This window comes from Aeribacillus sp. FSL M8-0254 (assembly GCF_038008845.1).
Lineage (GTDB): Bacteria > Bacillota > Bacilli > Bacillales > Aeribacillaceae > Aeribacillus > Aeribacillus composti.
The window spans coordinates 97501-180000 of record NZ_JBBOZY010000001.1 but is presented as its reverse complement, the minus strand read 5'-3'; the positions used below and the strand labels follow the sequence as shown (position 1 = coordinate 180000).

Here is an 82500-nt window from a genome sequence, read left to right as displayed (position 1 = left end):
GCGCCTCAGCGTCAGTTACAGGCCAGAGAGCCGCCTTCGCCACTGGTGTTCCTCCACATCTCTACGCATTTCACCGCTACACGTGGAATTCCGCTCCCCTCTCCTGCACTCAAGTTCCCCAGTTTCCAATGGCCGCTCGCGGTTGAGCCGCGAGATTTCACATCAGACTTAAGGAACCGCCTGCGCGCGCTTTACGCCCAATAATTCCGGACAACGCTTGCCACCTACGTATTACCGCGGCTGCTGGCACGTAGTTAGCCGTGGCTTCCTCGTCAGGTACCGTCAAGGTACCGCCCTGTTCGAACGGCACTTGTTCTTCCCTGACAACAGAGCTTTACGATCCGAAGACCTTCTTCGCTCACGCGGCGTTGCTCCGTCAGACTTTCGTCCATTGCGGAAGATTCCCTACTGCTGCCTCCCGTAGGAGTCTGGGCCGTGTCTCAGTCCCAGTGTGGCCGGTCACCCTCTCAGGTCGGCTACGCATCGTCGCCTTGGTGAGCCGTTACCTCACCAACTAGCTAATGCGCCGCGGGCCCATCCTGCAGTGACAGCTAAAAGCCGCCTTTCAACCGAAAACCATGCGGTTTTCGGTGTTATCCGGTATTAGCTCCGGTTTCCCGAAGTTATCCCAGTCTGCAGGGCAGGTTGCCCACGTGTTACTCACCCGTCCGCCGCTAACCTAAAGGAGCAAGCTCCCTTCGGTCCGCTCGACTTGCATGTATTAGGCACGCCGCCAGCGTTCGTCCTGAGCCAGGATCAAACTCTCCAAAAAAAAGTTTGTTACCAAATGCTCTTGTCAGAATCAACAGGCACGCTTTTCGTTTTGTTCAGTTTTCAAGGATCATATAACTACTTCGACGAAATAACATTATAACAAAACAATTGTGTCCAGTCAATGCTTTTTATTTTTTCACAATGACTTTCATAATATATCATGGCGTCAAAATGTTTGTCAATACATTTTTTAAAACACTTAACAAACAGCGACGATTAATAATATATCAACTTTAAACTATTTCGTCAACACCTTTTTAAAATTATTTTTAATTCTCCATCCTTATTCATAATTAAAAGTTCAATTCATACAATTTTACAAGATAAGGACAAGGAGGAGCATCAATGAACCGTTTTTACATCATCCATATTAAAAAAATCAAACAATTACTTTTTTTAATCATAATCGCTTTTTTTACTGCTGTCTTTATGTACTTTCAAACAATACCAAATATCCCGGTTTTCACTACAAAGAACGGGCCGAAAGCTATTTATAAAGGAGACGGAAGCGGTAAGAAAGTTGCCTTGACATTTGATATTAGCTGGGGAGATGAAAAAGCAATTCCAATTTTAAATACTTTGAAAAAATATGGACTAACCAATGCAACATTTTTTGTATCCGCCTCATGGGCCGAACGCCATCCTGAAGTAGTCAAAAGAATTATCGATGACGGTCATCAGCTCGGCAGCAAAGGATATGCTTATAAAAACTATACTGAGTTGGACACTAACGAAATTAAGCATGATTTATCTTTAGCCCAGCATACATTTCAAAAGCTTGGTATCAAGGATATAAAATTGCTGCGGCCCCCAACCTGCCAATTCGATCAAAACGTTTTAAATATTGCTGAACAATATGGATTAACTGTCGTCCATTACAGCGTAAATTCAAATGACTGGAAAAACCCGGGAGTCAACAAGATTATCCAAAATGTTACGAAACACTTAAAACCAGGTGATATTATCCTGCTTCACGCATCAGATTCAGTTAAACAAACTAACCAAGCGTTGCCGGCGATTATTCAACATTTGAAACAAAACGGCCTTAAAAATGTAACCGTACAAGAATTAATTGAAAACAGCAATGCAAGAACGAAAGAACTATCATTCAAATGAAAAGAACTTTGGAAGTAAAATTCAAACTAATCGTTTCAATATTTTGGAAATCAATAAGCATTTTAAAGAGCTATAAGGAAAATTCCTTCAGCTCTTTTTTGCTTTTGGCGAGTCATTTGTCATTTTCGGCAAAATCAACAATTGGTAAGCATTGCAAATTAAAATTGGAAACAGCATTAAATACAGCCAATCTCTATCATTGACACGAAGGGCCGGCATCCACTCAATCACTGAAACAACAACCATAAAAAACAATGCAGGGACAAACGCATCTTTATTCGTCTGTTTTTGCTTAAAATAAGCAATTACAGCAGAAAACAACAAAATGACAACAGCTACTAAAATATACGGGACAATGGAATCTCCAGTTTGCGCAAAAAATTGATATCGAAAATAAACTAAATCAAACAACACAAAAATGATTAACAAGATTTGAACAGAGTTCCATAACGAAACTGAGCGAAAAATGCCTAGGCCAAACCTGTGCACAGTCAAATAAGCGAAAAAGCCCATTTGGCTGATGATGCTGAAAATAAAACCTACTCCGATCAGCCAAAACAATACTGCAATAATTTCAACAATATTAAAAGACAAAAACAATTTTTCATACTCGCTCCATCTTAAGATAAAACCAACAATACTTGTCGCAACTCCACCTACAATGAGAGTAGAAAGGAAAAATCGTACCCAATTTCGGCTTTTCACTGCCAACCCCTCCATATTTCGTAAAATATCATATGATTTTATCAATCCAACTTGTATATTACCATATGGCAAAACTTTTTTCGCATAAAAAACAGTTGGTTTCTCAACATAATGGTAGAAGTTATTATTGAAAGGAGCTAAATGAAATATGAGAGGTAGAAATTGTTCGCTCCTCATCATGATGCTTATATGGATGATCGTTGCAGGATGTGCGGATCGGCAGCAAAGTGAACCAATGAATTATGATGAAACAAAAAAAATGGTTGTAGACATATTAAAATCTGACGAAGGAAAAAAAGCCGTTCAAGAAATTATGAAAGATGAAGAAGTTCAACGAAACTTCATTTTAGATCAAAAAAACGTCAATAATACGATTGAAAAAACGTTAACATCAGAAAAAGGGAAGGAATTTTGGAAAAATACATTTGAAGATACAAAATTTGCGGAAGGATTTGCGAAAACATTGCAAACAGAACATGAAAAAGTGATCAAACGTTTAATGAAAGATCCGGAATATCAAGGAATGCTTATGGATGTGCTGAAAAATCCTCAAATGGAAGAAGAACTATTGAAGGTTTTAAAAAGCAAAGAATACCGCCAATATTTACAGCAGCAAATTACAGATGTTCTATCAAGTCCGCTCTTTCAACCGAAAATTGAGGAGGCGCTATTGAAGGCTGCTCAGCAAGCTCAAAGTAAACAACAAGGCGGGGGCAGCTCCGGAAACGAAGGCGGGGGCGGAGGCCAATAGACCTCCTCTCCCTTCCTTTACTTTTCTGTTATCTCAATCACTTTTCTTGCTATATCTAAATAAATTTTCCCTATTGGATGGTTTTCATTATAAACAGACGGAGCAAAGTCCTCTTCATCCCAGTCCGGCTGCTCAAGCGGAATTTGCCCTAATAGAGGGACCTGCAAATCCTCTGCAAGCTTCTGACCTCCGCCTTTCCCAAATACATACTCTTTTTGGCCTGTTAATTTACTTTCAAAATAGGACATATTTTCAATAACTCCTAAAATTTCGTGCTCCGTTTTAATGGCCATTGCACCAGCCCTTGCAGCAACAAATGCAGCTGTTGGATGAGGCGTAGTTACAATGATTTCTTTACTAGTTGGAAGCAATGTATGCACATCTAATGCAACATCACCTGTACCAGGAGGCAAATCAAGGAGTAAGTAGTCCAACGATCCCCATTCAACTTCTTGGAAAAAGTTATTCAGCATTTTTCCGAGCATCGGACCTCTCCAAACAACAGGCGCATTATCTTCAACAAAAAAAGCCATTGATATGACTTGCACACCAAACCGCTCAACTGGAATAATTTTATCCCCGCGAACGATCGGCCGGTTCATGATCCCCATCATATCAGGAACGCTAAAGCCGTAAATATCTGCATCAATAAGACCAACTTTTTTTCCTAGACGAGCAAGGGACACAGCCAAGTTGACAGATACGGTTGATTTGCCGACTCCGCCTTTTCCGCTTGCTATTGCAATAAAGGTTGTTTTTTCATTCGATAAAATGGAAGGGCTTGTACTATCAGAATAATACTTTTGGACAATTTCCTTTGGAAGCTCCGAAAAACGCAGCCCAACAGTCTCGGCACCCGCTTGTTTAAGCTTTGCAACAATTTGCTGCTGGAGTGTTAACTGCTCGCTTGTTCCCGTTTTGGCAATTGCTATTTTTAAACTAATATGTTTTTTTTCGGGCTTGATTTTTATTTCTTCAATCGCATTCAATTCTTTTAAAGATTTATGTAAAAATGGATCTTCCAACTGTTCGACAATGGACCTTACATCTTCTTCCCGCATCGTATCCACAACCACCTTTTTTCCATAAGACTTTTAATACTATATATTATAACACATTTCCAACAGTCCATTGAAAATAGATGCCTGAGAAGAATCCATTTATTCCGGTATTTGCTGTTCATTGGAAAAATAACGCAAAACCCCGTTGTAAATGGCGGCTGCCACTTTTTTCTGATATTCTTCAGAAGCAAGAAGCTCTTCCTCAGAAGGATTGGATAAAAATCCTACCTCCACAAGCGCACCCGGTTTTTTTGCATGCTTTAGTAAATAGACACCGCTTATTGGCTTTGCTTTTCGATCTGTATTTCTTAAATTTTTCCTTAATTCATCTTGGATAAATTTCGCAATAGCTTCATTCTCCTGATATTTTCCGTCATAAAATGTTTGCGCTCCCCTCCATTTTGGAGATGGAATAGCATTTAAATGGATGCTTAAAAACAAATCGGCGTCTGATTCATCAATTAGGCGAACGCGCTTTCGAATATCTTCTGATTTTCTCCGGCTATATCCGTGTGTATCGTCCGAAGCCAAATCTTCATCTTTTTCTCTAGTCAATAACACTAGCGCTCCCTGCTCTTGTAAATAATCTCGAGCAATATTGGCAATTTTTAAAGTTATATCTTTTTCCAGCAGTTTTTTTCCTACTGCTCCTCCATCGGTACCGCCATGACCGGGGTCTAAGTAAATGATTTTTCCTGATAACGGAAGATTCCATGATTTCCATGAATTGAAAAGGGAGAATTGATATTGAATGATAAATACGAGAATTAGAAACCCAGCAATAAACAGTGCCCATTTCAGCTTTTTTTTCACTCCGCATCCCTCCTGCTCGTCCCTTCAATTCAATATATGGAAAAGCATGAGGATTTATGATTACTGCAATTTTAATTTATATCTCTTTTTTCCAGCCAATTCCCACCAGAAAATTGGCGCATTCAAAATTTAACTAATCTGCTCAAACTCGTCATTCTCCCCAACAGATAATATAGCTGTAGAAGCTGTCAACTTTCTGCCATACAGCTGTTTGTGCTTTAATGATAAATCGCCTTATCACTTTTCGGTCCTAGATATGAAGTTTAAATTAGGGGCAATTGGGGATAATGGAATGCTTCACTTGAAAATAAAATTGTATTTCTGATTCAGTTTTTATACAGCGCTTTTTTCAAAGAGTCATAAAAAAAGCTCCCGCAAATATGGGAGCTAAGATGAATGTTGCGTTTCAGTTATAACGAGACCGATCAGGCTGGCACGGTCAATTTTATTATTTATATTTGACGGTAACTTTCGTGCTTTTTCCTACATTTCCAGCCTTATCTTTTGCATACACTAGGAGAACTGTTCCGGCTTTTTGTTTTTTGATTGAAACGGAGAAATTTCCGTTTTTATTCGCTTTGCCCGAACCGATTACTTTCTTTCCTGCTTTGACATACACCGTTGAATACGCCTCTGCTTTTCCTGTCACCGAGGAAGATTTTCTTGTTACTTTGTTCACTTTAGGAGCACCCGGCGGTATTTTATCAATTACCGTCACTTTTCGCGCCGGACTCACATTCCCCGCTTTATCCGTCGCTGTTACGTAAAGAATTGTTCCGGCTTTTTGAGCCGTTTTTAACGAAATTGCGAATTTCCCATTTTTATCTGTCGTGCCGGTGCTCAATACTTTGCTGCCGGCCTTTATTGTTATTTTTGACCCTGCCTCTGATGTCCCCCTGACCGTTTTATCTTTATTGCTGACCGAATTTACGCTTGGGGTACGCGGCGGTGTTTTATCAATTACCGTCACTTTTCGCGCCGGACTCACATTCCCCGCTTTATCCGTCGCTGTTACGTAAAGAACTGTCCCGGCTTTTTGAGCCGTTTTTAACGAAATTGCGAATTTCCCATTTTTATCTGTCGTGCCGGTGCTCAATACTTTGCTGCCGGCCTTTATTGTTATTTTTGATCCTGCCTCCGCTGTCCCTCTGACCGTTTTATCTTTATCGCTGACCAGGTTTACGCTTGGAATGCTAGGAGGCGTTTTATCCAATACCGTCACTTTTCGCGCCGGACTCACATTCCCCGCTTTATCCGTCGCTGTTACAGACAAAATCGTACCAGCTTTTTGCGGTGCCCGTAATGGGACAGAAAACTTGCCGTCTGATCTAGACGTTCCTTTTCCTAATTCAATTGTTCCTGATTTTACCGTTATCGTTGCACCCGCCTCCGACGTTCCTGTCACTGCTTTATCTGAATCTTTCACTTCATTGACAGCAGGTGCTGTCGGCGGCGTTTTATCAACCACCGTTATTTGAACCGACTCGCTTTTATTTCCCGCCTGATCCCTGGCATATACGCTTAATACAGTCCCAGCTTTTTGTTTACTGATGGAAATGCGAAAAGATCCATTATTGTCAGCTGCTGCAGAGTTCAATATCTTTGAACCAAGCTGGACATAAACAGTAGTTCCTGGATCAGACAGCCCATTTATAAATGTATCCCGATCACTTACCGGGTTTACTATCGGTTTGCTTGGAGGAGTGGAAGGCTTATTTTCCTCTACATCAAAAAAAGTATAAGTGATGTCATCTCCTTTAGATGCAGGAACAGTTTCATTACCAACAGCCCGTTTTACTATGGCTCCGCCGCCCCGCAAGCTGGCGGATTCTCCCGAAAATATTTTTGGAATTAATGAATCAAAGCCCTCTTCACCATTAAAACCATATATTCCCGTATTTTTCTTCAGTAAAAGGGCGGCGCGGAAGTTCGTCATCAATTTTCCAAATGTAAGGGAAGAGTTGATATATTTTTTCGCTACATTCTCTACTGCTTTATAATCATTATGAGTATCTGTTAAAATCTCTTTGAAAATCTTGTTTCCTTGATTCGCTTGAATTCTGACATATTGTCCAAAAAGATAGGACAAGGAATAGTTAGACAAAGTGTCGCCATTATCACCCCAATACAATAATGAATGACCATTTGTAATAGAGGTAGAAATATTGTAGTAATTAATGGTATTCGTTAAAGGTTTTCCCGTATATATGTGTTCAGCTGCCATAGACAATGCTTCATCTAGCCATGTATCCATTTGGGAGCCATTTTCTATAAATACATTTTGGTTAAAATTCACCATATGTTGAAATTCATGTGCCAATGTTTCGTATGCAGCACTTACATCCTTTTCCGTCCCTGTTCCCATTAAAGGATACGTATCAATATAAAAAATCTCTGATTTGTTGGAGTATGGAATATCATGCAAATCTCCTCCATAAAAGTAACCAGCAATATACCCCCCGAATCCTGCAAAACCATCTTGTATATCATAACAAAGAATGTGAATTTTCCCGTTTTCGTCCACATCGGATTCGCTGGCAAAATTTTGTGTGATGAGCGGATAAATTTTTTGATCAAATTCTTGCCCTAATTTTTGCGCATCAGCTTCTGTAATTTGATTATCATGAACCCATACGTTCGTTTTTGTACCTGAATACAGCAGCTTGGCGCTAATTTGTTTATCTTCATTGGTCGTAAAATCATGCACCCAAAATGTCTTAGTATCGCCAACTTTATTGAGAAACTTTTTGGAGAGAGATTTTTGTTGAAGTTTCTTGTCTTCATGTTTCTCCGTATCAAACGGTCTAATTACATCCAGTTTATAAGCATTCAATCCTATTTTTTTGTTTATCGTATATTGATCATTATTAATCTTGAACGCTCCAGTGTCTTGAGTATTATTCACGTCTACGGACTCGTTGCTGATTAATACGTATTTATTTCCCTCGGGTGCTGTTTCTGAATAAAAAGGATTCCGCACCTTAAATGTTGTTACATCGGAATAATATTCACTTTCTTTGTCAGGAAAAACACCTATTCTTAAATAAATAAAAGGTTGATCGCTATAAATGGACTTTAAAAGCTGTGCAATGAGGTAGGCCTCATATACTCCATATGTATCGTACTCGACATACCCAAGGAATTTCAATGTTCCTCCAATATCTTTATAAAATTCTATTCCAATATAACTGTCTTTTTCTATATTTTTATCTGAATTATACAGAATTTCAATGTCCATCGAGTCGTTCATATCGTAAATACGTTCAAATGTAATTTCATGATAGACATTTTTCGAGTCCAACAGCCAGCCAACAATTTCTCCCTCCTGAATTAATGGATAATCCGCCGGATTTGTAGATTGTGTTTTTTCCTCTTTGTGTTGTTTCTTTGGTCCTGAACTTTGCTGGAATGTCGAAATTATTTCCTTTCTGCTATCACTTCTTTCCTGTGCAAAACCGCTAGCTGGCACCAATAATAAAAAAATAAGAACAAGGCATAACGACTTTTTCAACCAACCCATTTCTCCACCTCTTTATTTATAAAAAATTGATAGAAATATTATAATGGATGATTTTGTATAAGGCACTAAAATTTTTTGAACAGTCACAAAAGTTTTAAGCCTATTCGCCTAAATGAAAAGTGCTAATAAAATCTTTGTGGTAAAGAGAAAAGAAACGTGTCAAAGCTCAGCAAAAAAAAGACAAATAAAAAATAAAAGCTGATTTCCTCACCTGCGCTACACAATAGGGGGGTTGCTCGGCAAATGATAAAAGCTTTTTCTCTCTCTGAAAATCTGGAATCGTTGAAAAGACGTTCATATCGAGATGAACATTTTGAAAACCGCAATTTTTTGTTTTTTAAAAGTTTTCATAACATAGCCACAGTGCATGGATGTCGCCCAAATTGTCCTTACGAGTAATATTTCACATAGGAAATAAAAACCATTTGCTTCATTCTTCCTTGCAAAAAATAAGCAGCACTGCCAATAAATCCTGAACTTTTCCTTTTTGAAATAAAAAAGCCAATCAAAAGGCGAATTCAGCAATGGCCCCCGTCAAATCATTTTTTCACAAGCCGTTTTTAGGCATAAAAAAAGCCCGTTCCAACGAAGTTGAAATGAGCCATGCATGAACTGCTTTTAAAGCTTTAGTTTGTATCTCTTTTTTCCAGCTAAAAACCCTTCTTCCCACCAATAATGAATAAAGTGCTGGCATGTCAAATAGATGGATTCCATAACAAAATCATCATTTGATTCCCTTGCCAAATAAAGAATATTGTCAAATAAATTATTAATAAGCTCTTGTTCTTCCTGTATACAACGTGTATTGGCCTGCTCCATCGATTCCCCGTAATATCCGAACCGACTGTAGGCCGCTCCCAGCAAAAAAGATTCAATGGCCGAGTGGACACACTCTTCTTCCATTGCAGTTTTATGGAAGCGTTTTTGAAAAAAAGGATTAAACCATTCATCAATCATATTTTTCAATTTGCGAATTGGGAGATCTTTTAACATTTTTCGCTCAGTGAGAAGCTTTTTTTCCTGCCGTCTTTCATTAAAGTCTGTAATTACATTCATCAAAATCTCCTCCTTGTTTTTATTTTTTTCAGTTCACGCTGTTCCATTCAACCACTCCTTTCCAATTGCAATCGAGTAGGAGGGAGCGATTAACTCCCGTCCTCTCACACCACCGTACGTACGGTTCCGTATACGGCGGTTCAATTAAGATAATTGACGCAAGTCTTTATAACTTCCGTGAATAGCTGTTCTCTTTATGCCAGTGGTCACTCCACCCTCCAAGAGATCTCCCACGGGATTCACCGCTTCCTCCCTCAAGTGAGGTACTACGTTTTCTGTGTTCATCATGACTCACTGAATGCCAAGGGCTATTCTCTCTTAATTGTTCGGTCCTTCTTAGTTGTTCTAGACCAACTAATACTATGACCTCTGCTGACTTCTGACTGTTCAGCTATCTATCACTAGATAGGTTACCAAGGTTACTTGGCGTGCCAGCCAGACCTCCCCGGGTAAGAGTGTAATCTTTCCTTCCATCCATCTGCTTCATTTACTCTGTATCACCTTCGGCAGAAAGGGCTTTGTTTTGTCTTGCAAACTCACCCAGTGATACCTAGCCTCATATGAAGTTCGTGTTCCGAGAGACCTTAAAGTTTGCCGCTCGCTTCCTTCAGATTCCGCGTCACCACGGACACCCTTGCGTTAAGCTAACTGCTACTTCTGCCTTCGCAGCTCGGGACTTTCACCCTATAGATTACACCCATGCCGGGCGCACAATAAAAAAACCACAACGATTTGTTGTGGTTTAAGGTTCGAATCATTAACGTTTTGAAAATTGCGGTGCACGGCGTGCTCCTTTAAGACCGTATTTCTTACGCTCTTTTACGCGAGCATCTCGAGTTAATAAGCCTGCACGCTTTAACGTTCCGCGATATTCTGGATCAGCTTGTAAAAGTGCACGAGCAATTCCGTGGCGAATAGCGCCTGCTTGACCAGTGAAACCGCCGCCTCTAACATTTACTAGTACATCATAATTGCCAACTGTCTCTGTTAAAACAAGCGGTTGTTTAATATCTTCAATCAAAGCTTTTGTTGGAATGTAATCTTCAATGTTCCGTTTATTAATTACGATACGGCCTTCACCAGGAACTAACCGAACACGGGCAACAGAGCTTTTGCGACGACCGGTACCGTAGTATTGAACCTGTGCCAAAATGATAACCTCCTTATTAAATTATCCGCGAAGTTCATAAACTTCTGGTTTCTGTGCTTGATGAGGATGTTCGCTTCCTCTGTAAACATGCAATTTTTTAAACATTTGGCGTCCAAGGGAACCTTTTGGAAGCATTCCGCGAATAGCAAGTTCCAGCATTTTTTCAGGATAGTTGTTTCGCATTTCTAATGCAGTTCTTGATTTTAAACCACCAGGATGCTGGCTGTGGCGATAATAAATTTTGTCTGTTAATTTTTTTCCAGTTAATTCGATTTTTTCAGCATTAATAATAATTACGTGGTCACCTGTATCTACATGCGGTGTAAACGTTGGTTTGTGTTTTCCGCGTAAGATAGATGCAACTTCGCTTGCTAGACGTCCTAAAGTTTTGCCAGCTGCATCAACAACATACCATTTGCGCTCAACTTCATGCGGCTTTGCCATAAACGTTGTACGCATTGTTTTCCCTCCTTAATCGTTCATGTCGAAAAGTCTATTTCAAAAACACGATTATTTTCCGGGGCTAATCGTGGGGCTTGAAATACATACCATATGTTATCTTATCTTTTTAAGATATGAATGTCAAGAAAATGTTACACCTGGATTAGTTGTCATAATAAACTTTCCAAAGATATAGACCGCATCCAGAAACTGTTTTCCCGGCTCTTGATCTATCTTTGGCTGCGATAATTTGTTTTATTTCTTCCGGCTTGCGCTTCCCTTCTCCTACTTCAATCAATGTTCCGACTAAAATGCGAACCATATTGTAAAGGAAGCCGCTTCCGACAAAACGGAACGTAATTTCATCTCCTTCTTCCCATATATCCGCTTCATAAATAGTTCTCACTTTATTTTCCGTTTCTGTTTTAGAAGAGCAAAAGCTTGTAAAATCATGTGTTCCAATAATGAAACGGGAGGCAGCTCGAATCGTTCCAATATTTAACGGATTTGGAAAATGGTATGCATAATGACGCCGGAACACATCTCGTTGAAAACTGCGATACAAACGGTAGCGGTATTCTTTCTTCTTTGCAGAAAATCTAGCATGAAAATCTTGATCGGCAAGCTCTGCATTTTGAATGGAAATATCTTGAGGAAGCAGCGTATTCAAAGCAATCGGCCATTTTTCCATCGGAATTTTGAGGCTTGTATCAAAATGAAATACTTGGCCAACAGCATGCACGCCGACGTCTGTTCTGCCGGAAGCAGTAATTTTTATCCGCTCCCCTTTGTGGATTTTCATTAATGCTTCCTCAATTTCTCCTTGTACTGTCCGGAGGCCGGGCTGGCGCTGATAACCGCTAAATCCTGATCCATCATACGAAACTGTACATTTAATCCTCATTTTTAAAACTCCTAGGCACGCAATAGTAATAAAATAATTGATAACAGCAGGATAGAGGCCATCATAATGGAATCAATCGCTCCCCATTTCAGCTGCCTGATTTTCGTACGTCCTTCACTTCCGCGATACCCCCTGGCTTCCATAGCGGTAGCAAGCTCTTCGGCCCGCTTAAAAGCGCTGATGAAAAGTGGTACAAGCAAAGGAACGATTGCTTTTATTCGCTCTTTTACAGGCCCTGATGTAAAATCTACCCCTCTTGCCATTTGCGCCTTTAAAATTTTTTCTGTTTCCTCCAGCAGAGTCGGTATAAAGCGAAGAGAAATAGACATCATTAATGCTAGTTCATGGACAGGAAGTTTAAATTTTTTAAAAGGCTTTAACAGACTTTCCATTCCATCCGTTATTTCGATAGGCGTTGTTGTTAAGGTCAATGTCGTTGTCATAAAAATTAAGAAAATGAACCGAAGAGAGATAAAAAACCCTTGCCGCAAGCCTTCTTCATAAATGGAAAAAAAGCCGAAGCGGAACAGCATGTCCCCTTCTTTTGTTACTAAAATGTGCAGCAAAAATGTAAACCCAACGATCCATATAACAGGTTTTAAACCGTTCCATAAGAAAGAGAACGGAAGCTTCGTCAGCAAAATAATGATGAACGTAAATAATCCTAATAAAAAGTAAGTGATTCCGTTATTGGCAAAAAAGACGATAAAAACATATAAAAAAATCGTTAGCAGTTTTGCACGGGGATCCATTCGATGAATGACTGTGCTGCCAGGAACATATTTTCCGATGATGATATTATCGATCATATACGACACCTTCTTTTAAAAGGGCTTCAATGAAATCGGCCGTTTCCTCTAAAGTCAATGGCTTGTCTTCAACCGTTAAAGAAAATTTTTCTTCAAGCTTCATGACAAATTTAATTGATTCCGGCAAATCGAGCCCAAGCTGCTCCAGTTCCCCAGTCAACCGGAATATTTCCTTTGGCGACCCTTTCATCTTTAATTCCCCTTGGTGCAAAACGGCAATTTCATCAGCGTACTTTGCTGCGTCTTCCATGCTATGCGTTACTAATATTGTTGTTAATTTTTTTTCTTTATGGAGACGATAAAAAAGCTCCATGATCTCATTTCGGCCTTTTGGATCCAATCCTGCAGTCGGTTCATCTAAAACGAGCACCTCCGGCTCCATCGCTAAAACACCTGCAATCGCCACTCTTCGCATTTGCCCCCCGCTTAGCTCAAACGGGGATTGATGAAGGATTTCTTCTCCTAGACCGACAAGCGGCAGCACTTCTTTTACCTTTTTTTTCGCTTCTTCAAACGATGCGCCAAAATTCATTGGACCGAATGCTATATCTTTTTCGACGGTTTCTTCGAATAATTGATGCTCTGGGAATTGAAAGACAATTCCGACCTTTTTTCGGATAGATTTCAAGTTTTTCTGTTTTTCTCCTGCCTTAATCAGCCGGTCTCCAAGTTGAATAGAGCCTTTCGTTGGCAAAAGCAGGCCGTTTAAATGCTGCAAAATCGTTGATTTTCCCGACCCGGTATGCCCAATCACGGCCAAATATGTTCCTTCATGGATATCCATATTGATATCACACAAAGCGAGCCGTTCAAAAGGAGTGTTCATTTGGTAACGATGTTCTAATTGTCGGATTTTAATGTCCATAATTCGTCCACCAGGCTTTCTACATTAAGGTGTCGCGTCGCTAAAGGCACTCCTTTTTCAAGAAGCCGTTTGCTCAGCTTGTAAGAAAACGGAAGATCTAAACCGATGCTTACCAGCTCCTCTTCCAAGCGAAACACTTCTTTCGGAGTTCCCTCCACAAATTTTTTGCCTCCATTCATTACAATCATCCGATCTGCTTTGGCCGCCTCTTCCAAATCATGGGTGATGGAAATGACCGTCACAAGCCCTTTTTCTTTCAATGACCAAATGGTTTCAATTACTTCCCGGCGTCCAATTGGATCAAGCATTGAAGTCGCTTCATCTAAAACAATAATGCTTGGTTGAACAGCCAAAACGCCTGCAATCGCGACCCGCTGCTTTTGTCCGCCAGAAAGATGATGAGGTTCCCGTTCTAAAAATTCATTCATTTTTACAATTTTCGTCGCCCATTCGATTCGTTTTACCATCTCTTCTCTCGGTATACCTATGTTTTCCATACCAAAAGCGACATCGTCCCGTACAGTGGCGCCGACAAATTGATTATCTGGATTTTGAAACACCATTCCAATCCGTTTTCGAATATCCCAAATGGTTTTTTCTGATAATGTGATTCCTGATACAGTAACGGTTCCTTCGTCAGGCAGCAGCAGACCGTTTAGCATCCGGGCCAATGTTGATTTCCCTGATCCATTGTGTCCGACGATGGCCAGCCATTCCCCTTCATACACATCAAAGGAAACATCCGTTAGTGCAGGCTTTTCACTTTCTTTATTATAGCGGTATGTTACATGTTGAACTTGAATGATCGACCGTTCCACAGATGCCCTCCTCCCGCCTCAAGTACAGATGAAGTAAACGCGAATATCATGTCTATAAATATGAGATGCAGAGGCTGCCAAAAGAAAATCAATCCGCTTTGTAAAGTACTTGAAGATAAATAAAAAAGGGCATAGATGCAGTCATTACAACTGTCCCGCCCTTGAAGTTCATTTATATCTAAATTACACGAATTCAATGATAACCATTGGTGCTCCGTCACCACGGCGAGGACCCATTTTCAAAATTCGTGTGTAGCCGCCTTGACGATCTTGGTAACGTGGTGCCACTTCATCAAATAATTTTTGCAATGCATAGAAAGGTTTTTCTTTTTCCTTTCCGTCTTGGCCTGAAACTGTCACAGTTTTCGCAACCTCATTGCGAATAAACTGTGCTGCTTGGCGACGAGCATGCAAATCACCACGTTTACCTAAAGTAACCAGCTTCTCTACAACAGCACGAAGCTCCTTTGCACGGGCTTCAGTCGTTTCAATTCGTTCGTTAATAATTAAGTCCGTTGCTAAGTCACGGAGCATTGCTTTACGCTGCGCACTAGTACGTCCTAATTTTCTATAAGACATGTGATGTTCCCTCCTTTGTTGGAAGTTGATCTATATAGACTTTGAAAAATCAGTTAATCGTCTTTTCGTAAACTCAAACCAAGGTCTTCTAATTTTTGTTTTACTTCTTCTAGCGATTTGCGTCCTAAATTACGCACTTTCATCATGTCCTCTTCTGTTTTGTTCGCAAGTTCTTGAACTGTGTTAATACCTGCACGTTTCAAACAGTTATAAGAACGAACAGAGAGGTCAAGTTCCTCAATCGTCATTTCAAGCACTTTTTCTTTTTGGTCCTCTTCTTTTTCAACCATGATTTCAACATTTTGCGCTTCATCTGTTAAGCTAACGAAAATGTTTAAGTGCTCCATCAAAATTTTAGAGCCAAGTGCGATAGCTTCCTTTGGACCGATGCTTCCATCTGTCCAAACATCAATTGTCAGCTTATCATAATCTGTCACTTGACCAACCCGTGTATTTTCCACTTGATAAGAAACTCTAGAAACGGGTGTGTAAATCGAATCGATTGGGATGACACCTATTGGTTGATCTTCCCGTTTATTTTCCTCAGCCGGGCTGTATCCTCTCCCGCGCTTCGCCGTCATTCTCAGCCGCAAATGAGCATCTTTCGCAAGAGTTGCAATATGAAGATCAGGATTTAATATTTCAACATCGCTATCGTGAGTTATATCTGCTGCCGTAATGGGCCCTTCACCTTGTACGTCAATTTCTAGCGTCTTCTCTTCTTCTGAATAAATTTTCAGAGCAAGCTTTTTTAAATTTAAAATAATCGTTGTAACATCTTCGACGACACCATCAATTGTAGAAAATTCATGGAGGACGCCGTCAATTTGAACAGATGTTACAGCGGCACCAGGGAGTGAGGATAATAGGATACGACGTAAGGAGTTACCCAAAGTTGTACCATATCCACGCTCAAGTGGCTCGACAACGAATTTCCCATATTTCGCGTCATCACTGATTTCAACCGTTTCGATTTTTGGTTTTTCAATTTCAATCATTCTAAATAAAACCCTCCTTCAAAACGTCGAAACCCCGGCTAGACAAAGAAGAGAAAACGCGTCTAACCGAAATTCCCCAATCATAAAGTCCCGAATGTGCACAAACAACATCTTAATAAATGCTAGAATCTATAACTGTATCATAACCCATTATTGACAGGGTTACAAAATATATACAGATAAATTACACACGACGACGTTTTGGCGGACGGCATCCATTATGTGGAACAGGTGTGACGTCTTTAATAGATGTCACTTCAAGACCTGCTGCTTGAAGAGCACGAATCGCAGCTTCGCGGCCTGCGCCAGGTCCTTTTACAGAAACCTCTAATGATTTCATTCCGTGCTCCATAGAAGCTTTAGCAGCTGCTTCAGCTGCCATCTGTGCAGCAAACGGAGTTGACTTACGAGAACCTTTAAATCCTAATGCACCGGCACTTGACCAAGCAATTGCATTGCCGTGCACATCAGTAATAGTGACAATCGTGTTGTTAAAGGTTGATCGAATATGTGCGATGCCTGTCTCAATATTCTTTTTTACGCGGCGTTTGCGAGTATTTGTTTTACGAGCCATTTACAGTTAACCTCCTTTACTTATTTTTTCTTGTTAGCAACCGTACGGCGCGGTCCTTTACGAGTACGTGCGTTGTTTTTCGTATTTTGGCCTCGAACAGGCAAACCACGGCGATGGCGGATACCACGGTAGCAGCCAATTTCAATGAGACGCTTAATGTTTAGAGAAACTTCCCGTCGAAGATCTCCTTCCACTTTATAAGTGTCGACAATGTCACGGATTCTTCCTAATTCTTCTTCTGTTAAATCACGAACACGAGTATCTTCGGAAACTCCAGCTTCAGCTAAAATTTTTTGAGCTGTTGAACGCCCGATTCCGTAAATATAAGTTAAAGAAATGACAATGCGTTTATCGCGTGGAATATCTACACCAGCAATACGCGCCATAATATGAGCACCTCCTTCAAAAATTAACCTTGTTTTTGTTTATGTTTTGGATTTTCGCAAATAACCATAACTTTTCCTTTTCTGCGAATGACTTTACATTTTTCGCATATAGGTTTCACTGATGGTCTTACTTTCATGTTTACCCAACCTCCTTAATAATCCGGAGTGCAAATTATTTATATCGATACGTAATTCTTCCGCGGGTTAAATCATATGGTGATAATTCAACCGTTACTTTATCACCCGGCAAAATACGAATAAAATGCATTCTAATTTTTCCAGAAACATGAGCCAGCACGGTATGACCATTTTCCAACTCTACTTTAAACATCGCGTTAGGCAACGTCTCAACAACGGTACCCTCTACTTCAATGACATCGTCTTTCGCCATTCAATTGTCTCCCTTCCTCAAATCAGTAACTTGTTCATTGACAAATCGGCTTATTGCATATCGAAGTTTGCCATTTGTCACACGGCCAGTTTCCAATATACTGTTCTGAACTTCCGGAGATACGCAATCAAAAAATTCAAGATGATGGATGTTTTTTTTCTTTGGAGAATGAAACTTTCGCTTTTCTCCATCGGCAATCAATACGAATCGATCATCGAGAATTTTCACGACAATCGCATATTTGCCAGCTTCTCTCCCTTTCGTAATCAAGACAAACTGACCTATTTGCGGACTCGACTCAGGATCACTCACGCACATCACCTTCACTTAGGGTGTTGTTAAAATTTCATAACCTGTATCAGTAATGGCAATTGTATGTTCAAAATGAGCACACATTTTGCCATCTACAGTCACGACAGTCCAATTATCAGCTAACGTTCTGACATAACGGCTTCCCGCATTGACCATAGGCTCAATCGCTAAAACCATACCGGGCTTCAGCCTTGGCCCTTTGTTCGGTGGACCATAATGCGGAATTTGAGGATCCTCATGCAAGTCTTGCCCTACGCCATGACCTACGTATTCACGAACAATGGAAAAACCGTGAGATTCGACGTAAACTTGAATGGCATGAGAAATGTTCGAAAGTCTTCCTCCTGGTTTTGCTTCTTCTAATCCTTTATATAAAGATTCTTTTGTAACATCAAGCAGTTTCTGTGTTTCTTCGGAAATTGTACCGACAGGATAAGTCCATGCAGAGTCCCCGTGATAGCCGTTGTATTTCGCACCAATGTCAATACTAATAATATCTCCATCACGCAATACACGGTCTCCAGGTATTCCGTGAACAAGCTCTTCATTCACGGAAGTGCAAATACTGCCGCGAAAACCATTATACCCTTTAAATGAGGGGATTGCATCATGTTCACGTATAAACTTTTCAGCAATTCTGTCCAGTTCTTTTGTTGTAATACCAGGCTGAATATATTTCTGGAGTTCTTGGTGAGTTAAAGCAACAATCCGTCCAGCCTCGCGCATAATTTCAATTTCGCGCTTTGTTTTGCAAATAATCATTCACCCAAGCCTCCAAGCAAGTTGCAAATATCTTCAAATACTTTGTTAATCTCTTGCTGACCGTCAATATTTTTCAAATAGCCTTTAGATTTATAGAAATCAAGCAGCGGTTTCGACTGCTTCAAATTCACTTCCAAACGGTTTCCAACGGTTTCAGCGTTATCATCAGCTCGTTGATATAAATTTCCTCCGCACTTATCACAAATTCCTTCTTCTTTTGGCGGATTGAATACAAGATGGTACGTTGCACCGCAATTTTTGCAAATTCTTCGTCCTGTTAGCCGTTCCATTAAAATTTCTTGGTCAACATGAATGTTGATAACATAATCAATTTCTTTATTAAGCTCTTTTAAAATTTTCTCCAAAGCCTCCGCTTGAGCAACGGTGCGCGGAAAACCATCCAATAAAAAGCCTTTATCAGTATCATTCTTGCCTAATCTTTCCCGAACAATACCAATCGTAACTTCATCCGGCACTAATTCGCCTTTATCCATATAAGACTTCGCTTGTAACCCTAACTCGGTTCCATCTTTTATAGCTGCTCTGAACATATCTCCTGTTGAGATATGCGGGATGTTGTATTTTTCAACAATTTTTTCAGCCTGTGTTCCTTTTCCTGCCCCAGGCAGCCCCATTAATACTAAATTCATGGACTCTCCCCCTCAAACGCTTTTCGAGGGAATGGGACATTCATCGCCCCACAACCTCTTATTTCATAAAACCTTTGTAATGACGTTTGACAAGCTGGCTCTCAAGCTGCTTCATAGTTTCCAAAGCGACACCGACAACGATCAAGAGACTTGTTCCACCTATTTGTGCTGAAGAAGGCAAGTCAGCAAATTTTATAAAAAAGACAGGAAGTATTGAGACAACTGCTAGAAAAATAGAACCGACAAATGTTAAACGGTATAAAATTTTCGTTACGTACTCTTGTGTACTTTTTCCTGGTCTTATACCCGGTATATAGCCGCCTTGCTTCTGCAAATTTTCAGCCATTTGCTCCGGGTTCACTTGAACAAATGTATAGAAATAAGTGAAAGCGATAATTAATGCAACGTAGATGATCATCCCGATAGGTTGCGTGTAGTCAAATGTTTTTTGAATCCATCTTGTTACATCATTTGGTCCAAAGAACGATGCAATCGTTGTGGGGGTAACAATAAACGATACTGCAAAAATGACTGGAATGACTCCAGCAGAGTTAACCTTCAATGGGAGATGCGTTGAATGTCCCCCAACCGGACTTCTACCTGCAAGCCGCTTTGCATACTGAATCGGAATTTTTCGGAATGCTTGTTGAACGAAAATAACAGCTACAACAACTAATAAAACGGCAAGAACAAGCAAAACGACAGTTACAATTCTTAAAAATAGCTGATCGCCAACATCCGCAAATTGTTGAGCATAAATTTGGTTTACTGCCGTTGGAATGCCGGCAGCAATCCCAGCAAAGATAATAATAGAAATACCGTTCCCAACGCCTTTTGCGGTAATTTGCTCACCAAGCCACATTAAAAAGGCTGTTCCCGCAGTTAAAACAAGTGCGATCAACAAATAGTTTCCAATGCCAGGGTTTATGATTAACAGACCGCCGGCCATATTATTAAAGCCATATGACATTGCCAGCGCTTGAATAAATCCTAAAATAATTGTTAAATAACGCGTGAATTGGGCAAGCTTTCTGCGGCCTACTTCACCCTGCTTCGACCACTCTGTAAATTTCGGTACAACGTCCATTTGCAGAAGCTGAACAATGATTGAAGCAGTAATGTAAGGCATAATCCCCATTGCTAAAATGGAGAAGTTTTGCAATGCCCCGCCTCCAAAAATGTTCAAAACGCCAAATACGTTCAATTGGTCTTGTGCTTTTAGTACGTCTGCGTTCACACCCGGTACAGGGATAAAAGTGCCGATCCGGAAAATTACCAGCATAAGAAGGGTGAACAAGATTCGATTGCGAATGTCACCCACGCGCATAAAATTGGAGATTGCCTTGAACATTAAATCACCTCAGCAGAACCGCCGGCGGCTTCAATTGCCTCTTTTGCTGAAGCAGAAAATTTGTGTGCTTTAACCGTTAATTTTTTCTCTAATTTACCGTCTCCAAGCACTTTAATGCCTGCTTTCAGTTTGCTTACAACACCTGTTTCCAAAAGAAGCTCTGGAGTAATTTCCGTACCGTCTTCAAAACGATTCAATTTGTCCAAGTTCACAACTTGATATTCTTTGCGGTTAATGTTTGTAAACCCACGTTTTGGCAAACGACGGAATAGAGGAGTTTGACCGCCTTCAAATCCAGGCCGAACTCCACCGCCAGATCGGGCATTTTGTCCTTTTTGACCACGTCCAGCAGTTTTTCCATTACCTGAACCAATACCGCGACCAACACGATTCCGCTCTTTACGAGAACCTTCTGCCGGTTTTAATTCATGAAGCTTCATATCCTTGGCACCTCCTTATTTGATTATTGTTCTTCCACTTTCACGAGATGTGACACTTTATTGATCATTCCGCGAATTGCCGGATTGTCATTATGAACAACTGTTTGATGCAATTTCCGCAAGCCTAATGTTTTAACGGTTATTCTTTGGTCTTCAGGACGACCAATTACACTCTTTTTGAGGGTAATCGCCAATTTTTTTGCCATTGTCTTTCCCTCCTTATCCTAACAGTTCTTCAACCGTTTTTCCACGAAGTTTAGCAACATCTTCTACACGCTTCAGCTGCTTTAACCCGTCAACTGTTGCCCGAACCATATTAATCGGTGTATTGGAGCCTAAAGATTTAGATAAGATATCGTGAACACCTGCTAATTCAAGTACTGCACGGACAGGTCCTCCAGCGATAACCCCCGTACCTTCAACAGCAGGTTTCAAGAGAATCTTTCCTGCACCGAATTTACCGATTACTTCGTGTGGAATGGACGTACCTACAATTGGTACTTCAATTAAGTTTTTCTTTGCATCTTCAATTGCTTTGCGGATAGCATCAGGAACTTCTTGCGCTTTACCAGTTCCGAAACCTACATGACCGTTTTTGTCTCCGACAACAACAAGAGCAGCAAAACGGAAACGACGGCCACCTTTTACTACTTTTGCAACACGGTTTACGGTAACAACACGTTCTTCAAGTTCAAGTTTGCTTGGATCAATACGACGCATCACTTTTCCCTCCTTTGTCAATTAAAATTCAAGGCCAACTTCGCGAGCTGCATCAGCTAAAGCCTTCACACGTCCATGATATAAATATCCACCACGGTCAAACACAACAGATTTAATACCTTTTTCAAGCGCACGTTTTGCAACAAGTTCGCCGACCTTTTGAGCAGCTTCTACATTCCCAGTTGATTCCAAGTTAAGCTCTTTATCCAAAGTAGAAGCACTCACAAGCGTTTGGTGATTTGTATCATCAATCACTTGAGCATAAATGTGCTTGTTGGAGCGGTATACGTTTAAACGCGGGCGAGCGGCTGTACCGGAAACCTTTGAACGCACGCGTGCATGTCTAGTTTTGCGAACCGCATTTTTACTAGGTTTTGTAATCATCTACGTCACTCCTTTCTTTCTTTATGCAACATTACTTAGCAGTCTTACCTTCTTTGCGGCGCACATATTCTCCTTCATAGCGGATGCCTTTTCCTTTATATGGTTCAGGCGGACGAACCGCACGAATGTTTGCAGCGACTGCGCCAACACGCTCTTTATCTGTACCTTTAACGACGATTTTTGTTTGAGAAGGAACGTCGATTTCAATGCCTTGTTCAGGTTCATATTCGACTGGATGAGAGTATCCGACATTCAATACTAGTTTCTTTCCTGATTTTGATGCACGGTATCCGACCCCGATCAGTTCTAAACTTTTTTCAAAGCCTTTGGAAACACCTTCAACCATATTGGCAAGAAGGCTGCGAGTCGTCCCGTGAAGAGCACGGTGCTCTTTATTGTCAGATGGACGAGTAACAGTTAATACTTGATCTTCAACTTTTATATCCATATCTGGATGAAATGTACGGGTTAATTCTCCTTTTGGTCCTTTTACTGTTACTGTATTTCCATTAATCGTAACAGTGACACCTGAAGGAATTTCAAGCGGTTTTTTCCCTACACGTGACATGAATGACACCTCCATTTCGTGTTAAAAAATTACCAAACGTATGCGAGCACTTCTCCGCCTGTTTGCTTCGCGCGCGCTTCTTTATCAGTTAAAACGCCTTGAGAAGTCGAAACGATTGCTATTCCTAATCCATTCAACACACGTGGCACTTCATTAGCTTTTGCATAAACGCGCAAGCCTGGTTTGCTGATTCGTTTAAGGCCAGTTATAACACGTTCGTTGTTAGGCCCGTACTTTAAGAAAATGCGCAAAATACCTTGTTTATTATCTTCAATATATTCATAATCGCGAATAAACCCTTCACGCTTTAAAATTTCAGCAATTTCCCGTTTAATTTTGGAAGCAGGAACTTCCAGTTTTTCATGACGAACCATGTTCGCATTGCGAATGCGAGTAAGCATATCTGCAATAGGATCTGTCATCACCATTATAAATAACCTCCTTCCCATTTATCGATACTACCAACTAGCTTTTTTCACGCCAGGGATCTGACCTTTGTAAGCAAGTTCACGGAAACAAATACGGCAAAGCTTAAATTTGCGGATGACTGCATGCGGACGGCCGCAGCGTTCACAGCGTGTGTATTCACGCACTTTAAATTTTTGCTTGCGTTTTTGTTTCGCAATCATTGACTTTTTAGCCACATTTTCGCCTCCAATCTAAATTAGCGATTATTTTGGAACGGCATGCCGAACAGAGTTAATAGCTCGCGAGCCTCTTCATCGGTTTTTGCTGTTGTAACGATTACGATATCCATACCTCTTACTTTATTTACTTTATCGTAATCAATTTCTGGGAAAATAAGTTGTTCTCTAATACCAAGCGTATAATTGCCGCGGCCATCAAATGATTTTTTAGATACACCACGGAAGTCGCGCACACGTGGTAAAGAAACGGAAATCAATTTGTCAAAGAAATCGTACATACGCTCTCCACGAAGCGTAACTTTGCAGCCGATCGGCATTCCTTCACGAAGCCGGAAGCCGGCAATGGATTTTTTCGCACGAGTCACTACAGGTTTTTGACCAGAAATGAGAGTTAATTCTTCAACAGCACTGTCCAGCGCTTTCGCATTTTGGACTGCATCACCGACGCCCATATTGATGACAATTTTTTCGATTTTAGGAACTTGCATAACAGATTTATAGTTAAACTTGTTCATTAGTGCAGGTATGATTTCTTTTACGTATTTTTCTTTAAGGCGGTTCATAAATAGACCTCCCTTCCAAATTATTTATCTAAAATTTCACCTGATTTTTTTGCTACACGCACCTTTTTGCCGTCCACAATTTTATAACCGACACGAGTCGGTTCACCTGTTTTTGGATCTAATGGCATTACATTTGATACATGAATAGGCGCTTCTTTACTGATAATTCCGCCTTGTGGATTATCTTGAGAAGGCTTCGCATGTTTTTTCACGATGTTCACGCCTTCCACAAGCACGCGGTTCTTTTTCGGATATGCTGCAAGGATCACGCCTTGTTTTCCTTTATCTTTTCCGGCGATCACCATTACTTTGTCACCCTTCTTAACATGCATCGATTACACACCTCCTTGGTAAGCCAAACTCATAATTAAAGTACTTCTGGAGCAAGAGAAACGATTTTCATAAAGTTTTTATCGCGAAGTTCACGCGCAACCGGTCCAAAAATACGAGTACCTCTCGGGCTTTTGTCTTCGCGGATGATGACGCATGCGTTTTCGTCAAAACGAATGTACGAACCGTCAGGACGGCGCACACCACGTTTTGTACGCACAACAACAGCTTTTACTACATCACCTTTTTTAACAACGCCTCCTGGTGTTGCTTGTTTAACCGTACCGACAATAATATCACCGATATTTGCTGTTTTACGACCAGATCCGCCAAGAACTTTAATTGTTAACAATTCACGTGCACCAGAGTTATCAGCAACTTTTAAACGAGATTCTTGTTGAATCATGTTCGTGACCTCCCTTCGGAATTTTTTTCATCCGAACCAAATTAAATAATAACTGCTTCTTCTACAATTTCAACTAAACGGAAACGTTTTGTTGCAGATAGCGGGCGAGTTTCCATAATGCGAACGATATCGCCGACTTTCGCTTTGTTTTGCTCATCATGAGCTTTGAACTTTTTAGAATATTTCACGCGTTTTCCATAAAGCGGGTGTTTTTTATAAGTTTCAACAAGAACAGTGATGGTCTTATCCATTTTATCCGACACGACGCGTCCAGTATAAACTTTGCGCTTGTTGCGTTCACTCATTTGGCAAACCTCCTCTCACGATTATTTGTTTGCAGCAATTTCTCTTTCGCGAATAATAGTTTTCATTCTAGCAATCGTTTTGCGTACTTCACGGATGCGGGCAGTATTTTCAAGCTGACCAGTCGCAAGCTGGAAGCGCAAGTTAAACAATTCTTCTTTTAAAGATTTCACTTTTTGTTCAATTTCGGCAGTGGTTAGATCACGAATTTCTTTAGCTTTCATTTGATTCACCACCAATTTCTTCACGTTTTACAAATTTTGTTTTGATTGGTAATTTATGAGATGCAAGACGCAGTGCTTCACGTGCAACTTCTTCAGAAACACCCGCAACCTCGAACAATACTTTACCCGGCTTCACTACAGCAACCCAGCCTTCAGGTGCCCCTTTACCGGAACCCATCCGTACTTCTAAAGGTTTAGCCGTGTATGGTTTAGACGGGAAAATTTTAATCCAAACTTTTCCGCCACGTCTCATATAACGCGTCATCGCGATACGTGCTGCTTCAATTTGTCTGTTGGTGATCCAAGCAGGCTCAAGAGCTTGAATGCCATATTCACCGAAATGAACTTCAGTGCCGCCTTTTGCACGTCCGCGCATTTTCCCGCGATGTTCTCTACGATATTTTACGCGTTTAGGCATTAACATAATTATTTGCCTCCTTCCTCATTGTTCTTTTTAGCTGGAAGAACTTCTCCACGATAAATCCAAACTTTTACGCCCAATTTTCCGTACGTTGTATCCGCTTCTGCAGTTCCGTAATCGATGTCTGCGCGAAGAGTATGAAGCGGTACCGTTCCTTCACTGTAATGTTCAGAACGTGCGATATCTGCACCACCAAGACGGCCGGATACCATTGTTTTAATACCTAATGCACCTGCGCGCATTGCACGTTGGATCGCTTGTTTTTGAACACGACGGAACGAAGCGCGGTTTTCTAGCTGACGTGCAATATTTTCCGCAACAAGTTTTGCATCTAAATCAGCTTTTTTAATTTCTAAAATATTAATGTGCACACGTTTGCCAGTTAGTTGGTTCAAAGCCTTTCTTAAAGCTTCGACCTCTGTACCACCTTTACCGATAACCATTCCTGGCTTAGCTGTGTGGATAGTGATATTTAAACGGTTTGCCGCACGTTCAATTTCAATGCGGGAAACGGATGCATCGCTTAAACGTTTATTAATGTATTCACGAATTTTGAGGTCTTCATGTAACAGGTCTGCATAATCTTTTTCTGCATACCATTTCGATTCCCAATCACGAATGATGCCAATTCGAAGACCGACTGGATTTACCTTTTGACCCACTAATTATCCCTCCTTTTTTTCCGAAACAATGATCGTAATATGGCTTGTGCGTTTGTTGATTTGGCTCGCTCTACCTTGTGCACGTGGTCTAAAGCGTTTCAAAGTTGGTCCTTCATCAACATAAGCCTTTTCAATATATAAATTGTTTCCGTCCATGTCATAGTTATGCTCTGCATTTGCAACAGCCGATTTTAACACTTTTTCAATAATTGGTGAAGCAGCTTTAGGTGTATGGCGAAGAATGGCAATTGCCTCACCAACTTGCTTTCCTCGGATCAAGTCAATAACTAAACGAGCTTTACGAGGAGCAATTCGTACTGTTCTCGCAACAGCTTTAGCCTGCATCCTAAAATCCTCCTCTCATATTAGCGTTTTGTCTTCTTGTCATCTCCGGCATGGCCTCTGTAAGTACGAGTTGGAGCAAACTCTCCAAGCTTATGTCCTACCATGTCTTCAGTAATGTATACTGGAACATGTTTTCTTCCATCATAGACCGCAATGGTATGACCGATGAAAGATGGGAAAATAGTTGAACGGCGAGACCAAGTTTTGATGACTTGTTTGCTTCCAGTTTCATTTAATTTTTCGATTTTTTTCATTAAATGATCATCGCAGAATGGTCCTTTTTTTAAGCTACGACCCATAATGTTACCTCCCTTCGTGATTGCGCTACGGTTCTGATGAACCGTAGAACAACCCCGTTATTTTTTACGACGGCGAACGATAAATTTATCGGATTTGTTTTTCTTTTTGCGAGTTTTAAACCCAAGAGTCGGTTTACCCCAAGGCGTCATAGGAGATTTACGACCAATAGGTGCTTTTCCTTCTCCCCCACCGTGCGGGTGATCGCTAGGGTTCATAACAGATCCGCGAACTGTTGGACGTTTGCCTAACCAGCGGGAACGTCCTGCTTTACCAATATTAATTAATTCATGCTGCTCATTCCCTACTTGGCCGACAGTGGCACGGCAAGTTGCCAAAATCATGCGGACCTCACCAGAAGCTAAACGAACTAATACATATTTTCCTTCTTTACCAAGCACTTGAGCTGAAGTGCCTGCAGAACGAACCAATTGTCCGCCTTTTCCTGGTTTTAATTCGATGTTATGAATGACAGTACCTACTGGGATATTTTGAAGAGGAAGTGCGTTTCCAACTTTAATATCAGCTGTAGGTCCTGACATTACTTCCATTCCTACTTTTAAGTTTTTAGGAGCCAGAATATAGCGTTTTTCTCCGTCAACATAGTTAATTAATGCAATGTTTGCGGAGCGGTTTGGATCGTACTCAATAGTAGCAACGCGTCCTGGTATTCCATCTTTATCGCGCTTAAAATCAATAATACGATATTGACGTTTGTGGCCTCCGCCTTGATGACGAACAGTTAGCTTACCTTGGTTGTTGCGCCCTGCTTTTTTATGAAGCGGAGCAAGCAACGACTTTTCCGGCTTGTCAGTAGTGATTTCAGCAAAATCAGATACTGTCATGCCGCGGCGACCGTTAGAGGTTGGTTTATATTTTTTAATCGCCATCTCAGTTTCCCTCCTTCACTTTCAAAATTATGCTTCGAACAATTCGATTTCTTTGCTGTCTGCCGTTAATTTCACGATTGCTTTTTTACGGCGATTTGTCAAACCGCTGAACCGGCCAACACGTTTAAGTTTTCCTTTGTAATTCATAATGTTGACTTTTTCAACTTTGACATCGAAAATTTTTTCAATAGCGTCCTTCACTTCTGTTTTGTTTGCTTTCACATCTACTTCGAATGTATATTTTTTGTCAGCTACTAGATCCATTGAACGTTCAGTGATGATGGGGCGCTTAATAATATCTCGAGGATCCTTCATTATCCAAGCACCTCCTCTACTTTTTCCACCGCTGCTTTTGTAATAACAAGTTTATCATGGCTCAACACATCCAGCACGTTGATTCCATTAGCCGTAACAACTGTTACACCTGGAATATTGCGTGCAGACAGGATTACATTTTCGTTTTCGTCTCCTGTTACAATCAGCGCTTTTCTGTCAACGGAAAGCCCTTTGAGAATTCCAGCCATTTCTTTCGTTTTTGGAGCTTCCAACACTAAATCTTCTAATACAACAATATTGTTCTCTTGAACTTTAGAAGATAAAGCTGATTTAATTGCTAAGCGGCGGACTTTTTTCGGTAATTTGTATGCATATGTGCGAGGTGTTGGTCCAAATACTGTCCCACCTCCGCGCCATTGAGGTGAACGGATGGATCCCTGACGTGCGCGTCCTGTACCTTTTTGACGCCATGGCTTACGGCCACCGCCACTAACTTCAGAACGGTTTTTTACTTTATGAGTGCCTTGTCTTTGAGAAGCTCTTTGCATAATGACAGCTTCAAATAATACGTGTTTATTCGGCTCAATACCAAAAACAGAATCATTTAATTCGATTTCGCCAACTACTGATCCGTTTTGGTTATATAACGTAACTTTCGGCATTTTTCCGTTTCCTCCTTTCCTGTTGAAATTACTTCGCTTTTACTGCAGATTTAATAATAACTAATGATTTTCTCGGTCCCGGAACATTCCCTTTGATTAAAAGAAGATTGCGTTCAGCATCTACTTTTACAACTTCAAGATTTTGAACGGTTACGCGTTCACCGCCCATTCTTCCAGGAAGTTCTTTTGATTTAAAAACACGGTTTGGTGCAATGGCTCCCATTGAACCAGGACGACGGTGGTACCGTGAACCGTGAGACATTGGGCCACGTGATTGTCCGTGACGTTTAATCGCACCTTGAAATCCTTTCCCTTTAGAAATACCTGTCACATCAACAAGTTCCCCAGCAGAAAAAATGTCTACTTTAACCTCTTGACCAATTTCATACTCGTCTACATTAGCACCTCTAACTTCACGAATGAAGCGCTTAGGAGCAGTATTTGCTTTTGCAGCGTGACCTTTTTCCGGCTTGTTTGCAAGCTTTTCACGCTTGTCTTCAAAACCTAGTTGAATAGCATCGTAGCCGTCTGTTTCAACAGTCTTCTTTTGAAGAACGACGTTTGGGGATGCTTCAACTACAGTAACAGGAATTAATTCACCGTTTTCTGCAAATACTTGCGTCATTCCAATTTTTCTTCCTAAGATTCCTTTGGTCATGAGTCACACCTCCTAAATTTCAAATGTTTTAATCTATCGTTACAGTTTAATTTCAATGTCTACACCAGAAGGCAAATCTAAACGCATTAACGCATCAACCGTTTGCGGTGTAGGGTTGACAATATCGATTAAACGTTTATGTGTACGCATTTCAAATTGTTCACGAGAATCTTTATATTTGTGCACTGCTCGAAGAATTGTATAAACTGTTTTTTCAGTCGGTAGCGGAATTGGACCAGAAACATTTGCTCCCGAACGTTTTGCAGTTTCTACAATTTTTTCGGCAGATTGATCAAGGATTCTGTGATCATACGCTTTTAATCGAATTCGAATTTTTTGTTTTGCCATTATTTTCCCTCCTTTTCGCCTACTTTCCATAGACAATTCTCCACGAGAATTTCCTGTACGCCCGCCATGGCAAAGCGGCCGGGTGTATCAGCAACCTCCCGCTTCATCGCAGTCAAAGACCAACGTTATACATTATATAAAAAACAGGTGTCTAATGCAAGAAAAATTCAGGATTTCCTATAAAATTTAGTGTTGTTTCTTTAAAAGTTAATGCTTTGCAGACTTCATATTTATAATAAAAAAAGCGAGCCTATTCGACTCGCTTTTTTCAATTAGTCAAGGATAGCTGAAACAGATCCTGCACCTACAGTACGACCGCCTTCGCGGATAGAGAATTTCGTACCGTCTTCAATCGCAACTGGAGAAATGAGTTCAACAGTCATTTCAACGTTATCTCCAGGCATTACCATTTCTACACCTTCTGGAAGAGTGATAATTCCAGTTACGTCTGTAGTACGGAAATAGAATTGTGGACGGTAGTTAGAGAAGAATGGAGTATGACGTCCACCTTCTTCTTTAGAAAGAACGTAAACTTGTGCTTTGAATTTTTTGTGCGGTGTGATAGAACCAGGTTTTGCTAAAACTTGACCGCGTTCTACTTCGTCACGTGCGATACCGCGAAGTAAAGCACCGATGTTGTCTCCAGCTTCAGCTTGATCAAGAAGCTTACGGAACATTTCAACACCAGTAACAGTTGTTTTCTTAGATTCTTCAGCTAAACCAACGATTTCTACTTCGTCACCAACTTTTACAACGCCGCGTTCTACACGACCAGTTGCAACTGTACCGCGACCAGTGATAGAGAATACGTCTTCAACAGGCATCATGAAAGGTTTTTCTGTATCGCGTTCTGGAGTTGGGATGTATTCGTCAACTGCGTTCATTAATTCAATGATTTTTTCTTCCCATTCAGCATCTCCTTCAAGTGCTTTAAGCGCAGAACCTTTGATAACAGGTACATCGTCGCCAGGGAAGTCATATTCAGAAAGAAGGTCACGAACTTCCATTTCAACTAGTTCTAATAATTCTTCGTCGTCTACCATATCGCATTTGTTTAAGAATACAACGATGTAAGGCACACCTACTTGGCGAGATAAAAGAATGTGCTCACGAGTTTGCGGCATAGGACCGTCAGCAGCAGAAACAACTAGGATAGCGCCGTCCATTTGAGCAGCACCAGTGATCATGTTTTTAACATAGTCTGCGTGTCCAGGGCAGTCAACGTGTGCATAGTGGCGGTTGTCAGTTTCGTATTCTACGTGTGCAGTTGAAATCGTGATTCCGCGTTCACGTTCTTCTGGAGCACCGTCAATTTGATCATATGCACGAGCTTCAGCTTTACCTTGTTTTGCAAGAACAGTAGTAATAGCTGCAGTCAAAGTAGTTTTACCATGGTCAACGTGGCCGATTGTACCAATGTTAACATGTGGTTTAGAGCGTTCATATTTCGCTTTAGCCATAAGTAATTTTTCCTCCTTAAAAAAATATGTTTCATTTTAAATAAATATATAGAATACTTGGAGGCGGCGCAAGTGCATCCGCATCCAAGGGCTACATAAGTATTTATACTTGAACAATGGTTGAAAATCAATTATTCGCCTTTATTTTTTTTGATAATTTCTTCTGCAATGTTTTTAGGCACCTCTTCGTAATGATCGAAGTGCATCGTAAATGTACCGCGTCCTTGTGTATTGGAACGAAGTGCGGTTGCATAACCAAACATTTCAGCAAGTGGAACCATTGCTTTTACAACTTGTGCATTTCCACGTGCTTCCATTCCTTCCACACGTCCACGGCGTGAAGTGATATCACCCATGATGTCTCCCATGTACTCTTCAGGTACAATTACTTCAACTTTCATAATTGGCTCAAGGAGTACCGGGTTACATTTTTGAGCAGCATTTTTAAGGGCAAGTGAAGCGGCAATTTTAAACGCCATCTCACTTGAGTCAACATCGTGGTAAGACCCATCAAAAAGTTTAGCTTTAATGTCAATTAACGGATAGCCTGCAAGCACACCGTTTTGCATAGCATCTTCCAAACCAGCCTGAACCGCTGGGATGTACTCGCGTGGAACGACACCACCGACAATTGCGTTTTCGAATTCAAATCCTTTTCCTTCTTCATTTGGACTGAATTCGATCCAAACGTGGCCGTATTGTCCGCGTCCGCCTGATTGACGTACGAATTTACCTTCAACTTGTGCGGATGAGCGGAATGTTTCGCGATACGCAACTTGTGGCGCACCGACATTACACTCAACTTTAAATTCACGTTTCATACGGTCAACGATAATGTCAAGGTGAAGTTCGCCCATACCGGCAATAATTGTTTGGCCAGTTTCCGGATCCGTATGCGATTTGAATGTTGGGTCTTCTTCAGATAGTTTTTGCAATGCTGTTGACATTTTGTCTTGGTCTGCTTTTGATTTTGGTTCAATCGCAACTCTGATAACAGGCTCTGGAAACTCCATCGATTCTAAAATAACCGGATGGTTTTCATCACATAGAGTATCTCCAGTTGTTGTATCTTTTAAACCAACTGCAGCAGCAATATCACCTGCATATACCATTGGAATTTCTTCGCGGTGATTCGCGTGCATTTGTAGAATACGTCCAATCCGTTCACGTTTACCTTTTGTGGAATTGGATACGTATGAACCGGAACTTAATGTTCCTGAATATACGCGGAAGAAAGTTAATTTTCCTACATATGGGTCTGTCATTACTTTAAACGCCAATGCAGCAAATGGTTCATCGTCGCTTGATTTGCGAACTGTTTCTTCCTCTGTATCAGGGATGACGCCTTTTATCGGTGGCACATCGATTGGCGATGGCAAGTAATCAATTACCGCATCCAGCATTAGCTGCACGCCTTTGTTTTTAAAAGCTGAGCCGCATAAAACAGGATAAAACTCAACGTTACAAGTACCTTTACGGATAGCTGCTTTAAGCTCGTCAACGGAAATTTCCTCTCCTTCAAGGTACTTCATCATCAATTCTTCATCAAGCTCTGCAACTGCTTCAATCAATCGAGTGTGCAGCTCTTCTGCTTGTTCTTTATACTCGTCTGGAATTTCACGAGCTTCCGAACGCGTACCTAGATCATCCAGATAGTAATATGCTTTCATTTCCACAAGGTCAATGATACCTTCAAATTGATCTTCTGCTCCAATCGGCAGCTGAATAGGGTGTGCGTTAGCCTCTAAGCGATCGTGAAGTGTTTTGACAGAGTATAAAAAGTCTGCGCCGATTTTATCCATTTTGTTAACAAATACAATGCGCGGCACTCCGTATGTTGTTGCTTGGCGCCAAACTGTTTCCGTTTGCGGCTCAACACCAGACTGAGCATCAAGAACTGCAACTGCTCCGTCTAGGACTCTCAAAGAACGTTCAACTTCAACCGTGAAGTCTACGTGCCCTGGCGTATCAATAATATTGATCCGATGTCCCTTCCATTGAGCTGTTGTAGCGGCAGATGTAATGGTAATACCGCGTTCTTGTTCTTGCTCCATCCAGTCCATTTGGGAAGCTCCTTCGTGAGTCTCCCCGATTTTGTGAATGCGGCCTGTATAGAACAAAATTCTCTCAGTCGTTGTCGTCTTACCAGCATCAATGTGCGCCATAATACCGATATTGCGAGTTTTTTCTAAGGAGAACTCTCTTGGCATCGGGTAATTTCTCCTTCCTTCATGGGTATTGATAAATATTATGTTTATTACCAGCGGTAATGTGCAAATGCTCTATTCGCTTCAGCCATTTTATGTGTATCTTCACGCTTTTTCACTGCCGCACCTGTGTTGTTTGCTGCGTCAATGATTTCAGCCGCAAGACGTTCTTCCATCGTTCTTTCACCACGAAGGCGGGCATAGTTTACTAACCAGCGAAGACCCAAAGTTGTGCGGCGTTCAGGACGAACCTCTACAGGTACTTGGTAGTTTGCGCCCCCTACACGGCGTGCACGAACTTCTAATACTGGCATAATATTTTTTAACGCTTGTTCAAACACTTCCATTGGATCTTTGCCAGTTCGTTCTCTCACGATATCAAATGCATTGTAAAGAATTTTTTGCGCTTTGCTTTTTTTACCGTCAATCATGATTTTATTAATCAGACGAGTTACTAATTTTGAATTGTAAATTGGATCTGGTAGTACGTCACGTTTTGGTACAGGTCCTTTACGTGGCATCACTAAATTCCTCCCTTCATTCTGTATTTATTATATTATCTTTTAGTTTTTAGGACGTTTCGTTCCATATTTGGAACGGCCTTGCTTACGGTTTTCAACTCCAGCTGTGTCAAGAGCTCCGCGTACGATATGATAGCGGACACCAGGCAAGTCTTTTACACGTCCGCCGCGGATTAGCACAACGCTGTGCTCTTGCAGGTTATGTCCGATCCCCGGAATATAAGCTGTTACTTCAATTCCGTTTGACAAGCGGACACGTGCATATTTACGAAGAGCTGAGTTTGGTTTTTTAGGTGTCATTGTTCCAACACGTGTACATACTCCTCGTTTTTGCGGCGAAGATAAATTTGTCTGGTCTTTTTTGAAGCTGTTGTATCCTTTGTTTAACGCAGGAGATTTTGATTTTACTACTTTGCGCGTGCGGCCTTTTCGCACTAATTGGTTAATTGTAGGCATATACATTTCCTCCCTTCAAACGTTTTTTCAAACCCACACATCCAGGCGGTTCATAATTTGGTAAAAACAATTGTTTTTGCAGAAATCTACAAAAACAATGTTTATTTTATAATTGCAACAGCTGCCGCTCCAACTTCTATTCCGCAAGCTTTTCCGAGCTTCTTCATAGAATCGACCTTAATTAAAGGAACTTCTTTCTCTTCAGCCAGCTGAACCACTTTGTTTGTCACTTTCGGGTCAGCATCCACTGCAATGATAACTTCCTTTACAGTGTCATTTTTCAGAGCTTTCACTGTTTGCTTTGTACCAATAATAATCTTTTCAGCCTGTGCTACTTTTTCATAAGACATATTTCATATCCTCCAAAGTGACAGGTGATATTTACACACCTTGATAATATTAACATTGGAAAAGATGGATGTCAACTGTGCATTTTACGGCATCCATCTTTTCCCCGACAATTATTCAACCGAAATCGTTTCGTCAACGGATTTTTTATTCATGACCGGTTTTATTTTTCTATAGAGCTGCATTCCTGTTCCAGCCGGAACAAGCTTACCGATAATAACATTTTCCTTCAAGCCTAACAGTTCATCCCGTTTTCCTTTAATGGCCGCATCCGTTAATACGCGTGTTGTCTCTTGGAATGATGCGGCAGACAAGAAGGACTCCGTTTCAAGCGATGCCTTTGTAATACCGAGCAATACCGGACGTCCTGTTGCAGGGCGTTTTCCTTCCAAAAGCACCTTTTTATTTGCTTCTGTAAATTGATGAACGTCAAGGAGTGTTCCCGGCAGAACATCCGTATCGCCGGAATCGATGACACGGACTTTCCGCAGCATTTGCCGCACCATTACTTCAATATGTTTATCGCCGATTTCCACACCTTGCATTCTGTACACTTTTTGCACTTCACGAAGCAAATATTCTTGAACGGCTAAAATGTCTTTTACTTTCAACAATTCTTTTGGATCTATTGAACCTTCCGTAATTTCTTGGCCGCGTTCTACACGGTCCCCCACAGCTACTTTTAAGCGGGCGTTAAATGGCGCCGTGTATGTGCGTGTTTCCACTTCACCGCGGACGACAATTTCTTGCTGCTTATCTCTCACTTCATTAATTTCAGCAACTACCCCGTCAATTTCTGAAATAACCGCTTGCCCTTTTGGATTACGGGCTTCAAACAATTCTTGAACACGAGGCAAACCTTGGGTAATGTCGTCGCCGGCAACCCCACCGGTGTGGAAAGTACGCATCGTCAGCTGTGTACCCGGCTCTCCGATCGATTGAGCAGCGATAATTCCTACCGCTTCGCCTACTTCGACATCAATGCCGGTAGCCAAGTTCCGTCCATAACATTTTTTACATACACCATGTCTTGTATTACATGTGAATGCAGAGCGAATCCAAACTTCTTCTATCCCTGCATTGACAATTTGAGCTGCTATGTCTTCGGTAATCATTTCATTTTCCCTGACAAGCACTTCGCCCGTTTCAGGATGAACAACCGATCTTCTTGCATATCGTCCGATAATCCGTTCCTCAAGTTTTTCAATAACTTCTGAACCGTCTTTCAGCGCTCTCGCTAAAATTCCTCTGTCTGTTCCGCAGTCTTCCTCACGAATAATCACATCTTGCGCAACATCTACAAGGCGGCGTGTTAAATAACCGGAGTCAGCAGTTTTTAATGCTGTATCTGCCAGACCTTTTCTGGCACCATGGGTCGAGATGAAGTATTCTAACACTGTCAAACCTTCTCTAAAACTCGATTTAATCGGAAGCTCAATAATTCGTCCAGCAGGGTTAGCCATCAGTCCGCGCATTCCCGCAAGCTGCGTGAAGTTAGATGCATTTCCGCGAGCTCCTGAATCGCTCATCATGAAAATCGGATTCCGCTTATCTAATGAATTCATCAGCTTGCTTTGAATGGTGTCTTTAGCAGCACTCCAAATAGAGATAACACGATCGTACCGCTCATCTTCAGTGATTAATCCGCGTCTGAATTGCTTCAAGACATTGTCAACTTTAGCTTGCGCCTCTTTTAAAATTGCTTCTTTTTCCGCCAACACAACAATATCAGAAACACCGATTGTAATTCCGGCTTTAGTCGAATATTTAAAGCCTAAATCTTTTAAGCGGTCAAGCATCTTCGATGTTTCAGTAATATGGAATCTCTTAAAGACTTCGGCAATAATTTTTCCTAAAATTCCTTTTTTAAATGGAGGAATGATTTCTTGGTTTTTAATGTGCTCCCGCACATCTACCTGTGCCGGATCAACAAAATATTTATCAGGCGTGCATTCTTGAATGTTCTTAGTTGACGGCTCATTAATATACGGGAACGAATTCGGCAGTATTTCGTTGAATATTAATTTTCCTACCGTTGTAATCAGAAGCTTTTTATTTTGTTCTTCTGTAAATGTTTCGTTCTTTAAGGAACCTGCATGTACTGCAATTCGTGTATGCAAATGTACATGGCCGTTTTGATAGGCAATGAGCGCCTCATCAGGATCTTTGAAAATTTTCCCTTCTCCGATCGCTCCTTCACGTTCCATTGTTAAGTAATAGTTCCCCAACACCATATCTTGTGAAGGCGTAACAACAGGTTTTCCGTCTTTCGGATTTAAAATGTTTTGAGCCGCAAGCATTAACAGCCTTGCTTCTGCTTGTGCTTCTGCCGATAACGGAACGTGAACAGCCATTTGGTCACCGTCGAAGTCGGCATTATAGGCTGTACATACCAACGGATGTAGACGAATGGCGCGCCCTTCGACTAACGTCGGTTCGAACGCTTGGATTCCTAATCTGTGCAAAGTCGGTGCCCGGTTAAGCAGAACCGGATGTTCTTTAATGACTTCCTCCAACACATCCCAAACTTCAGGATGGACGCGTTCAATTTTCCGTTTGGCGCTTTTAATGTTATGTGCCAGCCCTTTTTCAACAAGCTCCTTCATGACAAAAGGCTTAAAGAGCTCAAGCGCCATTTCCTTTGGCAAACCGCATTGATACATTTTCAGATTTGGGCCGACAACGATAACGGAACGTCCAGAGTAGTCAACCCGTTTTCCTAACAGGTTTTGACGGAAGCGTCCTTGCTTTCCTTTCAGCATATGAGAGAGTGACTTCAGTGGACGATTTCCCGGTCCAGTAACTGGACGACCACGGCGTCCATTGTCAATAAGTGCGTCAACAGCCTCTTGAAGCATCCGTTTCTCATTTTGCACGATGATACTTGGCGCTCCAAGATCCAACAGTCTTTTTAAACGATTGTTTCGGTTAATAACACGGCGATACAAATCGTTCAAATCGGAAGTTGCAAAGCGTCCGCCATCCAATTGAACCATCGGCCGCAATTCAGGCGGAATGACAGGAAGTACATCCAACACCATCCATGAAGGGTCATTTCCGGAATTTCTGAATGCCTCCATCACTTCAAGGCGTTTAATCGCTCTTGTGCGCCGCTGGCCTTGAGAAGATTTAAGCTCTTCTTTTAACGCTTCTACTTCTTTATCAAGATTGATATCTTGCAATAATTTTTTAATTGCTTCCGCACCCATTGATGCTTGGAAGGCATTTCCGTATTTCTCGCGGTATGTGCGATACTCTTTTTCAGATAAAAGCTGTTTCTTTTCAAGTGGTGTGTCCCCAGGATCTGTCACGACGTAAGAGGCAAAATAAATAACTTCTTCCAATGCTCGAGGTGACATGTCAAGAACTAGTCCCATACGGCTTGGAATCCCTTTGAAATACCAAATATGAGAGACAGGGGCAGCAAGTTCGATATGCCCCATTCTCTCCCGACGCACTTTTGCTCGCGTAACCTCAACACCGCATCGATCGCATACTACGCCTTTATAGCGAACCCGTTTATATTTTCCGCAGTGGCATTCCCAATCTTTTGTCGGACCGAATATACGTTCACAAAACAAACCGTCTTTTTCAGGCTTTAAAGTACGATAGTTGATCGTTTCTGGTTTTTTCACTTCACCATATGACCATGAACGAATTTTATCAGGTGAAGCAAGACCGATGTGCATATACTCAAAATTATTTACATCCAGCAAGGGGCCTACCTCCCTTTTTATCTTCCGTAGCAAAAAATTCCTTTACTCTTTGGCAACTGCATCTTTTTCTTCTTTATCAACAATTTCCTCTTCGATTGTATCAGTCGTTAAAGAGAGGCTATCTGACTGGGTGGAATTTACCTCATCTTCCAATTCTCTCATTTCGATTTCTTGTTCATCGCTTGAGAGAATTTTAACATCCAGTCCTAAGCTTTGAAGCTCCTTAATTAATACTTTGAAAGATTCAGGAACTCCAGGTTCAGGCACATTTTCGCCTTTTACGATTGCCTCGTATGTTTTTACACGACCGACAACATCGTCTGATTTTACAGTAAGGATTTCTTGCAATGTATATGCTGCTCCATAGGCTTCTAAAGCCCAAACCTCCATTTCTCCGAACCGCTGTCCACCGAACTGTGCTTTACCGCCGAGCGGTTGCTGTGTAACAAGCGAGTATGGACCTGTGGAACGAGCATGCAGTTTATCGTCAACCATGTGCGCCAGTTTGATCATATACATGATTCCGACAGACACGCGATTATCGAAAGGTTCCCCAGTGCGGCCATCGTAAAGGACCGTTTTCGCATCACGGGCCATCCCAGCTTCTTCAATTGTTGACCATACATCTTCTTCTGTCGCACCATCGAATACCGGAGTTGCAACATGAATGCCCAGCTTCTTAGCCGCCATTCCTAGGTGCAATTCCAATACTTGCCCGATGTTCATCCGGGAAGGTACTCCTAATGGATTTAACATGATGTCAACTGGTGTTCCATCCGGCAAAAACGGCATGTCCTCCTCAGGGAGAATTCGGGAAATAACCCCTTTGTTTCCATGGCGGCCTGCCATTTTATCTCCTTCAGAGATTTTACGCTTCTGTACAATGTATACACGCACCAGCTGGTTGACACCTGGAGGCAGTTCATCTCCGTCTTCACGGTTAAACACTTTTACATCAAGAACAATACCTCCGCCCCCATGCGGAACACGAAGTGATGTATCACGAACCTCACGTGCTTTTTCTCCAAAAATAGCGTGCAATAATCGTTCTTCAGCAGTCAGTTCTGTAACTCCTTTTGGCGTTACTTTCCCAACAAGCAAGTCGCCGTCTTTAACTTCTGCTCCAATGCGGACAATGCCTCGTTCATCCAAGTTGCGAAGAGCGTCTTCACCGACATTTGGAATATCACGAGTGATTTCTTCCGGACCCAATTTTGTATCACGGGACTCAGACTCATATTCTTCAATATGGATGGAAGTATAGACGTCTTCTTTTACAAGACGCTCGCTCATGATGATGGCATCTTCATAGTTATATCCATCCCATGTCATAAAGGCGACAAGTACATTTCGGCCTAAAGCAAGCTCTCCCTTTTCCATGGAAGGACCGTCAGCTAAAATTTCGCCTTTCTCGACTTCGTCTCCAACAGATACAATTGGGCGCTGATTGTAGCACATTCCTTGGTTGGAACGGACGAATTTCAACAATTTGTACTCGTCGAGATCACCTTTAACCTTTTGGCCGTCCACTTCTTCATAACGGCGAACTAAAATTCTGTTGGCTTCAACTCGTTCGACAACGCCTGCGTGCTTGCAGATGACAGCTGCTCCAGAGTCTCTAGCCGATACATACTCCATTCCGGTACCAACAATAGGCGCTTCTGGTTGAAGCAAAGGAACAGCTTGGCGCTGCATGTTCGCACCCATTAATGCACGGTTGGAGTCATCGTTTTCCAAGAACGGGATACAAGCTGTTGCTGCTGATACAACTTGCTTAGGCGAAACGTCCATGTAGTCGACACGATCTTTTTTCACCACTATGTTTTCCCCGCGGAAACGGGCAACAATATTATCTTCTAAAAACGTTCCATCCTCTGCTACTGGCACGTTAGCCTGAGCAACAACATAGTTATCTTCTTCGTCAGCTGTCAAATAGTCAATTCGGTCTGTTACCTTCCCTGTTTCAGGGTCAACTCTTCTATACGGCGTTTCAATAAAACCGAAACGGTTTACTTTTGCATATGTTGATAATGAGTTAATCAATCCGATATTTGGACCTTCAGGCGTTTCAATTGGACACATGCGTCCATAATGGGAATAATGGACGTCGCGAACTTCAAAGCCTGCTCGTTCACGTGTGAGTCCGCCAGGTCCCAATGCAGATAAACGGCGCTTATGCGTCAGTTCTGCAAGAGGATTTGTTTGATCCATGAATTGGGACAATTGGGAGCTACCAAAAAATTCTTTAATGGCCGCAATTACTGGACGGATGTTGATTAATTGCTGCGGAGTAATCGTATTGGCATCCTGAATGGACATTCTTTCCCTCACAACACGCTCCATCCGTGAAAGTCCGATTCGGAACTGGTTTTGCAAAAGCTCCCCTACCGAACGAAGACGGCGGTTTCCTAGATGGTCAATATCATCTGTATTTCCTACTCCATATAGCAAATTAAAGAAGTAGCTGATGGACGCAATAATGTCTGCTGGCGTAATGTTTTTTACACTTTCATCAATGTTTGCGTTGCCAACAACGTTGAGAATTTTTTCTCCATCCGGATCGTTTGGAGCATAAATTTTAATAGATTGGTACGTGATGTCTTCATCAACTACTCCACCATCAGGAGTAAATTTTTTAAAACCTATTCCTTTTTCAAGGTAAGGCAAAATTTTATCCAGCGTTCTTCTATCAATAATAGTTCCTTTTTCAGCAATGATTTCTCCAGTTTCAGGGTCGACTAGAGTTTCTGCTAATCGTTGATTAAAGAGTCGGTTTTTGATATGAAGTTTCTTGTTAATTTTATATCTGCCGACACTTGCTAAATCATATCTTTTCGGATCAAAGAAACGGGAGATCAATAAGCTTTTTGCATTTTCAACTGTTGGCGGTTCACCAGGACGCAGGCGTTCGTAAATTTCAAGAAGCGCCTTTTCTGGGCTTTCGGTATTGTCTTTATCCAACGTATTTCTTAAATATTCATTTTCTCCGAACACATCGATGATTTCTTGATCAGAGCCAAACCCAAGGGCACGTAAAAGAACCGTAACTGGTAATTTGCGAGTGCGATCAATGCGGACATATATAACATCTTTTGCATCTGTTTCGTACTCTAACCAAGCGCCACGGTTTGGAATGACGGTAGCTGTAAGGCCCTTCTTACCGTTTTTATCAATTTTGTCGCTGTAGTAAACACTAGGTGAACGGACTAATTGGGAAACAATTACTCGTTCTGCGCCATTGATCACAAATGTGCCAGTTTCCGTCATAAGCGGAAAATCGCCCATAAATACATCTTGATCTTTCACTTCGCCTGTTTCTTTATTAATTAGGCGCACTTTTACCCGCAGCGGGGCAGAATAAGTAACATCGCGTTCTTTTGCTTCTTCAACGGAGTATTTCGGTTCACCTAAGCTGTAGTCAATAAACTCAAGCGAGAGGTTACCAGTGAAATCTTCGATAGGAGATATGTCTTGAAACATTTCACGAAGACCCTCATCAAGAAACCACTGATACGAAGAGGTTTGGATTTCAATAAGATTAGGTAATTCCAACACTTCTTTAATACGCGCATAACTTCTGCGTTGGCGGTGTCGTCCGTACTGAACTAGTTGACTTGTCAACTGAGTCACCCCTCAAATCAGCATAATAATATCTTGTAAATAGCATTCCATGTTTTATATAATAAAATAAATACTATTACAAGTAAAAAGAAAAAGGATTTTCTTTATGAAAAAAGAAAACCACTGCGCAGAAATAGTTGATTTTATTATTTTTTCCTTAATGGATTGGTTCTATACATCCAAGAAAAAATTTAGCTACAAATGGAAATTAATATATTGGCATTTTATAATGTTAACATATCCTGGATTGCAGGTCAATCTTTTTTTGCTTTAAAAATATAATAGCCTTTTTTTCTCTCTGCCACTTCTACCGAACGAAACAGAGTCTCCAGCTTTTGTTTAGCGGAAGGAGCCCCCTGCTTTTTTTGGATAACGATCCAAAGCTCTCCATGGTCTTTTAAATGATCAAAGCTTTTTTCAAATATATGATGGACGACTTGTTTTCCAGCTCGAATGGGAGGGTTTGCTAAAATAGCAGCATACCATTTCCCTTCCAGCTTTTCAAACAAATTGCTTTGAAACACACGGACATTTTGAATGTTGTTTATTCGAGCATTCAGTTCTGCAAGTTCGATTGCCCTTTCATTTATATCGATCATATCAATCATTCTATCAGGTTCCGATTTTGCAATTGACAATCCGATCGGTCCGTATCCGCAGCCTACATCCAAAATATCTCCTGGAATTTCGGGAGCAGCGAAAGTTTCAATTAATAGCTGCGTTCCAAAATCAACCTCCCGTTTTGAAAAAACTCCGCGGTCGGTCATGAACGCAAATGGATGATTTCTCAACGTGCACTCAATTTTTCTCCTATTGCTTTCCACTTCCGGTTTTTCCGAAAAATAATGTTCGCTCATTTTCTGCACCCCTTTTTTAGGAGTATTTTCTACGGGCAGAAATTCATACATAAAAGAAAAGCCCGCCAATGAATCAGCGAGCTTTTCTATTTATTTAACAGCTTTTACTTAACTTCAACTTCTGCTCCAACTTCTTCAAGTTTTGCTTTAAGTTCTTCAGCTTCTTCTTTAGATATGCCTTCTTTTAATGGTTTTGGAGTGTTGTCAACTAATTCTTTTGCTTCTTTTAAGCCAAGGCCAGTGATTTCACGAACAACTTTGATAACTTTAATTTTTTGTGCACCTGCATTAGCAAGAATAACATCGAATTCAGTTTTTTCTGCAGCAGCTTCACCGCCGCCAGCGCCACCAACCACAGCAACAGGAGCAGCAGCAGTTACGCCAAATTCTTCTTCGATTGCTTTTACTAAGTCGTTAAGTTCAAGAACAGTCATTTCTTTTATCGCTTCAATAATTTGTTCTTTTGTCATTTGTTTTTCCTCCTTATGTTTTAAATTGCTAATAGTTTAATACGAAAATTTGCTTTAAGCGCCTTGCTCTTCTTTTTGATCTGCAACTGCTTTTGTTGCAAGTGCAAAGTTGCGAATAGGAGCTTGCAGTACAGAAAGCAACATAGAAAGCAAGCCTTCGCGAGATGGAAGGTCAGCAATCGCTTTAATTTCATCAACTGTTGCAACATTGCCTTCGATGACGCCAGCTTTAATCTCAAGCGCTTCATGCTCTTTTGCAAAATCATTCAAAATTTTAGCAGGCGCCACGACATCTTCAGTGCTAAATGCGATAGCGTTTGGACCAGTCAGCACTTCTTCTAATCCAGAAATTTCTGCTTGTTCAACAGCACGGCGAGTTAACGTATTTTTGTAAACCTTGAACTCTATATTTGCTTCACGAAGTCTTTTGCGCAATTCCGTTACTTCCGCTACATTAAGACCGCGGTAATCTACGATAACAGTAGAGACGCTTTCACGGAATTTGGCTGCAATTTCTTCAACGATCTGTTTCTTCTTTTCAATTGCGCTGCTCATTTGTTTACACCTCCTGCAAATTGAAAATGAACACTTATACCGCCGGTGAAATGAAATACCTCCATGCCCGCAGACATGGAGGTATCGTACAAATAAGCAAACGTTCCGCTTAATCTATATCATACACCTCGGTAGGATATTAAGCCTTTCGGCACCTACTGTCTACGGTATAAATGAATTCTATTTAATTACACAACATTTTTATTTTACTAAAATACACCCTGCTTGTCAAACCGGTTTGATTATTTCACGACAAAGCTGGAAGGATCCACTTTAATTCCAGGTCCCATTGTAGACGTTACAGAAACGTTTTTCATGTAAGTGCCTTTTGCCGCTGCCGGTTTTGCTTTTAATAGCGCATCGTAGATTGTTGTAAAGTTTTCAACTAATTTTTCACTGTCAAAAGAAGTTTTTCCGATTGGAACATGAACGTTCCCAGCTTTATCTACACGGTATTCAACTTTACCAGCTTTAATTTCTTTGACAGCTTTTTCAACTTCAAATGTTACCGTTCCTGTTTTAGGGTTTGGCATTAAACCTTTAGGACCTAAAATACGTCCAAGTTTACCGACTTCACCCATCATATCAGGGGTAGCCACAACAACATCGAAGTCAAACCAGCCTTGTTGAATTTTATTGATGTAGTCGCTGTCGCCGACATAATCCGCACCAGCAGCTTCCGCTTCTTTTGCTTTTTCCCCTTTAGCGAACACTAATACACGTTGTGTTTTACCTGTACCGTTCGGCAGCACAACAGCCCCGCGGATTTGCTGATCGTTTTTACGAGGATCAACGCCAAGTCGGAATGCAACTTCAACTGTCGCATCAAAGTTTGCGATATTCGTTTTCTTTACTAATTCAATTGCTTCTTTTACGTCATAAGCTTTTGAACGATCAACAAGCTTTGCAGCTTCTAAATATTTTTTACCTCTTTTTGCCATATCATTTTCCTCCTTATGTGGTTTTAGCGGAATAACCTCCCACGAATAAAGGTTGCGAACTTGAATAAACAAACTCGCAACCTACTACACCAATGCATATTGATTAGTCTTCGATCACAATGCCCATGCTTCGGGCTGTGCCTTCAACCATACGCATTGCTGCTTCAACGCTAGCTGCATTTAAGTCAGGCATTTTCGTTTCGGCAATTTCGCGAACTTTATCGCGTTTAATTGTTGCCACTTTATTACGATTCGGTTCACCAGAACCCGATTCAATTCCAGCTGCTTTTTTCAAAAGAACGGCAGCAGGCGGAGTTTTCGTAATAAATGTAAATGAACGGTCTTCAAATACCGTAATTTCAACAGGAATAATTAAGCCAGCTTGATCAGCCGTGCGAGCGTTGAACTCTTTACAGAATCCCATGATATTAACCCCAGCTTGACCGAGAGCAGGCCCTACTGGCGGCGCAGGATTAGCTTTACCTGCAGGAATCTGCAATTTCACGATTTTAATCACTTTTTTAGCCACGAGACACACCTCCTTAAGTCCGTGATGTGGTAATAGGGTAAAACCCTCCCACTCATGCAACATCCTTCTTTATATGAATGAGAGAAAGATTAATGCATCATTCAGTCTCTTTCAGAGACATATCGACTTAAGAAATATTACCATTTTTAATTAATGATTTCAAGTTTGTTTTTCTACATTTTACAATTTGGAAACTTGGGAAAAATCTAGTTCAACTGGTGTTTCACGCCCAAACATATTGACGAGAACTTTGACTTTTTTTCTATCTGTATCGATTTCTTCGATAACGCCTGTGAAATTAGCAAACGGGCCGTCATTTACTTTTACCGTTTCTTTTAATTCAAAATCAACTTCCACACGAGTCTCTTCTATTCCCATGCGTTTGAAAATTGCCTGTACTTCTTCCGGCAAAAGTGGAGTTGGTTTAGATCCAGACCCTGCAGAGCCGACGAATCCGGTAACTCCGGGAGTGTTGCGAACCACATACCATGAATCATCCGTCATGATGAGCTCTACTAAAACATACCCAGGGAAAACCTTTTTTTTCGTCACTTTTTTCTTTCCGCTTTTCATATCCATTTCTTCTTCTTCAGGGACGATCACACGAAAAATTTTGTCCTGCATGCCCATTGACTCTACGCGTTTTTCTAAATTCGCTTTTACTTTATTTTCATAGCCGGAATATGTATGCACAACATACCAGTTCTTTTCCATATCAGAGGACCTTGTCCTTCCCTCCCCATTTCATTTTTAGGCAATGAAAAAACCCGTTTACCGGGTTTACTGACGGACTTATGAATAATATCTATTATATCATGGATAAAAGGCTTTTATTCAAGAATAAGCCTTAATAACTCAGAAATTCCTAAGTCGACAATAGCAAAAAATATAGCAAAAAAGGCTACCGTTGTAATGACCGTAATCGTATAGCGAACCAATTCCTTTCTTTTCGGCCAGCTGACCTTTTTCATTTCTTTTACGACATCTCGAAAAAATCCAGTCAAGCGCTGCATTTGTTTACCTCCAGAAATCCAAGAATCGTGCAATTTACTTTGTTTCCCGATGAGTGGTATGAGCTTGGCACGTTTTACAAAACTTTTTGATTTCCAACCGTTCTTCGGTCGCCTTTTTCATCGTTGAATAATTTCGGCTGCCGCATTGAGAACAAGCTAGAACTATTTTTTTCCTCATATTACACCTACCGATACTTACTCTATTAAACAGTAACATAATGGCAATTTTTATGTCAATGAGTTATGAAGTAAATTCCCTCAGCTCTAAGTATCTTTCTAGCTTTCTTTTCACCCGTTGCAAGGCATTGTCAATAGATTTTACATGCCTGTTTAATTTTTCTGAAATTTCTAAATAGGAACGACCTTCCAAATAAAGGGACAACACTTTCCGTTCAAGATCAGATAATATTTCCCCCATTTTCAATTCTATATCATCAAACTTTTCCTGGTTAATGATGAGTTCTTCTGGATCCATTACTTTTGCTCCAGATATTACATCCATCAGTGTGCGATCTGACTCTTCATCATAAATGGGTTTATCCAATGAAACATACGAGTTTAGAGGAATATGTTTTTGACGGGTAGCAGTTTTAATGGCAGTAATCATTTGGCGGGTAATGCACAACTCGGCAAATGCCTTAAAGGAGGTAAGCTTGTCCTCTTTAAAGTCACGAATCGCTTTATATAATCCAATCATCCCCTCTTGAATTATATCCTCACGATCCGCCCCGATGAGAAAGTAGGATCTTGCCTTGGCCCGCACAAAGTTCCGGTATTTTGTGATCAAGAAATCCAATGCAGCGCTGTCGCCTTTGTGGACGAGCTCTACAATTTGTTCATCTTCAAGCTTCTGCAATTTTTTTATTTTTTCCCCCTTGTTGTCTTGAACACTCATGCAAATCACCCCGACCGCGCATACAATTATTAGACATATTATACTGCAAGATTTCCATAAACGTCAACTTATGTCAAAATTACGATAAATCTCCTCTTCTCCATTTTTCGAACCTTTCGGCAACTTCATAAGAAAGGCGAATCTTCGAAGCGGGGCGCTCGCCCTGAATTTGCTGAATTTTTTTTCGAATGCTTTCTTCAATAGACACCACTTCGTTATATAGCTCGCGCGCCGATTTTCTCAAAGCTCCCTGGGAAAAAATCGTCCATTGTTCTATATAGTCGGATGTTGCTACATAAATTTTCGTCTTAATATTTTTTAATGTTTTGGCTAGCTTTTCAATCCGTTCATCAGCGGTTTCATTTTCTCTCGTGAAAATAATTTCCACGCGATTATCTAAATATTTTTTTTCAATTCCTTTCACTAAATGAGCATCAAAAACGACAATCACCTTCATCCCCGTGTATGCTTGATATTCGGCCATCTTGTTGATCAGGATCTTCCTTGCATCCTCCAAATTGTTTTCATCTTTTAATTTTTGCAGATCAGGCCAAGCACCAATAATGTTGTATCCATCGACTAATAAAATATCCATTGGCTACTCTCCTGATGGCCGCCGTTTACGAAAAACTTCATACATTAATAGACTGGCAGCAACGGAGGCGTTCAAAGAAGTAACATGACCAACCATCGGGATTTTCACAAGGAAGTCGCACTTTTCTTTTACTAAGCGGCTGATCCCTTTCCCTTCACTGCCGATTACTAATGCAACAGGCAGTTTTCCATCAATTGTCCGATAATCGTCTTCCCCTTTTGCATCAGTGCCGTAAATCCATATACCTCTGTTTTTCAGCTCGTCAATCGTGCGCGCCAAATTTGTCACGCGGACTACGGGAACATATTCAATTGCTCCCGTTGACGTTTTTGCCACTACATTGGTTAAACCGACCGCCCGGTTTTTTGGAATAATAATGCCGTGCACTCCAGCAGCATCAGCTGTTCTCATAATCGACCCGAGATTAGCTGGATTTTCAATTTCATCTAGAATCAGAAAAAAGGGCGCTTCCCCGCGTTCGTCAGACAATTTGAACAAATCTTCAAAATCCGTATACTTATACGCAGCAACTTGTGCAATGACTCCTTGGTGGCTGCCCGAAACGATCTGATCGAGCTTTTTCTTTGGAACGAATTGAACTGCTACCCCTTTATTTTTCGCCAGCATTATAATTTGCTGCGCTTGTTTAGTATATGAATTTTCCGCAATAAACACTTTGTTAATATCCCTGTTCGATTTCAATGCTTCGATAACCGAATTCTTCCCGTATATATATTCATCCGCCACGTTCAACTCCCCCTTTCTCGTATGTTGCAGCGATTGCAGCATCTATGACATCGTTTAGCCGATCTTGATCACCTGTTAAAAAAAGATAGCCGATTAAAGATTCGAAAGCCGTGCTGTATCGGTATGTTTGTACATCGGTATTTTTCGGCACCGTGTTTGACTTGGCATTTCGCCCTCTTTTCATTATTTCCAGCTCTTCTTCATTGAAAAAGCCGTTGTCAGTTAATGTTTTTAAAATCGCTGCCTGCGCTTTGGCCGAAACAAACGACTTCGCCAATTTATGAAGCTGGCCCGGTTTGACAGTTCCTTTTGATAACAGATGATGCCTGACAAATACTTCATATACAGCATCGCCCATATATGCTAAAACAAGACCGTTAAGCTGCCGTGCTTCTTTTATTTTTTCAAGCTCAATCATATTTATCCTCTTTTCCACCTTGTTCCTTGAGGCGTATCTTCCAATATAATGTTCATTTCCTTGAGCTGATCTCGAATTTTGTCGGCTAAAGCAAAATTTCTTTCTTTTCTAGCTTGATTTCGCTCGTTTATCAGCCTTTCAATGTCTTCGTCCAGCAGCTCTTGAACATCAAATGTCAAACCTAATACATCGCCAAATTCATTAAATAGCTGCAAAAATGCCTTAATTACTTTTTCGGAGGTGTTTTTTCTTTCCAAATAATAGTTTGCATGTTTCACTAAATCGAAAATGACAGATATAGCATTCGCCGTATTGAAATCGTCGTCCATTTCATGAATAAATTCCTTCTTTAGCCGGCTGATTTCTTCCAGCCATTTTTCATCATCATCAGTGAGATTCGCACTACTTTCCAGCCGATGCTTTAAATTGATATATGAGGTGCGGATTCTTTCCAATCCGTTTTTTGTACTATCCAAAAGTTCTTTCGAATAATTGATAGGATGTCGGTAGTGTACAGACAGCATAAAAAATCGAAATACTTGTGGGTCATACTGCTTTAAAACATCTTGAACAAGAATAAAATTTCCGAGTGATTTAGACATCTTCTCATTGTTGATATTAATATAACCGTTATGCATCCAATATTTCGCAAAAGGTTTGCCGGTAAGCGCTTCGGATTGTGCGATCTCATTTTCATGATGCGGAAAAGTTAAATCTTGGCCGCCTGCATGAATATCAATTGTATCCCCTAAATATTTTCTTGCCATTGCGGAGCATTCAATATGCCAGCCAGGACGTCCTTTTCCCCAAGGGCTATCCCATGAAATTTCCCCTTCTTTTGCTGCTTTCCAAAGTGCAAAATCAAGCGGATCTCTCTTTTTTTCGCCAATTTGTATTCTGGCACCGGCACGAAGCTCATCTATTGATTGATGCGAAAGCTTTCCGTATTCCTTAAAATACCGTGTTTTATAATACACATCTCCGTCGACTTCATAGGCATAATTTTTGTCAATGAGAGCTTGGATGAATTCAATGATTGTCTCCATATTTTCCGTCACACGAGGATGAACATCCGCTCTTTTGCATCCCAGTGCATCAATATCAGAAAAATAGGCCTTAATAAATCGTTCTGCAATCTCCGGAACCGTTTCGCCCAAATCATTTGCAGCTTTAATCAATTTATCATCCACATCGGTAAAATTCGACACATATTTCACATCGTACCCTCTGTACTCCAAATATCGACGAACTGTATCATATACAATGGCTGGTCTAGCATTTCCGATGTGAATATAGTTGTAAACGGTAGGACCGCAAACATACATCTTTACCTTGTTGTCCTCTAAAGGAATAAATTCTTCCTTTTTCCTGGATAATGTATTATAAATTTTGATACTCATTGAACGCCCTCCTTTTTTTTCAGATTATCTAATTCTGCCTTTAATTTTCCTATTTCTTTTTCAAGCTCTTTGAATTTATCTGAAATAGGATCCGGCAAATCTCTATGATTTAAATCTTTTCTCACCTTTTTCCCGTTTTGCACAACAACTCTCCCCGGAATGCCTACAACAGTCGAATTATCCGGAACATCGCGCAAAACGACAGAACCTGCGCCAATTTTCGAGTTTTCTCCAATCGTAATAGATCCTAATACCTTCGCGCCCGCTGCAATGAGAACATTATTTTTGATGGTAGGATGCCGTTTCCCCTTTTCTTTACCTGTTCCGCCTAATGTAACTCCTTGATATACAGTAACATTATCGCCAATTTCACAAGTCTCGCCAATAACGACACCCATGCCATGATCGATGAAAAAACGACGACCGATTTTGGCACCAGGGTGGATTTCAATTCCCGTGAAAAAGCGGCTTATTTGCGAAATGACCCTGGCGATAAAGTATAATTTCCGTTTGTAAAACGCATGCGCCAACCGATGAGCCCATATGGCGTGAAGGCCTGAATAAGTTAAGATTACTTCTAAATAAGATCTCGCAGCAGGGTCTTGGTCAAAAACGACTTCCACATCTTCTTTTAATATTTTCCACATATTTTTCTCCCTCCCATAAAAAGTAATCATAATACCCTACTGAAAAAGAAATGCGCCTCTGTAGATACAGAGACGCAAATAAGCGCGGTTCCACTCTGTTTAGGGAAAAGTATAGCTTTTCTTTTCCCTCAACTTTAACTCTTATAACGGTGAGTCTCCGCTTTTGTCTACTCCCGCTGGTTTCGACAAAAGACTCGAAGGGGCATTTCAGAAAGCGCGTGCTTAAACCTCTTTCAGCCAAAGGAGGTTCTCTCTGAAAAGCCGTTTGCTTTCTTACTTCTCCTTCTCAACGTTTTTCCGTCATCTGTTCATACATACTATATTACAATTTTTTTAAAAAGTTAATCTAGTGCTTTTTCCAGCCTTGTGATAATCTTTTCTTTTCCTAAGAGCTCAAGGGCAAGCGGCAGCTCAGGACCGTGTGTCTGTCCGGTCGTCGCAACGCGAATCGGCATGAACAATTTTTTCCCCTTTTGACCTGTCGCTTTTTGAACTGACTTAATCGCTTTTTTGATTTCATCTGCTTTGAAATCTTGAATTGCTTTCACTTCTTCCAAAAATGCGCTTAACACGGAAGGAACTTGTTCTTCTTGAAGCACAAGTTTTCCTTCTTCATCGATCTCTATCTCTTCCTTAAAAAACATTTCGCTTAATTCGACAATTTCTGCACCATAGCTCATTTGCTCTTGATACAGGGAAATGAGACGTTGCACCCAATCTCTTTCATCTTCTGACATATTTTCACTGATGCGCCCGGCTTTTACAAGGTGGGGCAGCGAAAGGTCGACTACTTTTTCGAGATCAAGCTTTTTCATGTACTGATTGTTCATCCATTTTAATTTCAGTGTATCGAAAACAGCAGGTGATTTTGATAATCGGTTTGGATCAAAAATTTTAATAAACTCTTCTTTGCTGAAAATCTCTTCTTCCCCAACAGGAGACCATCCTAACAAACCGATAAAATTAAAGAGCGCTTCAGGCAAATACCCTAATTCAGCATATTGTTCAATAAATTGAATGATGCTCTCATCACGCTTGCTTAATTTTTTTCTGTTTTCATTGACGATTAACGTCATATGACCAAAAACAGGCGGTTCCCATCCAAAAGCTTCATAAATCATCATTTGCTTCGGTGTATTGGAGATATGGTCTTCTCCGCGCAACACATGACTGATTTCCATTAAATGATCGTCGACGGCGACGGCAAAATTATAAGTCGGTGTTCCGTCTTTTTTCACGATGACAAAATCCCCAAAATCATCGGACTCAAAAGAAATATCTCCTTTTACGATATCGTTCCATTTATATATTTTTCCTTTTGGAACCCGGAAACGAATGCTTGGTTTCCGTCCTTCTTTTTCGAGTGCCTCTTGCTGTTCTTTAGAAAGGTGTGCGCATTTCCCTGAATATCTTGGCATTTCACCGCGATCGATTTGCGCTTGACGCTCGTTTTCAAGCTCCTCTTCCGTACAATAACATTTATACGCCAAGTCTCTTTCCAAGAGCTCTTCATAATATTTTTCATAAATGCTTGTCCGCTCCGATTGTCGATAAGGACCGTAATCTCCGCCCTTGTCTATGCTTTCGTCCCAATCAATTCCAAGCCATTTTAAATAAAAAAGCTGGCTTTGTTCTCCTCCTTCGATATTCCGCTTTTGATCGGTATCTTCAATTCGGATAATAAATTTCCCATTTTGGCTTCTAGCGAACAAATAATTAAATAATGCAGTGCGTGCGTTTCCAATATGTAAATGCCCCGTCGGACTCGGTGCATAGCGAACCCGTATTCCGTTGTCAGCCATATTTTGTCCCTCCAATAATCAAACCGTAATTCTTTAAAATATTGTACCACCAAACCATTGATGTTCAAAGATTACTTTTTCTTTTGCAATAAAACGATTGACTGTGCAGCGATTCCTTCCCCGCGTCCTGTAAACCCAAGCTCCTCCGTCGTCGTTGCTTTAACATTCACTTGGTCAAGTTCAGCCTCCAAGAGCTCCGCAATTCTAGTACGCATTTGTTGGATGTAAGGCGCCATTTTGGGTTTTTGAGCAATAATTGTACAATCCGCATTGCCTAATATATAGCCTTTCTCCTTTACCAAGTTCCATACCTCTTGAAGCAATTTCGCCGAGTCAATATCTTTATATGCAGGATCCGTATCAGGAAAATGCTTGCCGATATCTCCTTCTCCAATCGCTCCCAAGCAGGCATCTGTCAATGCATGAAGAAGAACATCAGCATCAGAATGTCCAAGCAATCCTTTTTCATAAGGAATGTTGACTCCACCGATCATAAGCGGTTTTCCTTCCACAAGCTGATGAACATCAAAACCTTGTCCAATCCGAATCATTCCCTTTCCCCTCTTTCACTCTCTAAAATCGCACGGGCAAAAATCAAATCTTCAGGGGTTGTAAGCTTTATATTTGAATAATCCCCATGTACAATACAAACTTTTTCGCCAATTCTTTCTACAAGACTTGCATCGTCTGTTCCTACAAATTGATCCCTATTGGCCGCTTCATGAGCTTTTAATACGATGGAAAGACGAAAAGCTTGTGGCGTTTGAACTGCCCACAAGCTAGAACGTTCAACAGTATCAATGACTTCCATATTACGAACCCTTTTCACAGTATCCTTTACAGGAACGGCTACGACCGCTGCGCCCTCTAAATGAGCCTTTTCAACAAGCTGATGTATGGTTTCCCTGCGAATGAAAGGTCTTGCTCCGTCGTGAATTAATATTATACCATCTTCTTCAACGGCTTTTAACCCGTTGTAAACACTATATTGGCGTTCCTGTCCTCCGGGAACTAGTTTTTGCACTTTTTTTATTTTATATTTTTTCAGTAAAGAAAGAAATTCTTCACGCTCTTTCTCGTTTATGACTAGAACAATTTCGGTGCATTGAGGATCTTTTTCAAACACCATTAAAGTATGAACAATCACAGGTAAAGAATTAAGTTTGATAAACTGTTTATTTTTTCCTGCCCTCATTCTTTTCCCTTGCCCTGCAGCTGGTATGACAACCCGATATTCCATCTTCTTTCTCCCTTATTACAATGCTTTTTCCAGCAGCTTTGGCTTTGCAAAAATCATTCGTCCGGCAGATGTTTGAAGAACGCTTGTAACGAGAATATCAATATTTTTCCCGATATAGTCCCTTCCGTCCTCGACAACAATCATCGTGCCATCATCAAGATAAGCAACACCTTGGTTATGCTCTTTTCCATCCTTAATTACTTGGACATTTAACTCTTCCCCTGGTAGTACAATCGGTTTTACCGCATTGGCTAAATCGTTGATGTTCAAAACAGAGACGTTTTGGAGCTCACATACTTTATTTAAATTGAAATCGTTTGTGACCACAACGCCTTGAATGATTTTTGCCAGTTTTACAAGCTTGCTGTCGACTTCTTGTATATCTTCGAAGTCGCCTTCCCATATTTCCACTTGAATGTTCAGCTCTTTTTGGATTTTATTTAAAATATCCAGACCTCTTCTTCCTCGATTTCTTTTTAGCACATCTGAAGAATCCGCTATATGCTGAAGTTCCTCCAACACAAATTGAGGAATAATAATGGTCCCTTCTAAAAAACCTGTTTGACAAATATCTGCAATCCTGCCATCTATAATAACACTTGTATCTAATATTTTTAAGCTTTTCTTTTCAACATTTTCCTCTTCTTCTTGAGAGGCTTTCTTCTTGCTGATTCTTGCTGTAATCGAAAACAAGTTCAACAGTTCGTCGCGCTTTTTATATCCGATTTGAAAACCTAAATATCCTAAAATTATGGTTAAAAAGATCGGAACAATGTTATTGATAATTGGGTATGGAAGTTCGGATAATGAAATTCCAATTAAATAAGCAATAATCAGACCAAAAATTAATCCTAAACTGCCAAATAATACATCCGTAACCGGAGCTTTCACTAATTTCTCTTCTATAAATTTTATCCAATTCACCACATAATCCACTAGCCAGAAGGAGGTTATATAAAATAAAATTGCACCTAATATCGCCAATATATATGGTGTCATCAGAAATGGAACATCATCAAGATTTAAGAGAAATAATAATTCCGGTATAAACAAAACACCTAACGTTCCGCCAACAAAAAAGAAAAATATTTGAACAATTCGTTTTAACATACCTCCACCTCCTTTATTTCATTATATACACTTTCAAACCTTTCAAACATCTAAAAACATGGATTGTAAAAATATTGATAAATTACTGTAAAGGATGTGTTAGAGCTCCCTTGCAATGTTATACTGATCTTGGAGGCGCCTTAATCCTTCCTTAATTTTCCTCGCCCTAACTTCACCTATTCCTTCCACTTCATCAAGCTTTTCTACGGTAGCATTTGCAATTTGTTTCAAATTTTCAAAGGTTGTCACTAAATTTTCAATAATAACGGAAGGAAGCTTTGGTATTTTATGCAAAAACCGGTATCCTCGAGGAACAACAGGTTCATTCATATTGGTAAAATGGGGATATCCGAGCAGCTTCAATAAAACCGCATCATCTAATAATGCAGAGCTGGACAATTCTTGCAGCTCCTTTAATATAGGAATCGGATCATTCAGCCGCTCCATGCTGTAATCTTTGATAAGCAGAGCCGCTTCTTTTTCAATATCTGCTAAAAGCTCGGTCATCTGAAGCTGAATCAGCTGCCCTTCTGTACCGAGTTCGTAAATATAATTAATAATTTCATTCTTAATTCGTAGCACCATTTCTATTCTATGTAAAACTAGGATCACTTCATCGATCGTGACTAAATCTTCAAACTCTAAAGATCCTAAATTATTAATGGATTGGTCAGTGGCAGATTTATACTTTTCCAACGTCCGCAAAGCTTGATTGGCCTTCGTCAAAATGACGCCGATATCCCTCAAAGCATAGCGGGAATTGCCAAAATATAATGTGACGACATTTCTTCTTTCAGAAATAGCAATTACGAGATTTCCTGTTTGCTTTGCTACTCGTTCAGCTGTTCTATGCCTCATGCCTGTTTCTCTTACCTCTATGCTCGTATCCGGAACGAGCTGTGCGTTTGCGTATAAAATTTTTTGCCCTGAGTCACTTAAAATAATGGCCCCATCCATTTTAGCAAGTTCATATAAATAGGCGGGGGAAAAAGGGCAATTGATATAAAATCCCCCGTCTACAATTTGTTTGATTTTTTCGTTAAATCCTACAACAATTAGCCCCCCGGTCTTTGCGCGCAGCACGTTTTCAATTCCTTCCCGGATTGGTGTGCCTGGGGCTACAAATTGCAAGATTTCCTTAAGCGATTTCTCTTGTTTCATAGCTATCCCCCTATTGCAAGTTCGAGCGCTTCTGAAATGTTTTGCACACCGATAATTTCTATATCTTCCGGACATTTCCAACCGCCCAGATTGGCTTTCGGTAAAAAGATCCGCTTAAATCCCAGCTTGGCAGCTTCTTGTACACGCTGTTCAATTCGTGAAACCCTTCTAATTTCTCCTGTTAAACCAACCTCACCGACAAAAACATCATAAATATTCGTCGGAACATCTTTAAAGCTTGAGGCTATACTGATGCAAATTGCCAAGTCAATTGAAGGCTCGTCTAATTTCACCCCGCCGGCAACTTTTAAGTAGGCATCTTGGTTTTGGAGCAATAAACCAACACGTTTTTCCAATACCGCCATCAACAAAGAAACACGATTATGATCAATCCCATTTGCCATCCTTCTGGGATTTCCAAAGCTTGTCGGGGTGATTAAAGCTTGTATTTCGACTAGAACAGGTCTAGTCCCTTCCATAGAGGCGACTACTGTTGAACCAGATGCCCCTTTTGCACGCTCTTCTAAAAACACTTCTGACGGGTTGAGCACTTCTTTCAGACCTGCTTCCTTCATTTCAAAAATTCCTATTTCGTTAGTGGATCCGAACCTGTTTTTAACTGCCCGTAAAATTCGGTACGTATGGTGTCGATCACCTTCAAAATACAATACAGTATCAACCATATGTTCTAAAATGCGCGGTCCTGCAATTGTGCCGTCTTTTGTTACATGGCCGACAATAAAAATTGGAATTCCCTTTGTTTTTGCCAATCTCATTAATTCAGCCGTACACTCTCGAACCTGAGATACGCTTCCAGGAGCAGAAGCAATTTCACTGTTATAAATCGTTTGAATGGAATCAATGATGACAAAAGCCGGTTCAGTTTCCAATATGGATTGAATAATGATTTCTAAGTCCGTTTCAGAAAGCACGAATAGTCTTTCGCCTTTTACCCCGAGTCGGTCGGAGCGAAGCTTTGTCTGTTTTAAAGATTCTTCTCCCGAAATGTATAAAACATCGTTCCCTCTCTCTGCCAGCTGCGAGGAGACTTGCAATAAGAGAGTGGATTTTCCAATTCCAGGATCCCCTCCAATTAAAACGAGAGACCCCTTTACAATTCCGCCTCCCAATACGCGGTTAAACTCATGAAGTCCTGTAAGCATTCTAGGTTCTTGCGCAGCTTGGATTTGATGAATTGGAGAAGGTTTGCTGACAGTGGATGATTCGGAATGACTAAAAACAATGCGGTGTTTTCCCTTTGGCTTGATAACTTCTTCAACCATTGAATTCCATGCGCCGCACCCTGGACATTTTCCCATCCATTTCGGCGATTCATATCCGCATGATTGACAAATATATTTCGATTTGATCTTTGACATTCGGTTATTCCCCACTTTGTTCAATCGATAAACGACAATAGAATGAAAGAGAGGGGCATACGGAAAGCTGTATGCCCATGGATTATTGAACCTTTTCTGCAGTTTTTACGACAAATTCATTATTTTGCACATCCAATACAACTTTTTGGCCTTGCGAGATCGTACCTTTCAATAATTCCTCTGATAAGCGATCTTCGACATATTTTTGAATCGCTCTCCGCAACGGACGCGCTCCATATTCTAAGTCAAAGCCCTCTTCAGCCAGCTTTTCTTTTGCACGATCCGTTAATTCGAGTTCTATATCCTGTTCTTTTAATCGTTTTGTCAGCTGATCCGCCATCAGCGAAACAATTTCTTTCAAATGTTTTTTCTCTAAAGAGTGGAACACAATAATTTCGTCAATCCGGTTCAAAAATTCAGGACGAAATGCTTTTTTCAGTTCATCCATCACTTTGTTTTTCATATCTTTATAATTTTCATTTTCGTCTTGAACATTAAAGCCGACATATTTATTCCGTTTTAATTCGCTTGCCCCTACATTTGAAGTCATAATTAAAATCGTATTTCGAAAATCAACGGTGCGCCCTTTTGAGTCTGTGAGTCTTCCGTCTTCAAGCACCTGCAGCAAAATGTTAAACACATCTGGATGAGCTTTTTCAATTTCATCCAATAATACGACTGAGTATGGCTTGCGGCGCACTTTTTCCGTCAATTGTCCTCCCTCTTCATAGCCTACATATCCAGGAGGCGAACCAACGAGCCTTGACGTAGAATGCTTCTCCATATATTCTGACATATCGATTCGAATCATAGCATCTTCGTCACCAAACATTGCTTCAGCTAATGCACGGGCTAATTCCGTTTTCCCTACACCTGTCGGTCCTAAGAAGATAAATGAACCGATCGGACGCTTCGGATCTTTTAAGCCTGCACGTGCCCGTCTGACAGCTTTTGCGACTGCAGTGACAGCTTCTTCTTGACCAATAACGCGCGAGTGTAAAATTTCTTCGAGATTCAAAAGCCGCTCTGATTCTGTTTGGGCAAGTTTAACAACCGGAATTCCCGTCCAGCTTGAAACAACCATTGCAATATCCTCTACGGTCACTTCAGAATTTTCTTGACCTTGTTTTTCCTTCCATGATTTTTTCGTTTCCTCTAATTCCTCTCTGAGCCGCTGCTCTGTATCTCTTAATGAAGCTGCTTTTTCAAATTCTTGGCTTTGGACTGCAGCTTCTTTTTCTTTTCGCACTTCTTCTAATTTTTGCTCCAATTCCTTTAAATTCGGAGGTGTTGCAAATGAACGAAGACGGACTTTGGAGCCTGCTTCATCAATCAAGTCAATTGCTTTATCAGGCAGGAACCGATCGGAAATATACCGATCTGAAAGTTTAACAGCAGCTTCAATCGCCTCATCGGAAATGGATACCCGGTGGTGTGCTTCATATCGGTCTCTTAATCCTCTTAAAATTTGAATGCTCTCTTCAATGGACGGTTCGTCGACTTGGATTGGCTGGAAGCGCCGTTCAAGTGCAGCATCCTTTTCAATATATTTACGGTATTCATCCAAAGTTGTTGCCCCAATACATTGCAATTCTCCCCGAGCCAAAGCAGGTTTTAAAATGTTGGAAGCATCAATTGCACCTTCCGCCCCGCCTGCGCCGATCAGTGTATGAAGCTCGTCAATAAATAAAATGATGTTTCCTGCTTGGCGAATTTCATCCATTACCTTTTTAAGGCGGTCCTCAAATTCCCCTCTATATTTTGTGCCAGCTACAACTGTTCCCATATCAAGGGTCATAACGCGCTTATCTCTCAAAATTTCAGGAACCTCATTATTCACAATTTGCTGAGCAAGTCCCTCTGCTATGGCAGTTTTCCCAACACCAGGTTCACCTATTAAAACAGGATTATTTTTTGTTCTTCGGCTCAAAACCTCGATGACACGCTGAATTTCTTTGCTTCGGCCGATGACTGGATCAAGTCCGCCCTCCCGTGCAACAGCCGTTAAGTCCCGCGCAAGACTATCAAGCGTCGGAGTATTTGCGTTTGTCATCGAACTTCCTTGGTGGCTTGAGGATACTTCATTGCTGCCTAACAACTGTAAAACTTGCTGACGCGCTTTGTTCAAGCTTACTCCGAGATTGTTTAAAACACGCGCAGCAACTCCCTCGCCTTCTCGAATTAATCCCAATAGGATATGTTCTGTTCCGACATAAGAATGTCCTAATTTTCTTGCTTCATCCATTGACAGTTCAATGACTTTCTTTGCTCTCGGTGTGTAATGGATCGTTTGCGAAATTTCTTGCCCCCGTCCTATCAGGCTTTCCACTTCATTTTGGATTTTTTCTGGACTTAATCCTAAAGCGTGAAGCGCTTTAGCGGCAATTCCTTCTCCTTCGCGCACGAGCCCAAGCAATATGTGCTCTGTGCCGATATTGTTATGTCCGAGTCGTACAGCTTCTTCCTGCGCTAAAGCAAGCACTTTTTGCGCCCGTTCCGTAAATCTCCCAAACATCATTGTTCATCATCCTCCCTTTGCTTCCTTTCTAATTGAAGCCTTTCACGAATTAATGTTGCCCTGCGAATATCCCGTTCATTCGGCCGTAGAACTCCTCCTGAATATTGTTGCAGAAATCCGGGCTGAATTAAAATCATAAGCTCATTTAAAACACTGCGTGGAACATTTTGAATAATTCCCAGGTCAATTCCTAAGCGCACATCTGATAAACATTGAATTGCTTCTTTCGATGGAATAATCCTGCTGTATTTGAGAGTGCCATAGGAACGATATACACGGTCTTCTAGATGATGCGGATTCGTTTTATATAAAGCATCTCTTGCAGCCCGTTCTTGAGCAATTAATTGCCCGACAACACCTATTAAATCATCGACAATATCATCTTCTGATTTGCCTAGCGTAATTTGGTTCGAAATTTGGAATATATTACCTATCGCTTCACTTCCTTCTCCATACCGACCTCTCACAACCAATCCTAATTGATTGATAGCAGGTATAATTTGGTTAATCTGCTGTGTTAAGACAAGTCCTGGAAGGTGCATCATCACGGAAGCCCGCAAGCCGGTACCGACATTTGTTGGACAGCTAGTTAAGTAGCCCCTATGTTCATCAAATGCATAATCAACTTTTTCCTCAATCCAATCGTCAAGATTCATTGCCATTTTCAACGCTTCTTTTAGCTGAAGGCCCGGGAACAAACATTGAATTCTAATATGATCCTCCTCGTTTATCATAATGCTCACTTCTTCGTTTTCAGATAAAAGGCACCCTCCAAGTGCTGATTCTTCCATTAAATAAGGACTAATCAAATGCTTCTCTACAAGTACGCGTTTTTGAATAGGCTGAAGTTCATTCATTTTCAGCAGCACGAATGTCCCTAAACCGTCAAACACTCTTTGTGAAAATGATTCTTCAAATGTATTTAAAACAGCCAAGGCTTCTTCATTCGACATAATGGTAGGGAAGCTGATATTTTCTATATTTCGCGCCAATCTGACTCGGCTGCTCAGCACAATATCGGAATCAGGTCCTTCTTGATTCATCCAAGGGCTCATGGCTGAACGAATAAATTTTTGAAAGGACATGTCATACTCCCCTTTCGTTCCGTCCATTTATCTTCGCTTCAATGGACCGAATTTCATCCCGAACTTGAGCTGCTCTTTCGAATTCCTCTTTCGCAATTAATTCTTGCAGTTCCTGTTTAAGCATTTTCAGGCGCTTTTTCAAATGAATACTTCCACCGGTCCGTTTCGGTACTTTACCGCCGTGAGTTGTATTCCCGCCATGAACACGTTTTAAAATCGGGGTAATTTGGTGATAAAACGTTTTGTAACAATGGGAGCACCCGAATTTACCAATTTTCGTAAATTGATCAAACGTCATATTACATTTCTCACATTGAATGACCTGATTTTTCTTGAAAACATTTTGCCCTTGGCTGCTAATGGCGCTGTCCATATTTAATAATCCGGACAATAAGTTGTTTATAGAAAAGCCTGGATTCATATTGAATATGAATACATCACTTTTTTCCTGTGCACATTTTTCACATATATGCACTTCAGTCTTTTCGCCGTTGATGATTTTTGTAAAGTGGAAAGTAGCGGGCCTTTCATGACATTCTTGACAAATCATCGTCCATCACATCCTCACTTGTATTTTAACGAGGTGAGCATCGCCTTCATCATCCTTGCCCTCAATTCGTCTCGATCAGGCAAATCAATATATAAAACAGACCGATCAATTACGCTCAACATAATTTTCGCTTCTCTTTCTGAAATAACCTCTTCATCAGCCAATCTCAAAATAATATCCTCCGCCGACGATTGTGACAGCCTTTTACCAATGGCATTTAAAATTTGATTGATCAGCTGGATACGGTCATTGATTCGAATTTTCATAATTCGGATATAACCGCCTCCACCCCTTTTGCTTTCGACAATGTAACCCCGTTCAATTGTAAAACGAGTGTTGATCACGTAATTGATTTGCGATGGAACACATTGAAATTTATCCGCAATTTCACTTCTTTTAATTTCAACAATTTCTTTTCCGCTTGAATCTAATACATGCTTTAAATATTGCTCGATAATATCAGATATATTCCGCACCTCGAAAAACACCTCCTTCAACTTTTTGATCGGAATTGCAAAACGCTCAAGAAATGTGCAATATCCTTGAGGGATAGGAGGCAAGATGTTTACGTAATGCTTATTTCCTAAACGATAACAACTAGTCACTTGACTTTGACTATATTTGACCTTAATTATAATATAAATTTTTTTTTGTGTCATTTCAACAAAAAAGCTCACTAATAATATTGCCATTTACAATATGGAAAAACCCGCTCTTTAAAAAACTTTTTTAACTTCTTGAAATTTCAATAATTCGTTTATGATTTCAGGCATTTCATCTTTTGGAAGGCCAATTTCAAGTAAATATGAACGCTTCGCATGTTTAGTTTCTTTTGGCTTTGACAATGTAAAATGAATTTTATAAACAGAAATATTTAATTGTTCAAGTTTCCGAGTAAATTCCACCAAATCATCTTCTGGAAGACTAACTTGTATCCATTTTTTGCTTGACTTCTCAGCAAAAAAAGCCTCCACCTTATTGAGAAAGATCAAACTCAACAATACAATCAAGGTAGAAAAAATCGCCAACGGATACATTCCTGCCCCAACGACAAGGCCAAGTCCTGCAACAACCCAAATCGAGGCTGCCGTCGTTAATCCTCTTACCGTAACCCCTCTCACTAATATCGTTCCAGCACCTAAAAAACCAATGCCGCTAATGACATAAGAAGGAATTCTTGCTGGGTCAAAACGAATATTTTCATAACGATCCATATATTCTTCAAAGCCATAAAGAGACAGAAGCATCATCATGCAGGAGCCGACACCAACTAACAAATGCGTGCGAAAGCCTGCTGGATGCCGTTTAAATTCTCGTTCAAGGCCAATAAATCCACTTAAAATGACTGCTAAAACAATGCGAATCAACATAATTTGCCATTCCTCAGGCATTATCATTCCTCCTTACCATCCAAATGACTTTTTCTGTTTTGGCCATATATGAATTTTGAAATGATACAGTATTATACTTTCCCATTATATGCGATGAACAGTGCTCAATATTCAATTGTTCTTGAGTATGAGACTAAGAATGATATGAAACAAAAAAGCACTTTTAGAGCTGGCTTTAAAATCAAACGAAGCTTTCACTGCTCATATGCTTCAAGAATGGAACAGTTTATGCTTCTGAAGTAGCGATCAATTAATTATACTCCGATTGAAGGTTTTAAAGAAAGCGAGCTTGATTGCAATAGATGCGGAGGATCTTCAGAAGAAGCGAGCTCTTAGTTGTTCGTAAATTTGTCGTTTTTGTTCGTTCTGTTTTAAGCTGTTTTGTCTGTTTGTTGTAAATTTCCATTTACAAGAGGATAAAAGAGGCTTGAGCTTCTCAAACCGCATTGCAGCGAATAATTGTTTCGTCCATACTTTTTTACAAGGATAAGCAAATCTCGCCTCCATCGCTTTTCTCAGATTAATTAAAACGGTTTGCATCATTCAAATCAATTAAAGATGTTTTTGTAACAGCAAAAATATCCATTTCGGCTTTCGACAATTTTCTCGAAAAATTGGCTTTTAGACTGTCATTTCTTAATTTTTCATTTTATGATCATAACGGAAAGTATTGCAACGGAAAAACATCACAAAAAACAAAAAAAGAAGCCGATTCCTCCACCGCCTTCGCTATACACGAGAGACGGCGGTCATATCGGCAAAAAAATAAGATGAAAGGTATTTATTCTATGTCACGATTAATAATTTTAGGCGGATCTAAGTTTTTAATAACGGGCTCTCTAGACTTTATATCTGCATACGTATTGATAATTTCCGGATCATAAATAATTTGCAGCCTAGAAAGCTTGCCTATTTGGTTTTGTGCACCTTCAAAATAATCGTTATTCGTAATCCTTTGTGCTCCCTCAAAATATCGATCACTAGCACGCCCTCTTATCGCATTTAAAACAATGCGCCTCGCTGATATTCCTCCTTCTATACGAATATTTGAACCAACTCCAAACATTTCTAATGCTTGTTCTGAATAGAAAAACCCTTTAATATTACTAGGTTCATCCTGGTTAACGCTATTATTTCTAATGTTTATATTTCCTTTTGCAAAAATAATTAACGAACCGTTTTGACCTAATCCATTGATGCGCGAATATTCAATCGTCACATTTCCCATTACATACATAATTGAATTAAATTCCGCATCAGCCCCTCTAATCGTCAGATCACCGTTCACAAATATGGGGCCGTCCACCCGAATTTTGTCATAATTATTTGGGTTGTACGAATCAGACCACTCGTTGCCAATTGTTAAATCTTTCTCTATATAGGCCCCCTCCTTAAAGGTGGTCTGTTTGAATTGATTATCTAAATTGCGAATTGTTAATGAACCTGCAGTGGCAAAGCTTTTAAAAAGATTATTCCCAGTAAATATGTATTCATTACACCATAAAAAACATTCATCATGACTCGCATAAACTTTGTCATTAGGCCGATTTTGGTTTGAGATTAGTCTATTATTAGCTTTTATGATCGTTACACCGGGAGAATTATGTTTATAATAAAAAATCGATTTTTGTGCAGGAATTTGAATGTCATCACGGATCGGCTGCCTTTTTACAATAACCGGGGCTTGCCGATTGTAAAAAGCATCATCAATACGATCTGTTAGCTTTGTATAAGAACTTCCAAAATTAGAAGTTGTGATATGTTGTCCATATGGAGGTGTATGATTAAAGGTAAAAATATTTCCGCCAAGCAGTAAGTTTGCGTTTGCTTTCCCTTGTGTTGGTAAAATGCTCGGGTAAACGGACGCAATCCATTTCTCACCACTTAAAAATGCATCACTTAAATATGCATATCCGCGGTTTGTTATGATTAAATTCCCGTCTACCTTCATATCCCCTGTGATCGAAACTCCGCCGTGCAAAAACATATTTCCTTCACCAGGTATACAGGCATTTGGAGTTTTACATAATTTGTTGGCACCGAGCGCATAATGTAATGTCTCCAAAAAAGATTGTGCACCAATTTCAACTTCTGAAATAACCGTTTTTTCCTTGCCATCAACAAATCCTCTGCTTAAAAAGGTTATCTTCTTCTTTAGCGGGTTTTCTTCACCATTTTCTATTACATTTTCTATATTTCGTATATATACTCGATATTCACCAGTTGCGCCAGTATTGTGAACACTATTTACCTCGTCTTTATAGCGATTTAAAATCGTATTTAATTTCGTTATAAACTCGCTGCGGGTAATTCCTTCTTCTCCGAGTTCATTTTTCAAATCACTTTGAATCTGACTCGTAATATGCTCAATTCCTTTATTCGCTAATTCACGAGCTTGAACATAATCCTCGCTTGTTTGATTTCTTTTCACCCCAGATAAAGCAACTGTCAAAACGGAAACAGACAAAACTGTAAATAGTAAAAAGATCAACATGGTTAAGATTAAGGAGTATCCTTTTTCATTCATTATGATTTTCATTATTATTTTGCACTCCTTTTCGATCATCAATAATGTTCACAATACTTTTCAGTTCCATTGTTTGCTGTGTTTTAGTAGATTGTAAAACTAACAAAATTTCAAACACATCTTCTCGTTCAGTTTCTATCAATTTGGATTCGCGAGAAAGCACGATATTTCCGTTTGTTAACGACAATTCTTTGTTATTAATCACTACACGTGAATGTTCATGATCAAAACCAATTTTGCTGCCGTCATTTTTGATCAAAAAGTAATTCCCGCTTGGATCCGGCAATTTCCGCTCCTGAATCTCACTAACCTTTAACACAAACAACTCATCAATTAAATGGGCGAGTATATAATCTGCTTCATCGCGCAATGCTGCTTCTTCCATCGCACGGTCATATGTTTTTAATCCGCTAAAAAGAACAGAGTAAGCGATCAGTCCGATAACAGACCCCAATAAAACCACTGAAACAACTTCTACTAACGTAATTCCTTTACTAGAGGATATGATTTTTTTACTCATAGCTCACATACCCTTCAACCTTTGAAGAAATGGGTGTTTTTGAATTTTTTAAATTCACTTCAACAAGTACATTCAATAATCGAATCGCTTTTTCATTAGCAGTTTGACTGACCGTTACTTGAACTGCATACGTTTTATTATTTATAAGTGGAGAAAACAAAAGTTCACATTCATCGGGATCTGGACGGTTCGAGCAGCTGTCAGAAGTATAAACTTGCGGCTGATTAAAGCGATCATTATCTGGTTCATCAATATAAGAAAAAGGATTCATCTTAATTCTTTCCATTGTTGATTTCGCCAGATGAATTGCCACTAATTGATCATTGTTTACTACAGTTGTTTTATTTGTAAAAACAAAAAGATTAAGAAATGCCAAAATAATGATGGAAAGAATGACGAGAGAAATTAGTATCTCCACAAGTGTAAACCCGTCCATTCTCTTCACAATCTTCATTTTCATAGAATATTCACCCATTTTTTAAATATTAAGTAATAGTCGCAATGGCTGTAGTGAATTTGGAACTATATCCTCTGAAATTGGACTTTTTGACTAAAAAACCATTGTCTTAAACGAATCATAATAATAGAATGTAAGTATATGGAACATTTTTACTAAATCCGTAAAAATTTTTCTCTCCAAAATTTGCTATGATTATACAAAAATACATTATTTATTACTTTTATTTTACTTCAAAATAAAGCCTTTTAGACTAAAAGAAAACAATATTTTTACTATTTATCCAAATTTTTACATTTTATTGTGGATGAATTGCTGTAATTTTGCTATTATTATACAAAATATTTCATCTTCGTTGCTTTCATTTTACTCCAAAATAGGTCTTTTTAACTAAATAAAGCTGTATTTTTTACCTATTTTGTAAAATTTTATATTTTTACAGGCTGAATTAGACAAATCAATTGTACTTCTTCTTTTACTCATACGATGAAGAAACAAGCTCTAAGAAACTGGAGCCTTGCAGTAATCAACCGCGCTTCTGAAAGATCCCGAATATTGGCATTGAAATGAAAAGTCAACCTTAGTAATATATATTTATTTGCCGGTTTCAGCCTTCTAAGCTTGATCAGACAAATGATACATAGAAAGGCAGGTTCTTTATGAGCAGGATGAAAAGGTTAATGGCTTTGTTTTTTTCTTTCATAATCGTTATATCAGCTGCGACCATTAGTTTCGGAACTCCCCATATCGCAAACGCTGCCTTTACAATTCCTGATGGTTCTACAGTCGGGGGAATTGATGTCGGTGGAATGACTGTTGATGAAGCTAAAGACATTTTATCAGATAAGATCAATGAGTGGAAAAATCAAAGTGATATGACGATTGAATCACCCACGGAAATATTAACCATTCCATCTGAAGATATTCAGTATGACCTGAATCAAACGATGGATCAATTGCTCGAAAAAACAAAAACACCGTGGTATGCCTTCTTTATTAAAAAAAAATCAGTTGATCTGCCGTTGGTTGTAAAAGTGAATATAACGGATGAAGAACTTTCAGAATGGCCGAACCATATTGATAAAGTCAAAACGATAGACAACATTGAAACAACGGCCTCTTATTTAGGAGAACATAACATTCAAGCGGTTTTAACAGAAGCAAACGAACAAAATGATGTAATGGCTGAAGCAAGCTGGAATATTCCGAAAGACTATATCTTTTTAGATGAGTTAGTAGAAGAATTAAATGGAAAAAAGATAACACCTGGAAATTCATTTTCGTTTTTGCAGCAAGTGGCAAATGAGGTGAGTTATTTTAGGGAGGATGATGGAAATTTCATCGTTTCTATGCTGTATTCTTTGCTCCTGCAAACAAATGTAGAGATTATTGAGCGCCATTCGCAGCGAGTAATTCCGGCCTATTCAAAAGCAGGGATTGAAGCAAAAGTCAGTCAAACAGATGATAAAGATTTCGTCGTTTCAAATCCTGGAACTTATATATACACAATTCACGCTGAAAAAAACGGATCAAAATTGAAAATGGCGATCTTGTCCGCACCTCAAAAAACAAAATATCAATACAAAATTGAAAATAAAGAAGAGATTCATTATCGCACCATCTATCGTTATAAAAAGGATTTACAGCCATGCTGCAAGCGCGTTATACAAAACGGTGTAAATGGTCAGCGAGTGGAAGTATACCGAGTGTCAGTAGCCGAAAACGGCGCGGAGCTTTCCCGTGAGTTGATTAGCACTGATTTTTACTTGCCTGTACCTGAAATCATTTTATTAGCATTACCTTCTTCTGAAAATCAAAATAATAATGCGAATAACGAAAATGACCAAACGAATTCGGACGATACAAATACGAATAGTAGCCAAGCGGATCCTAGTAATGCAAATGCTGATCATTCAACAAATACGGACCAAACGAAGCAAAAGGATATAAATACGGACAATGGTACCGACGGAACTGAAAGCATGGGGCAAGACCGTTTTCAAAGCGAAGAGGAATACGAAAAGCAATTAATGGAGGAAAGTGTGGAGGAAGAGCCGGAATATGTGAAATAAAGGCAACGCCGTTAGAGAAAAGAAAATCTGAATGAATATGATAAAGCCAGCATCTTTGGAGGTGAACGGAAATTGTCTAGAAAGCGTTTAGGAGACTTGCTTTTAGAAGCTGGACTCATTACAAATGAACAATTAAACCAAACATTAAAAAATAAGTCACCGGATGAAAAATTAGGGGATGCCCTGCTGAGAGAAGGTTTTATTACCGAGCAGCAGCTGATTGAAGTATTGGAGTTCCAATTAGGAATACCGCATATCAATATTTATCAATATCCAATTGATCAGGATGTTCTTCAATTAATTCCAAAAGAGCTGGCAAAAAGGCATTATGTGATGCCAATCCGAAAAGATAAAAATAAACTTTTTGTTGCAATGGCGGATCCGATGGACTATTTTGCTATAGAAGAATTGAGAATGGCAACAGGATGCCATATTGAACCCGCTATTGCGACAAAAGATGAATTATATCGAACGATCACAAAATATTATGATCTTCAAGAATCGATGGAAGAGATCATGAGTGATCTTTCACCAAAGGATTCAATGGATGAAGCAAAAGTAACGGATGAAGATTCTCCTGTTGTTCGTCTTGTCAACCAAATCATTGCCAACGGTCTTGCCCAGCGTGCCAGTGATATCCACTTTGACCCGCAAGAAACAGACGTAAAGGTCCGCTACCGGGTCGACGGCATTTTACGTTTAGAGCGGTCACTGCCAAAACATATGCAAAATGTCATCATTGCCCGGATTAAAATTATGGCAAACTTAAATATTACAGAAAATAGATTGCCGCAGGACGGCCGAATTAAAACAACGATTAATTTTAAACCGGTGGATATTCGTGTCGCCACGCTGCCGACAATTTTTGGCGAGAAAGTCGTGATGCGGATTCTTGATTTAAGCAATGTATTAAACAGTGTGGAAAAAATCGGTTTTACAGATGAAAATTTGGAAAAATTTATTACTATGCTAAATCAGCCAAATGGAATAATATTAATCACTGGACCTACAGGATCCGGAAAGTCGTCGACATTGTATGCTGCTTTAAATCAGTTAAATTCAGAGGATGTAAATATCATCACGGTTGAAGATCCTGTCGAGTACCAGATCGAAGGAGTCAATCAAATTCAAGTAAATGAAGATATCGGCCTGACATTCGCCAATGGGCTTCGCTCGATTTTGCGCCAGGACCCGGATATTATTATGATCGGCGAAATTCGTGATACAGAAACAGCACAAATTGCCATTCGGGCGTCACTTACAGGTCATTTAGTATTAAGTACCCTACATACGAATAGTGCAGTTGCTGCTTTAACGAGATTAATCGATATGGGTATTGAACCGTATCTCATATCGTCTTCAATCATTGGCATTGTAGCCCAGCGTTTAGTTCGACGAGTGTGCCGGGATTGCCGCGAAATCGTCCGCCCGACTGAAAGAGAAAAAGAAATTTTTGCCAATAGAGGCCTTGAAATCGAGACGGTTGCAAAAGGCAAAGGCTGTCCAAGCTGCAACATGACCGGCTACCGCGGGCGCCTAGCCATTCAAGAGGTATTGCCGATCGATGCGGAGATTCGTGAACTCATCATGAATAATACGTCAACTTCTTATTTGCAAAATTTTGTGCGGGAAAAAGGATTAAAATTTTTAATCGATGACGGTTTGCTGAAAGTAAAAGAGGGATTAACGACAACAGAAGAAATTTTACGCGTCGCTGTCCTCGAGTAGGAGGTGGGCTTCATGTCATACAATATATCAGATTTACTTAAAAAAGCTTTTACGGATCATGCTTCAGACCTCCATTTAATTGTCGACTCTCCTCCGGTTTTTCGCATAAACGGCGAGCTAAAGCCTTACGGAGACCATTCATTGTCTAAAAACGACACGGAAAGAATGGCGAAAGAGCTTATTCCGGAGACGATGTGGGATACGTTCGAGCAGCAGGGCGAGCTTGATTTTAACTATGAATTAGAGGGGATTTCACGGTTTCGATTAAACGCTTTTCGCCAACGCAATCATATAAGTGTCGCGATCCGGGTCATACCGACGAAGATCCCAACGATCGCAGAGCTTAAAATACCTTCCATTGTCGAGAAATTGATGGAAAAGCCCCAAGGGTTAATTCTCGTCACGGGACCAACCGGTTCAGGTAAGTCAACGACATTGGCAGCGATGATCGATTATATTAATCGAAACTATTCCAAACATATTATTACATTAGAAGATCCAATAGAATATATTCATTCCCATAAGCGATCCATTATCAATCAGCGGGAAATTGGTTCAGATACGAAAAGCTTTGCAAACGGACTGCGCGCATCTTTAAGGCAAGACCCGGATATTATTTTAGTGGGGGAAATGCGGGATCTTGAGACGATATCGACAGCTATTACTGCTGCTGAAACAGGCCATTTAGTGCTGGCCACATTGCACACAAGCAGTGCAGCTCAGACGATCGACCGGATCATAGATGTGTTCCCGCCCCATCAGCAAAGGCAAATTCGCCTTCAAGTAGCAAACGTTTTGCAAGGAATCATTTCACAGCGCCTTTTCCCGCTAAAGGACGGATCCGGGCGAACGGTTGCAACGGAGATTTTAATTAATAATCCTTCCATTTCAAACTTGATTCGCAATGAAAAAATTCATCAAATCCACAATGTTTTGCAAACGAATAGAGCTCAAGGAATGCATACATTGGAAATGTCCGTTCAAAGCTTATTAAGCTCAGGAAAAATTTCTTACGAAAGCGCCATGCCATATATCAATAAAGGTGATGAAAATGGCTATCTATAAATATGTCGGTCGTACGAAAACAGGACAGCTAAAGAAAGGTACGATTGATGCACTAAATAAAACAAATGCGATAGCAAAATTAAGAGAACAAGGAATAAGCCCCCGTGAGATCAATGAAGCAAAAGGCTTGATCTATAAGGAAGTATCGATTGGCAGACCTGTGAAAAACCAGCATTTTGTCATTTATTGCCGGCAATTTGCAACACTGATCCGTGCAGGAGTTTCTATTGTAGATTCAACGAATATTTTATCAAAGCAGACGGAAAGCAAAGCATTGGCCAAAGTATTGGCTGAGATTGAAACGGAATTGCGGACAGGAAATGCTTTTTCAGATGCGGTGAGCAAATATCCGAAAATTTTTCCGGCCATTTTTGTCAATATGGTTCGCGCCGGGGAAGCCAGCGGGAGTTTGGACGAAACATTGGACAGGCTGGCGGCTTATTTTGAAAAGCAATACGATTTGAAGAAAAAAATTCAATCAACTCTTGCTTATCCAATCACATTAATCATTATCATCATTGCAGTTGTTGTGTTTCTGATGCTAACGATTGTGCCTAAATTCACCGAAATTTTTGCCCAATTTGATAGCGAACTGCCTGCCATTACGAAATTCGTAGTTGGCGCAAGCCATGTAGTTCAAAACTTTTGGTGGATTGTACTTCTTGTCTTATTAGCAGCGATTCTTGCTTTCAGCTTGTTGATGAAAAGCAATAAAACCTTTTATTACGCTGTCCATGTTATTTTGTTAAAAATGCCTGTTTTCGGCAAATTGCTGCAAAAATCAGCTATTGCAAGAATGACGCGGACATTATCATCCCTTTTTTCTAGTTCAGTGCCGATTTTACAAGCTTTAACTATTGTCGAGCGGGTTGTCAACAATCCAGTCATTGGAAAAGTCGTGTTGGACGCACGTGATAGTTTAGAAAAAGGAGACCGCTTATCCGAACCGTTTAGAAAAAGCTGGGTAATCCCTCCGCTCGTCACCCATATGACGGCGATCGGCGAAGAGACTGGTTCATTAGATTTTATGTTAACCAAAATAGCCGATTTCTATGAAGCGGAAGTTGACCGCAGCGTTGAAATTTTGAAATCGCTGATCGAACCGATTATGATCGTCATTTTAGCCTTAGTCATTGGGACGATTGTTCTTGCTATTATGATGCCTATGTTTAGCATTTATCAGCAAATGTAAATAGATGACGAAGCTTGCAGCATTAAAGCATATCTAAAAGAAACGTATTGTACTAGATTCCAAAAAATCCCTTTAGGAGGTGGTCAAGAAATCGAGTTAATAAAGTTTGGGATAACATGACAAGCGCTTGCCGTTATGCTTTATGAAAGTTAATTTATGAAAACTAAAACAAAGGAGGAACATGAAATGAGAAAACATGTAAAACTTCTCAAAAAAGAAAAAGGGATGACATTAATTGAGCTATTGGCTGTTATTATCATCATTGCAATCATACTAGCTATTGCAATCCCGATTATCACAAATGTCATTGGCGATTCTAGAGACCGTGCTACTGTATCAGAGGCATTAAATATTATTTCAGCTGCCAAGCTAAAATATGCTCAAGTTGGTGATCCAGAAGATGGTGATCAAGAAGATGGTGATCAAGAAGATGGTGATCAAGAAGATGGTACTGAAGCGTCTTATACTGCCGATGAGCTTGCAGGATATATTGATTTTGAAATTGACAATGATGATTTCCGAGTTTCATTTAACGGCACTACTTGGTCAATTTCTGGTCATCCTGCAGTTGGAATAGCTGGTACGAATAATGCTACAAGTGTAACTGAAGGAGAATTACGGAAATACTTAGATAATAACTAAAGAATCTTTTTCGTTGTAAACTTGGAACATGTAAACATAATAATTTGCCTGTTACTTTTTATCAAAAGCTGAAGTATTTCTCTTTTCCAAAATATTTGGTCACAGGAGGGTTCGCCTATGCTCACTTTTCTTTCGGCTAAAAAAACAATCAACTTAGTCATCGATGATTACGCGCTTCGGATGGTGGATCATTCCGGCGGCGATTTATCAAATATTAAACATTTCAAAGAAAAGTCTATACCGAACGGCCTGCTAGAGCATGGGCGAATTCTTGATGAGATGGAGTTTTATCATTTTATGAAGGAGACCGTCAAAGAGTGGGGAATCAAAAGGCGGAATGTCCAGTTTTATGCGCCTGATTCCCTTGTCATTATGAGAAAGGTAAAGTTTCCTGCTCATTTAAAAGATAAAGAAATCAACGGTCACTTTATTATGGAATTAGGACATACACTTTATCTTCCATTTGACAATCCAATCTTCGATGTATCTCCATTGCCTGGAAAGGATGATACACAAGAACGGGAAGGGCTTCTTTTTGCTGTTCCAGAAGATGAAATGAGAAAATATACGGAGATTTTGATTGATGCAGGACTGAAGCCTGTAGTTGCCGATATTCGTTCCATTGGCGTATATCGGTATTTCCAATATACATATATGACAAAAAATACAGATGAAGCATATTTATTTTTGGAGTTGAATTTAAACTCAATTATGATCAGTATTTTTTCTGAGGACCAACCTGAATTTTTAAGATTTCAAGATTTAGATATTCAAATGAAGGATTGGACAAGCTCCCAATACGATGATGATCTGCTCACCTGGACGTATAATGGTGACGAAGCGCAATTTTTAGGTTTAATTGATGATCAAATAATGGAATTGGAGCGGATGATGAATTTTTACCGCTACTCCATTCATAAAGGTCAGAAAGCTGTATCGAAAATTATGCTGTTAGGAGATTTTCCAAACTTAGATTTGATTAGAAAAAAAATAGAAAGTCAATTTCAAATTCCCGTTACGATTTTAGATGCTTACCTTTCTCCTGAAAAAATGGATAAAGTTCCTCGTCATTTTATACCTGCTTTAGGGCTTGCCTTGAAAGGGGGAAGTTAAGTGATCCCTGAAATAAATTTATTGCCGAAATCCGAAAGACAAAGCTCGTCGTTTTTGATTATTTTTATCTCTTTTCTTATTGTTTGGCTAATCTGTTTATCGATCATTGTTTATCAATATATTCATACGAAAAATGAGAAAAAACTGGCCGATACGAGAATCGAAAATTTAAAAATGGATAAGGAAATTTTAGAAACTCAAGTAGAAAATCAAAAAAATGGACAATCAGGCAGCTTAGAAGAAGCGGTCGCTAAAGCAGAGGAATTGACCGCACCTACCTCACATCTCATTGAAGAATTGCTGGAATTGCTGCCAAATCATAGCTATTTAAGCCATTATGAATATGAAAATAAACAATTGTCGATCCAAACCCAATTCGAATCATTGGATGTTGCCGCATCTTATGTTGCAAAGCTCGTCTCTTCCCCTCTTTTTACAAATGTAAGGATCAAAGAAATTAAAACCTTCACATTTGAAGAAGCTTCAGAGGAACAAGCGGATGAAGAAATGTTCAAGGAGATTCCGAGATATGATGTGAATATTATTCTTGAGACTCATTCTTCGGCGTTAGAGGACGAAAACGGGGGTGAAGAAGATGAGTGATTTCCTCCAAGAAAGGAAAATCTTTTTTTATTGTTTAATCGTTTTACTGTTTTTGCTTATTGGCGTTGTGTATATGTATACGGTAAAGCCTTTGAAAGACGATGTTGCGCTTGCACAGTTAGATGCCAATCAGCTTGAAGTGGAAATGAAGCAATTGGAAGCACAATTGAATAAAAGTAAAACGGATAAGGAAGAAAATACTGCTCAATTAGAGAAAAAAATGCCGTTAAGCCGCAATATGGATCAGCTGCTGCTTGATTTACAGGAAGCGGAATACGTCAGCGGCAGCCAAATCCAGAACATTTCCTTTCAGGATGAGCAAACGCTGTCTGAATCGGAATTATTATCGGAAAACAATAAAACAGATACGAACAATACGAACGAAAATAAGGAGCAAAATGAATCAACCGAAATGGAGTCTGCAACTAATCAATCTGAAAATGAAAGTGCAAATGCTCCGTCTAATCAAAGCGAAAACCAATCAGCTTCCAACGAATCGACAAAGGAAGATAAATATAAAAACGTGAAGCTAATAACCTTCAATCTGTCGGTTGTTTCACCAGATTTCAAACATTTTTTACAATTCCTACAAGAAATAGAAAAATTGGAGCGAATCACCCGAGTGGACGTCCTTTCATTCACAAAACCGGGAGAAAAGGAGCTTTTAGAGGACGAAACGAATCAAACCATTACAATGGAAATTCAATTAACTACTTTTTATTTTGATTCAGCAGATAAAAGTCATTCATCAGAAACAAATAAGGAATCGCAAAATGGTAAAAACAGCCCTAAATACTAATGTACGAGGAGTTTGGCAATGGTTTTCGTTTACCTTTTTTTCTTTGTTATCGGAATCATTTTCGGGTCTTTTTTTAATGTTGTCGGTCTTCGCGTCCCGAAAAAACGCTCAATCGTTCAGCCGAGGTCGCACTGCCCGCATTGTGGCCATTTCTTATCCTGGTATGAATTAATACCCATCTTTTCATATGTGCTTCAGAAAGGAAAATGCCGCAGCTGCCGTGTACCGATTTCGGCTATTTACCCCGTGATGGAGCTGTTTACAGGTTTACTATTTGTTTTTAGTTTTTATAAAATTGGATTTAGCAAGGAGCTTTTAGTAGCACTACCCTTTGTTTCACTCCTGATCATTATTACGGTGAGTGATTTATCTTACAAATTGATTCCGAATCGAATTTTAATCTTTTTCTTCGTTCTATTTGTTCTCCTGCGGACCTGGATTCCGCTTCATCCTTGGTATGATTCGATAATTGGAATGACTGTCGGTTTTATCCTTCTTTATTTCATTGCCATTGTAAGCAATGGCGGAATGGGAGGCGGAGATATTAAACTATTTGCTGTTTTAGGATATGCTTTAGGTCTTAAAGGAGTTTTATTAGCTTTTTTCCTGTCTACCTTGATTGGTGCATTATTCGGTTTATTTGGCATCATCACGAAACAATTAAGCCGTAAATCGGCGATACCATTCGGACCTTTCATAAGTATTGGAGCCGTGCTTTCATATTTTTATGAAACGGAAATTTTCCATTGGTATATTCAGTTAATCATATAATGGACAAAAGAGAACAGGTCTGACTTTTCTTTTGATATGAAGCCAAAGTATTTTTAACAGCTATCCTAGCGAGCTAAACGGCCTTTTCAAAATCTTTACAATGGTGATAATGCCATCCATAACAACGATAAATGTTAATTAATCGGTTACACGCTCTCTTTTCTTGTTGAATATATAAACACTCAAAGCTTGCAGAAGGAATATATACGCTAAATATATGGCAATGGAAAATACTATGTTATATCCCTTATCAATTCCCGAAGACGGCAAATGAAAATAAGAAGAAATATCTAAATGATTGAATATAACGTAATCAAAAACAGCAAATTTACGCAGAAATGCAAAAACCGCAATTTTTGCAATCTCCACAACAAAAAGTATGGTAAAAATAAACATATACTTTTTGAATAGAACAGCCAAAAACATAGATCATGTTACATAAAAAATTGCGGTATAGGACTTCGCAATAAGTAATAACAATGCATGATAAAAAATATCATGATGAAATCCATAAAGTATGATAACGATTATGCTAGTCGATAATACAATGATTCCGTTGCAAATAAATACGAACAAATAAGAAGCGTATATTTTATGTAAAATCATTTTACGGGTGCTTTTATTTTTTTCAAAAACTCCATCTTTCATGATTGAAGCAGCAGAGCAAAAAATATAATATAGCAAGGCAATTAGGGCAATGATATCGACAGAGAAGCTTTGGAAAATCAATGACTCCGATTCTTCCGATAAAGCATCCTGTACAGACTTCATATTCTCATTGCTAAGTATGAAATATTGCAGTCCGCATCCTATCCTGAAAACAAAATTTGGCAAAAAACAACCCCCACCTAGCCTTTGGAATATAATTTCCAAAGGAAGGTATTAAAGTTTATATATGGTTTAATTCCCTTATGCACCCACTTTTTCTAACTTCACTTCGTACCCTAACCCCTCTAATTTCTTCACCGTTTGACGCACGATCTTTGCTTCCCGTTGACGATCCCAATAGTCTGCCCCTAATTCTTTATACGGTTCCTTCCGAGTTAACAGGTAATAGATGATTTCTAATATCGTTCGTCCAACTGCCATACTCGCTCGATTCGCCCCTCTTCTTGCGGCTATGCGGTGATATTTCGCGGATAAATACGTATCCTTCTTTCTCGCGGCGGCACGGGCACATTCTACTAAACACGCTCTCAGCTTCTTGTTCCCTTTCCTCGTTCGGCTTGATAACCGTTTCCCCGCACTCTCGTAGTTTCCTGGTGCCATGCCTGCCCACGATGCCAGATGGCTCGCTGATGCAAAGCGACTCATATCGGTTCCGATTTCCGCCAAAATTTGTTCCGCACTTTTCCGCCCGACTCCCGGAATCGTATCTAAGAGCTCCAGCGCTTCTTCAAAAGGGCGCGTTCTCTCCTCGATCTCCTGATCTAATCGCGCAATCGCTTCATCTAGGTATTCCACATGCCGCCATTGTTCGGCTAACATCATCCGTTGATGAGGGCCGATTACCCCGTGTAATGCGCGCTGGAGTTCTTCCACTTTTTGTTTCAATTTCCCTTTTGCGAGCTGAGCGATGACCATCGGATCGTTTTTCCCTTCGATCAACGCACGAATCATTTTTCGTGCCGATGCCCCATTGATATCGGAAACAACGGACGACAACTTGATGTTCGCTCCTTCCAATACTTTTTGAATCCGATTCAATTCCCGCGCTCTTTCTTCGATCAAACTGCGACGATATCGAACGAGTTCTCGCAGTTCTCGTTGGGCTCGGTCCGGAATATAACTTCCTTTCAACAATCCATGGCGAAGCAAGTTGGCGATCCACTCGGCATCCTTCATATCCGTCTTCCGTCCAGGAACTGCTTTAATATGCCGGGCATTGACGACAAGCGTTTCGATTTGTTCGAGTTCGAGCAAATTGTACAACGGTTTCCAGTACACGCTTGTCGATTCCATCGCCACGTGCGTCACCCCTTTTTCTTTCAACCAGTTCACAAACTCCAGCAATTCATCGGTCATGGTACCGAATGTTCGTATTTCTTTTCCTTCAGGGGTGATGGTACAAGCGGTAATGGATTTTTTATGCACGTCTACTCCACAACAACGTTCATATAATACCTTCATCGCTTTCCCTCCCTGCTTCATTTCATCTTCAGCTGGTGCAGTAGCCTATGACGAAGCATTCTATCCTGCGTGCTTCCCAACTCGGGAGCGACATTCCGTGGTGCACCAGGCTACTGGGGTCCGTCTATCTTTCGGACTCTTGCGTACCATAGATGCATCGACCTCATGACCCCAGCTGCAAGGAGTTATTTCGACAATATTCGTTTTCATCCTTCCGATGGTGCCGAATTTTTTTCGGCATGGGGGTCTATCATGATTGCAGCAAGTATAACATAAATTGGTTTGTGATGAGAAAAATACATTTTTATTTCATTACCCATTTTCCTATCCTCTCATATATTCAAGAATGAAGAAAATTTTATCCAAGTTCCTCTGAATCGTTTTTTATAGTGAATTGAAATTAATGAATAAAACTAGAGCATTTATTACGATTAAAAACATACACAATAATAGCGCCTTTTTGGAATCGATGATATTTTTTTTAACAATGATGAATATATATATTACGTTTACAATAATCGTTATGAAAATTTTTGCGTATATATTCGTTGAAATATTGTAAACATACTCTTGATGAATAAAGTTTGAGATAATGATCGTAATGGAAAATGGCAAATATCCATTGCCTTTTTCCAAAGGCTTGTCCAATCTTTTTGACTAATATATAACTTGCCTGGTGAAATAACTTTTCTTTACTGGTAATAACACATGAAAATGTGGATGATATGTATGTTCTTCATGATTTTTCGTGATTTCTAAAGCTCGAAAATACCCAAGGACGGCTGCATCAAATCGCTTGTACTTCGTCAAACGATTAAACCCCTTCATCATATCGGAAATCGTTTGGCGAAGCTCTCCTCCCTCGACATTCCGAACTGTCAGTGTGAGAAATAACCAAGCACAATGATATCGCCGATTGGCTTCCTCAACAATCAATTTATTGTGATATGCAATTTTTAACGACCTGCGCCAGGCATGTCCATTTTTCATGGGCAATAAAAAAACCTTAGGAATCTCCCTAAGGTTCAGCGGATTATTGGAATTGGTTGTATGAATAAATATTTGGATGGAGCCTAGCGGGATCGAACCGCTGACCTCCTGCGTGCAAAGCAGGCGCTCTCCCAGCTGAGCTAAGGCCCCTTTAAATTCCTGGTCGGGAAGACAGGATTCGAACCTGCGACCCCATGGTCCCAAACCATGTGCTCTACCAAGCTGAGCTACTTCCCGTATATGGCGCGCCCGAGAGGAGTCGAACCCCTAACCTTTTGATCCGTAGTCAAACGCTCTATCCAATTGAGCTACGGGCGCAAATATGGTGCCGAGGACCGGACTTGAACCGGTACGGTAGTCACCTACCGCAGGATTTTAAGTCCTGTGCGTCTGCCAATTCCGCCACCCCGGCAGAGAAAAGCGGAAGACGGGATTCGAACCCGCGACCCCCACCTTGGCAAGGTGGTGTTCTACCACTGAACTACTTCCGCATATGATGCGGGTGGAGGGACTTGAACCCCCACGCCATAAAGGCGCTAGATCCTGATTCTAGTGCGTCTGCCAATTCCGCCACACCCGCGTCAAAATGGTGAGCCATGGAGGATTCGAACCTCCGACCCTCTGATTAAAAGTCAGATGCTCTACCGACTGAGCTAATGGCTCATAAAAAATTTTTTTCTCCTAATCCATTTTTCATTTGTCAGATGTCCCTTCCTCTGCCAGTCTTTTCGAGGATGTTGGATGCGTCGGGACAACTCGTCGCTTATTCGATGAAGCCTTGCTCGTTGCACTACCGACTGAGCTAATGGCTCATAAAAAATTTTTTTCTTCTAATCCATTTTTCATTTGTCAGATGTCCCTTCCTCTGCCAGTCTTTTCGAGGATGTTGGATGCGTCGGGACAACTCGTCGCTTATTCGATGAAGCCTTGCTCGTTGCTCTACCGACTGAGCTAATGGCTCATAAAAAACTTATTCTTCTAATTCATTTTAAATTTGTCAGATGTCCCTTCCTCTGCCAGTCTTTTCGAGGATGTTGGATGCGTCGGGACAACTCGTCGCTTATTCGATGAAGCCTTGCTCGTTGCACTACCTGCTGAGCAATGGCTCATGATCAAAAATATTTTTTCAGCTGTCTCTTCTGTCTTAACTATTGGGAAAACGATCAATGACATCAGGGCAAAACAACCTGCCACAAATTTGATGAAGCATTGCTTGTCTGACAACTGATTGAAAGACATATTCATAATAAAACAACTAAAATGATGCCGGCGAGAGGAATCGAACCCCCAACCTACTGATTACAAGTCAGTTGCTCTGCCAATTGAGCTACACCGGCATAATAACAACTTCAATACTCAGTTTTTTCCTTTGCTTAAATTGTTATTCCAATGAAAGTAAGCTTGCTTAAGAAGAATCTCAATGTAGTACGCTGAAGTATAATCAAAGAAGACAGAACATGCTCTCCAATTGAGCTGCACGAGCATGCAAGATGGTGGAGGATGACGGGATCGAACCGCCGACCCCTTGCTTGTAAGGCAAGTGCTCTCCCAGCTGAGCTAATCCTCCTAAAAACAATTAAATAAAGGCAGCCTGGCAGCGTCCTACTCTCACAAGGGACAAACCCTCACTACCATCGGCGCTGAAGAGCTTAACTTCCGTGTTCGGGATGGGAACGGGTGTGACCTCTTCGCCATTGCCACCAAGCAGCCTTTTCTGTTTTCCTTCCTGTTGTCAAATGACATCGGAATGTCATTCTTTCAAAACTAGATAACGTTTCTTTCACGAATAGATGCTCTTACTTGGTTAAGTCCTCGATCGATTAGTATCCGTCAGCTCCACGTGTCACCACGCTTCCACCTCGGACCTATCTACCTCGTCATCTTCAAGGGATCTTACTCGCTTTTCGCGATGGGAAATCTCATCTTGAGGGGGGCTTCACGCTTAGATGCTTTCAGCGCTTATCCCTTCCGCACATAGCTACCCAGCGGTGCCCCTGGCGGGACAACTGGTACACCAGCGGTGCGTCCATCCCGGTCCTCTCGTACTAAGGACAGCTCCTCTCAAATTTCCTGCGCCCGCGACGGATAGGGACCGAACTGTCTCACGACGTTCTGAACCCAGCTCGCGTACCGCTTTAATGGGCGAACAGCCCAACCCTTGGGACCGACTACAGCCCCAGGATGCGATGAGCCGACATCGAGGTGCCAAACCTCCCCGTCGATGTGGACTCTTGGGGGAGATCAGCCTGTTATCCCCGGGGTAGCTTTTATCCGTTGAGCGATGGCCCTTCCATGCGGAACCACCGGATCACTAAGCCCGACTTTCGTC

General features: G+C 40.4%; 90 protein-coding genes, 9 tRNA genes, 3 rRNA genes, 1 pseudogene and 2 other annotated features (2 of these 105 cut by a window edge). Of the genes and pseudogenes, 11 read left to right on the top strand and 92 right to left on the bottom strand.

What is annotated here, in order from left to right:
• Positions 1-772 (bottom strand): 16S ribosomal RNA (locus NSQ44_RS00970) (it extends 782 nt beyond the left edge of the window).
• Between the two features lie 347 nt (positions 773-1119).
• On the opposite strand from NSQ44_RS00970, the gene pdaB reads away from it, so the two are divergent.
• Positions 1120-1890, top strand: a complete 771-nt coding sequence (gene pdaB / locus NSQ44_RS00965) for a polysaccharide deacetylase family sporulation protein PdaB (protein ID WP_340854489.1) — start codon at positions 1120-1122, stop codon at positions 1888-1890.
• Between the two features lie 87 nt (positions 1891-1977).
• Here the strand turns inward: pdaB and NSQ44_RS00960 are convergent, their stop codons facing one another.
• A complete protein-coding gene (locus tag NSQ44_RS00960) occupies positions 1978-2595 on the bottom strand; it encodes a KinB-signaling pathway activation protein (protein ID WP_340854488.1) in 618 nt (205 codons plus the stop codon).
• Positions 2596-2743: 148 nt separating this feature from the next.
• Here NSQ44_RS00960 and gerD point away from each other — a divergent pair, with 148 nt between their 5' ends.
• On the top strand, positions 2744-3346 hold the full coding sequence (gene gerD / locus NSQ44_RS00955) for a spore germination lipoprotein GerD (RefSeq protein ID WP_340854486.1): 603 nt from the start codon (positions 2744-2746) through the stop codon (positions 3344-3346).
• A 17-nt stretch (positions 3347-3363) separates the two neighbouring features.
• Here gerD and NSQ44_RS00950 read toward each other — a convergent pair whose 3' ends face one another.
• The 76 genes and pseudogenes from NSQ44_RS00950 to NSQ44_RS00575 all read right to left on the bottom strand — a co-directional run bounded on the left by NSQ44_RS00950 (position 3364) and on the right by NSQ44_RS00575 (position 67069).
• A complete protein-coding gene (locus NSQ44_RS00950) occupies positions 3364-4407 on the bottom strand; it encodes an Mrp/NBP35 family ATP-binding protein (protein WP_063387196.1) in 1044 nt (347 codons plus the stop codon).
• A gap of 99 nt (positions 4408-4506) precedes the next feature.
• A complete protein-coding gene (cwlD, locus tag NSQ44_RS00945; RefSeq protein WP_094244892.1) occupies positions 4507-5220 on the bottom strand; it encodes an N-acetylmuramoyl-L-alanine amidase CwlD in 714 nt (237 codons plus the stop codon).
• Between the two features lie 448 nt (positions 5221-5668).
• Positions 5669-8740: an Ig-like domain-containing protein gene (locus tag NSQ44_RS00940; RefSeq protein WP_340854484.1), complete on the bottom strand. Its 3072-nt coding sequence runs from the start codon at positions 8738-8740 to the stop codon at positions 5669-5671.
• Positions 8741-9358: 618 nt separating this feature from the next.
• The gene (locus tag NSQ44_RS00935) at positions 9359-9796 is read right to left on the bottom strand and encodes a DUF2521 family protein (protein WP_063387192.1); all 438 of its coding nucleotides are present in this window, start codon (positions 9794-9796) and stop codon (positions 9359-9361) included.
• Between the two features lie 757 nt (positions 9797-10553).
• Complete coding sequence (gene rpsI / locus NSQ44_RS00930; RefSeq protein ID WP_063387191.1) at positions 10554-10946, bottom strand: 30S ribosomal protein S9; 393 nt, start codon at positions 10944-10946, stop codon at positions 10554-10556.
• A gap of 21 nt (positions 10947-10967) precedes the next feature.
• The gene (rplM, locus tag NSQ44_RS00925; protein ID WP_063387190.1) at positions 10968-11405 is read right to left on the bottom strand and encodes a 50S ribosomal protein L13; all 438 of its coding nucleotides are present in this window, start codon (positions 11403-11405) and stop codon (positions 10968-10970) included.
• A 145-nt stretch (positions 11406-11550) separates the two neighbouring features.
• Complete coding sequence (gene truA, locus NSQ44_RS00920) at positions 11551-12291, bottom strand: tRNA pseudouridine(38-40) synthase TruA (RefSeq protein ID WP_340854482.1); 741 nt, start codon at positions 12289-12291, stop codon at positions 11551-11553.
• An 11-nt stretch (positions 12292-12302) separates the two neighbouring features.
• Positions 12303-13100, bottom strand: a complete 798-nt coding sequence (locus tag NSQ44_RS00915; RefSeq protein ID WP_063387188.1) for an energy-coupling factor transporter transmembrane component T family protein — start codon at positions 13098-13100, stop codon at positions 12303-12305.
• Positions 13090-13965, bottom strand: coding sequence for an energy-coupling factor ABC transporter ATP-binding protein (locus tag NSQ44_RS00910; protein WP_117017135.1), 876 nt, complete (start codon positions 13963-13965; stop codon positions 13090-13092). Before NSQ44_RS00910 ends, NSQ44_RS00915 begins: the two co-directional genes overlap by 11 nt.
• Positions 13941-14783: an energy-coupling factor ABC transporter ATP-binding protein gene (locus NSQ44_RS00905; RefSeq protein ID WP_094244885.1), complete on the bottom strand. Its 843-nt coding sequence runs from the start codon at positions 14781-14783 to the stop codon at positions 13941-13943. The genes NSQ44_RS00910 and NSQ44_RS00905 overlap by 25 nt, the downstream gene beginning before the upstream one ends.
• Positions 14784-14966: 183 nt before the next feature.
• Complete coding sequence (rplQ, locus tag NSQ44_RS00900) at positions 14967-15362, bottom strand: 50S ribosomal protein L17 (protein WP_063387185.1); 396 nt, start codon at positions 15360-15362, stop codon at positions 14967-14969.
• 53 nt (positions 15363-15415) lie between these two features.
• Positions 15416-16360: a DNA-directed RNA polymerase subunit alpha gene (locus NSQ44_RS00895; protein WP_063387184.1), complete on the bottom strand. Its 945-nt coding sequence runs from the start codon at positions 16358-16360 to the stop codon at positions 15416-15418.
• 184 nt (positions 16361-16544) lie between these two features.
• Positions 16545-16934, bottom strand: a complete 390-nt coding sequence (rpsK, locus tag NSQ44_RS00890; RefSeq protein WP_063387183.1) for a 30S ribosomal protein S11 — start codon at positions 16932-16934, stop codon at positions 16545-16547.
• 20 nt (positions 16935-16954) lie between these two features.
• Entirely contained in the window at positions 16955-17320 is a 366-nt protein-coding gene (gene rpsM, locus NSQ44_RS00885; RefSeq protein WP_063387182.1) for a 30S ribosomal protein S13, read from the bottom strand.
• Between the two features lie 23 nt (positions 17321-17343).
• Positions 17344-17457 (bottom strand): 50S ribosomal protein L36, encoded by a 114-nt coding sequence (gene rpmJ / locus NSQ44_RS00880; RefSeq protein ID WP_003156543.1) that lies wholly within the window; start codon positions 17455-17457, stop codon positions 17344-17346.
• 35 nt (positions 17458-17492) lie between these two features.
• The gene (gene infA / locus NSQ44_RS00875) at positions 17493-17711 is read right to left on the bottom strand and encodes a translation initiation factor IF-1 (RefSeq protein WP_003178377.1); all 219 of its coding nucleotides are present in this window, start codon (positions 17709-17711) and stop codon (positions 17493-17495) included.
• Positions 17689-18029, bottom strand: a pseudogene (locus NSQ44_RS00870) (KOW motif-containing protein). The gene infA and the pseudogene NSQ44_RS00870 overlap by 23 nt, the downstream one beginning before the upstream one ends.
• Positions 18030-18038: 9 nt before the next feature.
• Positions 18039-18785: a type I methionyl aminopeptidase gene (gene map, locus NSQ44_RS00865; protein WP_063387180.1), complete on the bottom strand. Its 747-nt coding sequence runs from the start codon at positions 18783-18785 to the stop codon at positions 18039-18041.
• The gene (locus tag NSQ44_RS00860) at positions 18782-19435 is read right to left on the bottom strand and encodes an adenylate kinase (RefSeq protein ID WP_340854480.1); all 654 of its coding nucleotides are present in this window, start codon (positions 19433-19435) and stop codon (positions 18782-18784) included. The genes map and NSQ44_RS00860 overlap by 4 nt, the downstream gene beginning before the upstream one ends.
• 58 nt (positions 19436-19493) lie before the next feature.
• Positions 19494-20786: a preprotein translocase subunit SecY gene (gene secY / locus NSQ44_RS00855; protein ID WP_340854478.1), complete on the bottom strand. Its 1293-nt coding sequence runs from the start codon at positions 20784-20786 to the stop codon at positions 19494-19496.
• Positions 20786-21226, bottom strand: coding sequence for a 50S ribosomal protein L15 (rplO, locus tag NSQ44_RS00850; RefSeq protein ID WP_063387177.1), 441 nt, complete (start codon positions 21224-21226; stop codon positions 20786-20788). Before rplO ends, secY begins: the two co-directional genes overlap by 1 nt.
• A gap of 23 nt (positions 21227-21249) precedes the next feature.
• Positions 21250-21432, bottom strand: coding sequence for a 50S ribosomal protein L30 (rpmD, locus tag NSQ44_RS00845; RefSeq protein WP_063387176.1), 183 nt, complete (start codon positions 21430-21432; stop codon positions 21250-21252).
• A 13-nt stretch (positions 21433-21445) separates the two neighbouring features.
• Entirely contained in the window at positions 21446-21946 is a 501-nt protein-coding gene (rpsE, locus tag NSQ44_RS00840; protein WP_063387175.1) for a 30S ribosomal protein S5, read from the bottom strand.
• Between the two features lie 21 nt (positions 21947-21967).
• A complete protein-coding gene (gene rplR / locus NSQ44_RS00835; protein WP_063387174.1) occupies positions 21968-22330 on the bottom strand; it encodes a 50S ribosomal protein L18 in 363 nt (120 codons plus the stop codon).
• A 31-nt stretch (positions 22331-22361) separates the two neighbouring features.
• A complete protein-coding gene (rplF, locus tag NSQ44_RS00830) occupies positions 22362-22898 on the bottom strand; it encodes a 50S ribosomal protein L6 (protein ID WP_063387173.1) in 537 nt (178 codons plus the stop codon).
• Between the two features lie 29 nt (positions 22899-22927).
• On the bottom strand, positions 22928-23326 hold the full coding sequence (rpsH, locus tag NSQ44_RS00825; protein WP_063387172.1) for a 30S ribosomal protein S8: 399 nt from the start codon (positions 23324-23326) through the stop codon (positions 22928-22930).
• A gap of 30 nt (positions 23327-23356) precedes the next feature.
• Entirely contained in the window at positions 23357-23542 is a 186-nt protein-coding gene (locus tag NSQ44_RS00820; protein WP_063387171.1) for a type Z 30S ribosomal protein S14, read from the bottom strand.
• 20 nt (positions 23543-23562) lie between these two features.
• Entirely contained in the window at positions 23563-24108 is a 546-nt protein-coding gene (gene rplE / locus NSQ44_RS00815; RefSeq protein ID WP_063387170.1) for a 50S ribosomal protein L5, read from the bottom strand.
• Between the two features lie 20 nt (positions 24109-24128).
• The gene (gene rplX, locus NSQ44_RS00810; protein WP_063387169.1) at positions 24129-24440 is read right to left on the bottom strand and encodes a 50S ribosomal protein L24; all 312 of its coding nucleotides are present in this window, start codon (positions 24438-24440) and stop codon (positions 24129-24131) included.
• A 35-nt stretch (positions 24441-24475) separates the two neighbouring features.
• Positions 24476-24844, bottom strand: coding sequence for a 50S ribosomal protein L14 (gene rplN / locus NSQ44_RS00805; RefSeq protein WP_063387168.1), 369 nt, complete (start codon positions 24842-24844; stop codon positions 24476-24478).
• 41 nt (positions 24845-24885) lie between these two features.
• Entirely contained in the window at positions 24886-25149 is a 264-nt protein-coding gene (rpsQ, locus tag NSQ44_RS00800) for a 30S ribosomal protein S17 (RefSeq protein WP_063387167.1), read from the bottom strand.
• A 21-nt stretch (positions 25150-25170) separates the two neighbouring features.
• Positions 25171-25371, bottom strand: coding sequence for a 50S ribosomal protein L29 (gene rpmC / locus NSQ44_RS00795; RefSeq protein WP_063387166.1), 201 nt, complete (start codon positions 25369-25371; stop codon positions 25171-25173).
• Positions 25361-25795 carry a 50S ribosomal protein L16 gene (rplP, locus tag NSQ44_RS00790; RefSeq protein WP_063387165.1) on the bottom strand — a complete coding sequence of 145 codons (435 nt, stop codon included), beginning with the start codon at positions 25793-25795 and terminating at the stop codon, positions 25361-25363. Before rplP ends, rpmC begins: the two co-directional genes overlap by 11 nt.
• 2 nt (positions 25796-25797) lie before the next feature.
• Positions 25798-26454: a 30S ribosomal protein S3 gene (gene rpsC, locus NSQ44_RS00785; protein ID WP_063387164.1), complete on the bottom strand. Its 657-nt coding sequence runs from the start codon at positions 26452-26454 to the stop codon at positions 25798-25800.
• Between the two features lie 3 nt (positions 26455-26457).
• On the bottom strand, positions 26458-26799 hold the full coding sequence (gene rplV / locus NSQ44_RS00780) for a 50S ribosomal protein L22 (RefSeq protein ID WP_063387163.1): 342 nt from the start codon (positions 26797-26799) through the stop codon (positions 26458-26460).
• Positions 26800-26819: 20 nt separating this feature from the next.
• Complete coding sequence (gene rpsS, locus NSQ44_RS00775) at positions 26820-27098, bottom strand: 30S ribosomal protein S19 (protein ID WP_063387162.1); 279 nt, start codon at positions 27096-27098, stop codon at positions 26820-26822.
• A gap of 57 nt (positions 27099-27155) precedes the next feature.
• Positions 27156-27986: a 50S ribosomal protein L2 gene (gene rplB / locus NSQ44_RS00770; RefSeq protein ID WP_063387161.1), complete on the bottom strand. Its 831-nt coding sequence runs from the start codon at positions 27984-27986 to the stop codon at positions 27156-27158.
• A 27-nt stretch (positions 27987-28013) separates the two neighbouring features.
• Entirely contained in the window at positions 28014-28301 is a 288-nt protein-coding gene (rplW, locus tag NSQ44_RS00765; RefSeq protein ID WP_063387160.1) for a 50S ribosomal protein L23, read from the bottom strand.
• Positions 28301-28924 (bottom strand): 50S ribosomal protein L4, encoded by a 624-nt coding sequence (rplD, locus tag NSQ44_RS00760; protein ID WP_340854476.1) that lies wholly within the window; start codon positions 28922-28924, stop codon positions 28301-28303. Before rplD ends, rplW begins: the two co-directional genes overlap by 1 nt.
• Positions 28925-28952: 28 nt before the next feature.
• Positions 28953-29582: a 50S ribosomal protein L3 gene (gene rplC, locus NSQ44_RS00755; RefSeq protein ID WP_094244880.1), complete on the bottom strand. Its 630-nt coding sequence runs from the start codon at positions 29580-29582 to the stop codon at positions 28953-28955.
• Positions 29583-29621: 39 nt separating this feature from the next.
• Positions 29622-29930: a 30S ribosomal protein S10 gene (gene rpsJ, locus NSQ44_RS00750; RefSeq protein ID WP_063387157.1), complete on the bottom strand. Its 309-nt coding sequence runs from the start codon at positions 29928-29930 to the stop codon at positions 29622-29624.
• Positions 29931-30202: 272 nt separating this feature from the next.
• Positions 30203-31390 (bottom strand): elongation factor Tu, encoded by a 1188-nt coding sequence (gene tuf, locus NSQ44_RS00745; RefSeq protein ID WP_063387156.1) that lies wholly within the window; start codon positions 31388-31390, stop codon positions 30203-30205.
• 131 nt (positions 31391-31521) lie between these two features.
• On the bottom strand, positions 31522-33600 hold the full coding sequence (gene fusA, locus NSQ44_RS00740; protein WP_063387155.1) for an elongation factor G: 2079 nt from the start codon (positions 33598-33600) through the stop codon (positions 31522-31524).
• A 47-nt stretch (positions 33601-33647) separates the two neighbouring features.
• Positions 33648-34118, bottom strand: coding sequence for a 30S ribosomal protein S7 (gene rpsG / locus NSQ44_RS00735; RefSeq protein WP_063387154.1), 471 nt, complete (start codon positions 34116-34118; stop codon positions 33648-33650).
• Positions 34119-34160: 42 nt separating this feature from the next.
• Entirely contained in the window at positions 34161-34574 is a 414-nt protein-coding gene (gene rpsL / locus NSQ44_RS00730; protein ID WP_340854473.1) for a 30S ribosomal protein S12, read from the bottom strand.
• A gap of 101 nt (positions 34575-34675) precedes the next feature.
• A complete protein-coding gene (locus tag NSQ44_RS00725) occupies positions 34676-34924 on the bottom strand; it encodes a 50S ribosomal protein L7ae-like protein (RefSeq protein ID WP_063387152.1) in 249 nt (82 codons plus the stop codon).
• Between the two features lie 111 nt (positions 34925-35035).
• Positions 35036-38638: a DNA-directed RNA polymerase subunit beta' gene (gene rpoC / locus NSQ44_RS00720; protein ID WP_340854471.1), complete on the bottom strand. Its 3603-nt coding sequence runs from the start codon at positions 38636-38638 to the stop codon at positions 35036-35038.
• A 42-nt stretch (positions 38639-38680) separates the two neighbouring features.
• Positions 38681-42259 carry a DNA-directed RNA polymerase subunit beta gene (rpoB, locus tag NSQ44_RS00715; RefSeq protein WP_340854468.1) on the bottom strand — a complete coding sequence of 1193 codons (3579 nt, stop codon included), beginning with the start codon at positions 42257-42259 and terminating at the stop codon, positions 38681-38683.
• Positions 42260-42513: 254 nt separating this feature from the next.
• Positions 42514-43116: a class I SAM-dependent methyltransferase gene (locus NSQ44_RS00710; protein ID WP_311066739.1), complete on the bottom strand. Its 603-nt coding sequence runs from the start codon at positions 43114-43116 to the stop codon at positions 42514-42516.
• 104 nt (positions 43117-43220) lie between these two features.
• Positions 43221-43586 (bottom strand): 50S ribosomal protein L7/L12, encoded by a 366-nt coding sequence (rplL, locus tag NSQ44_RS00705; RefSeq protein WP_340854466.1) that lies wholly within the window; start codon positions 43584-43586, stop codon positions 43221-43223.
• A 54-nt stretch (positions 43587-43640) separates the two neighbouring features.
• On the bottom strand, positions 43641-44141 hold the full coding sequence (gene rplJ, locus NSQ44_RS00700; RefSeq protein WP_063387147.1) for a 50S ribosomal protein L10: 501 nt from the start codon (positions 44139-44141) through the stop codon (positions 43641-43643).
• A 43-nt stretch (positions 44142-44184) separates the two neighbouring features.
• Positions 44185-44327, bottom strand: a sequence feature (ribosomal protein L10 leader region).
• Positions 44328-44383: 56 nt separating this feature from the next.
• Positions 44384-45082: a 50S ribosomal protein L1 gene (gene rplA, locus NSQ44_RS00695; RefSeq protein WP_063387146.1), complete on the bottom strand. Its 699-nt coding sequence runs from the start codon at positions 45080-45082 to the stop codon at positions 44384-44386.
• A gap of 103 nt (positions 45083-45185) precedes the next feature.
• Positions 45186-45611, bottom strand: coding sequence for a 50S ribosomal protein L11 (rplK, locus tag NSQ44_RS00690; protein ID WP_063387145.1), 426 nt, complete (start codon positions 45609-45611; stop codon positions 45186-45188).
• 180 nt (positions 45612-45791) lie between these two features.
• Entirely contained in the window at positions 45792-46325 is a 534-nt protein-coding gene (gene nusG / locus NSQ44_RS00685; RefSeq protein ID WP_340854463.1) for a transcription termination/antitermination protein NusG, read from the bottom strand.
• Between the two features lie 116 nt (positions 46326-46441).
• On the bottom strand, positions 46442-46624 hold the full coding sequence (gene secE, locus NSQ44_RS00680) for a preprotein translocase subunit SecE (protein ID WP_063387143.1): 183 nt from the start codon (positions 46622-46624) through the stop codon (positions 46442-46444).
• A 34-nt stretch (positions 46625-46658) separates the two neighbouring features.
• Complete coding sequence (rpmG, locus tag NSQ44_RS00675; protein ID WP_082829425.1) at positions 46659-46802, bottom strand: 50S ribosomal protein L33; 144 nt, start codon at positions 46800-46802, stop codon at positions 46659-46661.
• Positions 46803-46865: 63 nt separating this feature from the next.
• Positions 46866-47519: an RNA polymerase sporulation sigma factor SigH gene (gene sigH / locus NSQ44_RS00670; RefSeq protein ID WP_094244875.1), complete on the bottom strand. Its 654-nt coding sequence runs from the start codon at positions 47517-47519 to the stop codon at positions 46866-46868.
• 79 nt (positions 47520-47598) lie between these two features.
• Entirely contained in the window at positions 47599-48114 is a 516-nt protein-coding gene (locus tag NSQ44_RS00665) for an NYN domain-containing protein (protein WP_063387141.1), read from the bottom strand.
• Between the two features lie 3 nt (positions 48115-48117).
• A complete protein-coding gene (gene rlmB / locus NSQ44_RS00660) occupies positions 48118-48903 on the bottom strand; it encodes a 23S rRNA (guanosine(2251)-2'-O)-methyltransferase RlmB (protein WP_063387140.1) in 786 nt (261 codons plus the stop codon).
• A complete protein-coding gene (locus NSQ44_RS00655) occupies positions 48851-49279 on the bottom strand; it encodes a Mini-ribonuclease 3 (protein ID WP_117017141.1) in 429 nt (142 codons plus the stop codon). Before NSQ44_RS00655 ends, rlmB begins: the two co-directional genes overlap by 53 nt.
• 2 nt (positions 49280-49281) lie before the next feature.
• On the bottom strand, positions 49282-50679 hold the full coding sequence (cysS, locus tag NSQ44_RS00650) for a cysteine--tRNA ligase (protein WP_340854460.1): 1398 nt from the start codon (positions 50677-50679) through the stop codon (positions 49282-49284).
• Positions 50676-51356 carry a serine O-acetyltransferase gene (gene cysE / locus NSQ44_RS00645; RefSeq protein WP_327863047.1) on the bottom strand — a complete coding sequence of 227 codons (681 nt, stop codon included), beginning with the start codon at positions 51354-51356 and terminating at the stop codon, positions 50676-50678. Before cysE ends, cysS begins: the two co-directional genes overlap by 4 nt.
• A gap of 35 nt (positions 51357-51391) precedes the next feature.
• Positions 51392-51625, bottom strand: a binding site (T-box leader).
• A 42-nt stretch (positions 51626-51667) separates the two neighbouring features.
• A complete protein-coding gene (gene gltX / locus NSQ44_RS00640) occupies positions 51668-53128 on the bottom strand; it encodes a glutamate--tRNA ligase (protein WP_340854457.1) in 1461 nt (486 codons plus the stop codon).
• A 71-nt stretch (positions 53129-53199) separates the two neighbouring features.
• Positions 53200-53679, bottom strand: coding sequence for a 2-C-methyl-D-erythritol 2,4-cyclodiphosphate synthase (gene ispF / locus NSQ44_RS00635; protein ID WP_340854455.1), 480 nt, complete (start codon positions 53677-53679; stop codon positions 53200-53202).
• Positions 53676-54368 (bottom strand): 2-C-methyl-D-erythritol 4-phosphate cytidylyltransferase, encoded by a 693-nt coding sequence (ispD, locus tag NSQ44_RS00630; protein ID WP_063387134.1) that lies wholly within the window; start codon positions 54366-54368, stop codon positions 53676-53678. The genes ispF and ispD overlap by 4 nt, the downstream gene beginning before the upstream one ends.
• A 15-nt stretch (positions 54369-54383) precedes the next feature.
• Positions 54384-55478, bottom strand: a complete 1095-nt coding sequence (locus NSQ44_RS00625) for a PIN/TRAM domain-containing protein (protein ID WP_340854453.1) — start codon at positions 55476-55478, stop codon at positions 54384-54386.
• A gap of 99 nt (positions 55479-55577) precedes the next feature.
• The gene (gene disA / locus NSQ44_RS00620) at positions 55578-56639 is read right to left on the bottom strand and encodes a DNA integrity scanning diadenylate cyclase DisA (RefSeq protein ID WP_340854451.1); all 1062 of its coding nucleotides are present in this window, start codon (positions 56637-56639) and stop codon (positions 55578-55580) included.
• 2 nt (positions 56640-56641) lie between these two features.
• Complete coding sequence (radA, locus tag NSQ44_RS00615) at positions 56642-58018, bottom strand: DNA repair protein RadA (protein WP_340854449.1); 1377 nt, start codon at positions 58016-58018, stop codon at positions 56642-56644.
• Between the two features lie 82 nt (positions 58019-58100).
• On the bottom strand, positions 58101-60536 hold the full coding sequence (clpC, locus tag NSQ44_RS00610; protein ID WP_063387130.1) for an ATP-dependent protease ATP-binding subunit ClpC: 2436 nt from the start codon (positions 60534-60536) through the stop codon (positions 58101-58103).
• On the bottom strand, positions 60533-61621 hold the full coding sequence (locus NSQ44_RS00605; protein ID WP_063387129.1) for a protein arginine kinase: 1089 nt from the start codon (positions 61619-61621) through the stop codon (positions 60533-60535). Before NSQ44_RS00605 ends, clpC begins: the two co-directional genes overlap by 4 nt.
• 1 nt (position 61622) lies before the next feature.
• Positions 61623-62171, bottom strand: coding sequence for a UvrB/UvrC motif-containing protein (locus NSQ44_RS00600; protein ID WP_063387128.1), 549 nt, complete (start codon positions 62169-62171; stop codon positions 61623-61625).
• A gap of 14 nt (positions 62172-62185) precedes the next feature.
• Positions 62186-62647, bottom strand: coding sequence for a CtsR family transcriptional regulator (locus NSQ44_RS00595; RefSeq protein ID WP_063387474.1), 462 nt, complete (start codon positions 62645-62647; stop codon positions 62186-62188).
• 240 nt (positions 62648-62887) lie between these two features.
• A complete protein-coding gene (locus tag NSQ44_RS00590; RefSeq protein WP_232515631.1) occupies positions 62888-63562 on the bottom strand; it encodes an MgtC/SapB family protein in 675 nt (224 codons plus the stop codon).
• 781 nt (positions 63563-64343) lie between these two features.
• Complete coding sequence (locus NSQ44_RS00585) at positions 64344-66101, bottom strand: hypothetical protein (RefSeq protein WP_340854446.1); 1758 nt, start codon at positions 66099-66101, stop codon at positions 64344-64346.
• Positions 66082-66609: a hypothetical protein gene (locus NSQ44_RS00580; protein WP_340854444.1), complete on the bottom strand. Its 528-nt coding sequence runs from the start codon at positions 66607-66609 to the stop codon at positions 66082-66084. Before NSQ44_RS00580 ends, NSQ44_RS00585 begins: the two co-directional genes overlap by 20 nt.
• The gene (locus NSQ44_RS00575; RefSeq protein ID WP_340854442.1) at positions 66602-67069 is read right to left on the bottom strand and encodes a type IV pilus modification PilV family protein; all 468 of its coding nucleotides are present in this window, start codon (positions 67067-67069) and stop codon (positions 66602-66604) included. Before NSQ44_RS00575 ends, NSQ44_RS00580 begins: the two co-directional genes overlap by 8 nt.
• 677 nt (positions 67070-67746) lie before the next feature.
• Between NSQ44_RS00575 and NSQ44_RS00570 the strand changes: the two genes are divergently transcribed.
• The 9 genes from NSQ44_RS00570 to NSQ44_RS00530 all read left to right on the top strand — a co-directional run bounded on the left by NSQ44_RS00570 (position 67747) and on the right by NSQ44_RS00530 (position 77051).
• The gene (locus NSQ44_RS00570) at positions 67747-69138 is read left to right on the top strand and encodes a G5 domain-containing protein (protein WP_340854441.1); all 1392 of its coding nucleotides are present in this window, start codon (positions 67747-67749) and stop codon (positions 69136-69138) included.
• 72 nt (positions 69139-69210) lie between these two features.
• Positions 69211-70866, top strand: coding sequence for a GspE/PulE family protein (locus tag NSQ44_RS00565; RefSeq protein ID WP_082830256.1), 1656 nt, complete (start codon positions 69211-69213; stop codon positions 70864-70866).
• Between the two features lie 12 nt (positions 70867-70878).
• Entirely contained in the window at positions 70879-71931 is a 1053-nt protein-coding gene (locus tag NSQ44_RS00560) for a type IV pilus twitching motility protein PilT (protein WP_117017145.1), read from the top strand.
• Positions 71918-73123, top strand: coding sequence for a type II secretion system F family protein (locus tag NSQ44_RS00555; RefSeq protein WP_340854440.1), 1206 nt, complete (start codon positions 71918-71920; stop codon positions 73121-73123). Before NSQ44_RS00560 ends, NSQ44_RS00555 begins: the two co-directional genes overlap by 14 nt.
• A 186-nt stretch (positions 73124-73309) precedes the next feature.
• Positions 73310-73765, top strand: a complete 456-nt coding sequence (locus NSQ44_RS00550; RefSeq protein ID WP_340854437.1) for a prepilin-type N-terminal cleavage/methylation domain-containing protein — start codon at positions 73310-73312, stop codon at positions 73763-73765.
• A 117-nt stretch (positions 73766-73882) separates the two neighbouring features.
• The gene (pilM, locus tag NSQ44_RS00545; protein ID WP_340854435.1) at positions 73883-74878 is read left to right on the top strand and encodes a type IV pilus biogenesis protein PilM; all 996 of its coding nucleotides are present in this window, start codon (positions 73883-73885) and stop codon (positions 74876-74878) included.
• The gene (locus tag NSQ44_RS00540) at positions 74879-75481 is read left to right on the top strand and encodes a PilN domain-containing protein (protein WP_340854433.1); all 603 of its coding nucleotides are present in this window, start codon (positions 74879-74881) and stop codon (positions 75479-75481) included.
• Entirely contained in the window at positions 75474-76280 is an 807-nt protein-coding gene (locus NSQ44_RS00535) for a hypothetical protein (protein ID WP_340854431.1), read from the top strand. The genes NSQ44_RS00540 and NSQ44_RS00535 overlap by 8 nt, the downstream gene beginning before the upstream one ends.
• 18 nt (positions 76281-76298) lie before the next feature.
• Entirely contained in the window at positions 76299-77051 is a 753-nt protein-coding gene (locus NSQ44_RS00530) for a prepilin peptidase (protein ID WP_340854428.1), read from the top strand.
• A 429-nt stretch (positions 77052-77480) separates the two neighbouring features.
• On the opposite strand, the gene NSQ44_RS00525 is transcribed toward NSQ44_RS00530, so the two are convergent.
• From NSQ44_RS00525 to NSQ44_RS00460, 14 genes are all read right to left on the bottom strand, one after another.
• Positions 77481-77885 carry a hypothetical protein gene (locus NSQ44_RS00525; protein WP_340854426.1) on the bottom strand — a complete coding sequence of 135 codons (405 nt, stop codon included), beginning with the start codon at positions 77883-77885 and terminating at the stop codon, positions 77481-77483.
• 75 nt (positions 77886-77960) lie between these two features.
• The gene (locus NSQ44_RS00520; protein ID WP_044899176.1) at positions 77961-79181 is read right to left on the bottom strand and encodes an IS110 family transposase; all 1221 of its coding nucleotides are present in this window, start codon (positions 79179-79181) and stop codon (positions 77961-77963) included.
• 657 nt (positions 79182-79838) lie between these two features.
• Complete coding sequence (locus NSQ44_RS00515) at positions 79839-80171, bottom strand: protein rep (RefSeq protein WP_445659485.1); 333 nt, start codon at positions 80169-80171, stop codon at positions 79839-79841.
• Positions 80172-80248: 77 nt separating this feature from the next.
• Positions 80249-80321 (bottom strand) — tRNA-Ala (locus NSQ44_RS00510).
• Positions 80322-80331: 10 nt separating this feature from the next.
• A tRNA-Pro gene (locus NSQ44_RS00505) sits at positions 80332-80408 on the bottom strand.
• 4 nt (positions 80409-80412) lie between these two features.
• Positions 80413-80489: transfer RNA gene (locus NSQ44_RS00500), tRNA-Arg, on the bottom strand.
• 5 nt (positions 80490-80494) lie between these two features.
• A tRNA-Leu gene (locus tag NSQ44_RS00495) sits at positions 80495-80583 on the bottom strand.
• Between the two features lie 7 nt (positions 80584-80590).
• Positions 80591-80662, bottom strand: a tRNA-Gly gene (locus tag NSQ44_RS00490).
• A gap of 6 nt (positions 80663-80668) precedes the next feature.
• A tRNA-Leu gene (locus tag NSQ44_RS00485) sits at positions 80669-80751 on the bottom strand.
• A gap of 7 nt (positions 80752-80758) precedes the next feature.
• Positions 80759-80834, bottom strand: a tRNA-Lys gene (locus NSQ44_RS00480).
• A 601-nt stretch (positions 80835-81435) separates the two neighbouring features.
• A tRNA-Thr gene (locus NSQ44_RS00475) sits at positions 81436-81508 on the bottom strand.
• A gap of 154 nt (positions 81509-81662) precedes the next feature.
• Positions 81663-81738 (bottom strand) — tRNA-Val (locus NSQ44_RS00470).
• 22 nt (positions 81739-81760) lie between these two features.
• A 5S ribosomal RNA gene (gene rrf, locus NSQ44_RS00465) occupies positions 81761-81876 on the bottom strand.
• Between the two features lie 95 nt (positions 81877-81971).
• A 23S ribosomal RNA gene (locus tag NSQ44_RS00460) occupies positions 81972-82500 on the bottom strand; it runs 2404 nt beyond the window's last position.

Excerpts from the sequence above, each read along its gene's own strand:
- pdaB (WP_340854489.1), top strand. The coding sequence starts at position 1,120 with ATGAACCGTTTTTACATCATCCATATTAAAAAAATCAAACAATTACTT.
- gerD (WP_340854486.1), top strand. The coding sequence starts at position 2,744 with ATGAGAGGTAGAAATTGTTCGCTCCTCATCATGATGCTTATATGGATG.
- NSQ44_RS00950 (WP_063387196.1), bottom strand. The coding sequence starts at position 4,407 with ATGCGGGAAGAAGATGTAAGGTCCATTGTCGAACAGTTGGAAGATCCA.
- NSQ44_RS00940 (WP_340854484.1), bottom strand. The coding sequence starts at position 8,740 with ATGGGTTGGTTGAAAAAGTCGTTATGCCTTGTTCTTATTTTTTTATTA.
- NSQ44_RS00935 (WP_063387192.1), bottom strand. The coding sequence starts at position 9,796 with ATGAATGTAATTACAGACTTTAATGAAAGACGGCAGGAAAAAAAGCTT.
- rplM (WP_063387190.1), bottom strand. The coding sequence starts at position 11,405 with ATGCGTACAACGTTTATGGCAAAGCCGCATGAAGTTGAGCGCAAATGG.
- truA (WP_340854482.1), bottom strand. The coding sequence starts at position 12,291 with ATGAGGATTAAATGTACAGTTTCGTATGATGGATCAGGATTTAGCGGT.
- NSQ44_RS00915 (WP_063387188.1), bottom strand. The coding sequence starts at position 13,100 with ATGATCGATAATATCATCATCGGAAAATATGTTCCTGGCAGCACAGTC.
- NSQ44_RS00910 (WP_117017135.1), bottom strand. The coding sequence starts at position 13,965 with ATGGACATTAAAATCCGACAATTAGAACATCGTTACCAAATGAACACT.
- rplQ (WP_063387185.1), bottom strand. The coding sequence starts at position 15,362 with ATGTCTTATAGAAAATTAGGACGTACTAGTGCGCAGCGTAAAGCAATG.
- NSQ44_RS00895 (WP_063387184.1), bottom strand. The coding sequence starts at position 16,360 with ATGATTGAAATTGAAAAACCAAAAATCGAAACGGTTGAAATCAGTGAT.
- rpsK (WP_063387183.1), bottom strand. The coding sequence starts at position 16,934 with ATGGCTCGTAAAACAAATACTCGCAAACGCCGCGTAAAAAAGAATATT.
- rpsM (WP_063387182.1), bottom strand. The coding sequence starts at position 17,320 with ATGGCGCGTATTGCTGGTGTAGATATTCCACGCGATAAACGCATTGTC.
- rpmJ (WP_003156543.1), bottom strand. The coding sequence starts at position 17,457 with ATGAAAGTAAGACCATCAGTGAAACCTATATGCGAAAAATGTAAAGTC.
- infA (WP_003178377.1), bottom strand. The coding sequence starts at position 17,711 with ATGGCGAAAGACGATGTCATTGAAGTAGAGGGTACCGTTGTTGAGACG.
- map (WP_063387180.1), bottom strand. The coding sequence starts at position 18,785 with ATGATTATTTGCAAAACAAAGCGCGAAATTGAAATTATGCGCGAGGCT.
- NSQ44_RS00860 (WP_340854480.1), bottom strand. The coding sequence starts at position 19,435 with ATGAATTTAGTATTAATGGGGCTGCCTGGGGCAGGAAAAGGAACACAG.
- secY (WP_340854478.1), bottom strand. The coding sequence starts at position 20,786 with ATGTTCAAGGCAATCTCCAATTTTATGCGCGTGGGTGACATTCGCAAT.
- rplO (WP_063387177.1), bottom strand. The coding sequence starts at position 21,226 with ATGAAGCTTCATGAATTAAAACCGGCAGAAGGTTCTCGTAAAGAGCGG.
- rpmD (WP_063387176.1), bottom strand. The coding sequence starts at position 21,432 with ATGGCAAAAAAATTGGCGATTACCCTCAAAAAGAGTGTAATTGGTCGT.
- rpsE (WP_063387175.1), bottom strand. The coding sequence starts at position 21,946 with ATGCGTCGTATTGATCCAAGCAAACTTGAACTTGAAGAACGTGTTGTT.
- rplR (WP_063387174.1), bottom strand. The coding sequence starts at position 22,330 with ATGATTACAAAACCTAGTAAAAATGCGGTTCGCAAAACTAGACATGCA.
- rplF (WP_063387173.1), bottom strand. The coding sequence starts at position 22,898 with ATGTCACGTGTAGGGAAAAAACCGCTTGAAATTCCTTCAGGTGTCACT.
- rpsH (WP_063387172.1), bottom strand. The coding sequence starts at position 23,326 with ATGGTGATGACAGATCCTATTGCAGATATGCTTACTCGCATTCGCAAT.
- rplE (WP_063387170.1), bottom strand. The coding sequence starts at position 24,108 with ATGAACCGCCTTAAAGAAAAATACGTAAAAGAAATCATACCTGCACTA.
- rplX (WP_063387169.1), bottom strand. The coding sequence starts at position 24,440 with ATGCATGTTAAGAAGGGTGACAAAGTAATGGTGATCGCCGGAAAAGAT.
- rplN (WP_063387168.1), bottom strand. The coding sequence starts at position 24,844 with ATGATTCAACAAGAATCTCGTTTAAAAGTTGCTGATAACTCTGGTGCA.
- rpsQ (WP_063387167.1), bottom strand. The coding sequence starts at position 25,149 with ATGAGTGAACGCAACAAGCGCAAAGTTTATACTGGACGCGTCGTGTCG.
- rpmC (WP_063387166.1), bottom strand. The coding sequence starts at position 25,371 with ATGAAAGCTAAAGAAATTCGTGATCTAACCACTGCCGAAATTGAACAA.
- rplP (WP_063387165.1), bottom strand. The coding sequence starts at position 25,795 with ATGTTAATGCCTAAACGCGTAAAATATCGTAGAGAACATCGCGGGAAA.
- rplV (WP_063387163.1), bottom strand. The coding sequence starts at position 26,799 with ATGCAGGCTAAAGCTGTTGCGAGAACAGTACGAATTGCTCCTCGTAAA.
- rpsS (WP_063387162.1), bottom strand. The coding sequence starts at position 27,098 with ATGGGTCGTAGCTTAAAAAAAGGACCATTCTGCGATGATCATTTAATG.
- rplB (WP_063387161.1), bottom strand. The coding sequence starts at position 27,986 with ATGGCGATTAAAAAATATAAACCAACCTCTAACGGTCGCCGCGGCATG.
- rplW (WP_063387160.1), bottom strand. The coding sequence starts at position 28,301 with ATGAAGGATCCTCGAGATATTATTAAGCGCCCCATCATCACTGAACGT.
- rplD (WP_340854476.1), bottom strand. The coding sequence starts at position 28,924 with ATGCCGAAAGTTACGTTATATAACCAAAACGGATCAGTAGTTGGCGAA.
- rplC (WP_094244880.1), bottom strand. The coding sequence starts at position 29,582 with ATGACCAAAGGAATCTTAGGAAGAAAAATTGGAATGACGCAAGTATTT.
- rpsJ (WP_063387157.1), bottom strand. The coding sequence starts at position 29,930 with ATGGCAAAACAAAAAATTCGAATTCGATTAAAAGCGTATGATCACAGA.
- tuf (WP_063387156.1), bottom strand. The coding sequence starts at position 31,390 with ATGGCTAAAGCGAAATATGAACGCTCTAAACCACATGTTAACATTGGT.
- fusA (WP_063387155.1), bottom strand. The coding sequence starts at position 33,600 with ATGCCAAGAGAGTTCTCCTTAGAAAAAACTCGCAATATCGGTATTATG.
- rpsG (WP_063387154.1), bottom strand. The coding sequence starts at position 34,118 with ATGCCACGTAAAGGACCTGTACCAAAACGTGACGTACTACCAGATCCA.
- rpsL (WP_340854473.1), bottom strand. The coding sequence starts at position 34,574 with ATGCCTACAATTAACCAATTAGTGCGAAAAGGCCGCACGCGCAAAGTA.
- NSQ44_RS00725 (WP_063387152.1), bottom strand. The coding sequence starts at position 34,924 with ATGTCTTATGAAAAAGTAGCACAGGCTGAAAAGATTATTATTGGTACA.
- NSQ44_RS00710 (WP_311066739.1), bottom strand. The coding sequence starts at position 43,116 with ATGAGCGAACATTATTTTTCGGAAAAACCGGAAGTGGAAAGCAATAGG.
- rplL (WP_340854466.1), bottom strand. The coding sequence starts at position 43,586 with ATGACAAAAGAACAAATTATTGAAGCGATAAAAGAAATGACTGTTCTT.
- rplJ (WP_063387147.1), bottom strand. The coding sequence starts at position 44,141 with ATGAGCAGCGCAATTGAAAAGAAGAAACAGATCGTTGAAGAAATTGCA.
- rplA (WP_063387146.1), bottom strand. The coding sequence starts at position 45,082 with ATGGCAAAAAGAGGTAAAAAATATTTAGAAGCTGCAAAGCTTGTTGAT.
- nusG (WP_340854463.1), bottom strand. The coding sequence starts at position 46,325 with ATGGAAAAGAACTGGTATGTTGTGCATACATATTCCGGCTATGAAAAT.
- secE (WP_063387143.1), bottom strand. The coding sequence starts at position 46,624 with ATGCAGCGCTTGACTGGATTTTTTCGAGATGTCGTAAAAGAAATGAAA.
- rpmG (WP_082829425.1), bottom strand. The coding sequence starts at position 46,802 with ATGAGGAAAAAAATAGTTCTAGCTTGTTCTCAATGCGGCAGCCGAAAT.
- sigH (WP_094244875.1), bottom strand. The coding sequence starts at position 47,519 with ATGAGTGTTCAAGACAACAAGGGGGAAAAAATAAAAAAATTGCAGAAG.
- NSQ44_RS00665 (WP_063387141.1), bottom strand. The coding sequence starts at position 48,114 with ATGGATATTTTATTAGTCGATGGATACAACATTATTGGTGCTTGGCCT.
- rlmB (WP_063387140.1), bottom strand. The coding sequence starts at position 48,903 with ATGCTGCAATCGCTGCAACATACGAGAAAGGGGGAGTTGAACGTGGCG.
- NSQ44_RS00655 (WP_117017141.1), bottom strand. The coding sequence starts at position 49,279 with ATGATTGAGCTTGAAAAAATAAAAGAAGCACGGCAGCTTAACGGTCTT.
- cysS (WP_340854460.1), bottom strand. The coding sequence starts at position 50,679 with ATGAGTATCAAAATTTATAATACATTATCCAGGAAAAAGGAAGAATTT.
- cysE (WP_327863047.1), bottom strand. The coding sequence starts at position 51,356 with ATGATTACTTTTTATGGGAGGGAGAAAAATATGTGGAAAATATTAAAA.
- gltX (WP_340854457.1), bottom strand. The coding sequence starts at position 53,128 with ATGGCTGACAACGGAATACGGGTTCGCTATGCACCGAGTCCGACGGGG.
- ispF (WP_340854455.1), bottom strand. The coding sequence starts at position 53,679 with ATGATTCGGATTGGACAAGGTTTTGATGTTCATCAGCTTGTGGAAGGA.
- ispD (WP_063387134.1), bottom strand. The coding sequence starts at position 54,368 with ATGGAATATCGGGTTGTCATACCAGCTGCAGGGCAAGGGAAAAGAATG.
- NSQ44_RS00625 (WP_340854453.1), bottom strand. The coding sequence starts at position 55,478 with ATGTTAAAACGAATTGTTCAAATATTTTTCTTTTTTGTTGGCGGAACG.
- disA (WP_340854451.1), bottom strand. The coding sequence starts at position 56,639 with ATGAAACAAGAGAAATCGCTTAAGGAAATCTTGCAATTTGTAGCCCCA.
- radA (WP_340854449.1), bottom strand. The coding sequence starts at position 58,018 with ATGTCAAAGATCAAATCGAAATATATTTGTCAATCATGCGGATATGAA.
- clpC (WP_063387130.1), bottom strand. The coding sequence starts at position 60,536 with ATGATGTTTGGGAGATTTACGGAACGGGCGCAAAAAGTGCTTGCTTTA.
- NSQ44_RS00605 (WP_063387129.1), bottom strand. The coding sequence starts at position 61,621 with ATGTCCTTTCAAAAATTTATTCGTTCAGCCATGAGCCCTTGGATGAAT.
- NSQ44_RS00600 (WP_063387128.1), bottom strand. The coding sequence starts at position 62,171 with ATGATTTGTCAAGAATGTCATGAAAGGCCCGCTACTTTCCACTTTACA.
- NSQ44_RS00590 (WP_232515631.1), bottom strand. The coding sequence starts at position 63,562 with ATGCCTGAGGAATGGCAAATTATGTTGATTCGCATTGTTTTAGCAGTC.
- NSQ44_RS00585 (WP_340854446.1), bottom strand. The coding sequence starts at position 66,101 with ATGAAAATCATAATGAATGAAAAAGGATACTCCTTAATCTTAACCATG.
- NSQ44_RS00580 (WP_340854444.1), bottom strand. The coding sequence starts at position 66,609 with ATGAGTAAAAAAATCATATCCTCTAGTAAAGGAATTACGTTAGTAGAA.
- NSQ44_RS00575 (WP_340854442.1), bottom strand. The coding sequence starts at position 67,069 with ATGAAAATGAAGATTGTGAAGAGAATGGACGGGTTTACACTTGTGGAG.
- NSQ44_RS00570 (WP_340854441.1), top strand. The coding sequence starts at position 67,747 with ATGGCTTTGTTTTTTTCTTTCATAATCGTTATATCAGCTGCGACCATT.
- NSQ44_RS00560 (WP_117017145.1), top strand. The coding sequence starts at position 70,879 with ATGTCATACAATATATCAGATTTACTTAAAAAAGCTTTTACGGATCAT.
- NSQ44_RS00555 (WP_340854440.1), top strand. The coding sequence starts at position 71,918 with ATGGCTATCTATAAATATGTCGGTCGTACGAAAACAGGACAGCTAAAG.
- NSQ44_RS00550 (WP_340854437.1), top strand. The coding sequence starts at position 73,310 with ATGAGAAAACATGTAAAACTTCTCAAAAAAGAAAAAGGGATGACATTA.
- pilM (WP_340854435.1), top strand. The coding sequence starts at position 73,883 with ATGCTCACTTTTCTTTCGGCTAAAAAAACAATCAACTTAGTCATCGAT.
- NSQ44_RS00535 (WP_340854431.1), top strand. The coding sequence starts at position 75,474 with ATGAGTGATTTCCTCCAAGAAAGGAAAATCTTTTTTTATTGTTTAATC.
- NSQ44_RS00530 (WP_340854428.1), top strand. The coding sequence starts at position 76,299 with ATGGTTTTCGTTTACCTTTTTTTCTTTGTTATCGGAATCATTTTCGGG.
- NSQ44_RS00520 (WP_044899176.1), bottom strand. The coding sequence starts at position 79,181 with ATGAAGGTATTATATGAACGTTGTTGTGGAGTAGACGTGCATAAAAAA.
- NSQ44_RS00515 (WP_445659485.1), bottom strand. The coding sequence starts at position 80,171 with ATGAAAAATGGACATGCCTGGCGCAGGTCGTTAAAAATTGCATATCAC.